This is a genomic window from Ruminococcus sp. (assembly GCF_017549005.1).
In the GTDB taxonomy this organism is placed as follows: domain Bacteria; phylum Bacillota; class Clostridia; order Oscillospirales; family Ruminococcaceae; genus Ruminococcus.
In genome coordinates this window covers 1-90,529 of the sequence record NZ_JAFYYT010000008.1, presented here as the reverse complement: position 1 = coordinate 90,529, position 90,529 = coordinate 1, and the positions used below count along the sequence as shown (strand labels likewise).

73 protein-coding genes, 1 tRNA gene and 1 other RNA gene are annotated in these 90,529 nt (G+C 47.0%); 34 read left to right on the top strand and 41 right to left on the bottom strand.

Going from position 1 to position 90,529, the window contains the following annotated elements:
• Positions 1–257: 257 nt before the first annotated feature.
• Positions 258–2,198, bottom strand: a complete 1,941-nt coding sequence (thrS, locus tag IKW96_RS04135; RefSeq protein ID WP_296570676.1) for a threonine--tRNA ligase — start codon at positions 2,196–2,198, stop codon at positions 258–260.
• 153 nt (positions 2,199–2,351) lie between these two features.
• Positions 2,352–2,732 (bottom strand): hypothetical protein, encoded by a 381-nt coding sequence (locus IKW96_RS04130; RefSeq protein WP_296570674.1) that lies wholly within the window; start codon positions 2,730–2,732, stop codon positions 2,352–2,354.
• A gap of 539 nt (positions 2,733–3,271) precedes the next feature.
• Here IKW96_RS04130 and IKW96_RS04125 point away from each other — a divergent pair.
• The 8 genes from IKW96_RS04125 (at position 3,272) to IKW96_RS04090 (ending at position 11,086) form a co-directional block, all read left to right on the top strand.
• Positions 3,272–4,192, top strand: coding sequence for an adenylyl-sulfate kinase (locus tag IKW96_RS04125; RefSeq protein ID WP_296570672.1), 921 nt, complete (start codon positions 3,272–3,274; stop codon positions 4,190–4,192).
• Between the two features lie 123 nt (positions 4,193–4,315).
• A complete protein-coding gene (gene ppk1, locus IKW96_RS04120; protein WP_296570670.1) occupies positions 4,316–6,484 on the top strand; it encodes a polyphosphate kinase 1 in 2,169 nt (722 codons plus the stop codon).
• Positions 6,485–6,653: 169 nt separating this feature from the next.
• Entirely contained in the window at positions 6,654–7,295 is a 642-nt protein-coding gene (locus IKW96_RS04115; protein ID WP_296570667.1) for a CDP-alcohol phosphatidyltransferase family protein, read from the top strand.
• 102 nt (positions 7,296–7,397) lie between these two features.
• Positions 7,398–7,862 (top strand): hypothetical protein, encoded by a 465-nt coding sequence (locus IKW96_RS04110; RefSeq protein WP_296570664.1) that lies wholly within the window; start codon positions 7,398–7,400, stop codon positions 7,860–7,862.
• 12 nt (positions 7,863–7,874) lie between these two features.
• A complete protein-coding gene (locus tag IKW96_RS04105; RefSeq protein ID WP_296570661.1) occupies positions 7,875–8,360 on the top strand; it encodes a hypothetical protein in 486 nt (161 codons plus the stop codon).
• 13 nt (positions 8,361–8,373) lie between these two features.
• Positions 8,374–9,312, top strand: a complete 939-nt coding sequence (locus tag IKW96_RS04100) for a hypothetical protein (RefSeq protein WP_296570658.1) — start codon at positions 8,374–8,376, stop codon at positions 9,310–9,312.
• Positions 9,313–9,516: 204 nt separating this feature from the next.
• Positions 9,517–10,611: a hypothetical protein gene (locus tag IKW96_RS04095; RefSeq protein WP_296570655.1), complete on the top strand. Its 1,095-nt coding sequence runs from the start codon at positions 9,517–9,519 to the stop codon at positions 10,609–10,611.
• Position 10,612: 1 nt separating this feature from the next.
• Entirely contained in the window at positions 10,613–11,086 is a 474-nt protein-coding gene (locus tag IKW96_RS04090; protein WP_296570653.1) for a DUF2726 domain-containing protein, read from the top strand.
• A gap of 65 nt (positions 11,087–11,151) precedes the next feature.
• Here the strand turns inward: IKW96_RS04090 and IKW96_RS04085 are convergent, their stop codons facing one another.
• From IKW96_RS04085 to IKW96_RS04050, 8 genes are all read right to left on the bottom strand, one after another.
• Positions 11,152–11,805: a YoaK family protein gene (locus tag IKW96_RS04085; protein ID WP_296570650.1), complete on the bottom strand. Its 654-nt coding sequence runs from the start codon at positions 11,803–11,805 to the stop codon at positions 11,152–11,154.
• Positions 11,806–11,878: 73 nt separating this feature from the next.
• On the bottom strand, positions 11,879–13,285 hold the full coding sequence (locus IKW96_RS04080) for a glycine--tRNA ligase (RefSeq protein WP_294753979.1): 1,407 nt from the start codon (positions 13,283–13,285) through the stop codon (positions 11,879–11,881).
• Between the two features lie 220 nt (positions 13,286–13,505).
• A complete protein-coding gene (locus IKW96_RS04075) occupies positions 13,506–14,018 on the bottom strand; it encodes a hypothetical protein (protein WP_296570647.1) in 513 nt (170 codons plus the stop codon).
• A gap of 20 nt (positions 14,019–14,038) precedes the next feature.
• The gene (locus tag IKW96_RS04070; RefSeq protein ID WP_296570644.1) at positions 14,039–15,016 is read right to left on the bottom strand and encodes a glycosyltransferase family 2 protein; all 978 of its coding nucleotides are present in this window, start codon (positions 15,014–15,016) and stop codon (positions 14,039–14,041) included.
• Between the two features lie 292 nt (positions 15,017–15,308).
• On the bottom strand, positions 15,309–16,646 hold the full coding sequence (locus tag IKW96_RS04065; protein WP_296570639.1) for an aspartate kinase: 1,338 nt from the start codon (positions 16,644–16,646) through the stop codon (positions 15,309–15,311).
• Positions 16,647–16,843: 197 nt separating this feature from the next.
• Positions 16,844–18,133, bottom strand: a complete 1,290-nt coding sequence (locus tag IKW96_RS04060; RefSeq protein ID WP_296570636.1) for an MFS transporter — start codon at positions 18,131–18,133, stop codon at positions 16,844–16,846.
• Between the two features lie 147 nt (positions 18,134–18,280).
• Positions 18,281–20,167, bottom strand: a complete 1,887-nt coding sequence (locus IKW96_RS04055; protein WP_296570633.1) for a glycoside hydrolase family 13 protein — start codon at positions 20,165–20,167, stop codon at positions 18,281–18,283.
• Between the two features lie 27 nt (positions 20,168–20,194).
• Positions 20,195–22,603, bottom strand: a complete 2,409-nt coding sequence (locus IKW96_RS04050; protein ID WP_296570630.1) for a glycogen/starch/alpha-glucan phosphorylase — start codon at positions 22,601–22,603, stop codon at positions 20,195–20,197.
• Positions 22,604–23,077: 474 nt separating this feature from the next.
• Here IKW96_RS04050 and IKW96_RS04045 point away from each other — a divergent pair, with 474 nt between their 5' ends.
• Together IKW96_RS04045 and IKW96_RS04040 are read left to right on the top strand one after the other, a co-directional pair.
• Positions 23,078–24,328, top strand: coding sequence for a hypothetical protein (locus IKW96_RS04045; RefSeq protein WP_296570627.1), 1,251 nt, complete (start codon positions 23,078–23,080; stop codon positions 24,326–24,328).
• A 147-nt stretch (positions 24,329–24,475) separates the two neighbouring features.
• Positions 24,476–25,261, top strand: a complete 786-nt coding sequence (locus IKW96_RS04040; RefSeq protein ID WP_296570624.1) for a zinc ribbon domain-containing protein — start codon at positions 24,476–24,478, stop codon at positions 25,259–25,261.
• 66 nt (positions 25,262–25,327) lie between these two features.
• On the opposite strand, the gene IKW96_RS04035 is transcribed toward IKW96_RS04040, so the two are convergent.
• The gene (locus IKW96_RS04035) at positions 25,328–26,302 is read right to left on the bottom strand and encodes a helix-turn-helix transcriptional regulator (protein ID WP_296570621.1); all 975 of its coding nucleotides are present in this window, start codon (positions 26,300–26,302) and stop codon (positions 25,328–25,330) included.
• Between the two features lie 241 nt (positions 26,303–26,543).
• On the opposite strand from IKW96_RS04035, the gene IKW96_RS04030 reads away from it, so the two are divergent.
• Positions 26,544–26,762, top strand: coding sequence for a hypothetical protein (locus IKW96_RS04030; RefSeq protein WP_296570618.1), 219 nt, complete (start codon positions 26,544–26,546; stop codon positions 26,760–26,762).
• Positions 26,763–26,831: 69 nt separating this feature from the next.
• A complete protein-coding gene (locus IKW96_RS04025) occupies positions 26,832–27,722 on the top strand; it encodes a YitT family protein (RefSeq protein WP_296570614.1) in 891 nt (296 codons plus the stop codon).
• Between the two features lie 36 nt (positions 27,723–27,758).
• Here the strand turns inward: IKW96_RS04025 and IKW96_RS04020 are convergent, their stop codons facing one another.
• The 8 genes from IKW96_RS04020 to ffs all read right to left on the bottom strand — a co-directional run bounded on the left by IKW96_RS04020 (position 27,759) and on the right by ffs (position 33,030).
• On the bottom strand, positions 27,759–28,244 hold the full coding sequence (locus tag IKW96_RS04020; protein ID WP_296570611.1) for a hypothetical protein: 486 nt from the start codon (positions 28,242–28,244) through the stop codon (positions 27,759–27,761).
• 13 nt (positions 28,245–28,257) lie between these two features.
• Positions 28,258–28,557, bottom strand: a complete 300-nt coding sequence (locus IKW96_RS04015) for an AzlD domain-containing protein (protein WP_296570608.1) — start codon at positions 28,555–28,557, stop codon at positions 28,258–28,260.
• Positions 28,554–29,264, bottom strand: coding sequence for an AzlC family ABC transporter permease (locus IKW96_RS04010; RefSeq protein WP_296570605.1), 711 nt, complete (start codon positions 29,262–29,264; stop codon positions 28,554–28,556). Before IKW96_RS04010 ends, IKW96_RS04015 begins: the two co-directional genes overlap by 4 nt.
• A gap of 76 nt (positions 29,265–29,340) precedes the next feature.
• A complete protein-coding gene (gene recR, locus IKW96_RS04005) occupies positions 29,341–29,943 on the bottom strand; it encodes a recombination mediator RecR (protein ID WP_296570602.1) in 603 nt (200 codons plus the stop codon).
• Between the two features lie 6 nt (positions 29,944–29,949).
• Positions 29,950–30,300 carry a YbaB/EbfC family nucleoid-associated protein gene (locus tag IKW96_RS04000; protein WP_296570599.1) on the bottom strand — a complete coding sequence of 117 codons (351 nt, stop codon included), beginning with the start codon at positions 30,298–30,300 and terminating at the stop codon, positions 29,950–29,952.
• A gap of 75 nt (positions 30,301–30,375) precedes the next feature.
• Positions 30,376–31,983, bottom strand: a complete 1,608-nt coding sequence (gene dnaX, locus IKW96_RS03995) for a DNA polymerase III subunit gamma/tau (protein ID WP_296570594.1) — start codon at positions 31,981–31,983, stop codon at positions 30,376–30,378.
• Between the two features lie 14 nt (positions 31,984–31,997).
• A complete protein-coding gene (locus IKW96_RS03990; protein WP_296570591.1) occupies positions 31,998–32,891 on the bottom strand; it encodes a hypothetical protein in 894 nt (297 codons plus the stop codon).
• A 40-nt stretch (positions 32,892–32,931) separates the two neighbouring features.
• Positions 32,932–33,030: signal recognition particle sRNA small type (gene ffs / locus IKW96_RS03985), an RNA gene on the bottom strand.
• A gap of 205 nt (positions 33,031–33,235) precedes the next feature.
• Between ffs and IKW96_RS03980 the strand changes: the two genes are divergently transcribed.
• The 4 genes from IKW96_RS03980 (at position 33,236) to IKW96_RS03965 (ending at position 38,577) form a co-directional block, all read left to right on the top strand.
• Positions 33,236–34,039, top strand: a complete 804-nt coding sequence (locus IKW96_RS03980; RefSeq protein WP_296570588.1) for a peptidylprolyl isomerase — start codon at positions 33,236–33,238, stop codon at positions 34,037–34,039.
• 176 nt (positions 34,040–34,215) lie between these two features.
• Positions 34,216–35,715, top strand: a complete 1,500-nt coding sequence (locus IKW96_RS03975; protein WP_296570585.1) for a peptidylprolyl isomerase — start codon at positions 34,216–34,218, stop codon at positions 35,713–35,715.
• A 118-nt stretch (positions 35,716–35,833) separates the two neighbouring features.
• A complete protein-coding gene (locus IKW96_RS03970) occupies positions 35,834–37,138 on the top strand; it encodes a UDP-N-acetylglucosamine 1-carboxyvinyltransferase (protein WP_296570581.1) in 1,305 nt (434 codons plus the stop codon).
• A gap of 95 nt (positions 37,139–37,233) precedes the next feature.
• Positions 37,234–38,577 (top strand): MATE family efflux transporter, encoded by a 1,344-nt coding sequence (locus IKW96_RS03965; RefSeq protein ID WP_296570579.1) that lies wholly within the window; start codon positions 37,234–37,236, stop codon positions 38,575–38,577.
• A gap of 210 nt (positions 38,578–38,787) precedes the next feature.
• Here IKW96_RS03965 and IKW96_RS03960 read toward each other — a convergent pair whose 3' ends face one another.
• Positions 38,788–39,402 carry a TetR/AcrR family transcriptional regulator gene (locus IKW96_RS03960; protein WP_296570575.1) on the bottom strand — a complete coding sequence of 205 codons (615 nt, stop codon included), beginning with the start codon at positions 39,400–39,402 and terminating at the stop codon, positions 38,788–38,790.
• 423 nt (positions 39,403–39,825) lie between these two features.
• Between IKW96_RS03960 and IKW96_RS03955 the strand changes: the two genes are divergently transcribed.
• A complete protein-coding gene (locus IKW96_RS03955) occupies positions 39,826–41,934 on the top strand; it encodes an MMPL family transporter (RefSeq protein WP_296570572.1) in 2,109 nt (702 codons plus the stop codon).
• Positions 41,935–41,955: 21 nt separating this feature from the next.
• Positions 41,956–44,670 (top strand): hypothetical protein, encoded by a 2,715-nt coding sequence (locus IKW96_RS03950; RefSeq protein WP_296570569.1) that lies wholly within the window; start codon positions 41,956–41,958, stop codon positions 44,668–44,670.
• A gap of 57 nt (positions 44,671–44,727) precedes the next feature.
• On the opposite strand, the gene IKW96_RS03945 is transcribed toward IKW96_RS03950, so the two are convergent.
• Together IKW96_RS03945 and IKW96_RS03940 are read right to left on the bottom strand one after the other, a co-directional pair.
• A complete protein-coding gene (locus tag IKW96_RS03945) occupies positions 44,728–45,225 on the bottom strand; it encodes a GNAT family protein (RefSeq protein WP_296570565.1) in 498 nt (165 codons plus the stop codon).
• A gap of 87 nt (positions 45,226–45,312) precedes the next feature.
• Positions 45,313–46,491 carry a nucleotide disphospho-sugar-binding domain-containing protein gene (locus tag IKW96_RS03940; protein ID WP_296570561.1) on the bottom strand — a complete coding sequence of 393 codons (1,179 nt, stop codon included), beginning with the start codon at positions 46,489–46,491 and terminating at the stop codon, positions 45,313–45,315.
• Between the two features lie 451 nt (positions 46,492–46,942).
• Between IKW96_RS03940 and IKW96_RS03935 the strand changes: the two genes are divergently transcribed.
• Positions 46,943–47,920 carry a GDP-mannose 4,6-dehydratase gene (locus IKW96_RS03935; RefSeq protein ID WP_296570558.1) on the top strand — a complete coding sequence of 326 codons (978 nt, stop codon included), beginning with the start codon at positions 46,943–46,945 and terminating at the stop codon, positions 47,918–47,920.
• Positions 47,921–48,369: 449 nt separating this feature from the next.
• On the opposite strand, the gene IKW96_RS03930 is transcribed toward IKW96_RS03935, so the two are convergent.
• The 8 genes from IKW96_RS03930 to IKW96_RS03895 all read right to left on the bottom strand — a co-directional run bounded on the left by IKW96_RS03930 (position 48,370) and on the right by IKW96_RS03895 (position 54,741).
• On the bottom strand, positions 48,370–48,636 hold the full coding sequence (locus IKW96_RS03930; RefSeq protein WP_296570555.1) for a hypothetical protein: 267 nt from the start codon (positions 48,634–48,636) through the stop codon (positions 48,370–48,372).
• Positions 48,637–48,681: 45 nt separating this feature from the next.
• Positions 48,682–48,900, bottom strand: a complete 219-nt coding sequence (locus IKW96_RS03925; RefSeq protein WP_296570552.1) for a hypothetical protein — start codon at positions 48,898–48,900, stop codon at positions 48,682–48,684.
• A 17-nt stretch (positions 48,901–48,917) separates the two neighbouring features.
• Entirely contained in the window at positions 48,918–49,256 is a 339-nt protein-coding gene (locus IKW96_RS03920) for a hypothetical protein (protein ID WP_296570550.1), read from the bottom strand.
• Between the two features lie 19 nt (positions 49,257–49,275).
• On the bottom strand, positions 49,276–50,877 hold the full coding sequence (locus IKW96_RS03915) for a uracil phosphoribosyltransferase (protein WP_296570547.1): 1,602 nt from the start codon (positions 50,875–50,877) through the stop codon (positions 49,276–49,278).
• A gap of 6 nt (positions 50,878–50,883) precedes the next feature.
• Complete coding sequence (locus tag IKW96_RS03910) at positions 50,884–51,924, bottom strand: nuclease-related domain-containing protein (RefSeq protein ID WP_296570544.1); 1,041 nt, start codon at positions 51,922–51,924, stop codon at positions 50,884–50,886.
• Between the two features lie 97 nt (positions 51,925–52,021).
• A complete protein-coding gene (locus tag IKW96_RS03905; RefSeq protein ID WP_296570540.1) occupies positions 52,022–52,861 on the bottom strand; it encodes a radical SAM protein in 840 nt (279 codons plus the stop codon).
• On the bottom strand, positions 52,861–54,183 hold the full coding sequence (locus tag IKW96_RS03900; protein WP_296570538.1) for an ankyrin repeat domain-containing protein: 1,323 nt from the start codon (positions 54,181–54,183) through the stop codon (positions 52,861–52,863). Before IKW96_RS03900 ends, IKW96_RS03905 begins: the two co-directional genes overlap by 1 nt.
• 243 nt (positions 54,184–54,426) lie before the next feature.
• Entirely contained in the window at positions 54,427–54,741 is a 315-nt protein-coding gene (locus tag IKW96_RS03895) for a hypothetical protein (protein ID WP_296570535.1), read from the bottom strand.
• A gap of 132 nt (positions 54,742–54,873) precedes the next feature.
• Here IKW96_RS03895 and IKW96_RS03890 point away from each other — a divergent pair, with 132 nt between their 5' ends.
• From IKW96_RS03890 to IKW96_RS03880, 3 genes are all read left to right on the top strand, one after another.
• A complete protein-coding gene (locus tag IKW96_RS03890; RefSeq protein ID WP_296570534.1) occupies positions 54,874–55,653 on the top strand; it encodes a helix-turn-helix transcriptional regulator in 780 nt (259 codons plus the stop codon).
• 651 nt (positions 55,654–56,304) lie between these two features.
• Complete coding sequence (locus tag IKW96_RS03885) at positions 56,305–56,493, top strand: transposon-encoded TnpW family protein (protein ID WP_296570532.1); 189 nt, start codon at positions 56,305–56,307, stop codon at positions 56,491–56,493.
• A gap of 121 nt (positions 56,494–56,614) precedes the next feature.
• Entirely contained in the window at positions 56,615–58,249 is a 1,635-nt protein-coding gene (locus tag IKW96_RS03880) for a recombinase family protein (RefSeq protein ID WP_296570530.1), read from the top strand.
• A 187-nt stretch (positions 58,250–58,436) separates the two neighbouring features.
• Here the strand turns inward: IKW96_RS03880 and IKW96_RS03875 are convergent, their stop codons facing one another.
• From IKW96_RS03875 to IKW96_RS03845, 7 genes are all read right to left on the bottom strand, one after another.
• Positions 58,437–61,076 (bottom strand): cation-translocating P-type ATPase, encoded by a 2,640-nt coding sequence (locus IKW96_RS03875; RefSeq protein WP_296570528.1) that lies wholly within the window; start codon positions 61,074–61,076, stop codon positions 58,437–58,439.
• A gap of 809 nt (positions 61,077–61,885) precedes the next feature.
• Entirely contained in the window at positions 61,886–62,005 is a 120-nt protein-coding gene (locus tag IKW96_RS03870; protein ID WP_296570677.1) for a cyclic lactone autoinducer peptide, read from the bottom strand.
• A gap of 258 nt (positions 62,006–62,263) precedes the next feature.
• The gene (locus IKW96_RS03865; RefSeq protein ID WP_296570524.1) at positions 62,264–62,722 is read right to left on the bottom strand and encodes a hypothetical protein; all 459 of its coding nucleotides are present in this window, start codon (positions 62,720–62,722) and stop codon (positions 62,264–62,266) included.
• The gene (locus tag IKW96_RS03860) at positions 62,719–63,135 is read right to left on the bottom strand and encodes an immunity 70 family protein (RefSeq protein ID WP_296570522.1); all 417 of its coding nucleotides are present in this window, start codon (positions 63,133–63,135) and stop codon (positions 62,719–62,721) included. The genes IKW96_RS03865 and IKW96_RS03860 overlap by 4 nt, the downstream gene beginning before the upstream one ends.
• Positions 63,136–63,153: 18 nt before the next feature.
• The gene (locus IKW96_RS03855; protein ID WP_296570518.1) at positions 63,154–66,435 is read right to left on the bottom strand and encodes a YfhO family protein; all 3,282 of its coding nucleotides are present in this window, start codon (positions 66,433–66,435) and stop codon (positions 63,154–63,156) included.
• 18 nt (positions 66,436–66,453) lie between these two features.
• Complete coding sequence (locus tag IKW96_RS03850) at positions 66,454–67,539, bottom strand: glycosyltransferase (protein ID WP_296570514.1); 1,086 nt, start codon at positions 67,537–67,539, stop codon at positions 66,454–66,456.
• Between the two features lie 279 nt (positions 67,540–67,818).
• Complete coding sequence (locus IKW96_RS03845) at positions 67,819–69,612, bottom strand: ABC-F family ATP-binding cassette domain-containing protein (RefSeq protein ID WP_296570511.1); 1,794 nt, start codon at positions 69,610–69,612, stop codon at positions 67,819–67,821.
• 342 nt (positions 69,613–69,954) lie between these two features.
• Between IKW96_RS03845 and IKW96_RS03840 the strand changes: the two genes are divergently transcribed.
• Complete coding sequence (locus IKW96_RS03840; RefSeq protein ID WP_296570508.1) at positions 69,955–71,088, top strand: sugar-binding protein; 1,134 nt, start codon at positions 69,955–69,957, stop codon at positions 71,086–71,088.
• 58 nt (positions 71,089–71,146) lie between these two features.
• Here IKW96_RS03840 and IKW96_RS03835 read toward each other — a convergent pair whose 3' ends face one another.
• Entirely contained in the window at positions 71,147–74,137 is a 2,991-nt protein-coding gene (locus IKW96_RS03835) for a leucine-rich repeat protein (protein ID WP_296570506.1), read from the bottom strand.
• A 194-nt stretch (positions 74,138–74,331) separates the two neighbouring features.
• On the opposite strand from IKW96_RS03835, the gene IKW96_RS03830 reads away from it, so the two are divergent.
• The 7 genes from IKW96_RS03830 (at position 74,332) to IKW96_RS03800 (ending at position 84,291) form a co-directional block, all read left to right on the top strand.
• On the top strand, positions 74,332–74,916 hold the full coding sequence (locus tag IKW96_RS03830) for an accessory gene regulator ArgB-like protein (RefSeq protein ID WP_296570503.1): 585 nt from the start codon (positions 74,332–74,334) through the stop codon (positions 74,914–74,916).
• Positions 74,913–75,638, top strand: coding sequence for a LytTR family DNA-binding domain-containing protein (locus IKW96_RS03825; protein ID WP_296570500.1), 726 nt, complete (start codon positions 74,913–74,915; stop codon positions 75,636–75,638). Before IKW96_RS03830 ends, IKW96_RS03825 begins: the two co-directional genes overlap by 4 nt.
• 3 nt (positions 75,639–75,641) lie before the next feature.
• A complete protein-coding gene (locus IKW96_RS03820; RefSeq protein WP_296570496.1) occupies positions 75,642–76,937 on the top strand; it encodes a sensor histidine kinase in 1,296 nt (431 codons plus the stop codon).
• Between the two features lie 923 nt (positions 76,938–77,860).
• Positions 77,861–79,702, top strand: a complete 1,842-nt coding sequence (locus tag IKW96_RS03815; protein ID WP_296570492.1) for a class I adenylate-forming enzyme family protein — start codon at positions 77,861–77,863, stop codon at positions 79,700–79,702.
• A 1-nt stretch (position 79,703) separates the two neighbouring features.
• Positions 79,704–81,476 carry a dockerin type I domain-containing protein gene (locus tag IKW96_RS03810; RefSeq protein WP_296570489.1) on the top strand — a complete coding sequence of 591 codons (1,773 nt, stop codon included), beginning with the start codon at positions 79,704–79,706 and terminating at the stop codon, positions 81,474–81,476.
• A 245-nt stretch (positions 81,477–81,721) separates the two neighbouring features.
• Positions 81,722–83,476, top strand: coding sequence for an AAA family ATPase (locus tag IKW96_RS03805; protein ID WP_296570486.1), 1,755 nt, complete (start codon positions 81,722–81,724; stop codon positions 83,474–83,476).
• Between the two features lie 14 nt (positions 83,477–83,490).
• Positions 83,491–84,291 (top strand): hypothetical protein, encoded by an 801-nt coding sequence (locus tag IKW96_RS03800; protein WP_296570484.1) that lies wholly within the window; start codon positions 83,491–83,493, stop codon positions 84,289–84,291.
• 97 nt (positions 84,292–84,388) lie between these two features.
• On the opposite strand, the gene IKW96_RS03795 is transcribed toward IKW96_RS03800, so the two are convergent.
• Genes IKW96_RS03795 through IKW96_RS03785 form a run of 3 tightly spaced genes read right to left on the bottom strand, consistent with a single transcriptional unit; the run spans position 84,389 to position 86,995 of the window.
• Positions 84,389–85,192 (bottom strand): ABC-2 family transporter protein, encoded by an 804-nt coding sequence (locus tag IKW96_RS03795; protein WP_296570481.1) that lies wholly within the window; start codon positions 85,190–85,192, stop codon positions 84,389–84,391.
• 4 nt (positions 85,193–85,196) lie between these two features.
• Positions 85,197–86,000, bottom strand: coding sequence for an ABC-2 family transporter protein (locus IKW96_RS03790; protein ID WP_296570478.1), 804 nt, complete (start codon positions 85,998–86,000; stop codon positions 85,197–85,199).
• Positions 85,997–86,995 (bottom strand): ATP-binding cassette domain-containing protein, encoded by a 999-nt coding sequence (locus tag IKW96_RS03785; protein ID WP_296570475.1) that lies wholly within the window; start codon positions 86,993–86,995, stop codon positions 85,997–85,999. Before IKW96_RS03785 ends, IKW96_RS03790 begins: the two co-directional genes overlap by 4 nt.
• Before the next feature lie 121 nt (positions 86,996–87,116).
• Here IKW96_RS03785 and IKW96_RS03780 point away from each other — a divergent pair, with 121 nt between their 5' ends.
• The 4 genes from IKW96_RS03780 to IKW96_RS03765 form a co-directional block, all read left to right on the top strand.
• The gene (locus IKW96_RS03780) at positions 87,117–88,073 is read left to right on the top strand and encodes an AraC family transcriptional regulator (protein WP_296570472.1); all 957 of its coding nucleotides are present in this window, start codon (positions 87,117–87,119) and stop codon (positions 88,071–88,073) included.
• 90 nt (positions 88,074–88,163) lie between these two features.
• On the top strand, positions 88,164–89,102 hold the full coding sequence (locus IKW96_RS03775) for a hypothetical protein (RefSeq protein WP_296570470.1): 939 nt from the start codon (positions 88,164–88,166) through the stop codon (positions 89,100–89,102).
• 264 nt (positions 89,103–89,366) lie between these two features.
• A tRNA-Thr gene (locus IKW96_RS03770) sits at positions 89,367–89,442 on the top strand.
• Positions 89,443–89,637: 195 nt separating this feature from the next.
• Positions 89,638–90,529, top strand: an 892-nt coding sequence (locus tag IKW96_RS03765) for a hypothetical protein (RefSeq protein WP_296570467.1), incomplete at its 3' end; no start/stop codon positions are given.

Here is a 90,529-nt window from a genome sequence, read left to right as displayed (position 1 = left end):
TCCCGGAATAACACTTTTATCTTGACAATCAAATAATCATGTGCTAATATGCAGATAAGACCGACTGCTTTCACAATCGGTCTCATCATATACTTTTCTATTGCACTATTTCTCGTTTACACAGAATTTGGGATTGACTCGAATATGTATAAGAAAAGCGTTTTCTGAAATATCTCATTCAGCACTTCCTGTACAGGCGATAAATAAAAGGGCTGCCGAAAGGCAGCCCTGATCATTTACTGTTCAATGAAAGCTTATCAAAGAGTGTCGATTATATCGAGAGAATGCTCCTCGTTCATAGTTCTGCACATTTCGATGAACTTGTCGAGAGGAACGTTCTTGAGCTGCTTGTTTCCGCGGATATTTACGGATACCTGCTCGTTTTCAGCCTCACTGTCGCCGATTATCACAACATACGGATCCTTGTAGTCCTTGAAGCGTCTTATCTTGTTCTTCATGTTGTCGTCAGTGTAGTCAGCTTCAGCTCTGATATGGTTCTTCTTGAGAAGGTCTGCTACCTTCTTGGCGTATTCGTTGTGGTCTGTTCTGATAGGAACGATACCTACCTGCATAGGCGAGAGCCAGAACGGGAACGCGCCTGCGAAGTTCTCTGTGATGATACCGATGAATCTCTCGAATGAACCGAATATAGCTCTGTGTATCATTACAGGCTGCTTTTCGGAGCCGTCGGAAGCGATGTACTTCATCCTGAAGTTGAGAGGGAGCTGGAAGTCGAGCTGGATAGTACCCATCTGCCATTCACGTCCGATAGCGTCCTTCATCTTGAGGTCTATCTTAGGACCGTAGAATGCGCCGTCGCCCTCGTTGAGCTCGTATCCGTCGGGACCGTACTTCTCTTCAAGGATTGCCTTGAGGTCAGCCTCAGCCTTGTTCCATACGTTGATATCGCCCATGTAGTCGTCGGGACGTGTGGAAAGCTCAGCCTTGTATTCCAGACCGAAGGTCTTGTATATCTCTGTAGCGATATCCATGATATCGTTTATCTCGGAAGCTATCTGCTCCTCTGTTACGAGGATATGAGCGTCGTCCTGTCTGAACTGCTGAACGCGGAAGAGTCCGTTGAGCTCGCCTGACTTCTCCTTACGGTGGATAACGTCTACCTGATTGAATTTAAGAGGAAGCTCTTTGTAGGAACGCTGCTTGTTCATATATACCTTGATAGCGTTGGGGCAGTTCATAGGCTTAGCACAGTATACTTCGTTGTCCTCCTCGGCAGGGATAACGAACATACCGTCCTGATAGTGATCCCAGTGACCCGATGTCACCCAGAGCTCCTTCTTTGAGAGAACAGGACCTGATATCTCGGTGTAACCGTGATCCTCGTGAACGCCTCTCCAGTATTCAAGGAGTGCGTTGAAGAGCTTCCAGCCTCTCGGGAGCCAGTAAGGCATACCCGGAGCTGTGTGGTCGAACATGAAGAGACTGAGCTCCTTGCCAAGCTTCTTGTGGTCGCGGAGCTTTGCTTCCTCTATCATCTTTATATATTCGTCAAGCTGTGAGGACTTGGGGAATGCGATAGCGTATACACGGCTGAGCATCTTGTTGTTCTCGTTGCCGCGCCAGTAAGCTCCTGTACATGAAAGGAGCTTGAATGCCTTTACGGGAGCTGTGGACATGAGGTGAGGACCTGCACAGAGGTCGATGAACTCGCCCTGCTTGTAGAAGGAGATAGGCTCTCCCTTGTCAGCGTGCTCCTCGCAGAGCTCTACCTTGTAAGGCTCGTCCATTTCTTTGAGCTTTGCGATAGCGTCGGCAGGTGAAAGCTCGAACTTCTCAAGCTCTATGTCCTCCTTGACGATCTTCTTCATTTCAGCCTCGATTTTTTCGAGCTCCTCGGGAGTGAAGGGCTTTTCAAGGTCGAAGTCATAGTAGAAGCCGTTGTCGATAGCAGGACCGATAGCCAGCTTTGCAGCAGGGTAAAGTCTCTTTACAGCCTGTGCAAGTATGTGTGAAGCTGTGTGCCAGAAGGTCTTCTTGCCGTCGAGTGAGTCAAAGGTACATACCTCGAACTGGCAGTCGCTGTCGATAAGGGTGCGGAGGTCCTTGACCTCTCCGTTTACCTTTACGCAGCAGGCAGCCTTGTAAAGTCCCATGCCTATGCCCTTGATGATCTCTGCGGCTGACTGTGCAGCTTCGATCTCGCGGACGCTGCCGTCAGGTAATGTTAATTTTATCATGGTTATCTCTCCTTTATGTTGATTCATAATTAATAATGCATAATGAATAATATGAACATGATTTGCATTATCACGTATTTTATTATTCCTTGGGTATTTACAATATATTTTCGGACTGTCCGTCCGATTTCTGAACGGACGGGTTTATCCATGTCATTCGACCCAGCCCGTTATTTCAAAGAGCTCGCCGAAGAGCTCTCCATGGGCAAGTCCCTGCATGAATCCGTCGTCGGTGCCTGTATCGAAGCACACAACGATATCTTCGTCGTCGATATCCACATAAACGTTTTCGAGCTTCAGTATTTTTGCAAGCTCGTCCGCGTTGCTGCCTTCGTAGTAGCCCTCGTCGATCAGCATACCTGCAAGCACAGCCTTGCTGCTGTCCAGCTTTGCAAGTTTTCGGGCGATATCCTTGAGGTTTTTCATTATATCGGTTTCATCGCCCGTATAGAAACGGACGGTCATGTTCTCGTTCCACAGCTTATAGGGAAGCTCGAAGGCTTCTTCCTGTTCGTTGTACTTTATGTTGCTCACACTTTCACCTCCCGGAGCCATGATAACAAAAAAGCCCCTTACGCCTGTATTAGGCACAAGGGACGATGAATTACCGTGGTTCCACCCTGATTCACACGGAGGACTTCTCCGTATCTCAAGTGCTCTGTAACGGGAGCTCCCGTCGCTTATTGGGCGCACTCAGAGGCGGTATGCTGTTTCCTGAACGCTGCTGCCTTGCACCGAACGGCAGCTCTCTGTGAGCGTTGCTGTTGAAAACAGCCTTCCTCATCGACGATTTCGTAATATTGTACAATTATATTAGCACAGATTTTACAGTTTGTCAAGAGTAAATTTCAATAAAAAAGCATTCAGCCCTTAGTCCTTAGCTTTCAGCCTGTCCGGGACTGCATTTTAATGCAGTTGAAATTAAACATTTAGTTGAATCGGACGTTAAAAATACCAAATCTACGGGTTGAAATGCACCAAAAAATGTGATATAATATTAATGTTATAAAAATGTTTATTTACGTTGGGGAAACGGTTCCACGGCAAATAAGCATAAGATAAGGGAGATATAAATGAATATTGAGATAACAAGAATAAATCAGGGAATAGAAACAGACCCTAAAGACTTTATCAGGTCAGTCAACGAGGACTACCTCTACAAGCTGAAAAAAATTGCCGACGATATTGCCGATAATTATAACGAAAAGCCTGTAATACTGCTTTCGGGACCTTCAGGCTCGGGCAAGACCACCACGGCTATGATGATAGAAAAGCTTCTTGACGAAATGGGACACGAGACCCATACCCTTTCAATGGACAACTGGTTCTGTCCGCTTACGGAAGCCGAAAAGGCTCTTGCAGCAGAGGGAAAAATGGATCTTGAATCGCCTCTGCGTGTGGACTGCGATCTCCTCAACGAGCAGATAGAGGACATATGCGCCTGCCGCGAAATAGAGCTCCCAAAGTACAATTTCAAGACCTCGTCGCGCTGCGGCTCGGGTAAGAAATTCAAGCGAAACGAGGGAGAAATAGTTATTTTCGAGGGTATTCATGCCCTTAATCCTGCGGTAATAACGGTTCCCGACAGAATGATAAGCAAGATATACGTCAGCGTAAGAACCAGGATATCGGACGACGGTATACTGCTTCATCCGTCCAGGGTACGTCTTATGCGCCGCATGATACGCGACAAGAATTTCCGCAAGCGCTCTCTCCGTGAGACTATGAATATGTTCCACAGCGTGGAGGCAGGCGAAAACAAGTACATCATGCCCTATAAGTATCGTTCCGACTACGATATAGACACCTTTATGGCGTATGAGCTCTCGGTATACAGAAACGATCTTCTGTCGCAGCTTGAGGAGCTTACGGACGTTCCCGAGGTGCGCGAGTGCATAGCTGTGCTGGAAAAGCTCAGACCAATAGAAAAGACAGATGTTACGCCTGATTCGCTGATATGCGAGTTTATAGGCAACGGACAATTCAAATACTGATTCATAATTACAGATACATGATTCATAATTTTCGGCATCGCCTTTCGGCGGCAGTTCTGAAACAATGAGGGTGTTTATTACGCATCATGCATTATGAATTGAATAAAGGATAGGAGAACAATTATGGAATATCTCGAAAATCGGGAGCTTTCATGGCTTAAATTCAACAAAAGGGTGCTCGAAGAAGCGACGGACCCGGAAACTCCGCTTCTTGAAAGGCTCTCCTTTTCAGCTATATATCAGAGCAATTTAGACGAATTTTTCATGGTCAGAGTTGGCTCGATCACCGATAAGGCAAAGGAAAAGAAAGAAAAAAAGGACAAATTTTCGGGAATGACGCCCTCACAGCAGCTTGACGCCGTATTTACGGCTGTCCGCAGAATGCAGCCCTCTGTGGAGGAGGCTCTGCGGAAAACTATGGGCGAGCTCGCAGCTTACGGCTTCGAGCACGTTTCCTACGACAAGGCTACAAAGGAGGAGCAGGCTTTCCTTGAAATGTACTTCAAGCGCGAATTGAAGCCTTTTGTGTCGGGAGTTGTCGTAAATGACGCCCTACCGTTCCCGTTTCTCAAAAACAAGGAGATATACGCGGTAGTTCAGCTCGCGGCGAAAAAAGGCGTGTCCATAGGCATAATCCCTGCCAATACCAGCCGCTCGGAGAGACTGATACATCTCAGTCCCGACGGAAAGCGCTTTATCCTCGAGGAAGAGGTCATTCTCCGCTTTGCACACCAGCTGTTCAAGAACTACAAGGTCATAGACCGCGCTCTCATAAGAGTCACGAGAAGCGCCGACATCATGGCTTCGGGAAGAGGTCCCGAGTTCCGCCGCCGCATGGAGGAACTCGTTGACAAGCGCCAGCGGCTTGCACCTGTACGCCTTGAAATATCCGACGTTTTCAGCCGCGACGCACTGGATTACCTCTGCAGGAAGCTGAAGCTGAAAAATGTCCGCGTATTTACATCGAGGATACCCCTCGACCTTTCATATCTGTATACCCTGCAGGAATATGATGAAAATGCAGCGCTTCACTACGTACCGAGGTCGCCCCGCAAGCCTGCGGCTCTTTCGGACTCAAGACCTGTATTCCAGCAGGTAAAGTCAAGGGATATACTTCTCAGCTATCCCTTTGAGTCGATAAATCTCTCGTTTATAAGGCTCCTGCAGGAGTCTGCAAACGACCCGAAGGTAACGTCCATAAAGATAACCCTCTACCGCCTCGCACGCAACAGCAAGGTCATTGACGCGCTGTGTACAGCCGCAGAGCAGGGCAAGGAGGTACTCGTTATGATAGAGCTCCGTGCGCGCTTTGACGAGGAAAACAATATTGAATGGTCAAAGCAGCTTCAGGAGGCAGGTGTAAAGGTCATCTACGGACCGAAGGAGTACAAGGCTCATTCCAAGCTGCTGCTCATAACGAGGAAGGCTCAGGGCGGCGGATATGACTATGTTACTCAGATAGGTACGGGCAATTACAACGAAAAAACAGCCACATTATATACAGACCTCATGCTTCTCACCGCCGACAGGGACATCGCTGCCGACGCAGAGGCTGTGTTTACTGCGCTCCTTAACGGAAGCTTCGTGGAAAATACGAAAAAGCTCCTTGTTTCGCCGCTTGCCCTGAGACCTCAGGTGCTCGCCATGATGGACGAACAGATAGAGCTTGCCGGGAACGGCGGAAACGGCTATATTGCCGCGAAGATAAACTCCCTCAACGACCCTGCCGTTATCGCAAAGCTCATCGAGGCTTCTCAGGCAGGCGTAAAGGTGGAGCTCATAGTCCGCGGACTATGCTGCCTTATCCCCGGAGTTCAGGGCTTTACTGAGAATATTACTGTCCGCAGCATAGTGGGACGTTTCCTCGAACACAGCCGTATCTTCATATTCGGCAAGGACGGAAAGGACCAGAAGATATATATAGGCTCTGCCGACTATATGAGCAGGAATACCATTCGCCGCGTAGAGGTGGCAGCTCCCGTGGAGGACGAGAAGCTGAGAAAGCGTATCCGCGATATGTTCCGCATAATGCTCCGCGATAACGTCAAGGCAAGGATAATGCTCAGCAGCGGCGAGTACGTCCGCGAGCGCAGGAGCCGTGAAAAGCCTCTCAATTCACAGGAATACTTCTATGAGGAGGCGTATAAGCGCCTCGAGGACAAGAGCTCAAAGCAGAAACAGCTCCGCGTGAACCGCGAAAAGACCGTTAAAAGGACGTCTGCGAAAAAGACGGCTGCAAAGCCGGCGGAAAAGGCTCCAGTAAAGCGCGGAAGGAAGAAAAAGAGCGAATGAGCTGTAAATTGTTTGAAATTACAATAAAATACTTGAAAAAGCATATGAATTATGATATAATTATTTATAAGTCCTTGCAGATGTGCAGATCACAGGTCTGTTCCCTGTGATGGGACGATCGTAACTTGATGTTATATATTCCAGCAAAAATCATTTGAGGTTAGAATTAATGATCGGATTTTACAATTATACGGTGATCCTTACATATATGAGCCTCGTTTCGTCGATAATAGGTATGTTCTTCGCGGCAGGCTACGGCGGAATGAGATCTCACCCCGAATATGCCATAATCTGTCTTATGATCTCGGGACTGTGTGATATGTTCGACGGTAAGGTCGCCCGTACAAAAAAAGACCGTACCGAAAGCGAGAAAAAGTTCGGTATACAGATAGATTCGCTGTGCGACGCCATATGCTTCGGCGTACTGCCTGCAATAATAGGCTATTCCATCGGCATGAGGGACTGGTGCGACCTGCCCATACTCATACTCTTCCCGCTGTGCGCTGTCATAAGGCTTGCGTACTTCAACGTGGCAGAGGAGGAAAGGCAGTCCAAGACCTCAGAGAACCGCAAGGTCTATGAGGGATTGCCCGTTACCAGCGTTGCGCTGATACTGCCGCTGATATACAGCTTCCACAAGGATATCGGCGACTGGTTCCCCGAGGTCTACGGCGGCTCGCTCCTTGTTATAGCTATCGCCTTTATCACCCGTTTCAAGGTGAAGAAGCCAAGCATGAAGACCATGCTCTGCTTCATCGGCGTGGGAGTCCTCGAGCTCATATGGATGCTCTATAAGACAAAAACCAAGTAAATCAGGCTGCCGCTTTATGCGGCAGCTTTCTTTTCCGCAATAAAAAGCTTTACAATATGCGTTTTATGCTGTATAATACAAGTATACGAAAAGGAGAGGACTATGAAAAAAAACATTTTATGCATATGCGTTTCCGCGGCGCTGCTCTGCTGCGGAGCTTCATGCGGAAGTCACCCTGTTTCAAATGAGGGAGTAAAGGCTTCTGTGGACGCAACGAGAAACAAGTCTGACGAGGAGCTTATATCCGAGATATCAGGCAAGTGGGAGACTACGACGGAGTACCTCGGCGGAGTTGAAAAGGACGAAAAGAACATAACAAAGAAAAGATTTGAGCTCACAAAGGACGGTAACGGCTTCTATTATACTCCCGGGGACGAAAAGCAGCTCATACGCTGGAAGGTAACGGCTGACGGAGGAATAGACGTCAATTTTGAGGATATGGGCGAAAAGATAGAGCATTTCGACTATATCGGCTACGACCTCAGCAAGAAAACGGAAACTCCAGACGGAGAGCTCGTTGAATGCTTCGGCAGGGTCGGGGATTTCACCAAGCCCGTACCTCAGTAAAGGAGAAATAACATGAAAAGGATAATATCACTGACACTTGCAGCGCTTCTTATGCTGATATTCGCAGTCAGCTGCGGAGAAAAGCGCGATCCGAAGTATATCGGCAAGTGGGAAGCTACGGGACTTACCGTTAACGGCGAGACTACGGAAAAATTCATGGGTATCCCTCTCGGGGCGCTGTTCCGCTTTGAGATAGAGGACAACGGAAAGGTAACATGGAAGTCCGCAGTAAATAACGACATAATAAACAACGCAAACGAAAATACCGAAATAAAGTGGAAAGAGACAGAGACAGACGTATTGCAGTTCACAGTAAAGGACCTCACGGGCAAGAACGACCCTGAGACAATGAATCTGAAATATAAGGACGGAAAACTCGTCATCGAGGAAAACGGCTCGTCGATAGACCTTGTAAAGGTGGACGAATTTACGGAGATAGACCCCGACGCTCTCAACGCCGCAGCAAGCGCGATACAGAATTTCGGTATAACGCAGTAAAAAAGGAGCATATATGAGAAGGATAATTTGTTTCAGCTTGTCAGCCGTCCTGCTTGCAGGAGTTTTCTGCGGCTGCGATAATAAGAAAAAGACGAACAACGACAATAACGGGCAGTCCGTTACAGAGGCTGTGACGACAACTGCTGTAAATACGGATAATATCGACAATACGGGAAAGCAGTTCCTCGGAAAGTGGGAGACCTACAAGGTCAAGGTCAACGGCGAGATATACGAGACTTTCTATGAGGACTATCTTCTCAGCTCAGTATGCAGACTTGAGATAACCGACGATAATAAGGCAAAATACTATGACAACCTCAATCCCCACGGAAAAGAGAGGGTCATGGAGTATAACTGGGGCATAACCGTTGACGAGGACGGAAACGACGTGCTCCATATGAGAAGCCCCGACGAGAGCTTTGACTGTACCGTAAGTCAGGGCGAAATGACCATGACTACCCCGTATTACGGCGATGAATCCGACGTTTACTATCTCCTGCCCGTAAGCGAGTTCACCTCTGTTGAGACTACTACAGAGGCAGGTCTCGACAAGGTGGATTACAGCAGGTTCATGGGCAAATGGGAAGCCACAGAGATAACTATGGGCGAAGAGGTCTATACCGATGCCCTCGGCGATTATCCCGTAAATGTGTCGTTCCAGCTTGAAATGAACAAGGACAATACCGCTTCCATGTCGATACTCAACTCCTCTCAGGTATATAAATGGGAACCCGAGAAAAAGGAGCAGCTTTACCTCTGGAGCGATATGGAGGGCTTTGTGATGAATATCAAGGGCGATACGCTTGTTCTTGACAATGAGAACAAGGAAAGCAGGTTCATTCTGAAGATGAAAAAGGTCGACAAATTTACGGAATATGACTTTGAGGCTGCTGCCACCGATATCCCCGATGAGAATATCCTCCTCGAACCCGAGGAAGAATCCACAACATGACCAAAAAGGACCGTTCAAAGCGGTCCTTTTTATTGTATAAGGGAGTTTTCGGCGTTTTTCTTTGACATTGTACTTTACGGGTGATATAATTATACTTGAAATAGTTTACCGGTTGCCGACGTTTGCAATTGCTGATAATACCAGTTTCTCAGCCTTTGAACGTCAAAAGTGTAACCAACATTTTAAAAGAAAAAGGGAATATGTATGAAAAATCGCATTGCCGCAGCCGTTCTGGGCGCTTTCCTCGCAGCTCCCCTTGTTACGGCTTGTTCAGACCATAACACCACCGACAACAGCGCTCCTGAGACGGTTACGGAGGCGACCTATTCGGCAGAGAACGAAACGACTGCAGAAAAGGTCACTTCCAAGCCGAAAAAGGACAATCCGGAGGATTTCGGGCAGCCTTCAGCCGTTTCCGAGCTGAACCGCCCTCAGTACCTGTATATGACCGATAAGGGCGAATACATCTATTTATCGGGAAAGGACGGCTCTGAAGAAGTGTATGTTCTCGACGACCGCAAGGGACATACCGAGGAGCTCCCGTTCCCCTCAAAGAGCCTTATGCTCCACACTGACGGAAGCAAGCTCTATTACTACGCTCCCGATAAGGGTATCTGCGAGTACAGGGACGGAAAGTCAAAGCCTCTCAGCGCAGAGACCGCAAGAAAGGACGATTCCGCACCTGAGCGTGATGAGTTTTACTTCACGGAGGACACTGTGTACTTCGCCTGCCCTGCTGACAGCGGCACGGTCATAAAGTCTATGGACTATTCGGGAAAGCTCTCGGACAAGAAGTACGAGCTTGAGTACAAAAATGCCCGTATAGTGGGAATTGCTGAGATAAACGGTAAAAAATCGCTTCTCTGCACCTATCGCATAAGCATTAATGAGCATATCCGCATTTTTGACGAAAAAGGCGGGTTCACCGAGATAAATTCGGGAAACAGCCCGTATATCGTGGGAGACAGCCTTTATTATATCAAAAATCAGCGACTTTGGCGCAGTACGCTTTCGGGCGGCAATGAGGAAGCTGTTACGGACAAGGGCTGCATAAGCTACTGCTTTTACAAGGATAAGCTGTACTGCGCGGTAACAGCAGGCGTATCCGTCGTTGACAAGGATGGAAAGACCGTGGAGATACTGAAAGCATCAGACCTTGAAAACACCGATTTCATCGACGGCGTCTGCACAGTCGGCGACAGGCTCTTTGTAAGCGGCGGCTCGGGAGCTTTCCGCCACAGTCTTGCGGAAATAGACGAAAACGGCAAGGTCGTGGACATGATACACTCCGACAAGTGATATGAGCGGAAACGAAGTGCTTGCGCTCCTGTTTCTGATATGTGTGGCAGCTTTTGCTGTATGGGTATACAGACGAGTCCGCAGACCTGATATAACAAAGCTTTTCACTGCAAAGACCATACTTACGGACAGAGAGTACGAGTTTTACAAGATCCTGAAGCCCCTCGCGGACGAGTACGGGCTCAGTATTTATACAAAGGTGAGGCTGGCGGACCTTATCGAGCCGAAGCCGAAAGCAGAAAATCCCTACTGGATGGAGTGCTTCAATAAAATAAAGGCAAAGCACATAGACTTTGCCCTTGCCGATGATGAAACAGCTATAGTAGCGCTTATAGAGCTGGACGATACTTCACATTCGCGCCCCGACCGTATCGAGAGAGACGACTTTGTGAACGCAGTCCTTGAAAATACAGGCTATACTCTCCTGAGAACCTACGGCGATCTTGATGTTATCAAGGAATTTCTAAGTATGTAGGAGCGGATATTATCCGTCCTTTATGACAGAATAACAGAAAAAGGACTGCTATAGCAGTCCTTTTGTTATATCTTTACCTTTTTCTGTATCATCATAATAGCGGCTAAGAGGAGGAGTCCCACTGATATCCATATAGTTCTCATGCCGAGCATAGCAGAAACAACTCCGCCGAAGCCTGCGCCTACAGCAAAAAACAGTATGATACCGAAGAAATGCAGGGACTTGTACAATGCGTCCCTGTTCTTATCACGGAGGAACTGCGAAAAGCTTTCCGTACCGCTTCTGAGGTTGCCTATGCACATGGTGCTTGCGTAGCCGTAACCCCTGACCGTTCTGAATGTCTGTACCTGCATGGCGCAGGCAAAGGATACCATCATATTCGCGGGCATATCAAGTGCCGATGGCATAAATCCCACAGCAGCGAGGACTATCATCTCGATGATAATGATTATCTGTCTCCAGTGGAGAGACTTTATATCCTTGTATTTGTTCTCTATCCTTTCGGCTATGAAAATACCAAGCGCAAAGGCGATAAGCGGACACATATAGCGCAGTCCCCTGTGTATTTCGCCTGTCATGAAGTTCTGACTCATGAGGACTACGTTTCCCGTCTGAGCGTTGGCAAATACTTTTCCCCTTATGTTATAGGTATATGCGTCCTGCAAGCCGCCCGAAAAGGACAATAATGCGCTTAATGCAAAGCTCTCCGATGTCTGCATATGTCTCTCCTGTTAAATAAGCCATAGTACGCGAGGAACGATGGCTTATAATGATTTTATGAAGTTTTTTTTATCAGAATACCATTTTAGCTTCAAGATAAGCAACGAGGTCGTTGATATTTACTCTTTCCTGCTGCATTGTGTCACGGTCGCGGACTGTTACGCAGTTGTCCTTTTCGAGAGTATCGAAGTCGTATGTGATGCAGAAAGGAGTTCCTATCTCGTCCTGACGGCGGTATCTCTTACCGATAGTACCTGCCTCGTCGAAGTCTACCATGAACTTCTTGGAAAGCATATCGTATACTTCCTCAGCCTTTGGCGAGAGCTTTTTTACCAGCGGAAGAACAGCAGCCTTGAAAGGAGCAAGTGCAGGGTGGAAGTGCATAACTGTTCTTGTTTCCTTCTTCTCGTTTCCGTCCTTGTCAGTGGAAACTATCTCTTCCTCGTCGTAAGCCTCGGTGACAACTGAGAGGAAGAGTCTCTCTACGCCGAGAGAAGGTTCGATAACGTAAGGGATATACTTCTCGTTTGTCTCGGGGTCGAAGTATTCAAGGGACTTGCCGCTTGTATTGATATGCTGGGTGAGGTCGTAGTCTGTTCTGTCTGCAACGCCCCAGAGCTCGCCCCAGCCGAATGGGAAGAGGTACTCGAAGTCTGTAGTTGCCTTTGAATAGAAGCAGAGCTCCTCCTTGTCGTGGTCACGGAGACGGAGATTCTCCTCCTTGAGACCCAGTGAGAGGAGGAAGTTCTTGCAGTAGCTTCTCCAGTAGTCGAACCATTCAAGGTCTGTACCCGGCTTGCAGAAGAATTCAAGCTCCATCTGCTCGAATTCACGTACACGGAAGATGAAGTTGCCGGGAGTTATCTCGTTACGGAAGGACTTACCTACCTGAGCAACACCGAATGGCACCTTTTTACGTGTAGTTCTCTGTATATTAGCGAAGTTTACGAAGATACCCTGTGCAGTTTCGGGACGGAGATAGAGCTCGGACTTGCTGTCCTCAGTAACGCCCTGGAATGTCTTGAACATAAGGTTGAACTGACGGATATCAGTGAAGTTCTGCTTGCCGCAGTTAGGGCAGGTAATGCCTTTTTCCTTTATGTAGTTCATCATCTGCTCGTTTGACCAGCCTGCAACGTTTGTGCCGTCGAAGTCCTCGATGAGGTTGTCCGCACGGTGACGTGTCTTGCACTCCTTACAGTCCATGAGGGGGTCTGAGAAACCGCCGATATGTCCCGAAGCGACCCAAGTCTGTGGGTTCATGAGGATAGCGGAGTCAAGACCTACGTTGTACTTGTTCTCCTGTACGAATTTTTTCATCCATGCTCTCTTGATGTTGTTCTTGAGCTCAACGCCGAGAGGGCCGTAGTCCCATGTATTTGCAAGACCGCCGTAGATCTCGGAGCCCGGGTAAACAAAGCCCTTTGATTTACAAAGGTCAACGATCTTATCCATTACTTTTTCATTGTTTTTAAGCATAATAAGCAACCTCGCTTTTATTTTATAATAGTCACATAATATTGTACCGCAAACGCGCGAAAAAGTCAAGAGTAATCATGATTTAGGGAGCTTTTTAAAGTTTTTCCCGCATTTCGGCGGAAAAAACAGTGATATTCAGCCTGTATTCAATGAAATGTCAGGCATTTTTGCAGGTAACGCCGCAAGCAAAAACAGCGCAGATAAACTGCGCTGTGATGTATCAGTCTAAGTCGTTTTGATAAACCAAGCTCCATTCTCCGCCGTTTTCACGCTTGAGGCAGAACTCGACACTTTGGGACATAAAGTCTTCATAAAAGAAGTAACCGTTTTTTATCTTTGGAGTTATAATGATCCGCTCAGAATTATCAAAGTCTGAAAAGAAATGGCTCTGTTCGTTTTCTTCAAATTGAAGTTCCTGAAGCCAGCGATTATTATCAGCTTCATTATTGCGGAAAAAATCCTTGCATATTTCCATAGCGTCGTATACTTCTTCCTTACTGAGAGTTTCCGTTTTAATTATATGTTTCCATGTGAAAGTTGCATGAGGTCCCTTTGTGAACGGACCTAAGAACCAGATAACGGCAACTGAAGCGGCAGCAGCAAGGATAATTTTCAGAACGGCTTTTTTTATTTTCCATTTTATCATCAGTACCACAGCGATAACTATTGCGATCACCGCAGGTACAGGCAGATATAACAGAATAATTCCCATTGCATTTTTTACAGCGTCCATTCGGAGACCTCCTTATCGTATCATTTTTCTTCTTTTTTATTGGTATCGCTGAGAAACTCCGCGATTATGTATCTCGGGCGCTGCTTGACCTCGGCGTATATCTTGCCGATGTACTCGCCGATGATACCGAGACAGAACAGCTGCAGGCCGCCTATGAGCCATATGGAGCATATCGTACTTGACCAGCCAAGCTCAGTATAGCCGAATATCTTAGTGATAAACGCCCATACAAATGCAAAGAAGCTTGCGACGGACATGATGAGTCCGAGAGCTGTGATCAGCTTCAGGGGCTTAGTGCTGAACGAGGTTATACCGTTCACGGCAAAGGCGAGCATTTTTTTCAGGGGATACTTGCTTTCGCCTGCGGCTCTTTCGTGGCGCTCGTAGTATACCTTGCAGTTCTGGAAGCCGATAAGGGGTACCATTCCGCGGAGGAAGAGGTTTACTTCCTTGAAATTGGCGAGCTCCTGCAGGACTCTCCTGCTCATGAGACGGAAGTCCGCGTGGTTATAGACCACGTCCGCGCCCATTACCTTCATGAACTTGTAAAAGCCCTCGGCGGTGAACTTCTTGAAGAAGGTATCGGTATCCCTTGCGCTTCTCACGCCGTAGACCACCTGATTGCCCTCGTAGTATTTCTTGACCATTTCGTCGATGGTATTGATATCGTCCTGCAGGTCTGCGTCCATAGTAATGCACATATCGCAGATATCCTTTACTGTCATGAGACCTGCGAGAACGGCGTTCTGATGGCCGCTGTTGTGGGCGAGATCTATACCCGAAAAGAGGTTCGGCCAGGCTTCATGGATCTCCTTTATGATTCTCCATGTCTCGTCGGAAGAGCCGTCGTTTACGAAGACAATGCGGCTTTCGGGAGAAATGAGCTTTTCCGCCATAAGTGAATTGTATTTGTTTCTGAGCTGTTCCGCAGTCTGTCTGAGCACTTCATGCTCGTTATAGCACGGAACTACCATATATAATATTTCGGGCGAATCCATAATTATTCCTTTCCTTTTATGAGTAATTAGTGATCAGTGCATAGTAATCGGCAGACAACGCCGCCTCGGCGTTCCGAAATAAACATCAGCATTGCAGGGGCTGCCTCCGGCAGTCCGCTTTAACGCCGCAATAACAATAATAAAAGTATATCACAACAGGATAAATATGTCAATATAGGGCGTTCTGTGCCATAAAAGCTGTCAGTTCCTTTACAGAAAGACTTTTCACGTAAAAAAGGGGCGCACACTGTGCGCCCCTACATAGTTCTTAGTTCTTAGCTCTTAGTTCTTCTTACTTCTTTTCGGAATTGATGAACATATCGTATATCCTGCGGATAGCCTCGGGGAGGTCGTTCTCGCTTACGCCGATGATTACGTTGAGCTCGCTGGAGCCCTGGTCAATCATCTTTACGTTGATGCGCGCATGAGCCATAGAAGCGAAGATACGTGCAACGGTACCTCTTGTGTTCTTCATTCTGCGTCCGACTACAGCGAGGAGAGCTATACCGTCCTCTATCTCGAGGTGGTCGGGATCAACTGCCTTGCGGAGGTCTGCGAGCACCTTGTCGCGTACAGGATCGAGCTTTTCCGTGCTTACGGTAATGCTCATGGTATCGATACCAGAGGGCATATGCTCGAAGGAAAGACCGTTGTCATAGAGCACCTTGAGTACCTTCATACCGAAGCCTGTCTCGTTGTTCATCATAGCCTTTTCGATATTGATAGTGCTGAAGCCCTTCTTGCCTGCGATACCTGTGATAGTATGCTTTACGCTTTCCCTGCTGAAATCGAAATCGTTGCCGACGATCATAGTACCTGCGTCCTCGGGAGCATTGGTATTTCTGATATTTATCGGTATATCTGCCGAGCGGACAGGGAAAATAGCGTCCTCGTGGAGCACGGAGGCTCCCATGTAAGCCAGCTCGCGGAGTTCACGGTATGTGATGACCTCGATAACATCGGGCTTGTCAACTATTCTCGGGTCTGCAACGAGGAATCCCGAAACGTCGGTCCAGTTCTCGTATATCTCGGCTTTGACCGCGTTTGCGATGATAGAGCCTGTAACGTCCGAGCCGCCGCGTGAAAATGTCTTTATGAAGCCCTCTGTAGTTCTTCCGTAGAAGCCCGGGATAACTGCATTGTCCAGTCCCTTCAGCCTTTCGCGTACAGCCTTTACTGTCTCGTCCAGGAGAAGGACTCCGTTCGTATCGAATATTATAACATCAGCAGCGTCAACGAAGTTGAAGCCGAGGTAATTTGCGAGGACCTTACCGTTGAGGTACTCGCCGCGGCTTGCTGCGAAATCCTTTGCAGGGCGGTTCTTGAGCTCCTTAACGATAGCGTCGAACTCATCGTCGAGGGACATATCCATGCCGAGCTCGGAAATAATGCCGTTGTAGCGGTCCCTGATGACCTGGAAATCCTTTGAGAAGTCCATGCCGCTGCCTGCGAGCTCGCTGCACTTATAGAGCATATCTGTTATTTTTATATCGTCGGAAAAGCGCTTTCCGGGAGCTGACGGAACAACGTATCTGCGCTTGTCGTCGCTCTTTATGATAGCTGCGACCTTTCTGAACTGGTTGGCGTCTGCAAGGGAGCTTCCGCCGAACTTAACGACTTTATTATTCATATATATCATTCCTTTATAACATTGATAATTTTATAGCAATATCTATTATATGCCTTTTTGTTCCTGAAATCAATTGACAGAAAGCCAAAATTAGGCGAATGGCAAACTGTATTTTTGGTGAATACGCTTGTACGCCACTGACGGACAGCTTTGGGGCGAAGATATGCGGAGTTTAACTCCGCATATTATTGATATTTTTATTCGTATTTCCTGCTGTTCTCGCTGTGCAGCATGAGGCTGAACACCGTACACACCGCAACTCCCGCGAAGCCGAGGAAAGCAAGGAACACAGCCGCTCCCGAGCCCTTTTCGCTGCCGAACAGCGATACAAGGAAGCTTCCGTCCGTCTGCCGTGACATAAGCGGCTCAAAGAACCTGTCGATGAGAGCTCCGCCCGTCAGGTAGCCTATGGGTATGGTGAAAAACTGCAAGGTATTGCGGCAGGCGTACACGCGCCCCTGCATTTCCGCAGGTATAGTGCTTCTGAGTATAACGTCAAGATTTGCGCCCATATACGGTATGAAAAGCCAGCCGAGGACTGCTCCTGTGCACCATACTACAGGCGAACCGCTGAATGCAAGGAGGAAATTCTCCGTGCTCATTGAGCAGAACAGCGAAAGGCATATAGCTTTTACGCGGTTTTTCGGGGCAGGAGTCGCAGAAGCAATGAAGCTCCCTGCAAAAGCCGCAGCTCCCGCGCAGAAGTTAACTGCGCCGAGAACGTTCCTGCCTCCTGCCGCCCTTGACAGTACCATAGGCGACAGTGCCGCATTATAAGCCGAAGCTATGAGGTTTATGCCTGACAGAAAGAATATCAGTTTAAGTATGAGCGGATTTGCTTTCAGCCATGAGAGTCCTGCCTTTGCCGAGGAAATAAGGGATTCCCTGTCTTTTTCCCCGTTTTTCGGTTCAGGTATCGGTATGAACAGCAGAAGCGTTATGAAAGCTGCCGAAAACGTGACAAGGTCAACAGCTATAACTGCCGATATACCGCCGAATGCAAACAGCGGAGTTGCCAGTACAGGGGTGAGGATAGTATTGAGCGACTGCGAAAGAGACCGCAGAGCCCCTGTTTTCTGGTAGTGCTCCTTTGGTATCAGCTGAGTTGCCGCGACTTCGCTTGCAGGCTGCTGAACAGTGTTCATAAGCCCGTTCAAAGCGTTTATCACGTATAAATGCCACGGCTGAAGAGCGCCTGACTTTATAAGCAGGAATGCCGCTGTTGTAGTGAGCGCGGCGAAGAGGTCGCACACGAGCATGGTGCGCTTTTTGTTCCATTTATCGCTCAGCGCTCCTGCGAATATGCTCATCGCCACATACGGCGCATATGAGCATACGGTGAGCAGGGCGGTTTTCAGAGCCGAGCCGCTGCTCATGTAGAGCCACAGCACCAGTGCATAGCTGGTCATTGAGCTTCCGAGAGTAGAAAGTGACTGTGTGCTCCACAGCAGGAGATATGTTTTTAATTGTTTTATTCCGTTTTTCATTTGACTTTGCTCCTTTTTGATGTATAATGTCAAAAATGCAAAGCCAGAGGGGGAAAGCCGTTAGCCATCAGGTTTTTCTCCATGCAGTTCCCTCAGACCTTGCATGGAGCTTCATCAATCGTCAGCTTCACAGCTGCTCACCTTCCTTTATTTTACGAAGTTTGCCTTGATTATCGTATATCCGTAGGGCTTTACCGTAATAGTATCGTCCATATATTCGCCGTAGAATGGCTGTATATCGCTGTAGCGCGAGAGTATTCCGCTGATATTTCCGAGCTGTACCGTATCGCTGCTCCTGTTGATGAAGAAGATATACTCCTGTTTCTGTCCCTTACGCGCAAAGCCGATAAGACGGCTGTCGTGGGTCTCCTTTTCGTTTATGACGAAGAATATCATTCCGTCGCGCATACTCGGTATGGACTTTCTTACGCGGCTGAGCTCGGAAACGTATTCGATAAGGTCTGTATCCTCATTTCCCCAGGGGTAGCAGCGGCGGTTGAATGGGTCTTTATAGCCCTGAAGTCCTGCCTCGTCGCCGTAGTATATACTCGGTACACCGGGGAGGAAGAACTGTATAGCCATAGCTGCCTTGAGCATTTCCTTTCCGTGCTCATACTGCTCGGGTGTGAGGTAGCGCTCTGCCATCCACTCCTTGCTCTTGCCCTCGCAGTCGTCGCCTGCAAGGCGGTTGATAGCGCGCTCGATATCATGAGTGGAGACAAAGTTCATAAGTACGTCGATAGTCGGCTTAGGGTAGTGTTCGACGATCGTCATTACCGTGTTGATGAAATCGACAGGCTTGCCGCCTTTTATGAAGTTCATGATAGCTTCGCGGAACGGGTAGTTCATTACCGAGTCGAGCTGGTCGCCGAGAAGATAGCGGCGCTTTATGCCGTAGCTCTCCTTATTTGTGGCGTCCTCCCATACCTCGCCGATTATGACCTTGCTGCTGTCGTAATCCTTGACGCATTTTCTCAGATTTCCCAGGAACTTGTCGGGGAGCTCGTCTGCAACGTCAAGACGGTAGCCTGCGGCGCCTCTGTCCAGCCAGTAGCGCAGAACGCCTTCGTCGCCGCAGATATATTCAGTATAGTCCTCATTGTTCTCGAAAACATTGGGGAGAGTATCTATTCCCCACCACGCCTCGTACACGTCGGGGAATTCGATGAAGCTGTACCAGTCGTAATAGGGGCTTTCCTGTGACTGATAAGCGCCGAGATCCGGATAGCGTCCGTACTTGTTGAAGTAAACGCTGTCCGCGCCCGTATGTGAGAAAACTCCGTCAAGAACTATGGATATGCCGAAGCTTTCGGCAGCCTTGCAGAGCTCCTCGAACTCCTCGTTGGTACCGAGAAGAGGGTCTGCCTTCATGTAGTTTGCCGTATTGTAGCGGTGGTTTTCGTGAGCCTCAAAGATAGGATTGAGGTAGATGCAGGTAACTCCCAGTCCCTTCAGGTAAGGGAGCTTTGACTTTATACCCTCGAAATCTCCGCCGAAGTAGTCGTTGTTCCATACGTGACCGTTCTCGTCGGGCTTGTAGAGCGGAGTTCCGCCCCAGTCGTCGCGGAGGATACGGCCCTCGGGGATATTCTCCTTAGGCTTGCCGCTGTTGCAGAAACGGTCGGGGAAAATCTGGTACATAACGCCGCCCTTGAGGAAATCAGGGGTCTCATAGGTGCTGTTGTAGACCGTCAGCTGGAACATCTCTCCTGCGTCAAGTCCGCCCTCATGGATATTTATCCTCTTGATATAGTGGCGCGTACCGCCCTCGGTGTACGAGAAATAGTAGAAATGAACGTCGGTATATCTTGCATTGTACTCAGCCGAGTATGCAATGCAGTCCTCTTCCTCCTCCACTGAGTTCATGGTGATAAAGCGCTCCTTGAAGCCTGTTCGGAAGAGCACCAGTACAGGAGAATAGTCGGGACGGACGTTCTTCGGCAGCCTTATGGTGAAGCGGCAGGTCTCATACTGCCTTACAGCGCCGAATATGGATTTATACATGGGATCCCAGGTGTCATATAAAGGTTTCATTTAAAACACTCCGTTTATCGGTATTTTTTATCTGAGGTGCCAGATATTTTCTGCATATTCCGTAACAGCACGGTCTGCTGAGAAAATACCTGCGCCTGCGATATTGTTCAGGGACATCTTAGCCCATTTGAGCTTGTCGTTGTAGCACTGTGTGATATAGTGCTGAGCCTTTCTGTAGCTGTCAAAATCAGCGAGTACCATGTAAGGATCGTTGTTTTTCAGCGAATTTGCCACATCGTTGAAGGTGCAGCCGTTTATGCCGTGGTACATACGGTCGATAGCCTCGCGTATGCGCGGGTCGTAGTTGTAGCAGTCATTGGGGTGATAGCCCCTGTATCTGAGTTCGTTGACCTGCGGTGTGGTCATGCCGAAGATAACGATATTATCGTCGCCGCAGGCTTCCTTTATCTCGATGTTGGCGCCGTCGAGAGTACCGAGGGTAACGGCTCCGTTGAGCATGAGCTTCATATTGCCTGTTCCCGAAGCTTCTGTTCCTGCAAGGGATATCTGCTCGGAAACATCAGATGCAGGCATGAGGTGCTCTGAGAGAGTTACGCAGTAATTCTCAAGGAATACCACTGCAAGCTTCTCGCTTATCTTGGGGTTGCGCTTTATTTCCTCGGATATAGCCCATATCATCTTGATTATCTGCTTTGCAAGGTAGTAGCCGGGAGCAGCCTTTGCCGCGAAGATATAGGTCTTTGGCGTAAAGGGAGCGTCCGGGTCGTTGAGGAGATAAGCGTAGTCAGTGAGTATATTCATGACGTTGAGGTGCTGTCTCTTGTATTCGTGGAGACGCTTTACCTGCACGTCGAAAATGCTGTTGGTATTGAGCTCTATGCCCGATTCAGCCTTGACGTACTTCGCAAAGGCTTCCTTGTTTTCCTTCTTGACAGCCATGAGCTTCTCGAGAACTTCCTTATCGTCCTGGAACTTCCTGAAATTCTCAAGCTCTGCGCCGTCCTTGATGAACTTGGGACCGATAGTGTCCGTAAGGAGCTTTGTAAGGGCAGGATTTGACTGATACAGCCATCTTCTGTATGCGATACCGTTTGTTACGTTCTTGAACTTTTCGGGAGTATGCTCGAATTCCTCATGGAAAACGGACTGCTTGATTATCTCGGAATGGAGCTTCGATACGCCGTTTACGCTGTGTGAAGCCGCAACGCAGAGAGTAGCCATGTGTATCTGATTGTCCTTGACGATGGACATACGTGAGGTCTTTGCACAGTCGTCGCCGTTCCACTCTGCGAGAGACTGGCAGTAGCGGTTGTTTATCTCGATGATGATGGAGAAAATTCTCGGGATTATCTGCTTTACGAGGTTAACGTCCCATTTTTCGAGAGCTTCTGCCATAACTGTATGGTTGGTATATGCGAATGTCCTTGTGACGATATCCCATGATTTTTCCCAGCTGTAGCCGCAGTCGTCAAGGAGTATCCTCATGAGCTCGGGGATAGCAAGAGTCGGGTGGGTATCGTTTATGTGTATGGCGACCTTGTCCGCCAGGTTTTCGAGAGTACCGTATACAGCCATATGAGCGCTTACGATGTCGCCTATGGAAGCCGCGCAGAGGAAGTACTGCTGACGCAGGCGGAGACTCTTTCCCTCCAGGTGGTTGTCGTTTGGATAAAGCACTTTAGAAATAGCGTTTGCCACAGAGTTCTGAGCGAGAGCCGCTTCGTAGTTGCCGCTGTTGAACATCTCCATGTTGAAGTTCGGAGCCTTTGCCGACCACAGACGGAGCACTGAAACTCCCTCCGAGCCGTAGCCCGAAACGTACAGGTCATACGGAGTTGCAACTACCGTGTTGTAGTTCACATGAGAGATATAGTGGTACTGGTTGTCCCAGTATTCCTGGAGATCGCCCTCAAAGTGGACGTCTATGGAGAGCTCGGGCTTAGGAACGAGCCATACCGAGCCGCCGGGGAGCCAGTTGTCGGGGAGCTCTGTCTGCCAGCCGTCCTCGAGCTTCTGCTGGAAGATTCCGTACTCATAGCATAAGGAATATCCCATTGCAGGAAAAGCCATGGTCGCGAGACCGTCGAGATAGCAGGCTGCAAGTCTGCCGAGGCCGCCGTTTCCGAGGCCTGCGTCGGGCTCCATCTTGTATATCTTCTCAAGGTTTATATCATAGGGCTTGAGCATTTCCTTTATTCCGTCGGCAAGCTCAAGATTGTAGATGCTGGTCTTGAGGGAGCGTCCCATGAGGAACTCCATCGAAAGGTAGTATATCTGCTTGCCGCCCACAGAGCTGGTATGATTTATGAAGCTTTGCCTCTTTGCACCAAGTATCTCGACTATCAGTGAGGAGAGAACATGGTAAACCTGTTTGTCTGAAGCTTCTTCGGGAGAAACGCTGTATAAAAGCTGGAGCTTTCTCGGAAACTCTTCTTTGATCTTGTCCATCAGAGGATTTGCTTTTTTAGTAGCCATAAATTATCTCCAATCTGCCGCAGGACGGCTTTATTACTGCTCGTATAATATCCTCGGATTTTACTACCTGCTTTCGGAAAACAGCGGAAAATCCCTCTACGAACAGTATACACATTCATTATACTATGAAAAAAAGTTTTTTTCAAGTGCATTAATATACAAATATTTGTCAACGAAATTTATATATTGCGGATAACGACAAAACAAATAGTTTTATATGCGGAAACAAGGAAGATGATGATTGTGCAATTTGTGCAAAACGAGGTCCGCACCATATATGATATGCACATACGGGACGAAAAAACAGGAGTGAGAACGGCTTACATATATTTAAAAAATAAAACTTAGAAATATTCAAAAAAATATTTGAAATTTGTATAAATATGTGATATAATAGTAAAGTGGTCATAAAAATATGACCGGAAAAGTGTAGAAATAAAAAGACAACAAAAGAAAACGTAAAGGTGATGTAAAATGGAAAAGGAAAAACGCTTCTCAATACTTAAATTTGTTCTTATCGCGCTTAGCATAATTCTGATCGTATTGTCGATCATTATCAATATTGCGTTCTCGGGCGGAAAGACCCCGAAGCTCTTCGGCAGATACGTCTATGTGGTCAGAGAGACCGACAACATGGGCGACAGCGTTACGGAGGGAGCTGCACTTCTTGCGGCTGACGCAAAGAACGAGACCATATCAAAGGGCGATATCGTCCTCTGTTATCCTGCGGACGCTCCCGAGACGCTCAAGGTGCTCAGTATCTTCGACATAGTTACTGCCGATGACGGTACTCAGAAGTACATTACCGCAGACGCAACGAAGGTCGGAAGTGAAGAGTCCATTACAAAGGACAAGATACTTGCAAAATGTACGGGCTACAATCAGAGTCTCGGCATAGGTTCGTTCATTAAGTTCGCTTCGGGAATAAAGGGCATATTCGCACTTCTCGTGCTCCCCTGTGTACTTCTTGTGATATTCTTCATCGCAAAGATAGCTTCTTCAAAGGGCGACGATGACGAGGACTTCGGCTTCTATGAGTACGACGAGAAGGAAAAGGAGAGAGCAGTTTCCGAGAGCAGGAAGAATCTCCATGAAAAGAATGCAAATCCTCTCTTTGAACCATCACAGGAGATTCAGCCGAGCAATGAGCTCGAGCGCAAGAAGATGTCCATAGCCGAGAACTTCAGCCAGAAGAAGGTTAATCCCGATTCTCCTTACCAGAAGGAAAAGGAGCGTACAATGCAGTTCAAGGCACAGCGCAGCGCCGAGAGTACATTTGCTGCAAAGAACGTGGGCGGTTCATCATCTACAGCTCCCACAGCCGACGCACTGAGAGAAGAAATGCTCAGAAAGACAGCCGAGGCAGAGCGCGAGCGCACAGGTTCATTCAGCGTAAAGGCAGCAGCTGCGGCTTCTGCTTCCACAGCGGCAGTAAATACAAATACAGCTCAGAGACCTGCAGTCTCAGAGCCGGTAACAGATAACACCGGTATCCTTTCAAAGAGCCAGCTTGCGGAAATGTCAAGGAACGACGTTCCCAAGACAACTCCTCTCAGAAGCCAGTCTGCTCCTTCAGCAGCAGCTCCTAAGCCGAAGAAGAGCAGCACACCTGATATTTCGGATATCATCGACAAGAGCGAGCGCAACGAAAAGAAGAAGTCGCCGTCAAATATGTCCGTAGACGACCTCATCAAGATGATAGAGGAAGAAAAGAAGAAACTTTGATAAAACCAAAGGCAGACCGCAGGTCTGCCTTTTTTGCAGGCACTTCTCCGCAGGCGACGATTTTTATATATTCTTCTTGACACAATGGTGAAAATATGTTAAAATATGACATAATATTCCGTTATGATAATTAAGGAGGTAATTATTATGTTTTGCAAACACTGTGGAACTCAGATCCCCGACGGTTCTGAGACTTGTCCCTCATGCGGAGGAGCCCTGACGAAAAATGCTGCACCGAAAGCAGAAGCTACGGCGCAGGCAGCCGCTCCCCAGCAGACGGCAAATGCAGCTAACGCAGGCGCTTCCGTAAAGGAGCTTGCTGATTCGGTAACAGACCTCGCAGCTCAGAAGACAGCAGGACTTCCTCTTGCTCTCATAGCAAAGGTCTGCGTGCTTGTGGCGCTTTTAGCGTTTTTCCTGCCGTTCGTTTCGGTATCCTGTACTCAGGACAAGTCCATAAAGGAGAATTATTCGGGAGTCCGTCTTATGTTCAGCATTGAAAAGAAGGACGACTCTGTTATGTCAAATTCTGAATCCAAGTCAGACCCGAAGCCGAATATCTTCCTTATTGCAGCGTTCGGCGGCGGAATTGCAGCAGCTGTGATGATCTTCACAAAGAAAAATCTCAAGCTTGCTTCTATAGTCAGCGGAATTTCCGCACTTGTTCTGCTTCTTTTCAGGGTATCGTTCCGCAGTTACTATGATTTCCCGAAAGAATATGCGAAATACATAAAGGTCAAATCGAAATTCGGACTATTGCTGTGTCTGCTGATGCTATTGGCGACAGCCGCGGCGTGCTATCTGGAGACTAAGAACGCACAGCCTGCGGTAAGCGGTGCAGAACCGCCCGTATTGCCGCCGACGCCTCCGCCCCCTGCGGAACAGCCAGCACCACCCACAGAACAGCCGCCCTCACAGAGCAGTAACATATAAACAGTAAAGCCGCAGTAAAAACTGCGGCTTTTATTGAACTATATCATGTTGGCTGGGGCTGTTCCCTTATTTTCTTACCTTGTCCGCAATGGCCATGACAACAGGTGTGAGGACTGCTGCTACAGGCCATATTATCCACGATCTGCCCCAGTCGTTGGTAATAAAGCTGTAAGCGAGATATACTGCAACGATAATGCACCAGTATAAGGAAACAGGTCCCGATGTTTTGTTTGTGCGCTCTTTTTTCTGCCTTGAGAAGTCGTCCTCCTCAAGAAGACGCTTGTATCCGCCCATTTTTATGGACACATGGACTATAAGTCCCACGCCGACAGCGATGGCTCCGAACATTATCATCAGCGAGAGGGCTTCACAGAAACTGCTCTCGGGAAATACCTCTGTGAAAACTATTAAGGGTATGAATGAGACTATGAAAAGGATAACGCCTGTGATAAGGAAGAGGGTATGCTTTGTCTCGAATTTTGCCTTTTTCTCGTTTACCATGCCCGAAACGCCGTATTCGGTGTCGATACCCTCCTTTTCGAGGTACTCGTAGCGCTTTATCTGCTTGCCCGAGGTAATGAACAGGCCCACTGCAATGGCTACCATTATAAACATGAGCGGTACTCCGATGATACCGGGTGCTCCAATAAAGGGCTCGAAAATATCTAAAAGTATAATGGGCAGACAGCAACATATGCACAGGACAACTCCTATGGGAGTGCGTAATGAGCGCTTTTCGTTCACTTCAAGGAATGTATTCGCTTCTTCCATTGATACCTTGCGGAGAGGCGGCTCGGTCTCTACGGCAGCTTCGGCGGCTGCGGCAGGAGCTTCGGTGAGCTCGATACTGTCTTTAAGGAGGGTGTCTGTGCTGACATTGAATATTTCAGCGAGCTGCAATATACGGTTGAGGTCGGGAGTTGACTGAGCGCCCTCCCATTTTGATATTGACTGGCGGCTCACACCGAGCTTCTCGGCAAGCTCTTCCTGAGACATACCTGCCTTTTTTCTTAGTTCGATTATCTTGTCTGCGAGTATCATATTTATATCCTCCGTTGAGTTTTTTCTGCGGAAACATTTTCGTTTTCCATGTTCTTATTCTAACATTTCGGGCGGTTACATACAAGCAACTCTGCTTTACAATTTGTCAATCGCCGGTTGCGATCCGCTGTTTTTCGGGCATTTCAAAGTTGCAACCAAAAAAATCATATCAGAATATTGCATTTATAAAAAAAGTGTGATACAATAAATATATAAATTTTATCGAAAGAAGGTATCCCCTATGGAGATCAAAAAAGGTGTAAAAGAAGCTGTAGAATTTGTTGAGAAAAAAACAGGCATAGACCTTCCCGATGAGAAGATCGAAAAGACAGTTTCAAAGGTAGCAACCAAGGACAATCTTGAAAAAGCAAAGGAAATGGTCAGCAAGGTGGCTACCAAGGAGAATATTGAAAAGGTCAAGGACAAGGTCGGCGACATTGTCGAGAAGATCAAGAAGTGATCGTGCAAAGAGGCATTTTCAGAATGAAAGTGCCTCTTTTTTATAAAGATCAAGCAAAAGGGAGCTCTTATGAAGAAAATACTTGAAGCCATAAAGGAAATAAGTCCGTTCAGATTTTTCATGCTGACAGTGGCAGGAGCGGTCAACGCTTTCGGCATAACCCTGTTCCTTATGCCTGTAAAGCTCTATGACAGCGGAATTTCGGGAACTTCCATGCTGCTGGCTCAGGTAACGCCCGAAGCGCTTTCGCTGTCTGTGTTCCTGATAGTCCTCAATATACCGCTGTTTCTGTACGGACTTAAAAAGCAGGGACTGAGCTTTACCGTGTCGGCGATATATACCGTAGCCGTATACTCGATGATGTCGTGGTTGATCACTGATGTTCTGCCCATAGATGTGAGCATAGCCTCACCGCTTGCAGGTACGGACCTGCTGCTGTGCGCTCTGTTCGGCGGCGTGATATCGGGCGTCGGCAGCGGTCTTGCCATACGCTTCGGCGGAGCTATGGACGGCATGGAAGTAATGGCGGTAATATTTGCCAAGCGCCTCGGACTGTCCGTCGGCACGTTTGTCATGGTCTACAACGTCATACTTTATATCATCTGCGGAGCTGTCATACACAGCTGGATACTGCCCCTTTACTCCATAGTGACCTACGGAGCGGCGCTGAAAACCGTGGATTATATAGTAGACGGACTTCAGCGTGAAAAGGCGGCGATGATAATAACAGCCTGTCCCGACAAAATAAAAAAGGAGCTTATGGCGCAGTTCGGCTGCGGAATGACGCTCATTAAGGCAGTCGGCGGCTATTCGGGAGAGGAACGCACGGTTCTGTATTTTGTGGTGAACCGTTTCCAGGTCATGAAAATGAAGGATATAGTGCAGAAAATAGACCCTCTTGCATACATAACCCTTACTGAAGTTGCGGATATTTTCTCCGTCAACCAGGATAAAACGTAAGCGTTAAGGTGATAAAAGCACCCGCTTTTGAAATGCTCAGAGCGGTTTCCTCTCAAAAAGAAGCACGGGATATCCCTCGTAATAGGGCTTTACTATCTCGGGGTGCTCGTCTGCATAGGCGAATATCTTATCTGCAAGCCCGTCCTTCAGCAGTCCAACGAGCTCCGACAGAGGGCGGTGGTACAGCTCGTCGCATATGGAAGCAAAGGTTATGGCTCGCCTGCCGCCCACTTCCATGATACGATAGGGCCATATGCGGCAGTCGAAGGGCTTCTCGTCGCCCAGCATACAGCCGTTTTCCGTGAGCGCAGGGCATGAGAACAGCTCGTCGCCCCTGAGCTCGCCCACTCTGAATATATAGCCGCCGTCCTTGGTGACAAACTGCACCTCAGGACGGGCGGCTTTTATTTTTTCGCAGAGCTCCGCAGTAAATACGGGAGTCTCCCATACGTCGTAGCGGTCGAAGATACAGCACAGCCTGCATTTCGCACAGGCTTCGCTGCTGAGTATCTTTTTCAGCATAGTCAGGCTCCTTTCACATGAAAAGACTTAGCAGGAAAGCCGCTCCCGAAGCTGCAAGAGCAACAACTATCAGCGGCATCTCAAAGAATGCGAGCAGCAGAGCAACTGCCGTGCCTGCCGCGGCTGTCCACATATTATGGGTGGTGTAGAAAATTGCGGGGATAGTCATCGCGGAAAGCACCGCATAGGGGATATAGTACAGAAAGCTCCTGAAAAAACGGGACTTTATCTTTTTCCGGAAGAAAGTGAAAGGTATCATTCTTATGAGGTAGGTCACGCCTGCCATAACGGCGATATATACAGCTAAACTCACTGTGCAGCTCCCTCCTCTCCGTCCTTGACGGGGAATATGAGAGCCGCAAGCATTGAAGCTGCGATCGCGGAAATAATAATAGCAAATCCTTCGCTTATCACAGGCAGCGCATACCTGAACATAACGCTGAGAGCAGCTGCGATAACTGCCGCAAAGAGCACTCCGTGCTGTTTTTTTGCAGGCGGAATGACGATAGCTATGAACATTCCGTACAGAACTATCTCCATAGCCATGCTCACAGACGCGGGAAGAAGCTCACCTGCCGCTGCTCCGAGAGCTGTTCCCGTTATCCAGCCTGCGGCGGAAATGAATATCATTCCGTACATATACGCAGGGGTAAGAGGCTCTTTCTGCGCCGAGCAGACAGCGAATATCTCGTCTGTAATGCCGTATGAGGCGAGAAGCCTGTGGGGCGTAGTAAAGTACCTGTCAAGCTTCTGCGAAAGTGAAAGCGCCATAAGGGAGTAGCGGATATTGATAGTCAGCTGGAGCAGTATCATTTCAATGATAGCTCCGCCTGCCGCAATAACGTCAAGACCTGCCTTCTGCCCTGCGGAAGTAAGGTTAGTTGCGGATATGACCGAAGCCTGAAATACGGAAAGTCCTGCCTTGTTGACCGCAAGGATGCCGAATCCGAAAGAAACTGAAAGATATCCCAGACAAATAGGGATACCGTGGGACATTCCGCGCAAAAATCTGCTTTTCAAAAATATTCCTCCGATGTACCGCTCCTCTGTGGGAGCGATATAATACTTTACGAAAAAACGGGCTTAATGCCCGTTTTTACATATCATTCCTGTTTTCGAGCGCCTTGAACAGCGTTACCTCGTCGGCGTACTCGAGTATACCGCCCACCGGCAGTCCGAAAGCGAGGCGGGTGACCTTAATGCCCATTGGCTTTAGCAGGCCTGCGATATACATAGCGGTAGCGTCGCCCTCCACTGTGGGATTAGTTGCCATAATGACCTCGTTCACGCCGCCCTCCGCAATTCTTGCGAGGAGCTCCTTTACGCGGAGCTTATCGGGAGTAATGCCGTCCATAGGCGATAAAAGGCCATGAAGAACGTGATACACGCCGCCGTACTCTCTTGTACGCTCGAAGGCTGTGACGTCCTTTGGGTTCTCGACGACGCAGATAATGCTCCTGTCGCGCTGAGGATCGTCGCAGATAGGGCAAATATCCCTTTCCGTGAGGTTCTGGCAGCATTTGCAGCAGTGAACGTTTTTCTTTGCGTCTATGAGAGCCTTTGCGAAGTCCTCCACAGCTTCCGTATCCATAGACATGACATGGTAAGCGAGCCTCTGTGCCGATTTCATGCCGATACCGGGGAGAGAAGCGAACTTCTCGGCCAGTATGACCAATGGGAGCGCGTTGTGGTCAGCCATTATTTATCAGAAAAGGCCGGGGAGAGAAACTCCGCCAGTGATCTTGCCCATTTCGCTTTCTGTTGTGGACTCAACGTTGTTTACAGCTTCATTTACAGCGCTGATGATGAGATCCTGGAGCATATCTATATCGTTAGGGTCAACGACTTCGGGCTTGAGAGTAAGAGACTTGATAGTCTTCTTGCCTGTTATAGTAACTTCAACAGCTCCGCCGCCTGCTGTGGCAGAGAAATCTCTTGCTTCGATATCTTCCTGGAGCTCAGTGATCTGATCCTGCATTTTCTGAGCCTGCTTGATCATCTGATTCATGTTCTGAGCGCCGCCGCCGTTGATATTCTTTGGTATTCTTGCTTTCATTTTAAATTCTCCTTTGAAAAAATGGTTTCTTTTAAAAATTTTATATCAAGCAAAGTTATATTTGCTTTTGAAGCTTTACTGGTTCTCCACGGAGGTCTCTATCTGGCTTTCGACAGCCTTTTTTATGAGACTTTCCGCAAGATTTTTCTGTTCTGTGACAGTTGTGGCGCATTTCGCCTTGATTATGAAGCGCTGTCCCAGCACTTTAGCGATAGCCGCTCCAAGTGAGGCTGCATTCTCCTTGACCTTGAAGAGGTCCATGAAGAAGCGGTTCTGAGCGGTGATGAAGATATAATTCCCTGCTGTGCCTGCGAATGAGCCGTCAAGGCTTCCTGCAACGGCAGGATTTATCTGCTTGAACTCGTCCAGTATCTCTCCCCAGCGGTCGCAGGGGCGGATATCCTCGGGTCTAAGCTTTTTCAGGTCTACCGTGGGGATTATCTTCTCGTCGGCAGGAGCCGCGCTCGCCTCCAGTATTTCGGGCTGTTCGGGCATATGTGCCGCATTCTGCACAGCTCTCGGAGCTGAATTTATCTTATCCTCTAACTGTTTTATTTTATCATAAATTTCGGAATTGTCAATACTTTCGGGTGTATTCTTTACATTTCCGCAAAGTTTTATGAGGGACATCTCGAACTCCACGCGCTTGTTCATGGCGTTCTGCATACGGTCCCTGCACTCCTGCAGAGCGGAGAGCCTGTCCATTACTGCGGAGAGGTCGCTCTTTTCGGCGGCAGCCTTTAAGCGCTGAAGCTCGTCGGGCATACACACTATGAGCTTTTCCGCATTTTCGGGAGAAGCCTTTATGAGCATGACGTTGCGGAACTGCATGATGAGCTCGTCGCAGAGCCTTGCGAGGTCCTTGGACATATCGTAGAGCGAAGCCGTAATTGACAGCGCCTTTGCCGTATCCGAGTCCGTTATGGCGTCAAGCAGATCGTAAAGATAGTCCCTTCCTGCTATGCCTGCGGCGTTGGAGACCGCTTCCGCGTCTATTTTTTCGGCGCATACCGAGCACTGGTCAAGTAGCGATACTGCGTCACGCATACCGCCGTCCGCAAGCTTTGCTATCATAGCCGCGCCGTCCTCGGTGAGGTTTATATCCTCCTGTGAAGCGATATAGCTTATGCGCTTTGCGATGTCCTCGGGCTTTATCCTGCGGAAGTCGTAGCGCTGACAGCGTGAAACGATAGTCGCAGGGACTTTGTGTATCTCGGTGGTGGCAAGTATGAACTTAACGTAGGGAGGCGGCTCTTCCATGATCTTCAGCAGGGCGTTGAAGGCTCCTGCTGAGAGCATATGCACCTCGTCTATGATGTATATCTTGAAAGCTCCGCGTTCGGGAGTATATACCGCAGCGTCGCGTAGGTCGCGGATATTGTCGACGCCGTTGTTTGAAGCCGCGTCTATCTCAACTATGTCCGTAAGGGCGCCGCTGTCGGCGTCACGGCAGATGTCGCACTCGAGGCAGGGGTTGCCGTCCTTCATATTGCGGCAGTTGACAGCTTTTGCAAGGATACGGGCGCAGGTGGTCTTACCAGTGCCTCTCGAACCCGTGAAAAGGTAGGCATGGGCAGTTTTGCCGCTGATGATCTGGTTTTTCAGAGCTTCCGTGGTGTATTCCTGTGATATGACGTCGTCGAAGGTCATTGGTCGCCATTTGCGGTAAAGTGCCTTGTACACAGCCTCTTCTCCTTTCACTGTTCTTCCTTTTTATCCGCCTTTTTCAGGGCGATAATGCCGCGGTAGTAGTGCTTGAAGTCGTCGGCATTGTCTATATTGTTGAGTATCGCAAGCTTGTAGAGCTCCGCGCTTTTCTCGGTATTTCCAAGCATAGCCTGAGCTATGGCAGCTCCGCCCACAGCGCTTGCGTAGTTTTCGTGCTTTTCGATCGACTCGCCGAACCACTTGAGGGCAGTCCTGCCGTCGTTCATTTTTAGGTACATATTTCCCAGCTCGCAGCGTATCCTGTCGCGGTAGCGGTAATCCTTGGTCATGAGCTCCTTGTAAAGGGACTCCGCTTTTTCGTAGTAGCCGTTGCCCACATGACAGCGGGCCTCGAAAATAGGCAGCTCAGGGATATAGAAGCCGTTCTCTTCCGCGTTTTCGTAGCAGATGAGAGCGTTGGGAAAAACATTCAGTATATGGTAGCAGCGTCCGCGGTAGAACTCCAGAAGAGCCGTTTCCTGCTGAGAAAGCTTCTCGCCGTCGTTGCCGATGTCGGTAAACTGTTCGAGAGCCATGCGGTAGTTGTTCTTGTGGAACAGGTCGAGAGCCTGTTCAAAGAGTATGGAGCTCCGCTTCAAACCTGTAAAGGCACTGCCGATGAGATCCTCATCGTAGAGGTGATAGAGCTTGCCCTTGTATTTGGCTATCATATCGGCAGAAAAGACTATCATAAAGAACAGGAACGAGGCGAGCATAAGGTCTATTACCTCAGTGCAGCGGACAGAACCGCCCTTATTCTTTATGGCTTCATAGATCATGATACCTGTCAGAGACAGGGGAACAAAAGCGGCAGCCTTGACTACGGACCGCTTTATGCACAGCAGTACGCGCTTGGCGCGCATTGCGAGGATAGAACGGAACATTTCACGCACCCCCATGTCTAAAGGAAAATTCCGAAACATAGATGTGCAGGCTTGCTGCGGCACACAACACGCACCGCTTAATGCTGCTCGGTCTCCCGCCTGACATGGTTCACGGGGTCTTGTTGCACAGGGCCCACACATCTATATTTCGGAATTTCACACCCGTTTATACGAGCAGACGATGCTCTTTTAATATGATACCACAAACGGGGCGCTTTGTCAAGAAAAAATTTTGAAGAAATGCTGCCCCGACACTGATAAACTCAGAAAAAACGGGATAAATATTGACAAAATGTGACATAGTATGTATAATGTAGGTAGTATACGCTTGAAAGGATAAATAAATGATAAGAGGAAACAGAGCCGTAAGGCTCATACTGATATTTACGCTTATTATGGGCGTTTCGTCCCTTGTGGTAATGCTTGCGGGCATGATGAAGGAGAGAAACAGCAGCTATATCACCATAGTTCCCGAGGAAATGGAGCTCGTACAACTTGAAGCTTTGGAGGAGGGCGCTCCCATAGCTATCGTGGACACGACCCTCGGCGAGTTCAGATTCGTGCTTTATCCCGAATATTCGCCGAATGCAGTTAAGAACTTCACAGAGCTGGCCGGACAGGGCTATTACGACAACACCTATGTTTTCCATTCGGAAAGCGGAGTTTATTCCGCGGCAGGCGCTCCCAACAAGGACGGCAGCGCAAAGGACAACTCCCACGAGCTTGTGGAGAGAGAGCTTCATCAGAACCTGTGGCCTTTCAGGGGCGCAGTTCTTTCTATGAACACCACTGTCAAGCAGAATTTCAAGGAAAAGATAATCGGCGGCGGTACCTATTATAATGGCAGCAGATTCATGCTGGTGAATACGGTAGCCTTTGACGACACCTTCAAGGAGGAGCTTATGTCCTACTCGGAAAGCAAGGAGCTTGCGGAGGCTTTCATAGAAAAGGGCGGAGTTCCCAATTTTTCGCAGCAGATGACAGTCATCGGCCAGACCTACAGCGGAATGGATGTAGTCGAAAAGCTTGCTTCGCTGGAAACCAATAATGTCGGAAATTACAAGTTCCCTGCCGTGGACGTTATGATAAATTCAGTTAAAATAAGTACTTATTCTCCCGGGGAAGAGGCCGCGGAGGAGGAAAAATAAGCAGAAAAACCTGATATGTATAAAAGTATCTGACAAATCAATACAAAAATATGCCCAAACTCTTTACAAAGTGATTTTTTTGATGTATAATATATAAGTTGAAGTATAATTATTTAATCCTGTCTGCGGACAAGCATATGTTAAGAATGTCCGCTCAATCATAAGGAGAGAATTAAATGTTCAGAAAAGTTATAGCAGGAATTTTCTGCATTGCTTTGGCTGCATCGGCGCTTTCGTCATGCGGTCAGGACAGCAAGGGTACACAGACGACTGCCAGTGACACTACAACGGCTGCTTCCACAGAGGAAACTACAGCCGCAACACAGCCGGTCACAGTCGAGAATGTGGATATCGCAAACTTTACAGCTCCTCAGAAGGGCGATACCATTGTGGTAATGAAGGTAAAGGATTACGGTACCGTAAAGTTCAGACTTTTCCCCGAATATGCTGACAAGGGCGTTGAGAATTTCGTCGGGCTCGCTAAGAAGGGCTACTACGACGGACTCAAGTTCCACAGAGTCATCACCGATTTTATGGTGCAGGGCGGCGATCCTCAGGGAATAGGCATCGGCGGCGAAAGTATGTGGGGCGGTAAGTTCGACGGCGGCACAGACCCCCACCTTATCCATGCAGCAGGAGCTCTTGCTTACGCCAACAGCGGCAGCACAGCTACCAACGGAAGCCAGTTCTACGTTGTAACGGGTACGAAGTACTCGAAGGAAGAGCTTGACGAGCTCGGACAGAGAGGCTATGCGCTGTCTGAAAATGCAAAGAAGATATATGAGGAAGTGGGCGGAGCACCGTGGCTTGACGGAAGCTATACAGTTTTCGGTCAGGTTATAGACGGTCTCGACGTTTTCTTCAAGATACAGAATGTTGCGGTCGACGCAAACAGTATGCCCTACAAGGATCTCATTATGGAGTCCGTAACAGTGGGCGAGTACAACGGCGAGGACATACACTGGTATATCAGTGATTATGACGAGTTCGACGCCGACGAGATAAGAAACTCAACAGGCAAGGAAAACCTTAACATTGCAAACTTCACGGCTCCGAAAGAGGGCGAAAAGGTCGTAAGCCTCAAGGTTAAGGGCTACGACAAGGAAGTTAAGATCAAGCTCTTCCCCGAATATGCGGACAAGGGCGTTGAGAACTTCATCACCCTTGCAGAGCGCGGATATTATGACGGTCTTACCTTCCACAGGGTCATCAAGGACTTTATGATACAGGGCGGCGACCCGAACGGCGACGGAACAGGCGGCGAATGCATATTTGAAAAGGGCTTCGACGACCATGATACCGATCCGCACCTTATCCATGCGACAGGAGCTGTCGCTTATGCGAACAGCGGCTCTACAGCCAGCAACGGAAGCCAGTTCTATATCGTAACAGGCGAGGTTTACGAAAAGGAGCAGATCGACCAGCTCAAGGAAAGCGGCTACACATTTACCGATAATGAGGCTGAGGTCTACTCGACATACGGCGGAGCGCCGTGGCTCGACGGAAGCTATACCATCTTCGGTCAGGTATATGACGGTCTTGACGTAGTGTTCAAGATACAGGAAACAGAGACAGGCAACAACGACAAGCCCACTGAAGACGTAATAATAGAGAAAGTAACAGTATCGGACTTCAGCGGCGGAGATGTTCACTGGAACATCAAGGACTATAATTGATCTTTTTCGGACGGGTGTCCGATGATATGTGTATTTATCCGGCTCTGTGAGTCGGGGAACAAAAGAAAGAAATTCGGGAAAAAATACAGATGACCCGAAAAATAAGGAGAGAAAATATTTGGATAAGTTTGTTGTAAAAGGCGGAAGACGCCTTGAGGGTGAAGTTACCATAAGCGGAGCCAAGAATGCAGCTGTAGCTATTCTTCCCGCAGTCATACTTTCTGATGAACCTTGCGTTGTAGAAAATGTACCTTACATCAGCGATGTCAGGATCTGTATCCATATCCTTGAGGAAATGGGCGCTCAGGTCGAAAAGATAGGAAAAGATGCCTACAGGATCGATCCTACGACCATAAGCAAGTACTGCGTGCCCTATGAGTACGCAAGAAAAATGCGCGCTTCATATTATTTCCTCGGAGCTCTTCTGGGCAAGTTCAATAAGGCAAGAGTATCAATGCCGGGCGGATGTCCTCTCGGAGACCGTCCCATAGATCAGCACCTTAAAGCTTTCACTGCTCTCGGCGCGGAGTATACTCTCAGCCAGGGAATGGTAGACCTTGTTGCGGATAAGCTTACGGGAAATCAGATATTCTTCGACGTTGTCACCGTCGGAGCTACAATGAACGCTATGCTCGCAGCCGTTAAGGCTGAGGGCCTCACAATAATCGAAAATGCCGCTAAGGAGCCGCATATCGTCGATCTTGCAAACTTCCTCAACTCCATGGGCGCAAACATCATGGGCGCAGGTACGGACGTTATCAAGATCAGAGGCGTTGAGCACCTTCACGGTACTACCTATGCCGTTATCCCCGATCAGATAGAGGCAGGTACTTTCATGGTGGCAGTTGCCGCCACGAAGGGCGATGTTCTTATCAAGAACGTTATCCCGAAGCATCTTGAGTCGATCACAAAGAAGCTTGAAAAGATCGGCGTAAATATCGAGCAGTTCGACGACAGCATCAGGGTATGGGTAGACGGTCCGTTGGTCAAGACAAACGTCAAGACAGCTCCTCATCCGGGATTCCCGACGGATATGCAGTCTCAGATAGCAACTCTCCTCTGTCTTGCACAGGGTACGAGCATTATTACTGAGAATATCTGGGAGCAGCGTTTCCGCTACGTTGACGAGCTCAGAAGAATGGGCGCGGATATCACCGTAAACGGTAAGGTAGCGCTTATCGAGGGTACAGGAAAGCTCATGGGAGCTCCCGTAAAGGCGTGTGACCTCAGAGCAGGAGCTGCGCTTATAATCGCAGGACTCGCTGCAAGCGGAGTTACCGAGATAGAGGATATCTACCATATCGAAAGAGGTTATGACTGCATGGAAGGAAAGCTTCGTGCTCTCGGAGCTGATATCGAAAAGGTAAGCGTTCCCGATAAGACTGAGGAAACAAAGTCGGACAGCACAAAGGCTGCTGTTTAAATAAGTATAATGGCTGCTGCACGGCAAGTGCGGCAGCTTTTTCGTCGCATCTCAGGGGCGGATATTGGTCGTTCCTACAGGAATAAAGGAGATTTATGCAGGATAATAAAGGAATATACAAAAAACTGTTTACGATAGTAGCGCCCATAGCCGTCCAGTATTTTATGTATTCACTGGTTTCGGCGAGCGACGCTTTTATGCTGGGCTTTCTCAATCAGGATTCGCTTTCCGCTTCATCGCTTGCAGGGCAGGTCTGGTTCGTATCCAATCTTTTCAATATGGCTTTTGTATCGGGACTTACCGTGCTTGCGGCCCAGTACTGGGGAAAAGGGGACAAGCGCACCACCGAGGAGGTTCTTGCGGTCGCTATGAGGTATTCTCTGCTGGTGGGGCTTCTTTTTACATTAGCGGCTTTGTTTATCCCGCGTCAGCTAATGATGATATTTACCTCCGATAAAGTTCTTATAGCTGAGGGAGCAAAATATCTCAGGGTAGTCTCTCCGTCCTATCTGATGCTGGGATTTTCGCAGGTCTATTTCAGCATGATGAAGGTCTGCGACCGTGCAAAGCTTAGCTCGGTCGTGTGCTCGGTTTCGGTGGTTCTCAACATAATAATGAACGGACTTTTTATCTTTGGCGTTGGATTTTTCCCAAAACTGGGCATAATCGGAGCAGCTCTCGCAACGGTCCTTTCGAGAGTTTTCGAGGTGGTCATGGTTGCGGTAGCTGTTTTCAGGGGTAAATGTCCGCCTTTAAGTGTCAGGCTTATGCTGAAAAACGGCAGCAAGGAGCTTCACAGGGATTACTGGAGATATACCGTGCCGCTTCTGCTCAATCAGCTCGGCTGGGGCGGCGGTGTGACGATGTACTCGGTCATTATGGGCAGGCTGGGAAGTGACGCTGTTGCGGCAAATTCCATTGCCAGCATAGTCCGCAGCATGATAGCAAGTCTCTGCTGGGGTATCGCAGCAGGTGTAGGCATAGTTATCGGCGGAATGCTCGGCAGGAACGAGATAGCCGAAGCAAAAAAAGCAGGCGGCAAGTTCGTGCGGCTTTCTATATTGATAGGTGTTGTCTCGGGAGTGGTTATACTGGTGGTAACTCCGCTGGTACTCAATGTAATATCTCTCAACGACAAGGCGCAGTATTACCTGAAGTTCATGATGCTCATGGCTTCTTATTATATAATAGGAAACTCCCTCAATTCCACAGTCATCGGAGGACTTTTCCCTGCCGGCGGAGACACGAGATTCGGCATGATATGCGACATTGTGACTCTCTGGTGCGTGGTGGTACCCATGGGAATGATAGCCGCTTTCTGGCTGAAACTCCCTGTGCTTGCGGTGGCATTTATACTCACACTGGACGAGTTCGTGAAAATACCTGCGGTATACAGACATTACGTGAAGTATAAGTGGCTCAAGAACATCACAAGGTAATTTTGCAGGGCGGATATTATCTGCACGTTTTGCTTTCTGTAAGGGGGCTGAAATACACTGTTATTAAACGGAAAACCGTTTAATAAGAAAAAAATAATTTTCAAGATCTGTGTTTTGCACAAAAAGCAAGCGCTGATATTGTGAAATCCTCACAATGTCAGCGCTTTTTTAGTATTATGCATTTGGGGCGGAATACCGCCCCTGCTCTGGTCACTTGTCTTTTCCGCCCTCATGCTGTGCGATGATGAGCTTTATGGAATTGTAAAGATATGGCTTGAGCTCATTCAGCGTACATGGCTCGCTGTAGAGTATAGCCGAATAGCAGGTGGAGCTCACCAGCTCGATTATCATGAACAGCATTATCTCGGGGTCCTTTATGCCCTTTGGAGCGTCCTTCAGCATTTTGTTGTATACCGACGAGAAGTCGATGTCGTCCTCGGAAACAGGCGAGGTTATGGCGTTTTTGAATATGCCCCAGCTCAGATTCTTCGATATGAACGTCAGCAGGGACTGGTTCTCGTTGAGCTGATTGATGCAATTGTCTATCACCCTGATTATCTTTTCCTCAAAGGAAAGCTTGTCCAGCTCGTCCCCGAGGTCTGACATGGCATTTTTGAAGAGCTGGCTCGATTTGTGCGATATCAGTTTGTTCCTTATGTCGTATTTGTCCTTGAAATAAAGGTAGAACGTGCCCTTTGCAACGCCTGCCTTGCTTACGATGTCGGTTATGGAAGTCTTGCTGAAACCCTTGGTTGTGAAAAATTCAAAAGCTGTCTTGAGAAGAGAATTTTCTTTGATCCTTTTATTTATATCGACTTTCCCCATTTTAACGTACCTTTCTTGCAGCTAAAACTCAGCTTTGCTTAATTCTGATTGATTCTGACTGCAAAGCCGTTGAATTATGATTTGTGTTATTTTTATTATATCCCGAAAAATAGGACGTGTCAAGGGTGTAAAACTGACCAACGGTCAAGCTGTTTCGCAGTCCGAATTGTGCATTCATACAAAAATATGACCGAAGGTCATTTTTTAACACCCGAAGTATTGACTACTGGTCATTTTTGGAGTATACTATGTAATAACAGTAAACAGGGCGCATATTGAATGTCCGTGAGCCGCTGATGAATTGTTTTCCCTGAAAGAACCCCGATCCCTAAAGAGTTTCTTATGCCGAATCCACTCGGCGCTTTCCCGAGGTTCACGGACTTTCAATATGTGCTCTGAATATGCAAGGAAAGGAACGATAGTATGCTTAAATTCGGTGAATGGATCGTAAAGCACCGTGCGCTCATACTTATCATCGGAGTGCTCCTGCTTATCCCGTCAGCTTTCGGATATATGAAAACGCGGGTGAATTACGATATACTCTCTTATCTTCCAAAAGATATAAACACAATGGTCGGACAGGATATCCTGAAAGAGGATTTCGGACAGGGCGGCTTCTCCCTTGTAATGGTGGAAGGCATGAGCGACAGGGACGTTGCGGCGACTGCCGATAAAATAAAGGCTGTCGATCATGTTTCCGACGTTATCTGCTACCAGTCAATGACCGGCTGCAATATCCCCAAGGAGATACTTCCCGAAAATATATACGATTTCTTCAATCACGGCGACAATACCATGATGGCGGTATTCTTCGACGATACCACATCTGCCGACGCAACTCTCGCAGCTGTGGAGGAAATGAGGAACATCACCTCGGAGCAGTGCTTCATCAGCGGTATGTCGGCTATGACTCTCGATATGAAGAACATCACTCAGAGCGAAACTCTCATATATGCTCTGATAGCGGTGATACTCACGAGCATAGTCCTTGTGCTGACTATGGATTCCTTCCTGATACCCGTATTCTTCATGCTGAGTATAGGCTTTGCGGTAGTCTGGAACCTGGGTACGAACGTATTCCTCGGTGAGATATCCTTTATCACACAGGCGCTGGCAATGGTTCTTCAGCTTGGCGTTACAATGGACTACTCAATATTCCTGTGGCACAGCTACAAGGAGCAGCAGAAGTACTTCCCCGACAGCAGACAGGAGGCAATGGCTCATGCTGTTGCGGCTACTATCACATCGGTTGTGGGAAGTTCGTTCACAACAGTTGCAGGCTTCCTTGCAATGTGCTTCATGACATTCACTCTCGGACTTGACCTCGGCCTTGTAATGGCAAAGGGCGTTGTTTGCGGAGTTATCGCCTGCGTAACGGTACTTCCTGCGATGATACTCATATTCGATAAGGCTATCGCGGCAACCTCCCACAGGAACTTCTTCCCTGCTTTCAGGAGAACTTCCTCATTTATAGTAAAGCATTCATGGGCTTTCCTGACAATTGCCATAGCACTGCTGATACCTGCCGTTTTCGGCAACAGCCACTACGGAGTTTACTACAAGCTTGACAGCACCCTTCCCTCTTATCTGCCAAGCGTTACCGCAAACACAAAGCTTGCGGAGGACTACAACATGAACAGCACGCATATCCTTATGTTCGATTCGTCAATGAGCGCTAAGGACGCTAATAAAATGATGAACGACATTAAGAATGTGGACGGAGTTCAGTTCGCAGTCGGCTTCAATTCGCTGGTCGGCTCGGCGATACCAGAGGAAGTCATTCCAGACGACCTGAAAAGCGTACTCAAGAGCGACAAATGGCAGTTGATGCTTATAGGCTCTGAGTACGAGGTGGCGTCCGAAGAGGTGAATGCACAGGTAGCAAGGCTCAACGACATCGCTGAAAGCTATGACAGCGGAAGTATGCTCATAGGCGAAGCTCCTGCAACAAAGGACCTCATAACCATAACGGACAGAGATTTCAGGATAGTCAACTTCCTGTCCATTGCGGCTATATTCCTTATAATCGCATTCACCTTCAAGTCGGTATCGCTTCCTGTGATACTTGTATCGGTAATAGAGCTTGCCATAATGATAAATCTCGGCACAGCCTACTATACAGGCTCCAAACTTTCGTTCATAGCTCCTATAGTAATAGGAACCATACAGCTCGGCGCAACTGTTGACTATGCGATACTCATGACTACAAGATACCGCACCGAAAGGCACAGCGGCAAGGAGAAAAAGGAGTCGGTTGGAATAGCGCTCAGCACTTCCATAAAGTCAATAATAACCTCGGCGCTGGGATTCTTTGCGGCAACGGTAGGCGTTGCATTATACTCGGATATCGGTCTTATCTCGGAGCTGTGTATGCTCCTTGCAAGAGGCGCTCTTATCTCAATGGTCGTAGTCGTAACAGTGCTTCCTTCGATGTTTATGGTCTTTGACAAGGTCATCTGCAGGACAAGCGCAGGCTTTGTACAGAAGGACAAGGACGGAAGAAAGCATCATCATATATTCCGAATGGCGTAAACTTATAAAGGAGTGACGGATATGAAAAGGTTAAGTAAAATAATGGCAGCCCTGCTTGCGGTAACAGTATCCGCAGGCGCTACAGGCTCTATAGCATATGCAAACAGCAGAAGCGGGAATGCTCCCGCAGAAGCTCCCGAGAGCGAAAAGAAGGCAGCTGAGACCGCAAGGAAGAACAACGGTGAACAGGCTTACAAGGACGAAACAGTTTATGTTCTGTGCAACAGCGACTCTTCCGTAAAGAACGTTGTCGTAAGCGACTGGCTGAAAAACTCCCCTGCGCTCTCAAGTCTGTATGATATATCCGACCTCAGCGATATAGTCAACGTAAAGGGCGACGAGATATTTGAAGCGGACGGCAGCTCGCTCCGCTGGAGCGCTGACGGCGACGATATCTACTATAAGGGCAATTCCGACAAGGAGCTCCCCGTGGACGTCACTATGGAGTACTTCCTGGACGGCAAAAAGGTCGAACCGGACAGTATCAAGGGAAAAAGCGGTCATCTCGTTATCCGCTGGACTTATAAGAACAGACAGAAGGTCACAAAGCTCATAAACGGAAAGAGCAGGGACATTTATGTTCCTTTCATGGCGGCAAGCGCGGCTGTCCTCAGCACAGACAAGTACCTCAATGTTGAAGTTACCAACGGTAAGATACTCTCCGACGGCGAAAAGCTCATAGCTGTGGGAGTTGCTTTCCCGGGACTTCAGGAGAGTATCGACCTCAGCGGACTTGACAGCGTTGACATTGATATCCCCGAGAGCTTCGAGATATCCGCAGATGTGAAGAATTTCGAGATGAATACTTCTGTTACGGTAGTTTCCAACGAGATATTCTCAAAGCTGGACGTTGACGAGGCTGTAGACCTTGACAGCCTGAAGGCAAAGGTGAAGGAGCTCAGTGACGGAGCTGAAAAGCTCGGTAACGGTACAGCTTCACTCTATGACGGCATAAAGCAGCTCAGCGGCGGCACAGGCGACCTGACAGCAGGTATAGATAAGCTCCTTGCAGGCTCGCTGGAGCTCAGAAACGGTGCGGCAGAGCTTGACGGCGGCGCTAAGAAGCTTGCGGACGGCGCAAAAACTCTCTCGGATTCTACAGGAAAATTCGAGGAGGGCCTCGGCAGCGCAAAGGACGGCTCTGCAAAGCTTGCGGACGGTCTCGGACAGTTAAGCGACGGAGCTTCTCAGCTCACAGAGGGTATCGGCAGCGCGAAGAACGGTTCTACGGCTCTTGTTGAGGGCTTCGGAAAGGTAACGGCAGGCGCGGACGCGCTCACAAACGGAATAAAGGACGCAAAGGCAGGTTCGGACGCGCTGAATGCAGGCTTTGCACAGGTAAACGAGGGAGCGGCTGCTCTCAAAACAGGTGCGGACAGCCTCACAGGCGGCGTGGGAGCTCTTGCGGACGGCAGTAAGCAGGTCAGGGACGGCTCTGCGAAGCTCTCTCAGGGAGCGGCTGCTCTCAGCGACGGAGCTTCAAAGCTCAGCGATTCAGCAGGACAGGTATCAGCAGGCATAGGCTCTGTAAAGAGCGGTGCTGACGCTCTTGCAGAGGGTATCACAGGTGCCAGGACAGGTGCGGACGGTCTTGCACAAGGTGCGGCAGCTCTTACGGACGGAGCTTCACAGCTCAGTGACGGTATCGCCCTTGCAGGAGCTTCACTTGATACTACCATAGCGGCAAACGAACAGGCGCTTGCAGCATTGCAGGCAGTTTATCAGCAGTCTCCCTCACAGGAGCTGGCTGTGGCTATAGGAACTTTACAGCAGACCATTGAGGGTCAGAAGCAGATATCCGCTTCAATGAACGAGGGCGGACAGCTCAGTACAGGCGCGGCTTCACTCAAAACAGGCGCGGCACAGCTTGGCGGCGGTCTCGGACAGCTCAGCAGCGGACTTGAAGCTGCACAGGGCGGCTCTGTATCATTGCAGCAGGGTCTTGCAAAGCTCGACGAGGGCGGAAAGGCTCTGGCGGCAGGTGCAGGACAGCTTTACAGCTCAACGGAGCAGCTCTCAAAGGGCGCGGCGGACCTCAGCACAGGCGCGGCAGCTCTTGACGGCGGCATAGGCGAGCTTTCGGGCGGCAGCAGCAAGCTCACAGGCGGTCTCGACTCTCTTGTAAAGGGTCTCGGACAGTTAAGCGGCGGCAGCGCTTCCCTCAATGACGGTCTCGGAAAGCTCTCAACGGGCGCTGTTGACCTTACAGGCGGCATTTATCAGCTCTCTGACGGTGCAAAGGCACTTGACAGCGGTCTCGCTCAGTTGTCGCAGGGCTCGCTTACACTGGGCGGCGGTCTCGGACAGCTCAGCAGCGGCGCGGCAGAGCTTGACAGCGGACTTGCACAGCTCTTCGGCGGCAGCAAGCAGCTCAGCGGCGGTGCAAAGACACTGTATGATTCGATACAGCTCCTCAGCGGCGGTGCGTCTAAGCTTTACGGCGGCACAGGCGAGCTTTACAGCGGTATCGGACAGCTCAGGGACGGCGGCGCAGCTCTTGCGGACGGAGTCGGCAGACTTGAAAGCGGCGCAAAGGAGCTCAACGACGGCATGATAAGATTCAACGATGAGGGAATCTCCGTTATCACGGGAGCAGTCGATGAAAAGCTGCCTGAGATAATCGAAAATCTCAAGGCACTCAGGGACGCTTCAAGGGAGTACAACACGTTTTCGGGCATTTCCGATAAAATGGACGGCAGCGTTAAGTTCATCTACCTTGTTGACGGAACTAAGTAAGTGAATAGTAAAAGCCATAGTATTTCAGAATACTATGGCTTTTTTGTTATTATACCTTTATTTTTTGAATACCATATTGCACCTGCCCCACATTTCGTTCCCGTAGGGGAATGCGTCGGGAGTTGTATGCCTTTCTTTGAAGCCTGCGCTTTCGTAGCATTTTCGCGCTCTCTCGTTTGAAGTGAATACGTTGAGCTGCACCGCGTTCGCTTTCAGTATCTCAAGGCAGTACTTAGCGGCAAGCTTTATCATTTCCTTTCCGTAGCCCTTTCCGCGCTGTGCAGGGTCTATCAGTACAAAAGCGAGCATGGATTCGTTGCTTTCAGCGTTTATTCCGCAGCATATGAAGCCCACTGCCGTTCCGTCATCAGTGGTAGCCACAAAGGGACAGTCGCCGTGTTTGGTATACATATCCGCAAGAAATCGGTCAAAAGCGTCCTTTTCGAGGGGATAGGGAGCGTGATTGGCGCTCCACATGGCGTGAGTGCGTTCGTCGGTTATCCAGTTCTTTATTGAGTCGAAGTCGTGGCTTGGTATGTATGGTCTTAGTCTCATAGTATCACCTCGTGGTAGAAAATGCGAAGATCTGACAGAGGATGACTCTGTCAGATCTGTCCTGCTCAATATATGTAAAAGTGCTGTTTAAGCAAATATCTCATTGTAAATTGCAGTTCTGTTGCTTCTTGCTTCCTTGAATGAGTCTATGATTGCCTTTGTGCCTGCCTTGAAGCTTTCTCTGCTGTTATAAGCTTCGTCGACCGCGTTCTTTATTATATCGGGAGTTATATCGATCTCATGCTTATTCAGCTCTATGCCTGCCTTTAAGTTCTGAACTACCTTTGCAACGTCAAACTGGTCAACTGCCTGCGGTACAAGAACCATTGCAGCACCGCTTGCAAGACCCTCTGAGGTGGAATTGAAGCCTGCATGAGTAATGAAAACATCTACCTCGGGTAAGAGCTGAGTCTGTGGTACATAATTGTAAATGCTGAAGTTGCCCGGGATATCCTTGAATGTCTCAGCAATGTCAACAAATTTGCCGACGGACATGATTACCTGATATTCATCTGAGTCCCTGAAAGCTTCGATACAGCGGTGATAAAACTCAAGGTCCTTTCCGAAGATAGTTCCCAGTGAAATGAACACGAGCTTCTTGCTTTCGTCCTTCTTGAAATCAAAGTTCTTGTCGGCAGCTCTCTGCTCGATGTGAGGTCCGATGAAATAGCAGGTATCATCGGTATCTTCGGGTCTTAAATGGAAGAATTTTGAAGTCAGAATAAGCTTCTTGAAATTGTTGGGAGTAAAAATGAGTCCGACGAAATCATGAAGATTGATGTTATACTGCTGGCTTGTCCACTGCAGACCGATAACTCTTGCATTGTCAAACTGGTTCTCGTCAGTAAGAATGAACGAAGGATAGAGGATAGAGCATTTTGCAGGATCAAGCTTCAATACCTTGTTCATCTCGCCGATATCGAAGAAGCAGTCGAAAATGTAATAATCATATTTCGTCTCGTCCTTTAATAAATGCTCCATAAGGAGATATGTTGCTTTTCCGACCATAAAAGAGTTGATAGCAAACGGCGGAGCATACGGAGGCAGTTTCTTTGCAACTTCGCTGACGTCCGCAGAGTAAACGATCTTTTTAACAGGAACTTCGTTTAATCTGTCTGCAAATTCGTCTGTAACAAAACAGGTGACATCATGGCCTAATGCGGCTAATTCTCTTACGACCTCAACACTTCCTGTAAAATGGCCGTGCAGAATACCGTTTGCAACAAAGATCTTTTTTGGGCTTGTCGTTTTTAATACTTCGCTCATTTTGATTCCTCCCAGAATACTGTACTCAGTTGTTTTTCGTCAGCTTTGGCGCTGCCGAAACAGGTTTTTACTGTGTCCTGCGTGGTTTTTTGCCAAATATTTATCATTTTTTTATCCGAGTTGCAGTAGTGGGACTTTGCTGTAGGTATTCTTCTGTAATGGGCACTTCAAAACCGTTCAAGTTCATATTATATCATATTCCGACAGAAAAATCAATACCTTTTTCTTATGAGCTCCGGTGGCATTTTATCTATATAGTTTGACATCTTATGCTATGAACTTAAATAAATTAATACTTGACAAACCACCGTGGATATGCTATACTATTTTTTGCTTTAATATAGCCTGTTATATCGAATACTAAGAAACAGACAATTCCGACGCATCAGGGGAGATCACCGTATACAACAGGTGAAAAAGGAAAGGTAAGGGAAAAATGGAAAAAATGGATATGAAGAATAAGCGTGTATTCGTAACAGGTGCAACAGGATTTGTAGGGGCGCACATTACAAAGCATCTCATTGAGCTTGGCGCAAATGTCACAGTTCTCATCGAGAGATGCGACAATACCAGTTATTTCAGTATCTGCGGACTTGATAAAAAGGTAAATGTATACTATGGCGACGTCAGCAACGGTACTCTCATTGAGCAGATAATCGTTGAGCAGAAGATAGAGGTCATATTCCACCTTGCAGCAGTTGCTCTCCAGGATCTGGCTTATAAAATGCCTAAGGTGACTTTCCAGGTCAATATTGTGGGAACATACAACATTTTAGACGCTGCAAGACTTCACACAGATACAGTCAAGGCTGTCCTTGTTGCTTCCAGTGATAAGGTCTACGGCGACAGCGACGTACTGCCTTACAATGAGAGCATGATACTCCAGGGCAGCAATCCTTATGACGTTTCAAAGGTTTGTCAGGATATGCTGGCAAGAAGCTTCTATCACAGCTACGGACTTCCTGTTGTAGTAGGAAGATTCGGAAATATCTACGGACCCGGTGACAATAACTTCAACAGACTTATCCCGGGAACGATACAGAAGCTCGAAAACGGCGAGTCTCCGCTGATAAGACACCCTGCAAACGGCGTGTTCAAGAGAGACTTCCTTTATATCAACGATATCGTCAATGCCTATATGTATATGCTGTATAATATCAACAAGGAAGATGTAGTTGGTAATGCATTCAATTTCGGTACAGGCATTGCTACGGATATAGAAACAGTTGTAAACAAGATCAAATCTATTATGGGCTGCGAGAATGTACCTTCTGTTGTACAGCAGAGCGAGGTATCCGAGATTCTTATCCAGCAGCTTGACGCAACAAAGGCGCTTGAGCGCCTTGGCTGGAAGGCAGAGTATTCTGTAGATATGGGTCTGGCTGAAACTGTAGAGTGGTACAGAAACGTTTATTTTAAGATGAACTGAATAAAAGCTGCTCCAGCAGCAGAATAATATAAAATGACCGGTCGTATGTGCGGTACTCGTAAAGAAGTATATATGGGACTTATCGGGGGAAACCTTTCTGAGGAAATGTTCTCCCCCGAACCCCCTTCCAAAGACTTTTAACCCAAATTTTTCTAAATAGGACGCCCCCTGTAAGTGTTACAGAGGGCGTTAGTTTTCGTTGGGCGTCCTATTTAGAAAAATTTAAGCTGGAAGTTTTAGGAAAGGAGTTTGAGGAAGAACCCTTTTTCAGTTGGGACGCAGCACAGAAGTTTGAACCCAAGGCAATTTACAGCGAATCAGAAAAGTCCCACATTCTGCTGAATGGGGGACTTTTTCGTTGTACTGTTTTTACAAGTTCCGTAATGCAGTTTAGTCAAATTCTGCATAATAGCGTTTATTTACTCATTTTGTATCTTCCTTTTTGATTTTCATCTACCTTTCCCAAACAAACTATCAATATACTCTTCATTATTTTTGGGCATTTTATCATCCTCATATTCGCCAAGATAGAAATAATCATGATACTTCTGCCCATCATATTCGTACCCTGTATATGGATAGCCTTTTTGAGTTATTCCTTGATATGGCTTGAATTGCTCTTCAGCTTCTTCTTTGGTATAGTATTCTGAATCAAACCATATACCTTCCTGTTCCTCGTCCCAACCAAGCTTTGTTGCTCTGAAAACGTGTCTCATAATCATACCTCCATGTCCATAATTTACAAGTTACTTATAAGGAACTCACAGATACTGATGCAGCCAATCAGGCATATCCGGATCATCAGTTTTCCAAGAATTAACTACATCTTCATCCCTTTCCCATGTGTTTTCATGTCCGTCAAAGAATTTTTGTCTGTGACATTTGTACTTGAACACTTCATCGCCTTCAAGTCGATATTCGTACCAGTAGTAGTTCTGCTTACCATAGCCCTTGTACTCCTGCGTTGTGTAAATAGTCATATAAACAGCCTCCTTTATTAATCGTCAAGGTCTGAAACATCATTATCGTCATACTGCTTATCATCGGTATCTTCACACATCTGCCTGATAGCATTTTGAGCTGAATCTGAGCGTTCTATAACAACCTGCTTCTTAACTTTGTGCTTCTGAACGAGATACTTGATGCCTTCATATGCACCTATCACAACAGTAATAACCACAGTTGCTACACCAGCGCCAACAATCATACCACGTTCATGACCTTCCTGATAGCCTTCGTTGTGAATATCATCAATGAAGTTGTCAACTCCACCGTGTTCACTTGCCTGTTTTGTAAGCCAAGCCGGATTACCTTTTTCATTTGCGTCCCACGCCATAGAGCATTTCTCCTTTCAGTCAGTCGATATAATTAAACAGCCTGTCAGCCGTATCTGGGCCTTTCCCGTTCTTTTGCGTTGATTGCCTGCTACCAACGAATGAATTAGCAGATGTTCGTATCGCAAAGACCTTATAACCCTGTAATAGATTGATAGCATCTTCCTGAATGACATTGGATACAATAACGATCTCTATCTCAGTTTTTCTTTGCTTTAGCTTGTCTATCATATCAAGGACAGACTTTCCAGTGTTGATCACGCTGTCAACAATAACAGCAACTCCTTGTTGTATCTCAGGAAAGTCATCGCTTTTAGAATCGAAGCTGTAGAAAGTACCGCCAAAGCCTGTATATACACCGTCACCAAAGAAACGACCGCCTCGTTCAAGTACGATGACTGCACTATCAATGTGCGGAATTATCTCTCGAATCGCTTCACCGAGCATTCTTCCGAGCCTGATATGAGCATCAGCAAGAGGAGCTCCGTTTACAGCTGAATTAGACTTGCAAATCGCAATATCATCTGTAATACTGTTGTTCTTATCAGCCAGTATGTATGGAGATTTATCGTAGATCAGGCTTATTCCTGCCGTATCAGCATCTCTTAGTGAGCGACTAAGGTATGAGCCGATATACAGATAGCCCTTATCTGCCTGCCTCAGCATATAGTAATCGTTTTTGCCGTCACCATAGGCTATAACTCCATATCCTTTACCTTGCAGCAGCTTGACCACGAAATACTTAGTATCTGCTGATATGAGAGTATTGGCTATAACATTCCTTAAACCGTGAAGCTCAGAAAGTCTGTCCCATAATTTCTTTACTCCTGAAGAAAGAATGATATAGTTTTTATCAGCTATCTTGCTGTATATTACATCATTCAGACTTAACGTAGCGAGGATATCCATGTTGTATTTCAAAAATTCTGTTTCTTGTGCGAACTTCATGGACTGATACCCTGTGTAGAAATTACCGTCAAATACATGGGTGATATAGTTGTCAGTAGATACCCTAAATGAATCCTTCTCGATGATAGTCTTGTCTCCATCAACAATATGCAGCTCGCACGGAACGGAATAAATGGAGGTGATCCTATCCACGATGCTTCCAGCCAAAGTGTAAGAACTGAATCCATTCTCGATTTGATTTATAAACTCCTGTAAGTCTGCTGATGTGGCATCATGTATAACATAGAAGTCCTTATTCCTGTTGTGGCACTCTTTACGCAGACATTCGATTTCGTAGCTCTGCCACTTGCGGATTCGCTCCACTGACAATTTGGAGAAGCGTTCGTTTTTCGGGGATAACTGAATCCTTTGAGCTATGCTTTCAGGATCACAGTATAAATACATGAACACATCATAAAGGCTGCCGTCTGCTTCGGTAAAGACAACATCATCAAGGAAAGAGTAATGACCGTCCGAGATAAAGCTATCTTCTCTTTTTGAAAGCCATTCAGCATATTTCACACGGAGTTCAGCCTTTTTATCATCGGGAAGATTTGAAAACCTTCCCGATGCCATTCGGTTTAATTCTATACTTCCGTGAATAAAAGGTGTTGTCAGCTTGCTTAACAGAGTAGTTTTTCCTGCACACGGCAGTCCGTACAGTACATACTTCATTAGCTATCACTTCCTTATAAATCTGCTGATACCGATGAAAGCGACATTTACAAGTGTTATGCCAACTGCGGCAGCAACCATACCTCCATATTTACGGACTATCTTATTCTTATTATCAGGTTTAGTATCAACAATCTTCTCAGTTTCGTTGATTTCTTCCTGAACGATTTCAGACTCAATATCAGCTTCTTCCGCCGCCTCAAGTTTTGCCATTAGTATTGCAAAATCTCTCTTGAAAGTAGTCATATCAATCGACATCTGATATTCTTCGGGACATTTGACCTCAGTTACAGCCTCCATCATTGTGCAGATGTCCTCATAGGAATACCACTGATTGCTTGTGAATCTTTCAATGAAAGAAGGAAGATAGTTGCTGGGGCATACTTTTATGTAGTGATACTTACACTCAACATCAATACGAGGATTAGTGAAAGTCACTATCTTAAAGATTTTCAGGTAATCCATTCCTGCCCGTTCAAGTGCCTTACGGAGCAGAGCTTCACGCTCGTCCATCTTGTCAACGATATTACAGTCATGGTGCATAGAGTTGCCGATTCTGTATAATTCGCCGTATTCGTCGATAAATATGTTCTTCTTGCTGTTCTTGATCTCAATAATGAAAACAGCGCGGTTGGTGAATACAATAGCATCGATTTCAGTACGTCTACCGTCAAATTCAAGCTCCACATTGTGAAGAACGCCATTCTGACAACCGAGATTCTCCAACGCCCTGAACACTTTCTGTTCTCCTGCATTGCCTGAAAACTCAGCACTGATGTTGTTGCACACAACCTTACTGCCCTTAATGAACCTTGCAAGTTCATCATCGGCTACATGACCGCGTTCATCATTCATCTTGCGAAGATGCCTTTCTACGTCCCAAAGCCGAAGATCACCGTTTTCAGCGTGTTCAGCGTTGAAGGTCAGATCAATCAGCTCTTTTTGAAGTTTCAGCAACTCTGGCAAAAACTCGCTCTTGGTGTAGGTTTCTTTAGAAAAAGCGTTTATCTGGGAAATGATCTCGTTTACTCTCTTTTCATTCATCATTTCAAATTCCTCCTTCTTATGTTGAAAACGGTTGTTTTTTCTTCTGTTTACATTATAATCTATATCACGAAATGGTTATAAAAACCGATTCCATGATTTATAAACCTTGTGATTCCTTGAAACAAGTATTTCGGTCAAATTCAGGAATATCGGGCTTTATACGGTCAATAGGTGTATCAGCTTTAGCAATTGGCGGTAAATCCACGCAATTGCCGCATAGATATACATTTCCATTTGCATAGAAGATGTTGTTGATCCCTGCACCGCACATACCTCCGTACATCGTGCAATCGTATCCTCCGGTACGAACATTGAGCTTTTGCTTGGCTTTATCGAGGAAACAGCGGAACTCGTCTAAGGATATACCGTCTGTACCGATCATACGGGAAAAGGTTATCCTGCTGTTGAACGGTTCAAAGAAAGATATCGTATCTTCCGCCGTTTTGAGCGCATCTCTGCCAACGGTACAATTCATTGAAGGATAGCAGCCGTTTACCGAATGATACAGCTCAATAGCGTGCATGACCTCAGAATGGGTATTGCACCTTAACTTGTTGTGTATCTCCGGTATTCCGTCAATTGAAAAGCCCACATTGACCTTGTGTTCCTTGAAGAAATCGAGCATTTCATCGGTTATGAGCGTTCCATTTGTTATTGTATAGGCAGCAATCCTGCCAGCGGAGAGGTAATCGCTGATGTATTCAATGTATTCGTGTAATGCTTCATAGTCAAGGAGCGGCTCACCGTTGCCCACAAAGCCGAGCTTGAACACCTCAATATTATACTTGTCAACGTGGTGCTTGATATTGTCAAGTATCGAAAAGACATTCATTTCCGCTTCAGCAAGGTATTCCGCCTTTTCAGAGGTGTGAAAGTGGCAGTAAGTGCAGTTCAGGTTACAGCGATTGTTGATGCTGATACAGGCTCGGTCAATCATTAGAATCGACGTCCTTTCTTATTCTGCTTGGTTGGCTTTTTTCGTCCGCATTCAAGGAACTCGTTATAATGATCCTCTGCTGTTAAACCGTCAATGTCGACGATTTTTGTATCAGCTCCTGCATCAAGCAGAATATCTCTGCATTTCAGGAATCCCCAGTAGCAAGCCTTTATCAAGGCGGTAAAACCATTGGCGTCTTGCTGATTGATACTTGTACGTTCATCAGCACAAAGTGCTTTAACAAATTCGACCTTGCCATCCCAAGCAGCGACCATTAAAGGCATATTACCTTCGTTTTTTTCACGCTTAATGTCCTTTTGTCTGAGTTTTCCCGCATCGTGTGGATTTCTGCTGCCGACATTTGGATCTGCATGGCATTCGTTTAATAGGAAGATAAACATTTCATAATCATTCATCTGTATCGCATGAGTCAGCGGTGGAAAGTATCTGTGCTTACAGTCTCTCTTATTAACATCTGCGCCATGATCTGTTAACCATTTGATTTTGGCTTTCCTTTGAGCTAAACTGTGCGAACGATTTCTTACCGCTGAAATAATAAGAGTATTACCGTCAGCAAGAAATGCATTTATCTCATCTTCATCAGGAGCTGTCAAATTGGAATAATCATCGGCATAATAATTATCAAGCTCTACAAGTCCTTTCATATTGACAAGTTTTTGCTTAGTAATCATGTACTCTCTTAAATGTAGAGCTGTAACCGTTTCATCACCTTTTAGAAAAGCAGAATAGTCGGCATCGTCTGTAATGATTTGTACCTCACATCCATACTTTTCAGCCGCAGTTTTTGCAACCGATATTATCTGCTCGTCCTTTTCAATGGATTTATCGCCATCATACTCCATTTTGATTACTCTTTCACCGTAACCTATACCTCTGATGATTTCCCATGCTTTTTTGCCAAGAGCACCAGCATTAGCATTTTTTATGCCGTCCAGTTCTCTTATTACAGTGTCTGGGATTACAACGATATTGTATTCCTCACCGAGTTCGTCCACTAACTGAGGATTCTTAAGAAGAGCCGATGTATCTGGAACAGCTATTTTATCGCCTCTAAGGAATTGCTCAGTCTGTTTTTCAGAATATCCGAAAACACTACAGTAAGCTTTTGCCCACTTAATAATAGTCTTTTCTCCTGCGGAACCGCTCTCTGCTCTTGAAAGCGTCGATTTATTATCAACACGATAATCATCATTTCCGCTATCAGTCAGTAGTTCTCTCATAGCTTCAAGACTTTTTACAGAGTTCTTCTCACGTAGCTGTTTCATTCTGCCGCCTAAAAACTCCATTTCCTTTTTGGTCATAGCTGATTCCTCCTCCGTACATCTGCAGGTGTGTGTTCTTTGATCATATAATACCATGCCGTTGCGTAAAAGTCAATATTTATCACATAATTGCAACAAGGAACAATAAGTTGCAACATTTTTGCTTGATGTTGTTTTTTTGCAACAAAAGAACCGAGTGCGCAACACTTTGTATGAAGTCATATATTTCTGCAACATTTTATAGAAATATGCAACATTGCAGGCACTAAACAATTTAATAACTCATTTTTGAGTTGGTGTATCAACGCCTTCACTGTCAGATTTGCTTATATTGCAACGTATAATATCACTTGATACTTTTGCACGCACCTTAGACGCTTTTCGTACTTCTACGATGTGCCTTATCTCTTGATAAGCTCCCAAAACCGCCACAAATGCTATCGTTGCGATACTTGCTCCTATAAGTACTCCATGTTCCTGTCCTTTTTGATATCCTTCATTGTGGATATCATCGATGAATTGTTCAACACCTCCGTGTTCTTTTACTATTTGGGTTAACCAAGCATAATTCCCTGGTTTCTTTGGATTCCAAGCCATACAAATCGACCGCCTTTCAAAACATAATCTAATGGGTTGACATTGCTGTAATAACATTGTATAATGACTAATAGGAAATGTCAAGTATGTTCCGAAATATAAATTTACTTTTTAGGTAAGAAAGGAAATTATATGTATTATAGCCCTGAAGTCTTGAGTAAGAATATAAAAAAAGAGCGCCAAAACCACAAGTGGTCTCAGGCGAGGTTAGGTGATAAACTTGGAGTAACCGGAAAGCAAATATCCAACTATGAAAATGACGACTCGGATAAGAGGACACTTCCGCCTTTGGAAATACTTTTGAATATGTGCAAATTCTTCGGATGTGAACTCGGATATCTCCTTGGAGAAGAAGCGTATTCTAATAAAACAAAAAACACAACAATCGTTGTTGCTGAAACAGGATTGACTGAGGAATCTATTCACCAAATAAAAACTGTTATGGGGCTTATTCCTGAAAAATTTGTTTTTTCTGAAGAAGCTGATTCATATCAAAAAATGATTAACAGGTTTATTTCGATGCCACGTTTCATAGAAGCAGTTGAAGAGTTAAAAAAAGTAGATGATCTCTATTCTGATTATGTAAAGCATAGAAATGAATACGATGAAAAGGTACGTTCTCTAAAAGAACAACTTTATAGTATGGAGCCTAAAAAAGCAAATTTTATTATTGACAACCTTAACTCACCGTTAGATTGTGACGATGCCTTTTCATCAGAAGAATTGAGTATTCGTGATTCTTTAACAGATGAAGAATTACAAGTTATACACAAGTATAGAGAACTGGAATATGATGACTATACAACTTCTGGTAAGCTCATTGATAGTCTTAAATATCGCCGTTATGCGTTGCAAGAAACAATTTCATCGTTATTATTTGATTTGTATCCCATTGATGATTCAAAGCAATAAGGTTTTATTATGTGAGTACCTTTATTCTTGGCACAGTGCATCATAATTTGTAATAATTATGCGAGAGATGTTTTTTCATCTACACTTCCTATTCAGCGGTTCAAGGTGCATCCTTGTTTTGATGGAGACTTGATTCAGGGCGGAGGGTTCCCTGAATCAAATCTTCGGGAGACTTGCGACCGAAAATCTCCGAAAGTGCAAAGAATACGGCACTTTCTATGGCTTGCTGGTAGCTTCTCACAACAAGGTATACGGCACTTTTTTTGAACCGTTTTTTGCTTCATTTTCATGTCTCGGATTTTTCAGCCGCACCTGTCACGGGTGCGGCTTTTGTGTTGCCCTCCTACTATCAGGAGATAATTTGTCCTGTTTTCAACCCTATCTGCATCTATTCTCTATTTCTGACAACGCAGCATTCAAACAGACTTGGCTGATTGTGCAAAAGAGAGAATCGCTCAAAAATTGCAGACTATTTTCTGCGATAGGGTTGAAAAACGAGCTCCTTTTCTCCAGATAGTAAGAGGGGATAATTTCCGCCTGCATCTGTTTTTGCCAAAGTTGCAAGCTGTCGCCAAAATGAAATCCTCCCACTCTCCACGACATACGCCCGCTGCTCCATTCGTCAGAGCAGCCAAAAGCAAGGAGGTTCACATGGGAAGAAACGAGAATACAACAGAAAATCCGCAGACATTGCCTACTCCCACTATTTCAGAGTACAGGATAGGCAACACCACCTATATTGTCGAGACGCATTTCTGCGGTGATGATAGCGAAACTATCAAGGCTATCATTAGCAGAATGATAGCCCGTGAAATCAAGAACGGCGATTACTCCGCCTGAATAAGCGACAAGAGAATCACAGCGCGCGAATAAATTTCTCGCTTTAAAGTCTTGAATTGATGCGGAGTATATGTTATAATAAGGTTGCGATTCGCTGTGATTGTCGGAAAGTGAGGTCAAAATGAAAGACAAAATAACAGCGCTGTATTGCCGACTCTCGCAGGACGACGTCCTCGCAGGCGAGAGCAACAGCATAAAAAATCAAAAAGCTATGCTTTTGAAATACGCACAGGACAACAAACTCCCGAATCCTCAGTTCTATGTGGACGACGGCTGGAGCGGCACAACCTTCGACCGTCCTGACTTCCAGCGAATGATACACGATATGGAGGACGGAAAAATCGGAACGATTGTAACGAAGGACTTGTCTCGTCTTGGCAGAGATTATCTGCGCACGGGCGAGTACATCGAGATAATCTTCCCCGACAACGATGTGCGCTACATCGCGATCAATGACGGAGTTGACACCGCCAAGAGCGAAAACGAGCTTGTAGCCTTCAAGAACATCTGTAATGACTGGTTTGCCCGTGATACGAGCCGAAAAATCAAGGCTGTGTTCAAGGCAAAGGGTCAGTCGGGCAAGCCGCTTGGACCTTTTCCGCCTTATGGCTACAGGAAATCTGCTGCTGACAAAAATGTCTGGGAAGTTGACGAGGAAGCCGCGGAGGTCGTTCGCCGCATATTCCGAATGTGTATTGAGGGCTATGGTCCGAAGCAGATCGCAAGTCGGCTGTCCACCGAAGGAATTCTTATCCCTACAGCCTACGCTGTGTCCAAAGGCTATATCTCTTCGGGAGCTTACAAAAATCCGTCGAGGTGGTCTAATAGTTCAGTTGCCTTGATTCTTGAAAGACAGGAATACCTCGGTCATACGGTCAACTTCAAGACTTACCGAAAGTCCTACAAGGTGCGCAAGAAGATAAAGTCGCCGCGCGAGAAATGGCTGATTTTCGAGAATACACACCCTGCAATAATCACTCAGCACGACTTTGATTTAGTACAGCAGCTCCGACAGAACCGCAGGAGAATGCAGAAATGCGAGGAGATAAATCCTTTTTCTGGAGTTGTTTACTGCGCCGACTGCGGAGCGAAGATGTATCTCAATCGCTGGCACAACGCCTCAAAAGCCGAGGAACATATGAAGTGCGCGACCTACTCCAAAGACTCGACTGAGTGCAGTGCGCATTATATCCGAACGGCAGTTTTGGATGAGCTTGTGCTCAATGAGTTGAACAAGCTCCTTCAAACCATTCACAACAGTGAAACCGATTTTGTGCGCGAAGCAATGGAAAAATCGACTGAGAACCACTCCGATGAACTGAAAAAAGCTAAGCGTACACTCCGTCAGAACGAGAAGCGTATCGCAGAACTCGATAAGCTTTTCACTCGACTTTACGAGGACAATGTCGCAGGCAAGATAACTGACGAGCGATTCATGATGATGTCAAAGTCCTACGAAGCAGAGCAGTCTAAGCTGAAAGAGGATAGCGCGGCTCTGAACGCTCTTGTTGAGGCAAAAGAGCAGAAAACGGAAGATATTTCCAGATTTGTCAGCCTTGTCCGCAAATATGAGTACATAACCGAGCTCACGCCTGAGATAATGCACGAACTCATCGAGCGGATAGAAGTCCATGCTCCCGATAAATCTACGGGTAACCGTCAGCAGAAGGTGGATATTTACTTCCGCTTTAAGGTAGCCGTTGCTTCGGCGGTCATATCTCGGAAAAACTACACAAAAAGAGAGCAGGCTGCATGATTATGCAGCCTGCCATCTAAAACTATAATTTCTTCTTTCGGGCGTCCCTTTTTCAAAAGGGTTTTCCTCAATAAATTCTCACAAATACTTCTCTATGCGTATTACACATATGATCGGTCTTTTTTCATATTATAAGGGGCGCACATTGTGCGCCCCTAAAATCTTAGTTCTTAGCTCTTAGTTCTGTTTACTTCTTTGAAGAAGCTCTCTGGAAGAACTTCACTATCTCAACAACAGGCACTATGCAGGCACCTATGAGGAATGCAAAGAGATAATCGGAACCGTTAAGCTGAGTAAGTGAGAATATATCCCTGAGCTTCGGTATAAAGAGTACGGGGATAGTGAGCACGGCTGAAAGGGCGATAGCTCCGATAAGGACTATATTTCTGCTCTTCATTTTGAAGATAGAGCCTTTAAGGCTTCTCATGTTCCATGCATGGAGCATTTCGCATACGCAGAGGGTGATGAAAGCCATTGTCATAGCTGCGCCGTGTCCCTCGTTCTGATAGCCTACAACGTAGGAGATAAGGCTGAGTATTGCTATCAGTGTACCCTGCCACAGAAGATTTATGCCGAGACCGTCTGAGAAGATGTGGGAATTACTGCTTCGCGGTTTGCGTGACATAATGCCTTTTTCAGCAGGCTCCATGCCGAGAGCTATTGCAGGGAAACAGTCTGAGATAAGGTTTATCCAGAGCAGATGTACAGGCTTGAATATCACGAACGAGCCATTTGTGAGACTGCCGAGACCGATAGTAGCCATAAGTATGCACAGCACTTCGCTGAGGTTGCTGGAAAGCAGGAACTGTATAGCCTTGCGGATATTGTCATAGATACGTCTGCCTTCCTCGACAGCGCCTACGATAGTTGCGAAGTTGTCGTCGGTAAGGACCATATCCGCAACGTTCTTTGTAACGTCCGTACCTGTGATACCCATACCAACGCCGATATCCGCGCTCTTGATGGACGGAGCGTCGTTTACGCCGTCGCCTGTCATAGCTGTTGTCATGTTCTTCTTGCGCCATGCGTTGACTATACGTACCTTGTGCTCAGGCTGTACACGGGCATATACGCTGTAGTCCTCAACGTGTGCGTTGAACTCGTTATCGGGAATCTTTGAGAGCTCTGCGCCTGTGAGAGCCTGCTGACCCTCGCCGAGGATTCCCAGCTCCTTTGCGATAGCAACGGCTGTATCCCTGTGGTCGCCTGTTATCATGACAGGACGTATGCCTGCTGTGCGGCAGAGACCGATAGCGTCCTTGACTTCGGGACGGACAGGGTCTATCATACCTGTCATGCCTATGTATATAAGATCATGCTCGAGACCTTCGGGTGAGGTATCTGCGGGGAGCTCGTCGTACTCACGGTAAGCCGCAAGGAGAACTCTCAGAGCCTGGTCTGCCATTTCCTTGTTTCTGCGGAGTATCTCAAGTCTGTCGGACTCCGTCATAATGCGGACGCCGCCCTCTTTGTACATATGGGTGCAGTTTTTCAGCACCTCGTCAGGAGCGCCCTTGGTGTACTGTACATAGCCCTTATCGGTCTTGTGTACAGTGGACATCATCTTTCTGAGAGAATCAAAGGGAGCTTCTGCAACTCTCGGAGTTGCTGCCTCCAGCTCGTACTTTTTAAGTCCGCACTTGTGTGCGTAAGCTACGAGAGCAGCCTCTGTAGGCTCGCCCGCAACTGTGTCGTCGGAGTTGAGGACAGCGTCGCAGCAGAGCGCCATAGCCTTTGCAAGGAGCTCCTTGTCGTCTGTATTCTCGTGAACGACTGTCATCTTGTTCTGTGTGAGAGTACCTGTCTTATCGGAGCATATTACCTGAGCGCAGCCGAGAGCCTCAACGGCGGTAAGTCTGCGTATGATAGCTCCGCGCTTGGACATATTGGTAACGCCGATAGAGAGAACGACTGTGACAACTGCCGCAAGTCCCTCCGGAATAGCCGCAACAGCAAGGCTTACAGCTATCATGAACGAGTCAAGGAAGCCGGGGAGCGTGATAGCGCCGTTCTTCACGAGCATCTGTAATATGTTGATTCCAAGTATGATAACGCAGATAACGAGAACTGCCACTGAAAGTATCTTGCTGAGCTGGTCGAGGCTCTTCTGGAGAGGAGTCTCGTCATCGTCTGCATTTGCTATAGCACCTGCTATCTTGCCCATTTCGGTCTGCATACCTGTAGCGACTACGACTGCTTCCGCACGGCCGTAAGCGATACTGCTGCCCATGTAGAGCATATTCTTTCTGTCGCCGAGAGGTACTTCCTCGCCCGAGAGCACTCCGCTCTCCTTTTCGGAGGGGACGCTTTCGCCTGTGAGGGCTGATTCTTCGGCTTTAAGTGCAGCCGCTTCGAGTATACGGCAGTCCGCAGGGACATTGTCGCCTGCCTCGAGAGCTATTACGTCACCGGGGACGAGCTCCGAACTGGGTATCACTATCATCTCGCCCGAGCGGTAAACCTTGCTCTGTGCGGCGCTCATAGCCTGCAGGGCTTCGATAGCGGATTCGGCTTTGTTTTCCTGATAAACTCCGAGAACAGCGTTTGCGATGACAACGAACATGATGATGAATACGTCCGCGTCAAGCTTGCCCTCGGAAACTATGCCTGTAATAGCTGATATTACGGCAGCTGCGATAAGAACGAGTATCATGGGATTCTTGAACTGCTCTATGAACCTTGCAAGCAGCGTGGGCTTCGGCGGCTCGTCGAGCTTGTTCTGACCTACCTTTTCAAGGCGCTTTGCAGCCTCTTCTGCGGTAAGTCCCGAAGCCGAACTTTTGACTTCTTTAAGGACCGATTCGGTTGATTCAAGATAGTGTTTCATTTTTTCCTCCAATATCCTTTAGCACCGTGTGGTTTAATGCAACGGATTTCACATTATATCAGTACTAAACAGATATAATTTTATCATTTACTGCGAAAAAAGTCAAGATACTAAGATGTCAGGAAGGTGACAGAACTGTGTTCGCAAAGTGAAATACGATCACGGGCAATAAAAAAGCAAAGGAGCCCATTCTGACCGGGAATGGGCTCCTTCACTCGGGAGTTGAAGCGGAACTCCCTATATGAAAAATCACTGTATGATTTACTGCGAAACAAGCAAGGAATGGAAATTCTGAATTTCTGTTTTTTCTTTCAAGCGTTTAGATAGAGATGGTTTTTTAAAGAGAGATCTGAAAGCGTCATATGTTCATTGTTTGTTCCGATTGTGCAGCATACGAATGATCATCATCGGGGGTAGGGGGACGGAAAAATGGGACCTGCCGAATGCTCGGCAGTGTTCCACATTCCGCTTTTTGGATATGATGTATTAGAGAAGATGTGGTTTTGATCAACTAGACAGGCATCACGACCGCTGCAAATGAGATCGTTTTGCCCGCTTTTTAGGTTAGTCGCCAGAAAGTGACTGCGCGATCATTTGTCTGTCAGATTGATCTGTTGTCAGATAAAGTTCAGCGTCAGTTACTTGATAGAATAAAATGAATGTTGGATATCTTTTATCAGTAAAGGTTAAGTCTGTTGCAGCTCAGCGTATCAGATAACGAATACGCGTCGGATAAATCGGCATTTCAGTGTTTTTATAATAGAGTATTGTTAGGGATAGAGGTTAGGCTTTATTATGTAAACTATTGTTTAGAATTTTCTGAGTTTTTTTAGATCCTTTGGAACAGCTGGTTGGTTATTCCACCAAAAACAAGCGGAATTTGCGTTTCTCGCTGCTGTTTTTACTGATTTTGCTACGATAGTTTTCATTATGATGTCTGTGACAGCGTGCCGGGTTTTCTTCATAAGAATGAAATACCTCCTTATAAATGATTGAGCGGGCACTTTCTGGACAACGCCTAAGTATATTATATTTATAAATCCGAAAAAGTCAATAACTTTGCACTAAACGCCGTTTATTTGCATTTTTTATCCGTAATTTATATTTTTTTACTGTTTCAGGAGCAGATCCTGATGCTTTTTTTATCCCTTTAAATCGGCAAAAGGCGGACCTGTAGTCAGTCCGCCTTACTTATTCTTATCTGTCAGATACACTGTGAACTCTCTTTTTTGACCCCCGACCACACAGTTTACGACCTCTGTATCCCACCAATGAAGGATATCCCGAAGGTCTTTCAGAAAATATCCCTTTGCGTCGGGATCGCCGTCAAAGATATGCGGGAAATCCCTTACTATAAGGACTATCTTTTCTTCGCTTATCCATGAAAGATCGGTCATCCAGTCGTTATAGCGCGGATAATTCATAAGATATCTTTCCGTATCCTTGTATGCTCCGCTGTACCATACGGCAGTCTTTCTGTCGTTTTCGGTATAAACGGGAAAACGGAAGGCTTCCGCCATAGCGTACAGCCATTCCTTTTCCGTATGTATGGTCTTTCCGTCAATTTCTGCTGTGTATGCGCCCTTTTCGTTGTTTCTGATATCGGAAACGGCGCTGTCCGGTATTGTTTTTATCTCGTTTTTCATAAATTTGATATTTCCAGCTCTGTACCGAGACTGACAGCTTTTTCTACGGCGTGCTGAAGTACTGTTATAAAGTCTTCACCGTCGCTCGTTACGAAATAGTTGGAAAGGTCGGTTATATCAGGGCTTATATTACTGCCCCACGGCGGTTGTTTTGAGAGGTCATCCATGTCCCATACAACTTTATCCGCGGAAAAGCGTTTGAGCTCTGCCTTTATCAGTGCGATTTCTTCAAGAGCGGCGGAAAGCTCGTTAATTTCGAGCCGTCCGTTATCGCAAAGGTTTTTTATCATGGGGAACCGCTCTCCCTGCCTGCCGTTTTCGAGATTGCAGGCTACAGTGGAGAAAAACGAAAACAGGAAATCGGCAGAGCCTACCTGATACCAATAAAACTTTACCTTGAATCCTACTGACATTTTTTCACCTCTGTTTTCTCAGAAATCGAATTCTACCCTGTGCTCTTCGCCGTTTTCCGCAGCGAGCACTGCATATTCGTTGGTGATTTCCTTTATTTCCTCGAACCATGTGTCCTCGTCAACGAGGTATTTCTTCCACTGAGTCGTGCTCAGACCCGGGAGATAGTTCTCGAAAGGCGGCTGGAGCTTGTATATGACTGCTCCCCAGCCGATAACCACGCAGTATTTCTCGTTTTCTGCGATCTTCGCGTCACATGGGTCGTCCTTGCCGAATTTGGCGATAGTGGCTATTTTCATGTTATTGTCTGCATTACGCAGGATAACGGTCTCGTATTCGTGACCCACGATGTAGCTTTTGCTTCTTGTCAGCTCCTTTTCGCAGTCCTTTGCAGTTTCGGTTTTTTCTGCCTTTTTGGAGCTCTTTTTGCTTTTGTCGCTGCTCTTTTCAGCAGCTTTTTCAGATTTGCCGCTTTTTTCAGCTTCGGGAGCTTTTTCCTCGGTCTTGGGTGCCTTTTCCTTCTTTTTAAGCCTGAAGCCGCCGTTTTTGCGGACTCTCAGGCAGAATATCAGCGCCGCAAGTGCAAGGAGCGTTATCAGGGCACCTGCCTTTAATGCGGGAACATGGTATCTGAACTCGATATCGTGGCTGCCTGCCCCGACATTGAAGCCGATAAGCGTACCGAGCACCTTGAAATCCGAGGTCTTTTTTCCGTCAACGTAGACTGTCCAGCCGCCGTCCTGAGGGATAGATGTCATTACAAGACCTGCCTCGGAGGCGTTGAGAGAGCCCTTGATACGGGTGTTCTTAAAGGACGAGACCTCGAGTCCGTTTGCCTTTACGTTGTCGTAAACAGCGTTCCATTTGTCCATGTTGAAGCGGTAGAGGTCGAGTCCGAAGCTGCCTCTGCCGATATCATTGGCGGTATACTCTATGCGTATCTCCGTACCCGGTTCATATGAGCCGATACATCTGAACTTTTCTGCTCCGAGGTCGTAGTTGCTGCCGTTTACGGTAAGCTGACCGCCGCCGAAGTTATGCTCGAGATATATGGGCATATCGTCCTGTGCGATATATACCCATGTTATGGTCACGGGAAGATTGTCGTCTATCCTTGAGAAGTCATGATACATCCATACGCCGTTGGAGGTGTCGATATCTGCGTTATCGTTTATGAAGTCCGCAGGGTCTATATGCTCGAATACGTCAGTCCCGCTGCCGCAGAGCTTGTTGAGGAGGTCGTTCTGATCGTATACAGCCTGTACATTGTCGGGCGTTACCGTTGCTGTGAGTATCTCCTTTGAAGCTGCGAAAGCGATGGGGAAAGGAGTTTTGTTCTCCCATACGAGACAGTCGTCGTTATTGTCGATGAGTTCATAGCCCTTGCCGCTTCTTGACTCGAAATACCTGCCCCTGTCGATGATGTACTTTATTCCGAAGAGGCTGTTCTGGAAGAGGGAGGAGTTGTTATACACCGAGCTTACGTTGTTTGCGTATATCCTGTTGCCCATGTCGCGGAGAAGGTCGTATACTCCGTGGTTAAGGGTGGAGCCGTAGTAGCCGATACCCTTGAAATCGCCTATCATCGAGGTATTGAACGTCCAGCCCTCGTTGGCTTCGATACGGTAGAACTCGTTCTTTCCGCTGTCGTACTTGGTGCCGTATTTGTAAAGGGCTTCGCTGACCCTGATGAACGAGTCCATGTTGGATACAGGGATACCGCCGCTGTCAGCTGTTGCCACATTGACCTTGTTCCTGCATATCTCCTCAGTCATTGCAACTGAAAGAAGTATACTTGTAACAAAGGCGCAGAAGCGGAGTCCGCCTGCCTTTGCCTTGTAGAGCTTTGCTGACTTTTCTTCTTCATCGGAGAGCTTTTTGCCCTCGGTTTCGGCTGCCTTTTCGAGCTTTTCTGCCTGCTTGTCCATATACTGGCTGAAATAGCCGAATATCACGCTGAATGCCATAAGGACAGCAAATACGATAATGAGCTTGTTCCAGTAGGAGAGCTTGTCCAGCTTTTCCTGTGAGAGATTGCCGAATTTCGCATATCCCGTGAAGAACAGCGCTATTATCAGCGAGGCGATTATGCTTGTGAGCTTTATGCCCTTTCTCTTTGCTATTCCCTCTGAAACGACTATCGCTATGGCAAGGGAGAAGAGGAAGCTCCAGCGTCCAGGGAGCTGATTTGGGAAGTGGAAGCCGTTGAACAGCCAGTCCATAGGATTATAGTTGAGACCTGCGTAGAGAACGCCCAGAAATCCGCCTGTGAGGAGCTTGTTCTTCGGCTTTATCTCAGTGTTCATGAAGTACAGCGGGATAAGCAGGAACGCGAAGAGTCCCACAGCTATATTTGCAACGCCGTATTCAAGTGACGCAGGAGTTGTGGGGAGCATTGCGGAAACGTTCTCCGCAAGGGTGTGATACCACTGCTTGAAGTCAAATCTGCCCTCGTTTGCGGATTCTGTAAGGGAGAGTCCCTTTAACGTAGGGAGAAGAATGAATGCTGTGAGAAGTCCGCCGAGCACGGAATAAAGGCTGAAACGTCCGAAAAGTGCGGCTCTTGCCTTGATATTCGCCTTTACGCAGAGCTTTTTGCCGTCTTTATCGGTGTATTCCCTCTTGAGCCACTCCGCAATGAAGTAGAAGCCCGTGAAAAGACATACTCCGAAGCCTGTATAGAAATTGGTATAGATAGTAAGCGCAAGGGTTACAACATACATGAGGGGCGACTTGCCGTTCATCATTTTTTCAAGTCCGAAAAGCACCAGCGGAGCAAGGAAAAGTCCGTCAGTCCACATGAACTGCATGATAAATGATGTTGCGTAGGAGCAGAGACCGTAACCTATGGAGGCTGCCATTATAACGGGGCTCTTGCTTCTGAACCTGTACTCTGCGTAGAGCTGGCAGGCTGCCGCTCCGAGACCGAACCTCAGCAGAGCTACCATATCTATATAGGTTATGCACTTTGCAAAGGGAACAAGTCCGAAGGGTATAAGGAATATGCTCCTTGTGTAGAAGGCGTTCTGCACCCAGTTATTGAAGCCGAGAGCGCCGCTCCAGTTGTACATTGCCTCGGAAAATCCGTGGTCAAGGGCAAACTTGCGGTACATGGGGAAGTACTGTCCCCAGAGGTCGATGGAAAGGATATCGTTGGGACCGTATGGAGATATCTCCTTTTTCTTGAATATAACGATACCTGTCGCAATTGCTATGGTGAATACTATCAGTACTCTCAGCACGGAACCGAGAGTATCCATGTTTTTTTTCAGGAAATCAGCTTTCGGGGCTTTAGATGACACAGCTTATCCCTTCCTTTCTTACTTATTATCGCTTTTTATGACTTTTTCGTTGTAGGTTATGAGCTTATTCAGTACAAACTGTATCACTGATACGAATATCAGCACTATAAGCTTCAGGAGTGCAAAGTTCATTCTGTTCTTGAAAAGATGTATGCAAGCTGTTGAAATTCCCATGCCGAGGAGCGTTATGCCTCCGTAGGAAGCGGCTCGCGCAAGGAATTTGCCCTTTACCTTGAAATTCCAGAAGGTATTGGTAGTGAATGTGAAAAGGAAGCCGACGATGTTTCCGATTATGCTTGCGGCTTCGGGAACGCTTTTCATTACGGTCTTTGCAAGTCCGAGGGAAACGGAATAGTCAAGGACAAATGCAAGGACGCCGAAAACTCCGTAGAGGAAGATATTCCTGAGAATGGGGTACCTGATGAAAGTGAAGCGCACAAGCGACTTCATATAGCCGATGATGAAGGGTATAAGGCGGCGCTTGGACTCGCCGTACTTGCGCTTCTGAAAGGATATGGGCACTTCGCCTATTTTCAGGTCGGGCTTGTTCTGCTTCATACGCAGGAGGACCTCCTGCAGTACGTCGTAGTTCACGTTTTCAAGCTCCACATTTTTGAGCTGCTCGGTGCGGTAGAGGCGGTAGTCCGTGGAGATGTCCTTTGCCTTTATGCCCAGGCAGATACGGAAAAATCCGTTGAGTATATGCGACATGATTATTGAGCTCTTCGCGTCGTTGGTCTCGCCGCCCTCGGTGTAGCGCGAGCCTATGACAAGGTCGCAGTTTTCCTCAGTGAACTTCTTATACATTGAGGGGATATACTTCGGGTCGTGGGAGCCGTCGCTGTCAAGTATGAGGAACTTGTCCTTTTCCGCATATTTTATGCCTGTTTTGAAAGCTCCGCCGAAGCCGGGGAACTCCTGATTTATATATCTTGCCCCGAACTGAGCGCATACCTCTGAGGTATTGTCGAGGGGCTCCTTCGTGTCAATGACCAGTATCTCGTACTCCTCGGGGAGACTGTCCATCATTTCCTTTATTTTAGGCAGCAGGAATGCAAGATTCTCCGCTTCCTTGTATGCCAGCAGTACAACGCTGATACCCATTGCTTATTACTCCGTTTCTCATCTGAATATTGCCTGTAAAAGGCGAAAAAGCGGCTTATCCGCTAAACAATATACAAAAATATTATAACATTATGTATATCATTTGTCAACCATAAATTAAGTGCTCCACAAAAAGTTAGTAGTGTGTAACAGCATATACTATATAATAATTTGCTTACACATATATTAGACGGATAAAAATGCAAAAACTCTTAGTAAAACTGAAAAATTTTCCCGGAGCAGTTATTGAACGGGCAATAAGCCTGAAATACTGAGATTTTATACGGTCTCTCCTTTGGCGATACGCTCTGCAAGGTCGTTGAGATAGACCCAGCGCTCCATTTTTTCCGAAAGCTCCTGTTCGAGGAGCTCTTTTTTGTCGGAAAGCTCCTGCAGTTTCACATAATCCGAAGCGTTTGAGGCGATTTCCTTTTCGGTATCGGCGATATCCTGCTCGAGCTTTGCGATATCGTCGTCGATAGTGTCGTATTCACGCTGCTCCTTGAAGGAAAATCTCAGCTTTGTCCTGCCGGTGTAAACGCGCTCCTTCTTCTCGCCCTTCTTTCTGGACTTATTCTCCTCCGCGGAGCTGTCCGCAAGGACTTTTTCCGCGTAATCCGTGTAATTTCCGTTATATCTCGTGCACTTGCCGTCCCTGAATTCAAATATCTCGTCCGCCATTTTGTCAAGGAAATACCTGTCGTGGGAGACAGCGATAACAGCTCCGCTGAAATTCTCAAGGTAGTCCTCGAGTATGGTGAGAGTCGCTATATCAAGGTCGTTGGTAGGCTCGTCAAGGAGGAGTATATTCGGCGCTGTCATGAGTATTTTCAGCAGATACAGCCTTTTTCTCTCGCCGCCCGAGAGCTTTTCTATCCTGTTCCACTGGAGCTCCGGCGTAAAGAGGAAGGGTTCCAGCATTTGCGAAGCCGTCACCACGCCGTCGGGAGTCTGCACACGGTCGGCGGTCTCGCGGATATACTCGATAACGCGGAGCGTGGGGTCCATAGTCTCGCATTCCTGCGAAAAATAGCCTATATTCACTGTATCGCCGAGGACTATCCTGCCCTTGTCGGGCTGCACCTGTCCCATGAGCATTTTCAGGAAGGTACTCTTTCCCGCACCGTTCCTGCCGACGATACCTATTCTTGCGTCACGGGAAATTATGTAGGAAAAGTCGCTGATAAGGGGCTTTCCGTCAACAGACTTGCTGATATCTTCTATTTCGATGGTCTTTTTGCCCAGTCTCGACGAAACGGACTGCAATTTCAGCTTTTCCGCCTCAACGGGGATATCCCTGTTTTTCAGGGCTTCAAAGCGCTCTATCCTGTCCTTCGACTTGGTCCCTCTCGCACGGGCGCCCCTGCTTATCCATTCAAGCTCGCGGCGGTAAAGGGACTTGTTCTTCCGCTCGGCAGCAGCCTCGTCGGCTTCGCGCTGAGCCTTTCTCAGCAGGTATTCGCTGTAATTGCCTTCGCAGGTGTATACCCTGCCCTTTTCGACCTCCGCAATCTTTCCGCATATCTTGTTGAGGAAGTATCTGTCGTGGGTGACCATTACGATAGCGCCCCTGTAGCGCAGCAGCAGGTCCTCGAGGAGCTGTGCGGTCTCGTTGTCGATATGGTTGGTAGGCTCGTCAAGGAGCAGCACATCGCTGGGCTGGATAAGTGCTGCGGCAATGCCTGCACGTCTTTTTTCACCGCCCGAAAGAGTGCTTATATCCCTGTCATAGTCGGGAAGCCCCAGCTTGTCCAGTACAGACTTCGCCTCGTACTCCTTTGAGTGCATAAGGTCGGCAGGAAGGTGAGCGAGGACCTGTCCGAGGACGCTTCCGCAGTCGTCAAACTCGGGTATCTGCGGCAGATAGGATATCCTTATGCCGTTAGTGCGTATGACCTCGCCGCTGTCGGGCTCCTCAGCCCCTGCAAGTATCCTCAGCAGGGTGGACTTTCCCGTACCGTTTATACCGATGATCCCTATCTTGTCGCCTTCGTTCAGAAAAAACGAAACGTCGTCAAGAACTTTTCTCTCCATATAGGTCTTTGATATGTTCTGAGCTGTTAAAAGTATCACTTTAACTCTCCTTAATTTAATGTTTTGAAAAATGCGCAAAATGCGACTGCACCCAATCATTATATCACAACGTCCGCATAAAATCAATATAAGCCTGATTATACAGCCATATGCAAAACTTAGTACTTATGTGTGAAAATCGCTGTATCAGACAGCTATTTGAATATTAAACATTGTAAATTAAGTAGGTTTTTATACATTTTGTTGCGGAATTGTTTCAAAACAGTTGACAGGGGAAAACATTTTAAGTATAATAAACAGTATAATGCAGTATTAGTCATAAAGTATGGGGACGCTTTCATTTAAGTGGTGACAGCAGAAATTTAAGGAGGAATAATTGAGATGAAAAAAATGATTGCAGCAGTCACATCAATGGTGATGCTGTGCGGAATGACATCGTGTGGAACAAAAGATGAAAAAGACAGCAACAGCAAAAAGACAGTCGGCATATGTATGCCAACTGCCGAGCTCGAACGCTGGAACACTGACGGCGAATACCTCAAGAATTCTTTTGAGAAGGCAGGCTATGAGGTAAAGCTCACTTTTTCAAATAACGATGCGACACGCCAGAACAATGATGTTCTCGGCATACTTAATGAGGGAGTTGATCTTCTTCTCATCGCGGCAGTAGACGGAAACGCCCTTGCAAAGCCTCTCGACGAAGCTATGGGAAAGGGTGTGCCTGTAGTTGCTTACGACCGCCTTATCATGAACACAAAGGCTATCACATATTACATATCCTTTGACAACCTCGAGGTCGGCAAACTCCAGGGAGCCTATATACGCGACGCACTCGACCTTGACCACACATCGGGTCCTTACAATATCGAGATAGTATCGGGAGACTCCGCAGACAACAATGCGCGTATGTTCTTCGACGGCGCTTATGATGTCATACAGCCTTATATCGAATCGGGCAAGCTCCGTATACTCTCGGGCAATACCACCTTTGAGGATACTGCTACAAAGGGCTGGCTGACAAGCAATGCCGAAAAGGACATGAAGAAGACCTTCGGCAAGTACTATACAAGCGAAAAGCTCGACGCAGTATTATGTGCCAACGATTCTACCGCACTCGGCGTAACAAAGGCTCTCGCAGGAAACTACAAGGGCAATAATCAGCCTGTTATAACAGGTCAGGACGGCGATATCGACAACCTCAAGAATATCATTGACGGAAAGCAGTCCATGACTGTATTCAAGAACGTCCGCGATGAAGCAAGCGTAGCTTTCGAGGTCAGCAAGAGGATACTCAACGGTGAGACGCCTACAGGCAGACTTATCGACTCTCTCGCAGTTGACGTAAGATACGATACCGAGTCCTATCAGAACGGTGCAAAGTATGTTCAGTCCTATCTGCTCGTTCCTACAGTCCTCACAAAGGACAACCTGCAGGTAATGGTAAACACAGGTATGTACAAGTGGGACGATTCGGGCAAATACATCGAAGCTGTAACAAAGGCAGCGGAAAAATAAAGCTTTCTACCAATACTCTATAAAAAGGGCGTGATAATTTCTATCACGCCCTTTGCCTTTATTGATCTATATCGGAAAGAAGTGCTTTTCTGTACTCGACCAGATCGAATACATCGGCTTTTCCGTCGCCGTTGAGGTCTGCCGAGCGGAACTGCTGCTCGGTGAACTGGTATTTGCCTGCGATGTACTTGTTTATGTACAGGTAATCTGCCACAGTGAGCTTTCCGTCGCCGTTGAGGTCGCCGTTCTTGTAGACAGTCTCATCGTCGAGAGCCGAGAACTTAATGCCGTAGTACTCGGCGTACAGCTCTGCAGTAGAGCCCTTATAGCCGTGGATAACCGTATCTGCTGCGTGTGTGTCGCCGTATATGCGAAGTTCTCCGTAGGGAGTTCTTGTAAGGGCGTTGCAGCTGCGCGGTTCGTCAAAAAGTGTGCGGATAAAAGTGCTGTCCTCGTCAAATTCAAGGTGCTGTGCGGGGATAGTCTGATTTCCGGCGCATATTTCGCATTCGGGATCGTAGATATAGATATCCTTCATGAAATATGCGCTCCTGAATGCGTCAAAGTCTATCTTATTTGCAAAAACATCGGCTCTTTCCATAATGCTGTAGCTGTCATCGGGTATCATTTCCCAGCTCATTTTGGTAACGCTTTTTGGTATCGTTATGGAGCTCCTTGCGGACACTCTTGCAATGCCCTTTGTGCCGTACTTAGGAGCAACATTTTTTACTTCTTCATCAACATCGACCAGCCAGCCTTCAAGGTAGCCGTAACCGTCCTCGTACTCAACAGCAGGGCACTGGTCAAAGGCATTGAAGCCGATGTGAGTTACGCTGTCGGGGATAAGTATCTCCTCAAGGGCAACACAGCCGTTGAATGCGTTGTCGCAGATAGTATCGAGAGTCTCCGGCATATATATCTTGCAGAGCTTTGATGAACCGCAGAAAGCGTTGGCGCCGATGACTTCAAGTCCCTCGGGGAGTATTACGCTTTTAACGTGTCTGAGACTGTGGAAGGCGCCCCTGTGTATGGTCTTTACCGTATCGGGAACGACTACCTCTTCATACTCGTACCTTGACGGAACTTTTATAAGCTCTGTCATATCCTTATTGTAAATAATGCCGTCCACCGACTTGTAGTACGGGTTATCCTCGCTTACCTCATAATACTCGGTATTGTCGTCCTGAAGGTCGAGATTGTCCGAGAAATTTTCTATGGACGCAGGGAGAGTGACCTTGCCTGCGTACAGATTGCAGTTTACAACAAAGGTCGTTACAGGGACACCGTTGATATTATCGGGAACAACAACGTCCGTGTACTGATCGTGAGGACCGTCAAGTCTTGCGGTAGCGCATGATTTGCCGTATATCCAGTATGTTATGTTTGCATCTTCATCGGTAACTATATCGGGGCCGACGTTTGCCGACGCAGGAACGAACTCCTCGAATACCCTCTTGTATCTCAGAGCGTAGGTCTCTGCTGTGGAGTTGCTGTAGCCGCGGATAATGGTGTCATACTTGACGGGCTTGTTTCTCTTTATGGGAGCGGCATTTCTCATGGGAAGATCTTCGGTGCTCTTTGCCTTCTCCGTGTAGTACTGTACTTTTTGCTGTATTACGCTGTTATCGCTGATTTTTGCGCTATCTGCTGTTACGGCAGTTCTGTTTACCCTTGTTATTACAGTATCGTCGGGATCTTCATTTTTATCGTTATTGGTGCTGAGCTCCGTCAGAACTGTATTTATAGCTATATGACGGGTTGAAGCTGCCGAATTGGCTGCATGAACTTTTACACTTTCACGTTCAAGAGTATAATCTATAGTATCCTCTTCGATAGTTCCCGTATACGGCTCTACCTCTCTCCAGTAGGAGGGCAGGGCGTTTGAAGCGTTGGCGATCTTACACTTGGGGTCGTTGATGGTGATCTCCTTTACGCCGACACAGCCGATACATCTTTCGGGTATCTCCGGACAGTAGAAATCGACTCTTTCAAGGGGCATATTGATGCCTAAGGCAAGATAGCTTCCAACGTGCTTTACGGAAGCGGGAACATAAATGGTCCTGAGGTAATTCCTTGATATGAAAAGTCCCTCGCAGGTTCCGACAGTACCTTCTCTTATGTCGCCGGTCTCGATAACGGGTTCAGAGCCTACAGCCCATTTGTCAACGTAGAAGATGTCTCCCTCTGTCTCTGTGCAGCCTGCGTCCTTGAAAGCGTCTGCACATATGGTCTCAACGCTTTCGGGGATAGTGAGCTCCTTGAGCGACTTGCAGCCTGCAAAGGCATAGACGTTTATTTTCTTCAGGTTCTCGGAGAGCTTCATGTCTGTGATAACGCTGCAGCCGAAGAAGGCATAAGGACCTATTTCGGTAACAGAGCCCGGCATTTCCACCTGTAAGATGTCCTTGCAGCATATAAACGCAAATTCACCTATTTTTTCGGTCTTGTCCGAGACGTTTATCTCTGTTTTCATTATACCGGGAGGGCAGGCAACAAGGGTCTTCATGTCCTTGGTGTATAAAATGCCCTCTTCCGAAGCGAAGTACTCGCTGTCATCGGGAGCGTTTATCTCGCAGATGGATATCTCGGCGATGGAGCTCCAGTCGAAAACGGCGATATTCTTTGAAAGATTGAGCTTTTCCAAGCACTCGCAGTCCTTGAAGGCTGCGTAACCGATAGCTACAACGGGTATGCCGTCTGCTTCGTTATCGTTTATTACGCCGTCGTCGCCGATCTCTATTGTTTCTGTATCTTCTGCTGTCTGCTCCTTTAAGGATACAACAGCGAGTATGGTGAGTTCGCGTATTGATGCGTCCTTTACTGACGAGAGAACGGCATATTTTCCCGAAGCGTTCTCGTATACGTCATATACAACGCCGCCTTTTTCAATAGTATCGGTCTTTTTGTCAGCGCCGTCGTAATCGTAGATATCAGCTGCCCCCACTTCTGCTGCACTGGCAGAAGAAACTGAAACCGAAGGCGATGAAATACCTGTGAATGAGCCGCATATAATTGCAAATGCAGCAAGTGCAGATATTAATTTTTTCATGGTCAGATCCCTCCTGTGATTTTTTCAATAACACATATAATGTGGATTATTATGAACATTATATAACATTTCAGAACAAAAGTCAACACTTTAGGTATTTATGCTTGACTTTTGATACAAAGATGATATATAATTATGATGTTTATTTAATTTACACGGAAACACACTGATCAAAGCTGTAAAGGAGCATAATTATGGAAAAACTTCTTGACCCGATTATGAAAAAGCTCCTGGACCGCGGTTTCGTGGACGATGAAAACGCGGAGATAGTCCGTTACGGACTGGAGCTTCTCATCATGAAAACCATCATTTCCGCAATGATGATCGCAACTGCGCTCATTACGCAAAGCGTACCCGAGGTAATGGTATTTGTCCTGTCCTATGCGCTTTTAAGGGGCTGCTGCGGCGGTTATCATGCAGGCTCGAGGATAGTCTGCTTCATACTTTCGATGTTTCTGCTTTCGGCAGTGATATCTGCGGTAAAGCTCATCGGGGGCACGGCGGCTCTCTTCACATCTATCGGCTTTATCTGCATGGGCGTGGTGCTCATTCTCAGTCTTGCGCCTGTGGATACTCCGAACAAGCCCTTTGACATTACAGAACGACAGGTCTTCCGTAAGAGGTCTGTACTGGTCTCTTGCGCCGCGCTGCTGCTGTGGACGGTATTTGCTGTTTTCAGGCTTTATAATTTCGCACTGACGGTTTCCGCGGCGGTATTCATTACGGGTCTCCTGCTTGCGGCAGGAAGGCTCAAAAACAGAAAAGGAGCTGCTACATGATAAGCATTGCTGTATGCGATGACGATAAAAACGTGATAGCTTCCATAAAGGAAGCGGTAAACGAATTCAGGGACGCAAACTCGGTGGGATTTGAGATACACACCTTCAGCAGCGGCGAAAAGCTGGTGGAAAGTCCGCTCAGATTCGACCTCATATTCCTCGATATCGAAATGGGCGGGATCGACGGCATAAAGACCGCACATCTGATACGCCCGAAATCACGGCGTTCAAGGATAGTATACGTTACGAACCACTCAGAGCTGGCTCTGCAGAGCTATTCGGTACACCCCTTTGACTTCGTGGTCAAGCCGTTCAAGAAGGAGCGCATAATCAACGTACTGGACGAGCTGATGAATTACATAACGGCTACCGCCGAAAACGACCCCGTTATACAGCTGAAAGGCATGGAAGGTCCTCTGCTGCTGAACCTCAGGAACATATATGCATTCGAGTATACGGGCAACCGGCGGATAACCGTATATACCGAGAACGAGAAGCACTGCATAAAAGGCAGCCTCTCGGAGATATTCTCTCTGTTGAACTCGGAAAGCTTTACTTCCCCCCACAAAAGCTTCATAGTAAACATGGAACACATAGACAAACTAACAGGCTTCACACTATACACAACAAACGGGATAGAAGTCCCTATCGCACAAAAGAAGATCAAAGAATTTCAGAACGAATTCAGCCGCTTTATCAAAAACTATATCAAACAGGGGTAGATCATGGTACTTTTCTTGCTTCATCTGGCTTCGGCAATAGCCATAAACACTTATGCCATAATTGTATTTGAAAAAATATTCTCCAAAACGAAGTATTCTTTTCCGGTAAAGCTGGGAATAATGTTCGCGGCTGCCATGACGATGACGATAGTCAATGCTCTTGGGATAAATCTGCTCAATTTTACGGTATCCTTCCTGGTGCTGTTCACAATGGCGGTCATATTCAATAAGCGTTTTTCGCTGCGGGTCGCGTTCTTCGTAATGATATTCGTGGTCATTATGTGCGTAGTCGAGGTGTTCAGCTCGGTGCTTCTCGGATTTATACTGAACGTGCCGACAGCTTCGTTCCAGACCGACGAAGCCCTTTACGCGGCTTCAACAGTCTTCAACCTGATAGTCATGCTTGCTATCACAAAGAGCTTTGTCATGATTGCGTCGGAGAAAAGCATATACAACGTCCGCAGTCAGGAGCTCATAATGTTCCTGATACTCATTATCGGCGAGATAGTGCTGCTCACGGCGCTGAACGATTACTTCAAGAGGTCAAAGTCGAGGATAGAGATCATAGTGGTACTGGTGATATTCTTCGCGTTTGACCTGTATCTTACCTACTTGCTGAGGAGGATCGCAAAGATATACAGGACGGAAAAGGAGCTCGATCTGGTAACTCAGCAGTCTCAGCTCCAGCTCAATGCATACAAGGCGCTCAACGAAAAGTACAACGCTTCAAGGCGCGTTATCCACGATGTAAAGAAGCACCTTGCCTCACTGGACGGGCTCATAAACGCCAATCAGGCTGACGAAGCCGAGCATTACAAGGAGCTCCTCACCAGCGAGCTCAACAAGCTCATGCCCCGTTTTGAGTGCGATAACGCCATTCTCACCGTTGTCATCAACAACAAGCTCGAAGCGGCGGACAAGCAGAAGATAGACTTCAGGGTGGACGCGGAGTACACGGAGATAGACTTCATCTCAAACCTCGATATCACCGCTATTTTCTCAAATCTTCTCGACAACGCCTTTGAAGCCTGTTCGGAGCTCCCCGAGGAAAAGCGCAGCGTTTCGCTTTCCATAAAGCGGCACAACCATTTTGTGTTCATACTCATGGAAAACAGCTTCAAGAACGTCGTTACCGACGGCGGAGAGCACTTCCGCAGCACGAAAATGGGTCATCAGGGAATCGGTATGTCCAATATCAAGAGCGCCTGCGAGAAATACAGCGGCAGCTTCAACGCTCACACCGAAAAAGAGCAGTTCATCACGGAGATACTCATACCTATACCCGACGACCAGCTGTAAGGACATAAGGACGGATACTTTTGTATCCGTCTTTCTTTTTGCATATGCAATGCTGCGTGCTTACTTTCTTACGTTCTCACTTTCTCACTTTCTCACTTTCCCACTTTCTCACTATCTTAACTCCTGACAATGTACTTTAACAATTTAAATCATTCAAGTGAGCAAGAAAGTAAGAAAGCAAGTGAGAAAGTGAGAAAGTGAGAAACATTGTTACATTCGCACTTCATGCCGGATTTTATCAATGCAGTGCGGTAAATCGGAGGTTCGCGTGACCTTGCAATCTGACCGTTGGTCAATGTGACAGAATTGTAATTGTAAATTTATAGTTAACTGACAATATATAGTTGATTTTTATGTTCAGGTGTGTTATAATATTTCTTGGGTATTTTTAATTTGCTTATACAATGGTTCTATCAGAATTATGATCACCATAGCAATAATAGTCGAAGCAATCCGTAAAGCCCGGGGTAATGGCTTCTTGTAACGGCTGAGGGTGCCGTTTGCGGAAAACGATGTTAAATTATTATCAAAGACGTTATTGTACAGTATAGGGAGGTGAATTGGGGTAAAACTGACGATATCCGTGGATTCAAGCATTGATATCGTATGATGATTGTTTCTCTTAGATGATCCGAGCCGATTATTAAAAAAATTGCTGCGGCGGCAAAATTTAATGACTATTTAATAATTTCCGTGTTATTATTGGAACTGCGGAACGGGAGCTGCTGCTCCGTCTGCGGAACACGGCGGTTATCAGGCATTAATGGGGTAAGATCGTTGCCATTTTTAAGCAGCGGCATAATATCCGTACTACTGAACAGAGCCTCTGCTCAGAAACTACCATGAAAGGATCAGCAATTATGAAAACAATTACACAAATCAATACCTGCACAATCGAGAGGAAATTCCCGGAATGGGCCAAAGTGGATCGTGTGATCAACGGGGTTAAGATCTACAACATGAATATTTTCGATAATATCATGACTTTCAATCAGGATAATCTTGACGGCGACGCCTTTGATTATTTCGGAACCAGGATCACATACGGCGAGCTCCCTGCACTCCGCGAGGCTTATGCAAGAGGACTCAAGCTGGCAGGAGTAAAAGAGGGCGATGTAGTTACGCTCTGTATGCCCGTAAGCATCGAGAACCTTATGCTCCTCTTCGCCTGCAACCTTCTGAAAGCGGTCAGCAACAATGTAAATTTCCTCTTCCTCAAGGACGATTTTAACCTTTATACACAGGACAAGGGCTCGGAGATCATCGTCACACTTGACGCGTTCCTGCCCTACTTCACAGAACACCTTGCTGAAAGCAGCATTAAAAAGGTGATCCTTATGAACCTCGACGACTTCCTTCCTGCCGAAAAGAAGGGAATGTTCCTGGATACTTCCGAAATGCCTGAGAAAATGCAGGAAGTATTCAATGTTGAGCAGATAATGGATTGCCTCCAGAATCTGGACAAGATAAAGGGCGTTGAGTTCATACGTCTTGAAGACCTGAGGATCGCCGGCGAACAGAGCGATATCCCTCTCGACCTCGGACCGACTGACCTCGACCGTGATATAAGCTATTTCTATACGAGCGGTACCACAAGCAAGCCTAAATGCGTTGTTTACAAGGAGTATTCGCTGAATGCGTATGTTGAGATGCACGCAGGTCTCGATACTCAGAACTTCGTGGGCGAGCGCAATTTCCAGTGTATCCCCCTCACTCACATGACGGGAGAAAGAGTATGCGCTATCATGCCCCTTGCAAGAGGCGGTACGCTTGTTCCGAGACCTATTTACAATAAGTACACCTTCGCAAAAGACCTTTCCGAGACAAACTGCCAGTGTGCGGTAGCAACTGCAAGCTTCTACCTCACAAGCGTAAGACAGGGCGTTATCTCGCCTACTGCTCTTGAGAATTTCAGACGTCCCGCTTCGGGCGGAGAGGCTGTAAACATAAATTCAGTCCGCAAGATAGACAAATGGCTCCGCGAAAACGGCTGTACGGTAAGATTTTCACTGGGCGGCGGCGCAAGCGAAGAGGGCGGAGCTACCCTTGTTACATACTTCATGGACGAAGAGACCAAGACCAACGAGACAGGCAAGCCCCTTGAGCCGTATGTACACGTAAAGCTGGTAGACGATAACGGAAACCTCGTTGAAGAGAACGAAGTTCTCGCAAATCTCCACGCTACAAGCCCTGCGGCAGCCGACCGCTACCTCAACAATCCCAAGGCAACAGCCGAGCGCTGGTATGTTGACGAAAACGGTACAAAGTGGGGCGTAACAGGCGATATCGCCATGAGACACGCTGACGGTTCATACACTATCATGGGAAGAGCTTCCGACTCATACGTTGACGAGAACGGCAAGCGCGTATACCTGTTCATGATAGAGAGCACTCTCGATGAGAACGATCCTATAAACGAGTGGGAGATCAGCGCGTTCAGGAACGAAAAGGGCGGCTACGACGTTGTTGGTCAGGTAATACTCGATCCCGACGAGGCAGAGCCCAGCGCAGAGCTTGTAAAGTATATCTGCGACAAGTATCACCTCAACGCTGTAAAGTTCTACAAGGAATTTGAGATCGGCGAGATCACAGCAAAGAGAGACTATATCCTGCTTGCACACGACTACAAGGGATATCTCACACCATGCGAGGACGGTCGCCTTATGCTGGTGGATTACTCCGAGAACGGCAGCACCGTAAGGATTAAAACAGGCAGAAATTTTGTTATTCCGATAAATGAAAAGAAATCTGAGGAGGATAAGTAAAATGAAAGCGTCAAAGATCTTATCAGTCGTTGTTTCAGCAGCTATGCTGGGCAGCTATGCAGGCACAGCAGCTTTTGCAGCAGATGACACAGGAGCAAAGAATTACAACTATGTAGCACTGGGCGACAGTATCGCAGCAGGCTTCGGTCTCGCAGGAGGCGATCTTGCAGAGGATCCCGCTCTTACTATAACTGAGGAGCTCCTTGCAAACCCTGTACAGGGCGCATATCCTGCTGTATTCACAGACTATCTGCAGAATCTCGGCGAGGAAAAGGGCTTCAATGTAAAGGGCACGAACCTTGCTTCTACTGCATACCGTGCGGAGGATATCGAAAATACCATTAAGATACCCGGAAACAAGGGCGAATTTGCAGCAAATATCCTTGAGAGATTTGTTGGCGAGGGTGCAAGCGATGTGCTTATCCCCTACCATGATTACTACACAAAGTACCTCGCAGAAGCTGACCTCGTAAGCATTCAGCTCGGCGGAAACGATATCGTTATGAGCATAATCCCGCAGATGGTATTCGGCGACAATCCTATCCTTCAGGCTGCAGGAACATCTCTCATGCTCACACTCTTCGGCATGGATACACAGACAGCTATCGGCGGCGGACTTCAGATCCTCATTGAAAACAAGGACAACATCACATCTGACGATTTCATCGAGGCTGCTGTTTATATGTACAATGTAAGCCAGATGGCAGATCAGCTCGTTGATGATTCTGCAAGCCACGTAAAGGGCGTTGTTGAGGCTGTCAAGGAGCTCAACGGCAACGCTGACATCGCTCTCCTGGGTATGTTCAACCCCTACCGCACAGATGAGAGCGCAGCAGCAACAGAAGATGACATCTATGAGGTGCTCGGAAAGATATACGCAGAAGCTGCAAAATTAGCGGCAGCAAGCGAGGGCGAGCTCACAGTAAGCGGAAAGCAGTCCACAGATTATATAGAAAACCTTACAAACAAGGCAAACCAGTTAACAGAACTCAAGGAAGTAATGGATAAATATAACGACGAGGCAGAGCTTGGAGAGCTTCTTGCTATGGTCGAGAACTATGACGATATCAGCGAGCTGGAAGAGCTTGCAGCAATTATGGAAGCAACAGAGGGAAATCCTGCACAGGAAGATATCCTCGCTCTCATGCTCAAGTACGACGATATCTCAGAGCTTCAGGAAGCTATCGACCTCGTTAAGAATTACGACGATGTTTCAGAGCTCACAGAGCTCATGGCTGTAATGGCTAAGTACCGTACAGCAAATGAAGCAGCAGCTGAAAAGGCTATTGCAGAGGAGATCGCTGCACCTATCGCTATGAAGATGGCAGGCAAGAACGTTGATCCTCAGATACAGCGCCTCAACAAGCAGCTCCAGGTGGTTGCAGAGGAAACAGGCGCTATCTACGTTGACGTATACGACATCTCACCTGAGGACGACTTCGATCCCCACCCGAATGAGAACGGTCACAAGGAGATCGCAGGCATACTCTACGACAACCTCTACGATCTCATATGCGAGAGAAACGGTGTTGCTGAGGAGCCTCAGGAGACAGATGCAGAGGAAGTTTCAGACGTTGACAACGGAATGCTCGGCGATGTAAACAGCGACGGCGCTATCACTTCCACAGACTTCCTGATGATAGCTGCTCATGTATTCGGCGTAAGACCTCTTACAGACGCTGAAATGAAGTATGCCGATATTGACGGAAGCGGCTCTATCGACCTTATGGACGCTCTTATCCTTGCAGCATACATCAATATGTTCAGCAAGTAAGCGCTTTGGTACGACCTTATTGAAAAACAGAATTATAACGGAAACAGGCATAAAGGAAATGTTCTTTTATGCCTGTTTTGCTTTATTTCAGCAGCGGCGGTATATCTTTGAGTAAAAAAATTAATTACGCCACAAAAATCGCATTTCTTTGTGAATGATGTGTAAAAATTTCAGATTCCGTTGACTTTGGTTTGTTGGTATGATACAATTATTGTAGGATACTATCGGAAAGGTTGGCATAAAATATGGATAAAACGATCATTATTGAAGAGCTTAAACATAAAAATGAGATCCAGCCTGAGGAATTTGACGGAACATACCGCTCAGTCTGCGAAGCACTGGAATGCTATGAAAAACTGAGAAAGACCACAATTATTGATTTCCATGACCTGGAGCTGCTTTATTACCTGTCGCTGGGCTTGTGGACAAACGACAGGAGCGAGCTGAAATTCCGTATCCAGAAAAGTCATCTGCTCCACAACGACAAGCGCGAGCTGGAGCTGAGCCTCGAAAAGATATGGAGCAGAGGCTCGAGAATGCTGTTCAGCCACATCGTCGAAAAGCAGGAAATGGAGTTCCTGACGGCTCCGTTTTCCTTCAAGGAGTCGATAATTGCCGAAAAAGATGAAGCAATACAGTTCTTTTTCAAGATGTGTATCAACCTTTCGGGACTTGAAAACGACAACAAGCTCCTTGTGACGGCTCAGAAAATGATTAATTCCCAGCTAAGGGATTCGGGACTGCCCGTATTCGTAATGTCGAGGATACTTCACTGTCTGAAACCGTTCTCGTTCCCTATACTCGGCGAAAGAGCCACGGATTCAATGGTCTATGACGCTCTCGGCGTCGAGCTCAAGACCGTGGGCGATATAACCCAGTATGTCATAAACTGCCATAAGATACTTGATTACCGCAACGCAAACTTCAAATTCAAGAATCTGAGGGCATTTGATATAATGTCGTGGGAGCTTGTCAACGCTCAGCACGCTCAGGCCATGTCTGACGTGCAGGACGAGGAAGAAGATGAGGAGGATAAAAAAGCTCCCCTCAATCAGATACTCTACGGACCTCCCGGAACAGGTAAGACCTACAACGTGGTGAAGTATGCCGTTGAGCTCGTTGAGGGCAGGAAGATAGCCGAAGGCGAGACCTACGGCGCCATAAGGCAGCGTTACGACCAGTATGCCGCTACAGGACAGATAAAGTTCACCACATTTCACCAGTCCCTGAGCTATGAGGAGTTCGTCGAGGGCATACGACCTGTTGTAGTTGACAAGTACGGCAATGATACGAATGTTGCCCATTCCGAGACCACCGTCATATACCGTCCGTACAACGGCGTTTTCAAGGCGCTCTGCGAAAAGGCTTCAAAGAGCCCGAATATGAACTTCGTAGCTATCATAGACGAGATAAACCGAGGAAATATCTCAAGGATCTTCGGCGAGCTCATCACGCTTATCGAGGAGTCGAAGCGCGGTACTTCAATAACCCTTCCCTATTCGCAGACCGAGTTTGCGGTGCCTGCGAACCTCTATATACTGGGAACCATGAATACCGCAGACCGCTCTATCGCCATGCTTGATACGGCTCTGAGAAGAAGATTCGATTTCACTGAGATGATGCCTATACCGTCGCTTCTCGGGAACTGCGGCGGCGTGGACCTCTGCAAGCTCCTTACTGCGCTGAATGAGCGTATCGAGTATTACTACGACCGCGAACACGCCATAGGTCATGCCTATTTCATGAACAGCCGCGGCTGTATAAAGACTCTCGACGAGCTGAGAGCGGTCTTTTCCACGAAGATAATACCGCTTCTGCAGGAGTACTTCTTCGACGACTACGAGAGGATAAAGCTCGTGCTCAACGACGATAATCACTTCATCGAATGTATTACTCCGAAGTATATCAAGCGCTTTGATTCGGGACAGAAGCTGTACCGCCTCGGCGACCCGAAAAACTGGAAAAAGGAGCACTTCACGAACATCTACAGCGTTTCCTGAGAACGGAGAATATAATGTACACAAAATATATTTGCGTATCAGCCAATGAAAGTATCGCGGAGTTTTCTCCCGAAAACGGCGAGCTCTCAAAAATGCTCGGCGAGTTTGCCGAGGTCTGTGCTGCCGACGGCAGGAAAGCTGTGTATGTCGGTCGGAAAAACGGAAAAAAGCTCTTTTTTGCAGGGGATTACTGCGGATTTGCCTGTTTTGCCGACGGAACTCTTCTGGAGATACTGCCTCCGTCAGAAAGCGGCGCTGCAAACGCAGGGAAAGCGCTGTGCAACGAGTTTTGCAGGCGGTGCGGATATAACTTCGATCAGCTGAATTACGACCCCGGAACAAACTTTATGGAGTATTTCATATCCGTTTTTGCGGGCGAGACCGTAAAAATAATCAAAAGCGGCGTACTTTCCGCGTATGCGAGCCGTGAGGACAACCTCACATCTGTACAGGGAACTATCCTTTTTGCAGAGAATATCCGCCGTAATCTCGTCCACCGCGAGCGGGTATACGTGCGCCATGACGTTTTTACTCCGGACCGTGCGGAAAACCGCATAATAAAGGCGGCTGCCGTGATACTCAACAAGCTGACCGCAAATTCGCACAGCTCCCACCTGCTGAAAGAGGCGCTGTCCTACTTTGACGAAGTGCCTGTACCGATAAACATCACAGCAGAGTTCGGGAAGTGCATAAATACGCGGAATACCAAGAAATACAGCACCATTCTCAGTATCTGCAGAATGCTTTTCGACAAGAACGAGGGTACTGCTTTTTCGGGAAAGTACGTTTCCTGTGCACAGTTTTATAAATTTTAGCCGAAGAAATAAGCAGACCTCTTCAGAAACCTGTAATATGCCTGAATAAAACAGCCGGAACAGCGGTTTATGTCGCTGTTCCGGCTGTTTTTATGCTTTACGAACCTGTTCCGTTGTATTTCAGTGCGCCGTGCATCCAGAACTTGTAGCTGAGCCAGAAGAAGAACGCTCCGATAAACGGCGAAAGCCACGAAAGCAGGGGCACTTCGTCGGGGCGTAGTATCACAAGGCTCGGGTAATAGGCTATGAATGCGATAGGCATGAGAAATGTGAATATAAATCTGAAAACGGGACTGAATATGGTGATCGGGTACTTTGCGTAGTCCTTGAAGCGCGTTACGAGGTCGAGGACATAGAAGGAGTTCATTATCCAGAAGCAGGTAGCCGCTGCCGCGTTCTGCATGGCTATCATGACCAGCGAAGCGGTAATGAGGAATACTGTCATTTTCAGCAGTATCAGCGGCGTGAAGCCAAGTCCTATCTTAGTCCACGAGTAGATAAGCGTACCAAGTCCGAATGCAAGCTGTCCGAGCCCCTTGATGTCGAAGACCTCCGACTGATAATAGAAGAAAATATTTATGGGGCGGAAGCAGTACTTGATGAAATCTCCCGAATACACAGCCATTCTGAGGCTCCAGTTGTTGTCGAAAAGGCACTGCACGGGAGTGATGGCTACCAGCGAAAAGCCGTAAAGGAACAGCATTTCGTAATATCCCCAGCCGTTTATGGACGGAAAGTTCCTGAAAAGTATCCAGAAGCTTACAAAGCCTGCGATATTGGTGAATATCATGCCTATTGTGGAGATTATGAAATCCGCACGGTAGCTCATCTTGCTTTTTAAGTCCTGAGCGAGTATCCTGAAGTATATCCTGAGGTAAAATCTCAGACTCTTTCTTTTCATGTCATCAGCCTCCGTTCACGGTTATCTGCCGCAGAGAAACCTTCCAGAACAGCTTGCTGAGTACTGCCATGCCGATACACCACAAAAGCTGAGTACCGAGAGTTACCATGAGCTCCTCAGGCTCGGGGTGAGCGTTCAGCAGTATGGAAAGCGGCGCGTTGTATATGGACTGGAACGGCAGATAATGGGTTATTGTCCTGAACGGTTCGGGGAAGAACGCAAGAGGTATGGTAGCTCCCGAAAGAAGCAGGACTATTACCTGTTTCATGATGTTTATTCCCCATATGGACTCGGTATATACACATATCGTGCCAACAAGGAAGTTTATGCTGTAATTGAGGGATATCGCCATAATTACGGATATAATGAAGAACAGCAGGTTGAGCCCCATATGTACTGCTCCGTGGGTAACTATCGCAACGACAATGAATGTCGGCAGGAACGTGAAGAAGAAATTGGTCACGAACTGTCCCGAGTATGTCCAGAAGAGGTAATTGCGGTATTTCATCGGCTTTAGCAGCTCAAGCACTATCTTTCCCGACTGTATCGAGCGCCCCATTTCCCATACGGTGTACATTTCCATGAAGTTGAAAAGCGCCGTGGCAAGTACAAGATATATGAGCGTGTCCGAAAACGTCATGCCGTTTACGGTGTCGCTTCCTGCGGAGGCGTAAATCGCTTTCCAAAGGTAGTATACGACGATGAGGTAAAGCAGGTTGCCCACAGCCATAACGAATGTGCCCAGTCTGAACTGCAATGACTCCATTATGCCTGCTTTTGTGAGGGTGAGGTATTTTTTCAGCTTCATGCAACACCCTCCTCGTATATTTTCTTTATTACCTCCTCGGTGGATATCTCCTCAAGCTGCATATCCTTTATTTTATGGGACTTCTGAAGCTGTCCGAGGACATCTATGACCTTTGACTTTTCCTCGTCAACAAGCACGGATATCCACTCGTCGTCGGCTGTGACCGGAAAGTCGGGGAGCTCCTTTTTAATGCTCTCAGCCTGCTCTTTGAGTTCGCCGCCGGTGCGTATCTTCAGTGTTCTGTATGAGCCGAAAAAGCTTTTGAGATGTTCGATATCGTTGTCGTAGAGCATTTTTCCCTTGTCGATTATGACTATACGCCGGCACAGGGCGTCAACGTCGCCCATATCGTGGGTCGTGAGTATTACCGTGGTATTCTTTTCCCTGTTGAGAGCCTGTATGAGAGTGCGTATCTTCGACTTCATGGAAACGTCAAGTCCGATAGTCGGCTCGTCAAGGAATACTATCTTAGGGTCGTGCAGGAAAGCTGCAAGAATATCGCTGAGAGTGCGCTGTCCGAGGGACATCTGACGTACAGGCTTGTGGAGAAGAGGCTCGATGTCCACAAGTGAACTGTAGAGCTTTATCATGCCGTCGTAATTCTCGTCGCTTATCTGATATATGTCTTTCAGTATCTTGAATGACTCCACAAGGGGCAGAGCCCACCAGAGCTGTGAGCGCTGACCGAATACGACGCCTATTTCCTGAGCGTTCCTGGCGCGGTTCTCATAAGGGATTATGCCGTTTGTCAGTATTTCTCCGGAAGTTGGTTCAAGAACGCCTGTCATCATCTTTATGGTGGTGGATTTCCCTGCGCCGTTTGGTCCGAGATAGCCGACTATCTCGCCCTGTTCTATGGTCATGCTTACGTTGTCAACAGCACGGACTGTCTTGTAATTTCTCGAAAACAGGTCCTTTATGCTGCCTTTCAGGCCCTCGCGGCGGTTGAGCACCCTGAATTCCTTTGTTACATTCTTTATTTCTATTATTCCCATTTTGTTTCACCTCTCTGATGTTGACGTATGTGCTTTTGTGTGATATTATTATATTACGGCTCGCAGCAGCCTGTCAATCGTAATATTGCATATTAGTATAACAAAAAGGAAAAAGAAGTATATGAGACTGCGAAATTGGTATGACCTTGAAGTTAACAGCGACCGAAGCGAAAAGGTAAGATACAGCTGCGCCGATGTGCCCTACGGATTCTTTAAAGGACGGCACAGCGCCTATGCAAACAATTCTATGCCTGCACACTGGCATGAGGATATAGAAATACTCGTTCCCGCAATGGGCGAGCTCATTTATAACATAAACGGAAAACTTGTAAGAGTCCGTACAGGCGAGGGGATAATCATCAATTCGCGCAGGATACACTCGTCACAGACCGAGGATTTGCGCGAATGTTATTATTATGTGCTCATTTTCCACCCTATGCTCCTGTGCATATCAAAGGAAGTGGAGCAGCAGCTCGTACACCCGTTTCTGAATTCGTCCTTTGATTATATACTTCTGCAGAAAGGCGTGGAGTGGCAGGAAAATATACTCAACTGGTTCATGCTCATGGACAGGAAGCGCAATGACAAGACTGCAAAGTCGGCTATAGCAGGGATGATCAATCTTATCTGGAGCGAGGTCGCAGAGAACGTTGCTCCTGATGAAAAGCCGCAGACCGAGCGCTCGCAGCTGACGGCTATGAAAGCGATGATCGCATATATCGACGGGCATTACGCGGAAAAGATAAGCCTTGACGATATTGCGGCGGCAGGCTTCGTGTCAAAGCGAACCTGCGGAAATATGTTTGAGAGGTTCCTTTTTACGCCGCCTATGAAGTACCTCAACGAATACCGCCTGAAAAGGAGCATAGAACTCCTTCGCGGCACGAATATGACGGTCACGGAGATAGGGCTTGCCTGCGGATTTTCGGGCGCAAGCTACTATGCGGAGTCCTTCCGCAGAGAGCTCGGGATAAGTCCAAGCGAATACCGCAGGAGCCTCAGCGATGAAGGACACGAACAGGCGGTCCTGGAGTTGAACGATGTTCTGTCGCAGTCTGATAACGCAAGGAGCAGATGAAGGTATCACAGAGTTTGACTATCAGGTCGTTTGGTGGTATAATTAAGAAAAATGGCAGGATATTAAAGTTTGATATTACAGGAGAAAAATATGAAAGTAAGATTTCATCTTCCTGATTTTTCGGGAAGCTTCAAACTCAATCTGCTTTTTGCGGAAATGCTGAAAAATCACCCCGGATTCTTCCGTGAAGGAGTGGAGATAGCTTCGTTTTACGGAGTTTTTCCGCCGTGTCTCTGGAACGGCGGCAGGTCGCAGGGCGGAAATACGGATAAGAACTACATGAAAGCGGTAATAAAGGAGTTCAACGACCGCGGGATACCGCTGCGATTTACTTTCACAAACGTAATGCTCGAGAAAAAACATCTCAGTGACGAGCGCTGTAATATGATGCTTCATCTTGCCAATAACGGCATGAACGAGGTCATCGTGGCTTCTCAGCTTCTTGAGGACTACATCCGCAGGGAGTTCCCGAAGTATAAGATTACCAGTTCGACCTGCAAGCGCCTTGATACTAAGGAAGCCCTCATTTCCGAGCTTGAAAAGGACTATCATGTTGTTGTCGCGGATTATGATCTTAACAACAGATTTGATATTCTTGAGGAGCTGCCGCGGAAAAAGGACGTCGAGCTTCTGGTAAATGCCTGCTGTCAGCCGGAATGTCAGGGAAGAGCACAGCATTATAAGGATATCAGTCAGCAGCAGATTGCCTTCTGCAATCACATAAAAAAGTATCCAAATGTACCCTTTGACCTTGAAAAATACGATCTCAATCATTTCAGCAGCTGCCCATATTCCAAGCGCAATATTTTTGATATCCGCGAGCTGAAGACACATATATCTCCGGAAGCTATATGGGAGAAGTACGTGCCCATGGGCTTTGAGCAGTTCAAGATAGAGGGAAGGACTGCAAGTACACTGAACAAGATCGAAACTTATATGTACTATATGGCGAAGCCTGAACTCCGCGAAGAAGCGCGGTATTTCCTGCTTAATATGATGGAGGAAAGCGGAGCGCTTATTTTTACCTGACATCTGAAAAATGTGGATATTATAAAGCGGCTGTGATATTTACAGCCGCTGTTTTCACTTTAAAAAGAATAGAATTGTATCTGCTCTCTTTGTCAGAAATTTTTCTTGACAATGCTCCTCTTTTGATGTATAATATTTATGTTGCAGAGTTGATTATGCTTGTGTAGCACAGCTGGTAGTGCAGCTCATTCGTAATGAGCAGGTCTCGGACTGAAAATAAAGCGACAACCGTGCAGCACCTTACAAATTCAAAAATTTAATAATGCTTGTGTAGCACAGTTGGTAGTGCAGCTCATTCGTAATGAGCAGGTCGCAGGTTCGAGTCCCGTCACAAGCTCCAATGACAAACCGCTTAGAATAGCCTTCTAAGCGGTTTTTGCTTTTTTCTCATTTTTGAACCTCGGGTTGTATATAAAGCGCTGTTCGATGATAATCCACATTTATTATTTATGCTCAAAGATGGTAAAATGTATTGAAATGATACACTGATTGTGGTATAATATTATATATATTATCAAACAAGGAGGCGTTATTGGTGAATACTGCGTTAGATAATTTTATAAGCTCGATTCCTGTAGAAGTCAACGCCTCTAAGTATCATAATCAAAGCATCCCTCTTGATACTCATAGATTCACTTGTCCAGCGTGCGGAGAATACGTTGGTTTAGTTATTAACGGCTTCTTTCGTCATGGCAAACGAACAGACGAATCTGATTTTTGTGAAAAAAGGGTTGATTCAACCGGTAGTTCCTGTTCTCTCCAGTATAGAGTCGGCGTACCGATATACATCAGAAGAAACAATATGCGCAATGATTATGAATTAAAGATAGGATTTCCGTCCATACCATATGATATTTTGAAAATAGCAGCGGATGCTGAAGTTACAATAGCTGATAAAAGTAATATAGAAAAGGCTAAATATACATCAAAATATAGTATTTCTCGACTGTCTCCTTCTGAAACAACACTTTGTGAACTCGATTTTATTCCTGCGAATGACAGGTCTTATAGCTTGTATTTGTCTAAATATGGATATTACCTTGACAAATACCTTTCAAATTACGCCGATGGTTTTATTAACAACAACGCTCTGTTTACATATCATTCAGGCGAAGGTCGAAAGATACACAAGGGCGATACAATAGAAGCAAATACCGACTATATTCTTGTTTCATCAAATTATATTAATGAAAATGGCGTTTTCCTTGAGAAGATAGGGAAGCTTAAACTGCGATATATGAACAGCTATACTGTTTATCGTGTACATTTCTCAGACTCTAATGAGGTAATATTCAAAAAACTTGTAGCGTTTTGTCATGAAAACTTCCGGGTTACACTTGTAAGGAAAAAGCCGGAATTGTTACCTCTTTGGCCGCCTACGATACAGAAGAATAATAGATATGAAGTAATAAATGGTCACACTGTGT

What these genes read in the sequence shown, in the direction of transcription:
- thrS (WP_296570676.1), bottom strand. Translation starts at nt 2,198, where the DNA reads ATGATAAAATTAACATTACCTGACGGCAGCGTCCGCGAGATCGAAGCT.
- IKW96_RS04125 (WP_296570672.1), top strand. Translation starts at nt 3,272, where the DNA reads ATGAATATTGAGATAACAAGAATAAATCAGGGAATAGAAACAGACCCT.
- ppk1 (WP_296570670.1), top strand. Translation starts at nt 4,316, where the DNA reads ATGGAATATCTCGAAAATCGGGAGCTTTCATGGCTTAAATTCAACAAA.
- IKW96_RS04115 (WP_296570667.1), top strand. Translation starts at nt 6,654, where the DNA reads ATGATCGGATTTTACAATTATACGGTGATCCTTACATATATGAGCCTC.
- IKW96_RS04110 (WP_296570664.1), top strand. Translation starts at nt 7,398, where the DNA reads ATGAAAAAAAACATTTTATGCATATGCGTTTCCGCGGCGCTGCTCTGC.
- IKW96_RS04105 (WP_296570661.1), top strand. Translation starts at nt 7,875, where the DNA reads ATGAAAAGGATAATATCACTGACACTTGCAGCGCTTCTTATGCTGATA.
- IKW96_RS04100 (WP_296570658.1), top strand. Translation starts at nt 8,374, where the DNA reads ATGAGAAGGATAATTTGTTTCAGCTTGTCAGCCGTCCTGCTTGCAGGA.
- IKW96_RS04095 (WP_296570655.1), top strand. Translation starts at nt 9,517, where the DNA reads ATGAAAAATCGCATTGCCGCAGCCGTTCTGGGCGCTTTCCTCGCAGCT.
- IKW96_RS04090 (WP_296570653.1), top strand. Translation starts at nt 10,613, where the DNA reads ATGAGCGGAAACGAAGTGCTTGCGCTCCTGTTTCTGATATGTGTGGCA.
- IKW96_RS04085 (WP_296570650.1), bottom strand. Translation starts at nt 11,805, where the DNA reads ATGCAGACATCGGAGAGCTTTGCATTAAGCGCATTATTGTCCTTTTCG.
- IKW96_RS04080 (WP_294753979.1), bottom strand. Translation starts at nt 13,285, where the DNA reads ATGCTTAAAAACAATGAAAAAGTAATGGATAAGATCGTTGACCTTTGT.
- IKW96_RS04075 (WP_296570647.1), bottom strand. Translation starts at nt 14,018, where the DNA reads ATGGACGCTGTAAAAAATGCAATGGGAATTATTCTGTTATATCTGCCT.
- IKW96_RS04070 (WP_296570644.1), bottom strand. Translation starts at nt 15,016, where the DNA reads ATGGATTCGCCCGAAATATTATATATGGTAGTTCCGTGCTATAACGAG.
- IKW96_RS04065 (WP_296570639.1), bottom strand. Translation starts at nt 16,646, where the DNA reads ATGAATAATAAAGTCGTTAAGTTCGGCGGAAGCTCCCTTGCAGACGCC.
- IKW96_RS04060 (WP_296570636.1), bottom strand. Translation starts at nt 18,133, where the DNA reads ATGAAAAACGGAATAAAACAATTAAAAACATATCTCCTGCTGTGGAGC.
- IKW96_RS04055 (WP_296570633.1), bottom strand. Translation starts at nt 20,167, where the DNA reads ATGAAACCTTTATATGACACCTGGGATCCCATGTATAAATCCATATTC.
- IKW96_RS04050 (WP_296570630.1), bottom strand. Translation starts at nt 22,603, where the DNA reads ATGGCTACTAAAAAAGCAAATCCTCTGATGGACAAGATCAAAGAAGAG.
- IKW96_RS04045 (WP_296570627.1), top strand. Translation starts at nt 23,078, where the DNA reads ATGGAAAAGGAAAAACGCTTCTCAATACTTAAATTTGTTCTTATCGCG.
- IKW96_RS04040 (WP_296570624.1), top strand. Translation starts at nt 24,476, where the DNA reads ATGTTTTGCAAACACTGTGGAACTCAGATCCCCGACGGTTCTGAGACT.
- IKW96_RS04035 (WP_296570621.1), bottom strand. Translation starts at nt 26,302, where the DNA reads ATGATACTCGCAGACAAGATAATCGAACTAAGAAAAAAGGCAGGTATG.
- IKW96_RS04030 (WP_296570618.1), top strand. Translation starts at nt 26,544, where the DNA reads ATGGAGATCAAAAAAGGTGTAAAAGAAGCTGTAGAATTTGTTGAGAAA.
- IKW96_RS04025 (WP_296570614.1), top strand. Translation starts at nt 26,832, where the DNA reads ATGAAGAAAATACTTGAAGCCATAAAGGAAATAAGTCCGTTCAGATTT.
- IKW96_RS04020 (WP_296570611.1), bottom strand. Translation starts at nt 28,244, where the DNA reads ATGCTGAAAAAGATACTCAGCAGCGAAGCCTGTGCGAAATGCAGGCTG.
- recR (WP_296570602.1), bottom strand. Translation starts at nt 29,943, where the DNA reads ATGGCTGACCACAACGCGCTCCCATTGGTCATACTGGCCGAGAAGTTC.
- IKW96_RS04000 (WP_296570599.1), bottom strand. Translation starts at nt 30,300, where the DNA reads ATGAAAGCAAGAATACCAAAGAATATCAACGGCGGCGGCGCTCAGAAC.
- IKW96_RS03990 (WP_296570591.1), bottom strand. Translation starts at nt 32,891, where the DNA reads ATGTTCCGTTCTATCCTCGCAATGCGCGCCAAGCGCGTACTGCTGTGC.
- IKW96_RS03980 (WP_296570588.1), top strand. Translation starts at nt 33,236, where the DNA reads ATGATAAGAGGAAACAGAGCCGTAAGGCTCATACTGATATTTACGCTT.
- IKW96_RS03975 (WP_296570585.1), top strand. Translation starts at nt 34,216, where the DNA reads ATGTTCAGAAAAGTTATAGCAGGAATTTTCTGCATTGCTTTGGCTGCA.
- IKW96_RS03965 (WP_296570579.1), top strand. Translation starts at nt 37,234, where the DNA reads ATGCAGGATAATAAAGGAATATACAAAAAACTGTTTACGATAGTAGCG.
- IKW96_RS03960 (WP_296570575.1), bottom strand. Translation starts at nt 39,402, where the DNA reads ATGGGGAAAGTCGATATAAATAAAAGGATCAAAGAAAATTCTCTTCTC.
- IKW96_RS03955 (WP_296570572.1), top strand. Translation starts at nt 39,826, where the DNA reads ATGCTTAAATTCGGTGAATGGATCGTAAAGCACCGTGCGCTCATACTT.
- IKW96_RS03950 (WP_296570569.1), top strand. Translation starts at nt 41,956, where the DNA reads ATGAAAAGGTTAAGTAAAATAATGGCAGCCCTGCTTGCGGTAACAGTA.
- IKW96_RS03945 (WP_296570565.1), bottom strand. Translation starts at nt 45,225, where the DNA reads ATGAGACTAAGACCATACATACCAAGCCACGACTTCGACTCAATAAAG.
- IKW96_RS03940 (WP_296570561.1), bottom strand. Translation starts at nt 46,491, where the DNA reads ATGAGCGAAGTATTAAAAACGACAAGCCCAAAAAAGATCTTTGTTGCA.
- IKW96_RS03935 (WP_296570558.1), top strand. Translation starts at nt 46,943, where the DNA reads ATGAAGAATAAGCGTGTATTCGTAACAGGTGCAACAGGATTTGTAGGG.
- IKW96_RS03930 (WP_296570555.1), bottom strand. Translation starts at nt 48,636, where the DNA reads ATGAGACACGTTTTCAGAGCAACAAAGCTTGGTTGGGACGAGGAACAG.
- IKW96_RS03925 (WP_296570552.1), bottom strand. Translation starts at nt 48,900, where the DNA reads ATGACTATTTACACAACGCAGGAGTACAAGGGCTATGGTAAGCAGAAC.
- IKW96_RS03920 (WP_296570550.1), bottom strand. Translation starts at nt 49,256, where the DNA reads ATGGCGTGGGACGCAAATGAAAAAGGTAATCCGGCTTGGCTTACAAAA.
- IKW96_RS03915 (WP_296570547.1), bottom strand. Translation starts at nt 50,877, where the DNA reads ATGAAGTATGTACTGTACGGACTGCCGTGTGCAGGAAAAACTACTCTG.
- IKW96_RS03910 (WP_296570544.1), bottom strand. Translation starts at nt 51,924, where the DNA reads ATGATGAATGAAAAGAGAGTAAACGAGATCATTTCCCAGATAAACGCT.
- IKW96_RS03905 (WP_296570540.1), bottom strand. Translation starts at nt 52,861, where the DNA reads ATGATTGACCGAGCCTGTATCAGCATCAACAATCGCTGTAACCTGAAC.
- IKW96_RS03900 (WP_296570538.1), bottom strand. Translation starts at nt 54,183, where the DNA reads ATGACCAAAAAGGAAATGGAGTTTTTAGGCGGCAGAATGAAACAGCTA.
- IKW96_RS03895 (WP_296570535.1), bottom strand. Translation starts at nt 54,741, where the DNA reads ATGGCTTGGAATCCAAAGAAACCAGGGAATTATGCTTGGTTAACCCAA.
- IKW96_RS03890 (WP_296570534.1), top strand. Translation starts at nt 54,874, where the DNA reads ATGTATTATAGCCCTGAAGTCTTGAGTAAGAATATAAAAAAAGAGCGC.
- IKW96_RS03885 (WP_296570532.1), top strand. Translation starts at nt 56,305, where the DNA reads ATGGGAAGAAACGAGAATACAACAGAAAATCCGCAGACATTGCCTACT.
- IKW96_RS03880 (WP_296570530.1), top strand. Translation starts at nt 56,615, where the DNA reads ATGAAAGACAAAATAACAGCGCTGTATTGCCGACTCTCGCAGGACGAC.
- IKW96_RS03875 (WP_296570528.1), bottom strand. Translation starts at nt 61,076, where the DNA reads ATGAAACACTATCTTGAATCAACCGAATCGGTCCTTAAAGAAGTCAAA.
- IKW96_RS03870 (WP_296570677.1), bottom strand. Translation starts at nt 62,005, where the DNA reads ATGAAAACTATCGTAGCAAAATCAGTAAAAACAGCAGCGAGAAACGCA.
- IKW96_RS03865 (WP_296570524.1), bottom strand. Translation starts at nt 62,722, where the DNA reads ATGAAAAACGAGATAAAAACAATACCGGACAGCGCCGTTTCCGATATC.
- IKW96_RS03860 (WP_296570522.1), bottom strand. Translation starts at nt 63,135, where the DNA reads ATGTCAGTAGGATTCAAGGTAAAGTTTTATTGGTATCAGGTAGGCTCT.
- IKW96_RS03850 (WP_296570514.1), bottom strand. Translation starts at nt 67,539, where the DNA reads ATGGGTATCAGCGTTGTACTGCTGGCATACAAGGAAGCGGAGAATCTT.
- IKW96_RS03840 (WP_296570508.1), top strand. Translation starts at nt 69,955, where the DNA reads ATGAAAAAAATGATTGCAGCAGTCACATCAATGGTGATGCTGTGCGGA.
- IKW96_RS03835 (WP_296570506.1), bottom strand. Translation starts at nt 74,137, where the DNA reads ATGAAAAAATTAATATCTGCACTTGCTGCATTTGCAATTATATGCGGC.
- IKW96_RS03830 (WP_296570503.1), top strand. Translation starts at nt 74,332, where the DNA reads ATGGAAAAACTTCTTGACCCGATTATGAAAAAGCTCCTGGACCGCGGT.
- IKW96_RS03825 (WP_296570500.1), top strand. Translation starts at nt 74,913, where the DNA reads ATGATAAGCATTGCTGTATGCGATGACGATAAAAACGTGATAGCTTCC.
- IKW96_RS03820 (WP_296570496.1), top strand. Translation starts at nt 75,642, where the DNA reads ATGGTACTTTTCTTGCTTCATCTGGCTTCGGCAATAGCCATAAACACT.
- IKW96_RS03810 (WP_296570489.1), top strand. Translation starts at nt 79,704, where the DNA reads ATGAAAGCGTCAAAGATCTTATCAGTCGTTGTTTCAGCAGCTATGCTG.
- IKW96_RS03805 (WP_296570486.1), top strand. Translation starts at nt 81,722, where the DNA reads ATGGATAAAACGATCATTATTGAAGAGCTTAAACATAAAAATGAGATC.
- IKW96_RS03800 (WP_296570484.1), top strand. Translation starts at nt 83,491, where the DNA reads ATGTACACAAAATATATTTGCGTATCAGCCAATGAAAGTATCGCGGAG.
- IKW96_RS03795 (WP_296570481.1), bottom strand. Translation starts at nt 85,192, where the DNA reads ATGAAAAGAAAGAGTCTGAGATTTTACCTCAGGATATACTTCAGGATA.
- IKW96_RS03790 (WP_296570478.1), bottom strand. Translation starts at nt 86,000, where the DNA reads ATGAAGCTGAAAAAATACCTCACCCTCACAAAAGCAGGCATAATGGAG.
- IKW96_RS03785 (WP_296570475.1), bottom strand. Translation starts at nt 86,995, where the DNA reads ATGGGAATAATAGAAATAAAGAATGTAACAAAGGAATTCAGGGTGCTC.
- IKW96_RS03780 (WP_296570472.1), top strand. Translation starts at nt 87,117, where the DNA reads ATGAGACTGCGAAATTGGTATGACCTTGAAGTTAACAGCGACCGAAGC.
- IKW96_RS03775 (WP_296570470.1), top strand. Translation starts at nt 88,164, where the DNA reads ATGAAAGTAAGATTTCATCTTCCTGATTTTTCGGGAAGCTTCAAACTC.